Source organism: Massilia oculi (assembly GCF_003143515.1).
GTDB classification, from domain to species: domain Bacteria; phylum Pseudomonadota; class Gammaproteobacteria; order Burkholderiales; family Burkholderiaceae_D; genus Telluria; species Telluria oculi.
The window spans coordinates 4,269,068-4,382,560 of the sequence record NZ_CP029343.1 but is presented as its reverse complement, the minus strand read 5'-3'; the positions used below and the strand labels follow the sequence as shown (position 1 = coordinate 4,382,560).

At 65.9% G+C, this 113,493-nt stretch carries 106 protein-coding genes and 1 pseudogene (2 of these 107 only partly in view); 72 read left to right on the top strand and 35 right to left on the bottom strand.

Going from position 1 to position 113,493, the window contains the following annotated elements:
* On the bottom strand, positions 1 to 2,235 hold the 5' portion of the coding sequence (hrpA, locus tag DIR46_RS19800; RefSeq protein ID WP_109346773.1) for an ATP-dependent RNA helicase HrpA. It extends 1,839 nt beyond the left edge of the window; the window shows 2,235 of its 4,074 coding nt (coding positions 1-2,235); it begins with the start codon at positions 2,233 to 2,235; its stop codon lies off the left edge, out of view.
* A gap of 54 nt (positions 2,236 to 2,289) precedes the next feature.
* Here hrpA and argA point away from each other — a divergent pair, with 54 nt between their 5' ends.
* Both argA and DIR46_RS19790 read left to right on the top strand, forming a co-directional pair.
* A complete protein-coding gene (argA, locus tag DIR46_RS19795; RefSeq protein ID WP_109346772.1) occupies positions 2,290 to 3,603 on the top strand; it encodes an amino-acid N-acetyltransferase in 1,314 nt (437 codons plus the stop codon).
* 39 nt (positions 3,604 to 3,642) lie between these two features.
* Positions 3,643 to 3,915 (top strand): oxidative damage protection protein, encoded by a 273-nt coding sequence (locus DIR46_RS19790; protein ID WP_109346771.1) that lies wholly within the window; start codon positions 3,643 to 3,645, stop codon positions 3,913 to 3,915.
* A 59-nt stretch (positions 3,916 to 3,974) separates the two neighbouring features.
* Here the strand turns inward: DIR46_RS19790 and DIR46_RS19785 are convergent, their stop codons facing one another.
* Positions 3,975 to 4,286, bottom strand: coding sequence for a hypothetical protein (locus tag DIR46_RS19785; protein WP_109346770.1), 312 nt, complete (start codon positions 4,284 to 4,286; stop codon positions 3,975 to 3,977).
* A 14-nt stretch (positions 4,287 to 4,300) separates the two neighbouring features.
* Positions 4,301 to 4,978, bottom strand: coding sequence for a ribose-5-phosphate isomerase RpiA (gene rpiA / locus DIR46_RS19780; RefSeq protein WP_109348085.1), 678 nt, complete (start codon positions 4,976 to 4,978; stop codon positions 4,301 to 4,303).
* A 178-nt stretch (positions 4,979 to 5,156) separates the two neighbouring features.
* Between rpiA and DIR46_RS19775 the strand changes: the two genes are divergently transcribed.
* From DIR46_RS19775 to DIR46_RS19760, 4 genes are read left to right on the top strand one after another with little or no spacing between them, the layout of a single operon-like run.
* Positions 5,157 to 6,374, top strand: a complete 1,218-nt coding sequence (locus DIR46_RS19775) for an efflux RND transporter periplasmic adaptor subunit (protein ID WP_109346769.1) — start codon at positions 5,157 to 5,159, stop codon at positions 6,372 to 6,374.
* Complete coding sequence (locus tag DIR46_RS19770) at positions 6,371 to 7,108, top strand: ABC transporter ATP-binding protein (protein ID WP_109346768.1); 738 nt, start codon at positions 6,371 to 6,373, stop codon at positions 7,106 to 7,108. The genes DIR46_RS19775 and DIR46_RS19770 overlap by 4 nt, the downstream gene beginning before the upstream one ends.
* Positions 7,105 to 8,328, top strand: coding sequence for an ABC transporter permease (locus DIR46_RS19765; RefSeq protein WP_229446322.1), 1,224 nt, complete (start codon positions 7,105 to 7,107; stop codon positions 8,326 to 8,328). Before DIR46_RS19770 ends, DIR46_RS19765 begins: the two co-directional genes overlap by 4 nt.
* A 5-nt stretch (positions 8,329 to 8,333) precedes the next feature.
* A complete protein-coding gene (locus DIR46_RS19760) occupies positions 8,334 to 9,017 on the top strand; it encodes a hypothetical protein (RefSeq protein WP_109346767.1) in 684 nt (227 codons plus the stop codon).
* A 70-nt stretch (positions 9,018 to 9,087) separates the two neighbouring features.
* On the opposite strand, the gene DIR46_RS19755 is transcribed toward DIR46_RS19760, so the two are convergent.
* On the bottom strand, positions 9,088 to 9,789 hold the full coding sequence (locus tag DIR46_RS19755) for a helix-turn-helix domain-containing protein (protein ID WP_109346766.1): 702 nt from the start codon (positions 9,787 to 9,789) through the stop codon (positions 9,088 to 9,090).
* 144 nt (positions 9,790 to 9,933) lie between these two features.
* On the opposite strand from DIR46_RS19755, the gene DIR46_RS19750 reads away from it, so the two are divergent.
* The 10 genes from DIR46_RS19750 (at position 9,934) to DIR46_RS19705 (ending at position 25,949) form a co-directional block, all read left to right on the top strand.
* A complete protein-coding gene (locus tag DIR46_RS19750; RefSeq protein ID WP_205289010.1) occupies positions 9,934 to 11,979 on the top strand; it encodes a serine hydrolase domain-containing protein in 2,046 nt (681 codons plus the stop codon).
* Positions 11,979 to 12,989 carry a dipeptide epimerase gene (locus DIR46_RS19745; RefSeq protein ID WP_109346765.1) on the top strand — a complete coding sequence of 337 codons (1,011 nt, stop codon included), beginning with the start codon at positions 11,979 to 11,981 and terminating at the stop codon, positions 12,987 to 12,989. Before DIR46_RS19750 ends, DIR46_RS19745 begins: the two co-directional genes overlap by 1 nt.
* A 20-nt stretch (positions 12,990 to 13,009) precedes the next feature.
* Positions 13,010 to 14,302: a peptide MFS transporter gene (locus DIR46_RS19740; protein ID WP_109346764.1), complete on the top strand. Its 1,293-nt coding sequence runs from the start codon at positions 13,010 to 13,012 to the stop codon at positions 14,300 to 14,302.
* A 38-nt stretch (positions 14,303 to 14,340) separates the two neighbouring features.
* Entirely contained in the window at positions 14,341 to 16,590 is a 2,250-nt protein-coding gene (locus DIR46_RS19735; protein WP_109346763.1) for a TonB-dependent receptor, read from the top strand.
* Entirely contained in the window at positions 16,590 to 17,621 is a 1,032-nt protein-coding gene (locus DIR46_RS19730; RefSeq protein WP_109346762.1) for an N-acetyltransferase DgcN family protein, read from the top strand. The genes DIR46_RS19735 and DIR46_RS19730 overlap by 1 nt, the downstream gene beginning before the upstream one ends.
* Entirely contained in the window at positions 17,618 to 19,204 is a 1,587-nt protein-coding gene (locus DIR46_RS19725) for a serine hydrolase (protein WP_109346761.1), read from the top strand. The genes DIR46_RS19730 and DIR46_RS19725 overlap by 4 nt, the downstream gene beginning before the upstream one ends.
* Positions 19,201 to 20,415 carry a dipeptidase gene (locus DIR46_RS19720; RefSeq protein ID WP_205289009.1) on the top strand — a complete coding sequence of 405 codons (1,215 nt, stop codon included), beginning with the start codon at positions 19,201 to 19,203 and terminating at the stop codon, positions 20,413 to 20,415. Before DIR46_RS19725 ends, DIR46_RS19720 begins: the two co-directional genes overlap by 4 nt.
* A gap of 296 nt (positions 20,416 to 20,711) precedes the next feature.
* Entirely contained in the window at positions 20,712 to 22,382 is a 1,671-nt protein-coding gene (locus DIR46_RS19715; protein WP_109346760.1) for a methyl-accepting chemotaxis protein, read from the top strand.
* A gap of 269 nt (positions 22,383 to 22,651) precedes the next feature.
* Positions 22,652 to 24,337 carry a methyl-accepting chemotaxis protein gene (locus DIR46_RS19710; protein ID WP_109346759.1) on the top strand — a complete coding sequence of 562 codons (1,686 nt, stop codon included), beginning with the start codon at positions 22,652 to 22,654 and terminating at the stop codon, positions 24,335 to 24,337.
* A gap of 121 nt (positions 24,338 to 24,458) precedes the next feature.
* Entirely contained in the window at positions 24,459 to 25,949 is a 1,491-nt protein-coding gene (locus DIR46_RS19705) for a right-handed parallel beta-helix repeat-containing protein (RefSeq protein WP_109346758.1), read from the top strand.
* 51 nt (positions 25,950 to 26,000) lie between these two features.
* Here DIR46_RS19705 and DIR46_RS19700 read toward each other — a convergent pair whose 3' ends face one another.
* From DIR46_RS19700 to edd, 3 genes are read right to left on the bottom strand one after another with little or no spacing between them, the layout of a single operon-like run.
* A complete protein-coding gene (locus DIR46_RS19700) occupies positions 26,001 to 26,573 on the bottom strand; it encodes a Rhs element Vgr protein (protein WP_205289008.1) in 573 nt (190 codons plus the stop codon).
* Between the two features lie 15 nt (positions 26,574 to 26,588).
* Positions 26,589 to 27,212, bottom strand: coding sequence for a bifunctional 4-hydroxy-2-oxoglutarate aldolase/2-dehydro-3-deoxy-phosphogluconate aldolase (eda, locus tag DIR46_RS19695; protein WP_109346757.1), 624 nt, complete (start codon positions 27,210 to 27,212; stop codon positions 26,589 to 26,591).
* 8 nt (positions 27,213 to 27,220) lie between these two features.
* Entirely contained in the window at positions 27,221 to 29,140 is a 1,920-nt protein-coding gene (edd, locus tag DIR46_RS19690) for a phosphogluconate dehydratase (protein ID WP_109346756.1), read from the bottom strand.
* 229 nt (positions 29,141 to 29,369) lie between these two features.
* On the opposite strand from edd, the gene pgi reads away from it, so the two are divergent.
* From pgi to DIR46_RS19675, 3 genes are all read left to right on the top strand, one after another.
* Complete coding sequence (gene pgi, locus DIR46_RS19685; RefSeq protein WP_109346755.1) at positions 29,370 to 31,025, top strand: glucose-6-phosphate isomerase; 1,656 nt, start codon at positions 29,370 to 29,372, stop codon at positions 31,023 to 31,025.
* 18 nt (positions 31,026 to 31,043) lie between these two features.
* Positions 31,044 to 31,940, top strand: a complete 897-nt coding sequence (locus DIR46_RS19680) for an SMP-30/gluconolactonase/LRE family protein (RefSeq protein ID WP_229446321.1) — start codon at positions 31,044 to 31,046, stop codon at positions 31,938 to 31,940.
* A gap of 81 nt (positions 31,941 to 32,021) precedes the next feature.
* The gene (locus DIR46_RS19675; RefSeq protein WP_109346753.1) at positions 32,022 to 33,119 is read left to right on the top strand and encodes an extracellular catalytic domain type 1 short-chain-length polyhydroxyalkanoate depolymerase; all 1,098 of its coding nucleotides are present in this window, start codon (positions 32,022 to 32,024) and stop codon (positions 33,117 to 33,119) included.
* Positions 33,120 to 33,129: 10 nt separating this feature from the next.
* Here the strand turns inward: DIR46_RS19675 and DIR46_RS19670 are convergent, their stop codons facing one another.
* Together DIR46_RS19670 and DIR46_RS19665 are read right to left on the bottom strand one after the other, a co-directional pair.
* A complete protein-coding gene (locus DIR46_RS19670; protein WP_109346752.1) occupies positions 33,130 to 33,660 on the bottom strand; it encodes a cytochrome b in 531 nt (176 codons plus the stop codon).
* Positions 33,657 to 34,730, bottom strand: coding sequence for a catalase family peroxidase (locus DIR46_RS19665; RefSeq protein ID WP_109346751.1), 1,074 nt, complete (start codon positions 34,728 to 34,730; stop codon positions 33,657 to 33,659). Before DIR46_RS19665 ends, DIR46_RS19670 begins: the two co-directional genes overlap by 4 nt.
* A 130-nt stretch (positions 34,731 to 34,860) precedes the next feature.
* Here DIR46_RS19665 and DIR46_RS19660 point away from each other — a divergent pair, with 130 nt between their 5' ends.
* Positions 34,861 to 35,247, top strand: a complete 387-nt coding sequence (locus DIR46_RS19660; RefSeq protein WP_109346750.1) for a response regulator — start codon at positions 34,861 to 34,863, stop codon at positions 35,245 to 35,247.
* Here the strand turns inward: DIR46_RS19660 and DIR46_RS19655 are convergent.
* Entirely contained in the window at positions 35,213 to 36,700 is a 1,488-nt protein-coding gene (locus DIR46_RS19655; protein ID WP_109348080.1) for a methyl-accepting chemotaxis protein, read from the bottom strand. The genes DIR46_RS19660 and DIR46_RS19655 overlap by 35 nt on opposite strands.
* A gap of 511 nt (positions 36,701 to 37,211) precedes the next feature.
* On the opposite strand from DIR46_RS19655, the gene DIR46_RS19650 reads away from it, so the two are divergent.
* From DIR46_RS19650 to tal, 7 genes are all read left to right on the top strand, one after another.
* Entirely contained in the window at positions 37,212 to 38,360 is a 1,149-nt protein-coding gene (locus tag DIR46_RS19650) for a sensor histidine kinase (protein WP_229446320.1), read from the top strand.
* Positions 38,354 to 38,734: a response regulator gene (locus DIR46_RS19645; RefSeq protein ID WP_109346748.1), complete on the top strand. Its 381-nt coding sequence runs from the start codon at positions 38,354 to 38,356 to the stop codon at positions 38,732 to 38,734. The genes DIR46_RS19650 and DIR46_RS19645 overlap by 7 nt, the downstream gene beginning before the upstream one ends.
* Before the next feature lie 206 nt (positions 38,735 to 38,940).
* The gene (zwf, locus tag DIR46_RS19640; RefSeq protein WP_109346747.1) at positions 38,941 to 40,410 is read left to right on the top strand and encodes a glucose-6-phosphate dehydrogenase; all 1,470 of its coding nucleotides are present in this window, start codon (positions 38,941 to 38,943) and stop codon (positions 40,408 to 40,410) included.
* Between the two features lie 15 nt (positions 40,411 to 40,425).
* Complete coding sequence (locus DIR46_RS19635) at positions 40,426 to 41,280, top strand: SIS domain-containing protein (protein WP_109346746.1); 855 nt, start codon at positions 40,426 to 40,428, stop codon at positions 41,278 to 41,280.
* Between the two features lie 111 nt (positions 41,281 to 41,391).
* The gene (locus DIR46_RS19630) at positions 41,392 to 42,390 is read left to right on the top strand and encodes a hypothetical protein (RefSeq protein WP_162819576.1); all 999 of its coding nucleotides are present in this window, start codon (positions 41,392 to 41,394) and stop codon (positions 42,388 to 42,390) included.
* A gap of 28 nt (positions 42,391 to 42,418) precedes the next feature.
* Positions 42,419 to 42,916: a free L-methionine (R)-S-oxide reductase MsrC gene (gene msrC, locus DIR46_RS19625; RefSeq protein WP_109346744.1), complete on the top strand. Its 498-nt coding sequence runs from the start codon at positions 42,419 to 42,421 to the stop codon at positions 42,914 to 42,916.
* A 26-nt stretch (positions 42,917 to 42,942) separates the two neighbouring features.
* Positions 42,943 to 43,872, top strand: coding sequence for a transaldolase (gene tal / locus DIR46_RS19620; protein ID WP_109346743.1), 930 nt, complete (start codon positions 42,943 to 42,945; stop codon positions 43,870 to 43,872).
* A 61-nt stretch (positions 43,873 to 43,933) separates the two neighbouring features.
* Here the strand turns inward: tal and DIR46_RS19615 are convergent, their stop codons facing one another.
* Complete coding sequence (locus tag DIR46_RS19615; protein ID WP_229446319.1) at positions 43,934 to 44,485, bottom strand: TetR family transcriptional regulator; 552 nt, start codon at positions 44,483 to 44,485, stop codon at positions 43,934 to 43,936.
* Positions 44,486 to 44,720: 235 nt separating this feature from the next.
* Between DIR46_RS19615 and DIR46_RS19610 the strand changes: the two genes are divergently transcribed.
* The 4 genes from DIR46_RS19610 to DIR46_RS19595 all read left to right on the top strand — a co-directional run bounded on the left by DIR46_RS19610 (position 44,721) and on the right by DIR46_RS19595 (position 51,724).
* The gene (locus DIR46_RS19610) at positions 44,721 to 46,043 is read left to right on the top strand and encodes an efflux RND transporter periplasmic adaptor subunit (RefSeq protein ID WP_109346741.1); all 1,323 of its coding nucleotides are present in this window, start codon (positions 44,721 to 44,723) and stop codon (positions 46,041 to 46,043) included.
* Positions 46,044 to 46,064: 21 nt separating this feature from the next.
* Complete coding sequence (locus DIR46_RS19605) at positions 46,065 to 49,217, top strand: efflux RND transporter permease subunit (RefSeq protein ID WP_109346740.1); 3,153 nt, start codon at positions 46,065 to 46,067, stop codon at positions 49,215 to 49,217.
* Between the two features lie 2 nt (positions 49,218 to 49,219).
* The gene (locus DIR46_RS19600) at positions 49,220 to 50,668 is read left to right on the top strand and encodes an efflux transporter outer membrane subunit (RefSeq protein ID WP_109346739.1); all 1,449 of its coding nucleotides are present in this window, start codon (positions 49,220 to 49,222) and stop codon (positions 50,666 to 50,668) included.
* A gap of 213 nt (positions 50,669 to 50,881) precedes the next feature.
* Positions 50,882 to 51,724, top strand: coding sequence for a zinc-binding metallopeptidase family protein (locus DIR46_RS19595; RefSeq protein WP_109346738.1), 843 nt, complete (start codon positions 50,882 to 50,884; stop codon positions 51,722 to 51,724).
* Between the two features lie 3 nt (positions 51,725 to 51,727).
* Here the strand turns inward: DIR46_RS19595 and hemW are convergent, their stop codons facing one another.
* The 5 genes from hemW to DIR46_RS19570 all read right to left on the bottom strand — a co-directional run bounded on the left by hemW (position 51,728) and on the right by DIR46_RS19570 (position 56,297).
* Entirely contained in the window at positions 51,728 to 52,963 is a 1,236-nt protein-coding gene (gene hemW, locus DIR46_RS19590) for a radical SAM family heme chaperone HemW (RefSeq protein ID WP_109346737.1), read from the bottom strand.
* 1 nt (position 52,964) lies between these two features.
* Entirely contained in the window at positions 52,965 to 53,555 is a 591-nt protein-coding gene (gene rdgB, locus DIR46_RS19585) for an RdgB/HAM1 family non-canonical purine NTP pyrophosphatase (RefSeq protein WP_109346736.1), read from the bottom strand.
* Positions 53,556 to 53,616: 61 nt separating this feature from the next.
* On the bottom strand, positions 53,617 to 54,348 hold the full coding sequence (gene rph, locus DIR46_RS19580) for a ribonuclease PH (RefSeq protein ID WP_109346735.1): 732 nt from the start codon (positions 54,346 to 54,348) through the stop codon (positions 53,617 to 53,619).
* A 12-nt stretch (positions 54,349 to 54,360) separates the two neighbouring features.
* Positions 54,361 to 55,287: a PP2C family protein-serine/threonine phosphatase gene (locus DIR46_RS19575; RefSeq protein ID WP_109346734.1), complete on the bottom strand. Its 927-nt coding sequence runs from the start codon at positions 55,285 to 55,287 to the stop codon at positions 54,361 to 54,363.
* Positions 55,288 to 55,289: 2 nt separating this feature from the next.
* Positions 55,290 to 56,297 (bottom strand): serine/threonine protein kinase, encoded by a 1,008-nt coding sequence (locus tag DIR46_RS19570; protein ID WP_109346733.1) that lies wholly within the window; start codon positions 56,295 to 56,297, stop codon positions 55,290 to 55,292.
* A gap of 94 nt (positions 56,298 to 56,391) precedes the next feature.
* Between DIR46_RS19570 and DIR46_RS19565 the strand changes: the two genes are divergently transcribed.
* The 4 genes from DIR46_RS19565 to DIR46_RS19550 all read left to right on the top strand — a co-directional run bounded on the left by DIR46_RS19565 (position 56,392) and on the right by DIR46_RS19550 (position 60,786).
* Positions 56,392 to 57,279, top strand: coding sequence for a YicC/YloC family endoribonuclease (locus DIR46_RS19565; RefSeq protein WP_109346732.1), 888 nt, complete (start codon positions 56,392 to 56,394; stop codon positions 57,277 to 57,279).
* Between the two features lie 253 nt (positions 57,280 to 57,532).
* On the top strand, positions 57,533 to 58,180 hold the full coding sequence (gmk, locus tag DIR46_RS19560; protein ID WP_109346731.1) for a guanylate kinase: 648 nt from the start codon (positions 57,533 to 57,535) through the stop codon (positions 58,178 to 58,180).
* A gap of 80 nt (positions 58,181 to 58,260) precedes the next feature.
* Positions 58,261 to 58,464 carry a DNA-directed RNA polymerase subunit omega gene (gene rpoZ / locus DIR46_RS19555; RefSeq protein ID WP_005665923.1) on the top strand — a complete coding sequence of 68 codons (204 nt, stop codon included), beginning with the start codon at positions 58,261 to 58,263 and terminating at the stop codon, positions 58,462 to 58,464.
* A 78-nt stretch (positions 58,465 to 58,542) separates the two neighbouring features.
* Positions 58,543 to 60,786: a RelA/SpoT family protein gene (locus DIR46_RS19550; protein WP_109346730.1), complete on the top strand. Its 2,244-nt coding sequence runs from the start codon at positions 58,543 to 58,545 to the stop codon at positions 60,784 to 60,786.
* Here the strand turns inward: DIR46_RS19550 and DIR46_RS19545 are convergent, their stop codons facing one another.
* Together DIR46_RS19545 and greB are read right to left on the bottom strand one after the other, a co-directional pair.
* Positions 60,787 to 61,371: a biliverdin-producing heme oxygenase gene (locus DIR46_RS19545; RefSeq protein ID WP_109346729.1), complete on the bottom strand. Its 585-nt coding sequence runs from the start codon at positions 61,369 to 61,371 to the stop codon at positions 60,787 to 60,789.
* A gap of 28 nt (positions 61,372 to 61,399) precedes the next feature.
* Positions 61,400 to 61,966, bottom strand: coding sequence for a transcription elongation factor GreB (greB, locus tag DIR46_RS19540; RefSeq protein WP_109346728.1), 567 nt, complete (start codon positions 61,964 to 61,966; stop codon positions 61,400 to 61,402).
* A 101-nt stretch (positions 61,967 to 62,067) separates the two neighbouring features.
* Here greB and DIR46_RS19535 point away from each other — a divergent pair, with 101 nt between their 5' ends.
* The 12 genes from DIR46_RS19535 to DIR46_RS19480 all read left to right on the top strand — a co-directional run bounded on the left by DIR46_RS19535 (position 62,068) and on the right by DIR46_RS19480 (position 74,921).
* Positions 62,068 to 63,180, top strand: coding sequence for a sensor histidine kinase (locus tag DIR46_RS19535; protein WP_109346727.1), 1,113 nt, complete (start codon positions 62,068 to 62,070; stop codon positions 63,178 to 63,180).
* Positions 63,177 to 63,824 carry a response regulator gene (locus DIR46_RS19530; RefSeq protein ID WP_109346726.1) on the top strand — a complete coding sequence of 216 codons (648 nt, stop codon included), beginning with the start codon at positions 63,177 to 63,179 and terminating at the stop codon, positions 63,822 to 63,824. Before DIR46_RS19535 ends, DIR46_RS19530 begins: the two co-directional genes overlap by 4 nt.
* A gap of 133 nt (positions 63,825 to 63,957) precedes the next feature.
* Positions 63,958 to 65,547: a GGDEF domain-containing protein gene (locus tag DIR46_RS19525; protein WP_109346725.1), complete on the top strand. Its 1,590-nt coding sequence runs from the start codon at positions 63,958 to 63,960 to the stop codon at positions 65,545 to 65,547.
* Between the two features lie 57 nt (positions 65,548 to 65,604).
* Positions 65,605 to 66,837 carry a flagellin lysine-N-methylase gene (fliB, locus tag DIR46_RS19520; protein ID WP_109346724.1) on the top strand — a complete coding sequence of 411 codons (1,233 nt, stop codon included), beginning with the start codon at positions 65,605 to 65,607 and terminating at the stop codon, positions 66,835 to 66,837.
* Positions 66,838 to 67,134: 297 nt separating this feature from the next.
* Positions 67,135 to 68,586, top strand: coding sequence for a flagellin N-terminal helical domain-containing protein (locus DIR46_RS19515; RefSeq protein ID WP_109346723.1), 1,452 nt, complete (start codon positions 67,135 to 67,137; stop codon positions 68,584 to 68,586).
* An 87-nt stretch (positions 68,587 to 68,673) separates the two neighbouring features.
* Positions 68,674 to 69,033 (top strand): flagellar protein FlaG, encoded by a 360-nt coding sequence (locus DIR46_RS19510; RefSeq protein ID WP_109346722.1) that lies wholly within the window; start codon positions 68,674 to 68,676, stop codon positions 69,031 to 69,033.
* A gap of 180 nt (positions 69,034 to 69,213) precedes the next feature.
* Positions 69,214 to 71,853: a flagellar filament capping protein FliD gene (gene fliD / locus DIR46_RS19505; RefSeq protein WP_109346721.1), complete on the top strand. Its 2,640-nt coding sequence runs from the start codon at positions 69,214 to 69,216 to the stop codon at positions 71,851 to 71,853.
* Between the two features lie 22 nt (positions 71,854 to 71,875).
* Positions 71,876 to 72,328, top strand: coding sequence for a flagellar export chaperone FliS (gene fliS / locus DIR46_RS19500; protein WP_109346720.1), 453 nt, complete (start codon positions 71,876 to 71,878; stop codon positions 72,326 to 72,328).
* A gap of 20 nt (positions 72,329 to 72,348) precedes the next feature.
* Positions 72,349 to 72,672 carry a flagellar protein FliT gene (locus DIR46_RS19495; protein WP_307719102.1) on the top strand — a complete coding sequence of 108 codons (324 nt, stop codon included), beginning with the start codon at positions 72,349 to 72,351 and terminating at the stop codon, positions 72,670 to 72,672.
* A gap of 18 nt (positions 72,673 to 72,690) precedes the next feature.
* Positions 72,691 to 73,827: a flagellar hook-length control protein FliK gene (gene fliK, locus DIR46_RS19490; RefSeq protein ID WP_109346718.1), complete on the top strand. Its 1,137-nt coding sequence runs from the start codon at positions 72,691 to 72,693 to the stop codon at positions 73,825 to 73,827.
* On the top strand, positions 73,820 to 74,179 hold the full coding sequence (locus tag DIR46_RS19485) for an EscU/YscU/HrcU family type III secretion system export apparatus switch protein (protein WP_109346717.1): 360 nt from the start codon (positions 73,820 to 73,822) through the stop codon (positions 74,177 to 74,179). The genes fliK and DIR46_RS19485 overlap by 8 nt, the downstream gene beginning before the upstream one ends.
* Positions 74,172 to 74,921: a flagellar brake protein gene (locus DIR46_RS19480; protein WP_109346716.1), complete on the top strand. Its 750-nt coding sequence runs from the start codon at positions 74,172 to 74,174 to the stop codon at positions 74,919 to 74,921. Before DIR46_RS19485 ends, DIR46_RS19480 begins: the two co-directional genes overlap by 8 nt.
* A 4-nt stretch (positions 74,922 to 74,925) precedes the next feature.
* Here DIR46_RS19480 and DIR46_RS19475 read toward each other — a convergent pair whose 3' ends face one another.
* Positions 74,926 to 75,738, bottom strand: a complete 813-nt coding sequence (locus DIR46_RS19475; RefSeq protein WP_109346715.1) for an SDR family NAD(P)-dependent oxidoreductase — start codon at positions 75,736 to 75,738, stop codon at positions 74,926 to 74,928.
* A gap of 242 nt (positions 75,739 to 75,980) precedes the next feature.
* Between DIR46_RS19475 and DIR46_RS19470 the strand changes: the two genes are divergently transcribed.
* Positions 75,981 to 76,439, top strand: coding sequence for a carboxymuconolactone decarboxylase family protein (locus DIR46_RS19470; RefSeq protein WP_109346714.1), 459 nt, complete (start codon positions 75,981 to 75,983; stop codon positions 76,437 to 76,439).
* A 10-nt stretch (positions 76,440 to 76,449) separates the two neighbouring features.
* Positions 76,450 to 77,973, top strand: coding sequence for an HD domain-containing phosphohydrolase (locus DIR46_RS19465; RefSeq protein WP_109346713.1), 1,524 nt, complete (start codon positions 76,450 to 76,452; stop codon positions 77,971 to 77,973).
* 39 nt (positions 77,974 to 78,012) lie between these two features.
* Here the strand turns inward: DIR46_RS19465 and DIR46_RS27965 are convergent.
* Positions 78,013 to 78,222, bottom strand: a pseudogene (locus DIR46_RS27965) (winged helix-turn-helix domain-containing protein); the annotation flags it as partial.
* Positions 78,223 to 78,337: 115 nt separating this feature from the next.
* Complete coding sequence (locus DIR46_RS27375; RefSeq protein WP_109346712.1) at positions 78,338 to 78,910, bottom strand: EF-hand domain-containing protein; 573 nt, start codon at positions 78,908 to 78,910, stop codon at positions 78,338 to 78,340.
* Positions 78,911 to 79,150: 240 nt separating this feature from the next.
* Between DIR46_RS27375 and pdxR the strand changes: the two genes are divergently transcribed.
* From pdxR to DIR46_RS19425, 6 genes are all read left to right on the top strand, one after another.
* On the top strand, positions 79,151 to 80,587 hold the full coding sequence (gene pdxR, locus DIR46_RS19450) for a MocR-like pyridoxine biosynthesis transcription factor PdxR (protein WP_109346711.1): 1,437 nt from the start codon (positions 79,151 to 79,153) through the stop codon (positions 80,585 to 80,587).
* Between the two features lie 141 nt (positions 80,588 to 80,728).
* Entirely contained in the window at positions 80,729 to 82,387 is a 1,659-nt protein-coding gene (locus DIR46_RS19445; protein WP_109346710.1) for a cbb3-type cytochrome c oxidase subunit I, read from the top strand.
* A gap of 10 nt (positions 82,388 to 82,397) precedes the next feature.
* Complete coding sequence (locus DIR46_RS19440; RefSeq protein WP_109346709.1) at positions 82,398 to 83,000, top strand: cbb3-type cytochrome c oxidase subunit II; 603 nt, start codon at positions 82,398 to 82,400, stop codon at positions 82,998 to 83,000.
* Positions 82,997 to 83,599, top strand: coding sequence for a c-type cytochrome (locus DIR46_RS19435; protein ID WP_109346708.1), 603 nt, complete (start codon positions 82,997 to 82,999; stop codon positions 83,597 to 83,599). The genes DIR46_RS19440 and DIR46_RS19435 overlap by 4 nt, the downstream gene beginning before the upstream one ends.
* Positions 83,577 to 84,221: an SCO family protein gene (locus tag DIR46_RS19430; RefSeq protein WP_109346707.1), complete on the top strand. Its 645-nt coding sequence runs from the start codon at positions 83,577 to 83,579 to the stop codon at positions 84,219 to 84,221. The genes DIR46_RS19435 and DIR46_RS19430 overlap by 23 nt, the downstream gene beginning before the upstream one ends.
* Positions 84,222 to 84,224: 3 nt before the next feature.
* Positions 84,225 to 84,806, top strand: coding sequence for a hypothetical protein (locus DIR46_RS19425; protein WP_109346706.1), 582 nt, complete (start codon positions 84,225 to 84,227; stop codon positions 84,804 to 84,806).
* A 28-nt stretch (positions 84,807 to 84,834) separates the two neighbouring features.
* On the opposite strand, the gene DIR46_RS19420 is transcribed toward DIR46_RS19425, so the two are convergent.
* Positions 84,835 to 85,461, bottom strand: coding sequence for a response regulator transcription factor (locus tag DIR46_RS19420; protein WP_109346705.1), 627 nt, complete (start codon positions 85,459 to 85,461; stop codon positions 84,835 to 84,837).
* 148 nt (positions 85,462 to 85,609) lie between these two features.
* On the opposite strand from DIR46_RS19420, the gene DIR46_RS19415 reads away from it, so the two are divergent.
* The gene (locus tag DIR46_RS19415) at positions 85,610 to 86,059 is read left to right on the top strand and encodes an RrF2 family transcriptional regulator (RefSeq protein ID WP_109348079.1); all 450 of its coding nucleotides are present in this window, start codon (positions 85,610 to 85,612) and stop codon (positions 86,057 to 86,059) included.
* Positions 86,060 to 86,063: 4 nt separating this feature from the next.
* On the opposite strand, the gene DIR46_RS19410 is transcribed toward DIR46_RS19415, so the two are convergent.
* Positions 86,064 to 86,483, bottom strand: coding sequence for a hemerythrin domain-containing protein (locus tag DIR46_RS19410; protein WP_109346704.1), 420 nt, complete (start codon positions 86,481 to 86,483; stop codon positions 86,064 to 86,066).
* Positions 86,484 to 86,615: 132 nt separating this feature from the next.
* Positions 86,616 to 87,518 (bottom strand): LysR family transcriptional regulator, encoded by a 903-nt coding sequence (locus DIR46_RS19405; protein ID WP_109346703.1) that lies wholly within the window; start codon positions 87,516 to 87,518, stop codon positions 86,616 to 86,618.
* Positions 87,519 to 87,623: 105 nt separating this feature from the next.
* Here DIR46_RS19405 and sugE point away from each other — a divergent pair, with 105 nt between their 5' ends.
* Both sugE and DIR46_RS19395 read left to right on the top strand, forming a co-directional pair.
* On the top strand, positions 87,624 to 87,944 hold the full coding sequence (gene sugE, locus DIR46_RS19400; protein WP_109346702.1) for a quaternary ammonium compound efflux SMR transporter SugE: 321 nt from the start codon (positions 87,624 to 87,626) through the stop codon (positions 87,942 to 87,944).
* 30 nt (positions 87,945 to 87,974) lie between these two features.
* On the top strand, positions 87,975 to 90,194 hold the full coding sequence (locus DIR46_RS19395; RefSeq protein ID WP_109346701.1) for a PAS domain-containing sensor histidine kinase: 2,220 nt from the start codon (positions 87,975 to 87,977) through the stop codon (positions 90,192 to 90,194).
* 58 nt (positions 90,195 to 90,252) lie between these two features.
* Here DIR46_RS19395 and fliE read toward each other — a convergent pair whose 3' ends face one another.
* A complete protein-coding gene (gene fliE, locus DIR46_RS19390) occupies positions 90,253 to 90,630 on the bottom strand; it encodes a flagellar hook-basal body complex protein FliE (protein WP_109346700.1) in 378 nt (125 codons plus the stop codon).
* A 189-nt stretch (positions 90,631 to 90,819) separates the two neighbouring features.
* Here fliE and fliF point away from each other — a divergent pair, with 189 nt between their 5' ends.
* Genes fliF through DIR46_RS19360 form a run of 6 tightly spaced genes read left to right on the top strand, consistent with a single transcriptional unit; the run spans position 90,820 to position 97,461 of the window.
* Positions 90,820 to 92,520: a flagellar basal-body MS-ring/collar protein FliF gene (fliF, locus tag DIR46_RS19385; protein WP_109346699.1), complete on the top strand. Its 1,701-nt coding sequence runs from the start codon at positions 90,820 to 90,822 to the stop codon at positions 92,518 to 92,520.
* Complete coding sequence (gene fliG, locus DIR46_RS19380) at positions 92,513 to 93,517, top strand: flagellar motor switch protein FliG (protein WP_109346698.1); 1,005 nt, start codon at positions 92,513 to 92,515, stop codon at positions 93,515 to 93,517. The genes fliF and fliG overlap by 8 nt, the downstream gene beginning before the upstream one ends.
* Complete coding sequence (fliH, locus tag DIR46_RS19375; RefSeq protein WP_109346697.1) at positions 93,517 to 94,248, top strand: flagellar assembly protein FliH; 732 nt, start codon at positions 93,517 to 93,519, stop codon at positions 94,246 to 94,248. Before fliG ends, fliH begins: the two co-directional genes overlap by 1 nt.
* On the top strand, positions 94,248 to 95,663 hold the full coding sequence (gene fliI / locus DIR46_RS19370) for a flagellar protein export ATPase FliI (RefSeq protein WP_109346696.1): 1,416 nt from the start codon (positions 94,248 to 94,250) through the stop codon (positions 95,661 to 95,663). Before fliH ends, fliI begins: the two co-directional genes overlap by 1 nt.
* 36 nt (positions 95,664 to 95,699) lie before the next feature.
* Complete coding sequence (gene fliJ, locus DIR46_RS19365; protein ID WP_109346695.1) at positions 95,700 to 96,143, top strand: flagellar export protein FliJ; 444 nt, start codon at positions 95,700 to 95,702, stop codon at positions 96,141 to 96,143.
* A gap of 7 nt (positions 96,144 to 96,150) precedes the next feature.
* Positions 96,151 to 97,461 carry a flagellar hook-length control protein FliK gene (locus tag DIR46_RS19360; protein ID WP_109346694.1) on the top strand — a complete coding sequence of 437 codons (1,311 nt, stop codon included), beginning with the start codon at positions 96,151 to 96,153 and terminating at the stop codon, positions 97,459 to 97,461.
* 45 nt (positions 97,462 to 97,506) lie between these two features.
* On the opposite strand, the gene DIR46_RS26740 is transcribed toward DIR46_RS19360, so the two are convergent.
* The gene (locus DIR46_RS26740; protein WP_162819319.1) at positions 97,507 to 97,737 is read right to left on the bottom strand and encodes a hypothetical protein; all 231 of its coding nucleotides are present in this window, start codon (positions 97,735 to 97,737) and stop codon (positions 97,507 to 97,509) included.
* Between DIR46_RS26740 and fliL the strand changes: the two genes are divergently transcribed.
* The 7 genes from fliL to fliR all read left to right on the top strand — a co-directional run bounded on the left by fliL (position 97,664) and on the right by fliR (position 102,322).
* Positions 97,664 to 98,188, top strand: coding sequence for a flagellar basal body-associated protein FliL (gene fliL, locus DIR46_RS19355; RefSeq protein WP_109346693.1), 525 nt, complete (start codon positions 97,664 to 97,666; stop codon positions 98,186 to 98,188). The two genes, DIR46_RS26740 and fliL, sit on opposite strands and share 74 nt — an antisense overlap.
* A 23-nt stretch (positions 98,189 to 98,211) precedes the next feature.
* Positions 98,212 to 99,195, top strand: a complete 984-nt coding sequence (gene fliM, locus DIR46_RS19350; protein ID WP_109346692.1) for a flagellar motor switch protein FliM — start codon at positions 98,212 to 98,214, stop codon at positions 99,193 to 99,195.
* Positions 99,196 to 99,260: 65 nt separating this feature from the next.
* On the top strand, positions 99,261 to 99,704 hold the full coding sequence (gene fliN, locus DIR46_RS19345) for a flagellar motor switch protein FliN (protein ID WP_109346691.1): 444 nt from the start codon (positions 99,261 to 99,263) through the stop codon (positions 99,702 to 99,704).
* A 53-nt stretch (positions 99,705 to 99,757) separates the two neighbouring features.
* A complete protein-coding gene (gene fliO, locus DIR46_RS27370; protein WP_229446317.1) occupies positions 99,758 to 100,471 on the top strand; it encodes a flagellar biosynthetic protein FliO in 714 nt (237 codons plus the stop codon).
* The gene (fliP, locus tag DIR46_RS19335) at positions 100,461 to 101,198 is read left to right on the top strand and encodes a flagellar type III secretion system pore protein FliP (protein WP_109346690.1); all 738 of its coding nucleotides are present in this window, start codon (positions 100,461 to 100,463) and stop codon (positions 101,196 to 101,198) included. The genes fliO and fliP overlap by 11 nt, the downstream gene beginning before the upstream one ends.
* A gap of 10 nt (positions 101,199 to 101,208) precedes the next feature.
* Positions 101,209 to 101,478, top strand: a complete 270-nt coding sequence (gene fliQ / locus DIR46_RS19330) for a flagellar biosynthesis protein FliQ (RefSeq protein WP_109346689.1) — start codon at positions 101,209 to 101,211, stop codon at positions 101,476 to 101,478.
* A 7-nt stretch (positions 101,479 to 101,485) separates the two neighbouring features.
* Positions 101,486 to 102,322 (top strand): flagellar biosynthetic protein FliR, encoded by an 837-nt coding sequence (gene fliR / locus DIR46_RS19325; protein ID WP_109346688.1) that lies wholly within the window; start codon positions 101,486 to 101,488, stop codon positions 102,320 to 102,322.
* A 13-nt stretch (positions 102,323 to 102,335) separates the two neighbouring features.
* Here fliR and DIR46_RS19320 read toward each other — a convergent pair whose 3' ends face one another.
* Positions 102,336 to 103,310, bottom strand: a complete 975-nt coding sequence (locus DIR46_RS19320; RefSeq protein WP_229446316.1) for a bifunctional helix-turn-helix transcriptional regulator/GNAT family N-acetyltransferase — start codon at positions 103,308 to 103,310, stop codon at positions 102,336 to 102,338.
* A gap of 72 nt (positions 103,311 to 103,382) precedes the next feature.
* Positions 103,383 to 104,264: a CPBP family intramembrane glutamic endopeptidase gene (locus DIR46_RS19315; protein ID WP_109346687.1), complete on the bottom strand. Its 882-nt coding sequence runs from the start codon at positions 104,262 to 104,264 to the stop codon at positions 103,383 to 103,385.
* A 198-nt stretch (positions 104,265 to 104,462) separates the two neighbouring features.
* On the opposite strand from DIR46_RS19315, the gene DIR46_RS19310 reads away from it, so the two are divergent.
* The gene (locus DIR46_RS19310) at positions 104,463 to 106,490 is read left to right on the top strand and encodes an AsmA family protein (protein WP_229446315.1); all 2,028 of its coding nucleotides are present in this window, start codon (positions 104,463 to 104,465) and stop codon (positions 106,488 to 106,490) included.
* Here DIR46_RS19310 and flgL read toward each other — a convergent pair whose 3' ends face one another.
* The 7 genes from flgL to flgF all read right to left on the bottom strand — a co-directional run.
* On the bottom strand, positions 106,491 to 107,720 hold the full coding sequence (flgL, locus tag DIR46_RS19305; RefSeq protein ID WP_109346685.1) for a flagellar hook-associated protein FlgL: 1,230 nt from the start codon (positions 107,718 to 107,720) through the stop codon (positions 106,491 to 106,493).
* A 25-nt stretch (positions 107,721 to 107,745) separates the two neighbouring features.
* Entirely contained in the window at positions 107,746 to 109,713 is a 1,968-nt protein-coding gene (gene flgK, locus DIR46_RS19300; RefSeq protein ID WP_109346684.1) for a flagellar hook-associated protein FlgK, read from the bottom strand.
* 90 nt (positions 109,714 to 109,803) lie between these two features.
* Positions 109,804 to 110,781 carry a flagellar assembly peptidoglycan hydrolase FlgJ gene (flgJ, locus tag DIR46_RS19295; RefSeq protein ID WP_109346683.1) on the bottom strand — a complete coding sequence of 326 codons (978 nt, stop codon included), beginning with the start codon at positions 110,779 to 110,781 and terminating at the stop codon, positions 109,804 to 109,806.
* A gap of 29 nt (positions 110,782 to 110,810) precedes the next feature.
* The gene (locus DIR46_RS19290) at positions 110,811 to 111,923 is read right to left on the bottom strand and encodes a flagellar basal body P-ring protein FlgI (protein WP_109346682.1); all 1,113 of its coding nucleotides are present in this window, start codon (positions 111,921 to 111,923) and stop codon (positions 110,811 to 110,813) included.
* Between the two features lie 33 nt (positions 111,924 to 111,956).
* On the bottom strand, positions 111,957 to 112,610 hold the full coding sequence (locus DIR46_RS19285; RefSeq protein WP_109346681.1) for a flagellar basal body L-ring protein FlgH: 654 nt from the start codon (positions 112,608 to 112,610) through the stop codon (positions 111,957 to 111,959).
* 9 nt (positions 112,611 to 112,619) lie between these two features.
* Entirely contained in the window at positions 112,620 to 113,402 is a 783-nt protein-coding gene (gene flgG, locus DIR46_RS19280; protein WP_109346680.1) for a flagellar basal-body rod protein FlgG, read from the bottom strand.
* Between the two features lie 64 nt (positions 113,403 to 113,466).
* Positions 113,467 to 113,493: the 3' portion of a flagellar basal-body rod protein FlgF gene (gene flgF / locus DIR46_RS19275; RefSeq protein WP_109346679.1), read on the bottom strand. It continues 714 nt past the right edge of the window; 27 of the gene's 741 nt are visible here — the last part of the coding sequence; the start codon falls outside the window, past its right edge — the gene reads right to left on this strand; the stop codon is at positions 113,467 to 113,469.

Here is a 113,493-nt window from a genome sequence, read left to right as displayed (position 1 = left end):
GCGCCGGCCGCCATAGATGACGAGGCCGTACAGGGTCGCGCGCTCGAGCGCCGTGACTTGCGCCTGCTTCTTTTCCCAGCGCGGCTCGCCCCAGGATTTCTTCAGCAGGTGGCCGCCGATCTTCTCGACCCACTCGGGCTGGATCTGGGCGATGGTGCGCGCGTACAGGCGCGTGGTCTCGACCAGCTCGGCCGCCATGACCCAGCGTCCCGCCTTCTTGCCGAGCGTCGAGCCGGGCCAGATATGGAACTTGATGCCGCGCGCGCCAAGGTAGACGCCGCCCTGCTCGTCCTCGGACTTGAAACCGATATTGCCGAGCAAACCTGTGAGCAGCGCCAGGTGCAGCTGTTCATAGGTGGCCGGCGATTCGTTCAGGCGCCAGCCCTGCTCGCGCACGATGGTGAGCAGCTGCGAATGCACGTCGCGCCACTCGCGCAGGCGCAGCTGAGACAGGAAGTTGGCGCGGCAGTTGTCCTGCAACTGGCGGTTGGTCTTCTTGTGCGCGATCGCGTCCTCGAACCAGGCCCAGATCTTCAGGTAGCTCAGGAATTCGGACTTCTCGTCCGCGAACTTCTTGTGCTTCTCGTCGGCCTGCTGCTGGTATTCGATCGGCCGGTCGCGCGGGTCTTGCGTCGACAGGGCCGAGGCCACGATCAGCATCTCGGTCAGGCAGTGGTTGTCCAGGGCGGCCAGGATCATGCGGCCCACGCGCGGATCGAGCGGCAGCTTGGCCAGCTTGCGGCCCAGCGGGGTCAGCTCGTTGTTGTCGTCGACCGCGCCGACTTCCTGCAGCAGCTGGTAGCCGTCGGCGATCGCGCGGCCCTGCGGCGCCTCGATGAAGGGGAAGGTCTCGACGTCGGCCAGGCGCAGGGATTTCATGCGCAGGATGACGGCCGCCAGCGACGAACGCAGGATCTCCGGTTCGGTGAACCTGGGGCGCTTGAGGAAATCGTCTTCCTCGAACAGGCGGATGCAGACGCCGTCGGCCACGCGGCCGCAACGGCCGGCGCGCTGGTTGGCCGCCGATTGCGCGATCGGCTCGACCTGCAACTGCTCGACCTTGTTCCTGAAGCTGTAGCGCTTGACGCGCGCCAGGCCCGTGTCGACCACGTAGCGGATGCCCGGCACGGTCAGCGAGGTCTCGGCCACGTTGGTGGCCAGGACGATGCGGCGCGCGTTGCCGCTCGGACGGAACACGCGGTCCTGCTCTTCCACCGACAGGCGGGCGAACAGCGGCAGGATGTCGACGTGCGGCGGATGGTGCTTGCGCAGCGCCTCGGCGCAGTCGCGGATCTCGCGTTCGCCCGGCAGGAACACCAGCACGTCGCCCGAGCCGATCCGGCACAGCTCATCGACGGCGTCGACCACGCCATCCATCAGGTCGCGCTTCTCGCGCGCGGCCTGGGCTTTCGGCAGCGGCTTGGTCGGGTCGACGGCAGCGGCGCCCGGGACCGGGTCGCGGTCGATCGGACGATAGCGCACCTCGACTTGGTACAGGCGGCCCGAGACCTCGATCACCGGCGCCGGCTTGTCGTTGGCGGCGAAGTGGCGCGCGAAGCGCTCGGCGTCGATCGTCGCCGAGGTGATGATCACTTTCAGATCCGGACGGCGCGGCAGCAGCTGCTTCAGGTAGCCGAGCAGGAAGTCGATGTTCAGGCTGCGCTCGTGCGCCTCGTCGATGATGATCGTGTCGTAGTTGCGCAGCAGCGGATCGGTTTGCGTTTCCGCCAGCAGGATACCGTCGGTCATCAGCTTGACCGAGGCGCCTTTTTGCAAGGTGTCGTTGAAGCGCACCTTGAAGCCGACGTGCTCGCCCAGCGGCGAGCCGAGTTCCTGCGCGATGCGCTTGGCGGTCGACGACGCCGCGATCCGGCGCGGCTGGGTGTGGCCGATCAGCCCCTTGCCGCCGCGGCCCAGTTCCAGGCAGATCTTCGGCAGCTGGGTGGTCTTGCCCGAACCGGTCTCGCCCGAGACGATGACCACCTGGTTCTCGAGAATGGCTTTCGCGATCTCGGCGCGCCGGCCCGAGACCGGCAGGTCTTCGGGGAAGGTAATCGGCGGCAGAGGATTGCGCACCACGGGAGCTTCTTCACGCGGCGGGCGCTCCGGGCGTGGACGCGACTCGCCGCGCTCGCCCGGCGTACGACGGGGACGGCGTTCGACCGAGGTGGCATTGGCGGTGGCGCTCGCTTCGCGCGCCTGCTGTGGCGAAGGCTTGTTACTCTGTTCAGACATTGATTTTTACAAGGATTTGGTGCGCACAACGCGCAGCGAATTATAATGCGGCAAATGGAAACTCCTACCCAATTCGTCCAGTGGCTGCGCTCGGTCGCGCCGTATATTCATGCCTTCGGTGGCAAGACCTTCGTGGTCGCCTTCCCGGGCGAACTGGTCGCCGCCGGCGCCCTGCCGGTGCTGGCGCAGGACTTGTCGCTGCTGGTCGGCCTCGGCATCCGCATCGTGCTGGTGCACGGTTCGCGGCCGCAGGTGGCCGAGCAGCTGGCGCTGCGCAACGTCGAGGGCCGCTTCCACAACGGCGTGCGCATCACCGACACCGCCGCGCTCGAATGCGCCAAGGAAGCCGCCGGCGAGCTGCGCCTGGATATCGAGGCCGCCTTCAGCCAGGGCCTGCCCAATACGCCGATGTCGAACGCCCAGATCAGCATCGTCTCGGGCAACTTCGTGGTGGCGCGCCCGCTGGGCGTGATCGACGGCGTCGACTTCGAGCTCACCGGCGTCACCCGCAAGATCGCCGCCGAGAAGATCCATCCGATCCTGCAGACCGAGGACAACCTGGTGCTGCTGTCGCCGCTGGGCTTCTCGCCGACCGGCGAGATCTTCAACCTGACCATGGAAGACGTGGCCGCGTCGGCCGCGATCGCCCTGCACGCCGACAAGCTGATCTTCATCACCGAATCGCCGATGATGGTGGATGCCGGCGGCGCCGAGCTGCGCGAATTGTCGTCGCACATGGCCGAAGCCGTGCTGCAGGCGGGCTTCCTGTCCGATTCCGCCGCTTTCTACCTGCAGCACGCGATCAAGGCCTGCAATGCCGGCGTCGACCGCGCCCACATCATCCCCTACGAGATGGACGGTTCGGCCCTGCTCGAGGTGTTCACCCACGACGGCGTGGGCACCATGATCAGCCACGAGAACCTGGAAAGCCTGCGCCAGGCCACAATTGAGGACGTCGGCGGAATTATCAAGCTCATCGAGCCACTGGAAGCCGATGGCACCCTGGTCTACCGCGGCCGCGAGCTGATCGAGCGCGAGATCGACCAGTTCTCGGTGATCGACCACGACGGCGTGATCTTCGGCTGCGCGGCGCTGTACCCGTTCCCCGAGTCGAAGATGGGCGAGATGGCCTGCCTGACGGTGAGCCCCGATGCGCAGACCCAGGGCGACGGCGAGCGCATCCTGAAGCACATGGAAAACCGCGCCCGCGCCGCCGGCCTCACGAAACTGTTCGTGCTGACCACGCGCACCTCGCACTGGTTCAAGAAGCGCGGCTTCATGCCGGCCACCGTGGACGATCTGCCAAAAGACCGGCAACACATGTACAACTGGCAGCGCCGGTCACAGGTGCTGATCAAGACCTTATAATAGCGGTCTTACCCGGAAAACGCACAACAGGAGTACACGATGGCCCGCACCGTCCACTGCATCAAACTGAACAAGGGAGCCGAAGGCCTGGACTTCCCGCCGGTCCCAGGCGAGATGGGCAAGAAGCTGTATCTGTCGGTCTCGAAAGAGGCATGGCAGGGATGGCTGAAGCATCAAACGATGCTGATCAACGAAAACCGCCTGAACCTGGCCGACGATCGCGCGCGCAAATACCTGGCGACGCAGATGGAGAAGCATTTCTTCGGCGAAGGCGCCGACCAGGCGATGGGTTACGTGCCGCCGACGGCCTGATCGAAGCGCATCTTCCACGAAAAATCCTGCTCGCGGCGCCAGCCGTCAGCAGGATTTTTTTACATCTTGCGGCACTGGCGCAATTCGCAGCGCGCCATGAACACCTTGCCATCCTGGCACTGCATCCGATAGACCTCGATCGGCCCCGGCTCCGTGATCAGGCCGGCACCCTGCTCGCTGGCGCAGGCCTGCGCCCTGGCCAGCTGCTCGACCGTGGTCGACGACACGCCGACCTTGAACGGCACGCGCTGGATCTGGACGACGTCGGGCGATGCGATCACCGTCGGCTGCGACACATCCACCCCACTGCCAACGACCGAGCACCCGCCCAGCAGGACGGCCGCAAGCATTGGCGCCAGCGCGTATTTCATGGCTGGTCTCCCGATCAGAGCGACAGGGTCTTGACGCCTTCCGCCGTGCCCAGCAGGCAGACGTCGGCGCCGGCCTTGGCGAACAGGCCCACGGCGATCACGCCGGTGATCTGGTTGATTTCTTCTTCCAGCGCCACCGGATCGGTGATCGACAGGCCCGCCACGTCGATCAGCTCACCGCCGTTGTCGGTGATGAAAGGCTGGTCGGTGCCTGGCTTGAGGCGCAGCTTCGGCTGGCCGCCAAGCAGCGCGAGCTTGCGCATCACGACGGCGCGCGCCATCGGGATCACTTCCACCGGCAGCGGGAATTTACCCAGCGTGTCGACCAGCTTCGAGCCGTCGGCGATGCAGACGAACTTCTTCGACACCGACGCCACGATCTTTTCGCGCGTCAGCGCCGCGCCGCCACCCTTGATCATCGCGCCTTGCGCGTCGATCTCGTCGGCGCCGTCGATGTAGACGGCCATCGATTCGACCTCGTTCAGGTCGAACACCGGGATGCCGTGGCCGCGCAGACGGGCCGCGGTGGCTTCGGACGAGGCCACGGTGCCCTTGATGCGGTCCTTGATCCTGGCCAGTTCGTCGATGAAAAAGTTGGCGGTCGAGCCGGTGCCGACGCCGATGATTTCACCGTCGACAACGTAATCGATGGCGGCGCGCGCCACTGCTTGTTTCAATTCGTCTTGAGTCATGATGCGGTTGGTAAGTAGAAAGGAATACGCCATTCTAGCGGATCGCCACGATCTTCCTTCCGAAAAACTGCGGCGCTTCCTGGCATATGCACGCCACGATCATGCAATCTGCATTTGCTAATCTTTTACCAAGGCATCACACTCGATGCTTTACTTGCCGTTCGTTTGCCTGGAACCAATGAAAATCTTTACCAAGAAACGCATCGTCATCGCCACCATCGTTCTCGTCGCCGTCGCGGCAGGCGCGGTACTGCTCAAGCCCAGGGACAACGTCGTCCCGCCGTCGAAATACCGCAGCACCGCGGTCGACCGCGGCGCCATCAACCAGACCGTGACCGCCACCGGCACCATCAACCCGGTGGCACTGATCAACGTCGGCTCGCAGGTCTCGGGCACCGTGGCCGAGCTGCACGCCGACTTCAACGACCGCGTCAAGAAGGGCCAGGTGCTGCTCAAGCTCGAGCCCACCATCTTCAACGCCCAGGTGGGCCAGGCCGAAGCCAGCATCGCCTCGGCGCGCGCCAGCCTCCAGCTGGCCCGGGCCACCTACAAGCGCAACGAGCAGCTGGTGGCGCAGAACTTCGTCTCCAGCCTGGCGCTCGACCAGTCGCGGCGCGAGATGGACGTGGCCGCCGCCAATCTCAAGCTGGCCCAGGCCCAGCTCGACCGTGCGCGGGCGGACCTCAACAACAGCGTGATCCGCTCGCCGATCGACGGCGTGGTGATCAAGCGCACCATCGACCTGGGCCAGACCGTGGCGGCCTCGTTCAACACGCCGAACCTGTTCCAGATCGCGAACGACCTGACCAAGATGCAGATCGACACCAGCGTGTCGGAAGCCGACGTCGGCCTGCTCAAGGACGGCTTGCCGGCGCGCTTCGTGGTCGACGCCTATCCCGACCGCGAATTCAACGCCACCATGCGCCAGTTCCGCCTGGCGCCGAACGTGGTCCAGAACGTCGTCACCTATAACGTCGTGCTCGACGTCGACAACACCGACGAACTGCTCAAGCCCGGCATGACGGCGCAGGTAAGGCTGGTGGTGGCGAACCGGCCCGACGTGCTGCGCATCCCGACCACGGCGCTGCGCTTCCGCCTGTCCGAAGAAGAGCAGGCGGCAGAGCGCAAGCGCGACAAGGACAAGGAGAACGACGTCCAGCAGGTGGCCGCGCAGCCGGCCAAGCCCGCCGCGCAGGAAGACGACGTCGCCTTCCGCAGCGCCAGCGAGACCGCGCGCATGTTCAAGATTTATAAACTCGACGCGATGAACCAGCCGCAGCCGGTCGACATTCGGGCGGGGCTTTCCAACTTCCGCTACACCGAAGTGCTGTCGGGCGACCTGAAGCCAGGCGACCGCGTGGTGACCCGCGCGCTGGCCCAGCCGGAGAACCAATGACCGGGCCGCTGATCGCCATCCGCGGCGTCACCAAGACCTACGTCAGCGGCAGCGTCGAGACGCCGGTGCTGCACGGCGTCGACATGACGGTGGAGCGCGGCGACTTCGTGTCCATCATGGGCGCGTCAGGCTCCGGCAAGTCGACCCTGATGAACATCCTCGGCTGCCTGGACCAGGCCACCGGCGGGACTTACCTGCTCGACGGCGTCGACACCCGCCAGCTTTCACGGCCCGCGCTGGCCGACATCCGCAACCGCAAGATCGGCTTCGTGTTCCAGAGCTTTAACCTCATCAAGCGCATGTCGCTGGCGGAAAACGTCGCCCTGCCCCTGATCTACGGCGGCGTGGGGCGCGCCAGGGCGCGTGCGCGGGCCGTGGCCGAACTGGAACGGGTCGGCCTGGGCGAACTCGCCGGACGCACGCCGAACCAGCTCTCCGGCGGCCAGCAGCAGCGCGTCGCGATCGCGCGCGCACTCGCCACCGACCCGCCGCTGCTGCTGGCCGACGAGCCGACCGGGAACCTCGACACCCAGACCAGCGACATCATCATGCACAGCTTCCAGCAACTGAACCGCGAGCGCGGCATCACCATCGTGCTGGTGACGCACGAAGCCGACGTCGCCGCCTACAGCAAGCGCCTGGTGCGCCTGAAGGACGGGCAGGTGATCTACGACGGCCCGGCCGCCGAAGGGCTGCGCCAGTTCGCGACCGCCGCGGCGGGAGTCGCGCCATGAACCTGATCCAGGTCTTGATCGAATCCCTGCGCTCGATGGCGGCCAACCGCCTGCGCACGGCGCTGACGATGCTCGGCATCGTGATCGGCATCGCCTCGGTGGTGCTGCTGCTGGCCCTCGGCGACAGCATGCAGCGCTTCATCGGCAAGCAGCTGCAGATGCTGGGCACGAACATGGTCTACATCATGCCGGGCGGCGACCGCACGGAAGCGCAGCGCGCCCGCGAAGGCAAGGTGGCGGTGCTGACCCAGGTTGACGCCGAGGCGCTCAATGCCCTGCCCAGCCTGACCGGCGCCGCGCCTGCCCTGCAGGGCAGCTTCAAGGTCAGCGCCGGCAACGAGAACCTGAGCAGCACCGTGATGGGCGTGACCCCGGACATGTTCACGATCCGCAACTGGAAGGTCGACCAGGGCACCCTGTTCGGCGAAGCCGACGTGCGGGCCAGCGCGCGGCTGGCGGTGATCGGCCAGAAGGTGGCCGACCAGTTCTTCTACCGCGCCGATCCGCTCGGGCGCTACCTGCGCATCGAGAACGTGTCGTTCCAGGTGATCGGCGTGCTGGCCGGCGAAGGCCGCCAGCCCGACGGCACCGACCTGGCGGAACAGATCGTGGTGCCGATCACGGCGGCCAGCGCCCACCTGGTCAAGTCGCCGTTCCCGCAGAACGTCCACTACATCAACGCCCAGGGCCGGCCGGACGGGTCGATGAACGAGGCCATCGAGGACATCAAGGAAGTGTTGCGCGACCGGCACCGGATCCGGCTCGACGACCCGGACGATTTCCGCATCCAGAACCTGAACACGATCGCCGACACGGCCAACAAGATCAGCGCCGGCGTCGCCCTGCTGCTCGGCCTGATCGGCGCGATCTCGCTGCTGGTGGGCGGGATCGGCATCATGAACATCATGCTGGTGTCGGTGACCGAAAGGACGCGCGAGATCGGCATCCGGATGGCGATCGGCGCGCGCCCGAACGCCGTGCTGCTGCAGTTCCTGGCCGAGGCGGTGGTGATCTGCCTGGCCGGTGGCCTGGTCGGGATCGCGATCGCGGCGGGCGGCGCGGCGCTCATCACGAAGTTTGCGGACTTCGAGGTCTACCTGACCCTGTCGGGGGTGCTGGTGGCGTGCGGGTTCGCGACGGCGGTCGGGATGTTCTTCGGTTTTTATCCGGCGCGCAGGGCGTCGAGGCTGCTGCCTGTTGATTGCTTACGTTACGAGTGAATATTATGACGATAAAATTTTTATTGCAGAGCCCGGATCACAACGAGACAACCCAGGAATTTCAAACTCTGCTTGCTTCGGCAAAAGATGGAAGACTTTATATTCTGACCGGCAGCGTTTCATCGTATGACGGCGTGGCATCGGAACTTGCCAGTGCGATTTCCTGGGCCGCCAATCAGGCAAACCGCGAAATTGTTCTGCTAATAGGAATTTTTGCGGATACCAAGGGAAAATACACGGCCTCTCTGGATCAAGTGGTCACAAAGGTCGGGAATCTCTTCGTCAAAACCATCAATGCCTTACGCAGTAACAGCAATACCGGTATCGCGATCAACGTCCAATTTGTCGCTGTTCGAAAATGGCACGCCAAAGCCATCGGGCTCTCCGGTCGCGGAAAGGACTTCCTGAATACCGACTTCTCCATCTTTGGAAGCACCAATTTCACCGAGCCGGCCAGACATGGGGATAATTGCGAGTTCGACACCTGTATCATCAACGATGACCAGGATGGAGCAGGACCGCTCATTCGCATGTTTGCGACCAAGCTCAGAACACTGATTCATCACGGATTCCAGCACAACCGCGAGCCTGCTTTTGCACACCGGGTGGTCCAGATAATCACACAGAATCTTTCCAATGTAACGATCTCCCCCCAGACCGGACAATCCTGTTACCAGCTCGGGTTCTGACGGTGTCTACCGTTCCAGACCGTTTCCCGTAACCGGCAGGCCCTCCCACACAGGGCGCTGACAAAGCCCCTCAGTCCTGGCTGTTTGCGGCCTTGCGCCTGGGTGGCTTGGCCGGCGCCCGTTCCACCTGTCCGTCCGGGGACCCGAGCGTGTGGGCGTGCGTATGCGTCGACATCATCGACTGCATCTGCTCCTCGTCCGCACTCGACATCACGGTCAGCACCTCGGCCTCGTCGCAGCCTTCGGGCGTCAGGTAGGCATGCCCCATGCTCGAGTCGAAATAGATCGACTGCCCCTCCTTGAGCACCACCGGATCGTAGAACTCGCTGTGTAGCACCACCGCGCCCTTGAGCACGTAGGTGAACTCTTCTCCCGAGTGATGCACCAGTTGCCCGAACTCCCTGACCGACTTGGCGCGGATGCGCGCGATCACCGGGATCATGCGCTTGCGCCTCAGCTCGGCGCACAGGTAGTGGTAGTCGTAGTTGGGCGTCTCCACCCGCACCGCCGACTGCAGGTCGCCCAGGCTGCGGCGCGCCGTGACCGCCGGCTCGGCCTCGGGTTCTTCGGCAAACAGCTCCGACATGCGCATGCCGAGCTTCTGGCTCAGCTGGTACAGCTTGTCGTAGGTCAGCGTCAGCTGGCCGTGCTCCACCTTCGACAAGGTGGACACAGGGATGCCGCTTTTCACGCTCATTTCCTTCAGCGTCCAGCCCTGGCGGCTGCGCAGGCTGCGGATCAATGCGCCGAGTGTTGGGGATTCAGATGCCATAGAAGAATTTTTTATATGTTGACATAGTCTCTGATTAGGAAGATATTTCTCTAATCAGAGAAAAATAACTCGGATCAAGCTTTATTTTATAGGCTGACCCGGTGGTCCGCAATCAACCGAACGAACAGGGAGAAGGGAGACTCGATGAGATTTCTGAAGATTCTGCTGCTGAGCATGCTGTGCTGGAACGGCGCCGGGCTGGCCCAGCAGGCGCCGCGAGCGCCGACGCTGCCGCCGGCGCCGATCGCGCCGGGTCCGGTCGCCAAGACCCCTACGGATACGGCGCAAACGGCCGTCCAGTCCCCCGCTGCCGCCGGCGGACGTGCCCTCGACAAGACCGATCTCGACGCCTGGCTCGACGGCTACATGCCGTTCGCGCTCAATACCAGCGATATCCCGGGCGCGGTGGTGGTGGTGGTCAAGGATGGCCAGGTCCTGAGTGCGCGCGGCTTCGGCTATGCCGACGTCGACAAGCGCACGCCGGTCGATGGCGAGCGCACCCTGTTCCGTCCCGGCTCGGTATCGAAGCTGGTGACCTGGACCGCCGTCATGCAGATGGTGGAGCAGGGCAAGATCGACCTCGACGCCGACGTCAACACCTACCTCGACTTCAAGATCCCCGCGCGCGCCGGCAAGCCGGTGACGATGCGCGAGATCATGACCCATACCGCCGGCTTCGAAGAGTCGGTGAAATACCTGATCGTCTACGACAAGGGCAAGGCCAGGCCGCTGGGAGAACTGCTCAAGGCATGGGTCCCCGAGCGCATCTTCGACGCCGGCACCGCGCCGGCCTACTCGAACTACGCCACCTCGCTGGCCGGCTACGTGGTCGAGCGTGTATCGGGGCTGCCGTTCAACGACTATGTCGAACAGCGGATCTTCGCGCCGCTGAACATGCGCACCGCCACCTTCCGCCAGCCGCTGCCGCCAGCGCTCGAGCCGCTGATGGCCAAGGGCTACAGCAAGCCCGGCGAACCATCGCTCGGCTTCGAGATCGTCAACCCGGCGCCGGCCGGGGCGCTCTCGGCCAGCGGCCAGGACATGGCCAACTTCATGATCGCCCACCTCGCGGGCGGAGAATTCAACGGCCAGCGCATCCTGTCCGCCGCCACCGCGAAAATGATGCACGATAGCCCGCTCGACAAGATCGCCAGGTCGACGCTGCTGCCGCCGCTCAATCGCATGGAGCTCGGCTTCTTCGAGACCAACGTCAACGGCCGCGACGTGATCGCCCACCTGGGCGACACCGAAGGCTTCCACACCTCGCTGCACCTGTACATGGACGACGGCGTCGGCCTGTACCTGTCGGTCAACAGCGGTGGCCGCGACGGCGCGTCCAACACGCTGCGCAGCGCCCTGTTCCAGGATTTCTCCGACCGCTACTTCCCCACCACCCTCCCGCCCGATGGCCGCGTTCCCGAGGCCGAAGCGCAGCGCCATGCCGCGATGATGGCCGGTTCCTGGGAAAGCACGCGCCGCTCCGAATCAAACTTCTTCGCCGTGTTCAACCTGCTGGGCCAGGTGAAGGTCACGCTCGACGACAAGGGCAACCTGGTGGTGCCGGCCCTGCTCGGGCCGAATGGCCGGCCGCGCGAATGGGTGGAAATCGCGCCCTTCGTGTGGCGCGACAAGAATGGCGAAGACCGCCTCGCGGCCCAGCTGGTGAACGGTCAAGTCGTGCGCTGGAGCATGGACTTCATGTCGCCGTTCATGGTGTTCGACCGTGTCCCGGCCGGCAAGAACGGCGCCTGGCTGATCCCGGCTGCCTGCGCCGCCGTTTGCGTGCTGCTGCTCGCCGTGCTGGCCATGCCGGCCGGCTGGATCGTGCGCCGCCGCTACAAGCTGCAGCACACGCTGGACAAGCCGGCGCGCCAGGCCGCGCTGGCCACGCGCGTTTGCGCGCTGGCCATCCTGGCGGTGCTGGCCGGATGGGCCGGCATCGTGGCGGCCTTCGAGGCGACGCTGGAAAACGCGACCTCCCCGCTCGACCCGTGGCTGTGGCTCCTGCAGATCGGCGGCCTGCTCGCCTTCGTGGCGGCGCTGGTGGCCGGCGCGCGCAACCTGCAGCTGGCGTTCAGGGAAAGCGGCCGCCTGCGCAAGTTCTGGAGCGTGCTGTATCTGCTGTCGGTGCTGCTGCTGGCCTACGTCGCCCTGCGCTTCGGCCTGCTTTCGATGACGGTGAACTACTGATGGCCCGCCTCACGATCTCGGTCGCGACCGAAAAACTGCGCCTGGCGAAACCGTTCCGCATCTCGGGCCATGTGTTCGAGGCCTTCGAGGTGGTCGTCGTCACCCTGGGCGACGGCCGCCACCAGGGCCGCGGCGAAGCCTGCGGCGTCTACTACCTGGGCGACGACGCGGCCCACATGCTGGCCGCGCTCGATGGCGCCAGCGCCGCCATCGCCGCCGGTCCCACGCGCGAAGAGCTGCGCGCCATCCTGCCGCCGGGCGGCGCGCGCAATGCGGTCGACTGCGCGCTGTGGGAACTGGAAGCGAAGCGCGCCGGCGTGCCGGTGTGGCAGCTGGCCGGCAAGCCGGCGCCCAGGCCGCTGCTCACCACCTTCACGCTCGGCGCCGACGCGCCCGAGGCCATGGCGGAGACGGCGCGCGGCTACGCCCAGGCCCACTCGATCAAGATCAAGCTCACCGGCGACCTCGATCTCGACCTGGCGCGCGTGGCGGCGGTGCGCGCCGCGCGGCCCGACGCCTGGCTCGGCGTGGACGGCAACCAGGGCTTCGTGGCCGGCCAGCTCGACGCCCTGATCGCCGGCCTGCTGGCCCAGGACGTCGGCCTGCTCGAGCAGCCGCTGGCGCGCGGCCACGAAGCCGAGCTGGAAGGCTTGCGCTCGCCGATCCCGCTGGCGGGCGACGAAAGCATCCTGTCCCTCGGCGACGTGGCCTGCGCCGTCGGCCGCTACGATGTCGTCAACATCAAGCTCGACAAATGCGGCGGGCTGACCGAGGGCCTGCTCATGGCCCAGGAAGCGCGGCGCCTGGGCCTCAGGGTCATGGTCGGCAATATGGGCGGCTCGAGCCTGTCCATGGGGCCGAGCTTCGTGCTGGGCCAGGAATGCGACATCGTCGACCTCGATGGCCCGATCTTCCTGGCCAACGACCGCCGTCCCGGCGTCGAGTACGCCGACGGAAAGGTCTGGTCCGGGCCCGCGGTCTGGGGCGGCGCCGGAAAGACTCCCGCATGAGCGGCGCAAGGAGTGATGCAATGCGCGCGCAGCCGACCTGGTTCGGCCATCCGCGCGGGCTGACGGTCCTGTTCCTGACCAATATGTGGGAACAGTTCTCGTACTACGGCATGCGCGCGCTGCTGGTCTACTTCATGACCAAGGAACTGCTGCTGGCGCAGACCCAGGCCTCGTTCATCTACGGCGCCTATACGGCGGCGGCCTACTTCACGCCGATCCTGGGCGGCGTGCTGGCCGACCGCTGGCTCGGCAAGCGGCGCGCCATCGTCATCGGCGCCTCGATCATGGCTGCCGGGCACTTCATGATGGCCTTCGACGCTTTCTTCTACCTGGCGCTGGCCACCATCGCCCTCGGCAACGGCCTGTTCCTGCCGTCGCTGCCGAGCCAGGTCGGCGACCTGTATGCGCGCAGCGATGCGCGGCGCGGCTGGGCGTTCAACGTCTATTACGTGGGCATCAATATCGGCGGCTTCCTGGCGCCCTTGATCTGCGGCACGGTGGGCGAGCTGTATGGCTGGCACTACGGCTTCGGCCTGGCCGGCGTCGGCATGCTGCTGGGCCTCGCGATCTACGTCGCCGGACAGCGCTACCTGCCGCCGGAAACCTTGCGCACGCCGGCGCCCTTGCACGACGGCGCGCCGCGCGCCCTGGGCCGCGAGACCGTGCTGGTCCTGGCCGGCATCGGCCTGGCGGTGACGGTATTTCGCGCCGCCTACGAGCAGGTCGGCAATACGGTGGCGTTGTGGGCCGACAGCGGCGTCGACCGCACCGTGGGCGACTGGACCATCCCGATGACCTGGTTCCAGTCGCTGAACCCGCTGTTCGTGATGCTGCTCACGCCGCCGCTGCTGGCGTACTGGCATCGCCGCGCCGCGGCAGGCGTCGACCAGGCGCCGCTGCGGCGCATGGCCTGCGGGGCGCTGATCGTGGCCGGCGCCTACCTGCTGCTGGCCACCATCGGCTGGAGCGCCGGCGGCGCGGCCACCGGCTGGTTCTGGCTGGTGTCGTTCTTCCTGGTGCTGACGATCGGCGAGCTGTTCATCCTGCCCACCGGCCTGGGGCTGTTCGCCCGGCTGGCGCCGCGCCACCTGGGCAGCACCACGGTCGCCGCCTGGTTCCTGGTCACCTTCGCCGGCAGCCTGTCGGCCGGCCTGGTAGGCGGCCTGTGGAGCCGCTTCGAACCCGGCGCCTTCTTCGCCCTGCTGGCGGCATTGGCGGCGCTCGCCGCCGGCCTGCTGTGGCGCCTCGACGGTCCGATGCGGCACGCGGACCGGCAGCATGCCGGCGGCATTGCCGCCGGCGCCAACGCTTGATGTCCCTGAAACGATAACGAGAAACAGGAGAGAACCACATGGCATTTCCCACGCCAAAAGCAGCAGGCAGCATCGTCCTGACATCCATGGCGCTCGCGGTAACGGGCGCGTTTTCAAACGCTCATGCGGCCGGACAGGAACAACAGCGCGACGATGTCCAGCAGGTGGTCGTGACCGCCCAGAAGCGCGCACAGACGATGGTCGACGTGCCGCAATCGATGTCGGTGGTCGGCGGCGACGCGCTGGAAAAACACCAGGCCACCGGCTTTGCCGACTACCTCAAGCTGGTGCCGAGCCTGCAGCTGGTGCAGAGCACCCCGGGCGAAGGCCGTCTGGTGCTGCGCGGTCTCGATACCGGCGGCGTGGCCTCCACCGTCGCCGTGTACCTGGACGAAACGCCGTTCGGCTCCAGCAGCGGCCTGGCCAACGGCGCCATCCTGGCCGGCGACTTCGATACCTTCGACCTGGCGCGGGTCGAGGTGCTGCGCGGCCCGCAGGGCGCGCTGTACGGCGCCAGCTCGCTCGGCGGCCTGGTGAAATTCGTGACCAATGCGCCGGACATGGACGGCTTCGCCATGCGCGCCCGGATCGGCGCCGCATCGGTCGACGGCGGCGGCGTGTCGTACCGGACGAACCTGGTGGTCAATACCCCGATTAGCGAGACGCTCGCCGCCCGCGCCTCGGTCTCGTACCAGAAGGAGCCCGGCTTCATCGATTCGATCGGCACCGCCGGCTCGGACGTGGCCAGGGACATCAACAAGGCCGAGAACTACGGCGGCCGCGCCTCGCTGCTGTACAAGCCGCACAAGGACTTCGACCTGCGCCTGACGGCGGTCGCGCAGAACATCGCCACCGACGCGCCGAGTGTCGTCGAAAGCGACCCGAACTCGCTCGAGACGCTGTACGGCCGCCCGACCCAGTCGCAGTTCGTCCCGCAGATGCGCGACATCCACTACCGCGTCTTCAACGGCACCGCCAACTGGAACCTGGGCAGCGCCAGCCTGACCTCGTCGACCAGCTACAGCACCCAGAAGCAGTACGCGCGCGAGGACATCACCTACAACCTGAGCGGCTTCATCGAAGAAAACCTGGGCGTGCCGAACGACCTGTTCATGGGCATGGAACTCGAGGTCAAGAAGTTCACGCAGGAGCTGCGCCTGAGTTCGAACGGCGGCGGGCGGGTCGACTGGCTGGGCGGCCTGTACTACACCGACGAGGATGCCAAACTTGCCCAGCACTACAAGGCGCTGGTGCCGGGGTCGACGACGCCCGCCACCGGCCTGCCGCTGCTGGCCGAGATTGGCCTGGGCTCCAACTATCGCGAGGTCGCGGCCTTCGCCAACACCACGATCCACCTGAATCCCGTGTACGACCTCGATATCGGTGGGCGCTACAGCCACAACAAGCAGGATGCGCGCCAGGTCGGCGAAGGCGCTCTGGCCGGCGCGCCGGTCGACAACCGCGCCGAATCGTCCGAAGACGTGTTCACCTATGCGGTCTCGCTCAAACGAAAATTCAGCGAGCGCACCGCCGTCTATGCGCGCGCGGCCAAGGGCTTCCGTCCGGGCGGCCCCAACGTCCTGCCGCCGGAAGCGCCGCCCGGCACCCCGGCCACCTACGATTCGGACAGCGTGATGAGCTACGAGGCCGGCCTCAAGACCCAGACCGCCGACGGACGCTGGTCGCTCGACCTGTCGGCCTTCCACATCAAGTGGAAGGACATCCAGCTGCTGGCCGAGGTGAACGACTACGGCGTCAACACCAACGGCGCAGGCGCCACCGCCGACGGCGTCGAGATCACCGCCGGCTGGCGTCCGCTGCGGGGCCTGCGCCTGTCGGCCAACGGCGCATGGAACAAGGCGCGCCTGGACAACGACACCAGCCCGCTGGTGGGCGGCTTCAAGGGCGACCGGCTGCCGTTCTCCCCGAAGTACACGGCGGCGCTGATGGCCGACTACCGCTGGACCATCGGCGACACCACGCCCGCCTTCGTCGGCGCCTCGGCGCGGCGCATGGCGGGCCAGTACGGCAACTTCGACCTCGACTACCGCACGGCCAACGGCCGCCAGCGCGAGATCCCGTCGTACAACGTGGTCGACGCCTATGCCGGCCTCGAGCTCGGCAACTGGACGGTCGAGGTATTCGGCAAGAACCTCGGCAACAGCGATGGCCGGCTATCGACGACGTCGACCATGGCGAACGGCATGTTCGTTTCTCCGAACGGCGCGATGCTCACCGGCGTGATCGCGCCGCGCACCGTCGGCTTCACCCTGACCCGGGAGTATTGATGCCTTCATCACTGGACAACCGCAGCGTCGGCCGCTGCCTGCTGTTCCTCGGCGACGTCACCGAACCGGGCTTCGCCAAGACCGCCTTCGGCCTGCGCGACTGGGCCGGCGAGCGCTGCGTGGGTGAGCTGCGCCTGCCGCAAGCCACCGTCTCGGCCGGCCTGCCGCCACTCACTTGCGAGCAGGCGGTGGCGCAAGGCGCGAGCGCGCTGGTGATCGGCGTGGCGGCGCCGGGCGGCGGCATTCCGGACGCCTGGGTGCCGGCCCTCGCCGCCGCGCTCGACGCCGGCCTGGACATCGTCTCGGGCATGCACGTGCGGCTCGGCGCGCTGCCCGCCCTGCGCGAAGCCGCACAGCGCAGCGGCCGGCGCCTGGTCGACGTGCGCACGCCACCGGCCGACATCCCGATCGCGACCGGCCTGCCGCGCAGCGGACGCCGCATCCTGACGGTCGGCACCGACTGCGCGCTGGGCAAGAAGTACACGGCGCTGGCCATCAGCCGCGGCCTGGCCGCGCGCGGCGCCGACGTGAGTTTTCGCGCCACCGGCCAGACCGGCATCATGATCGCCGGCGGCGGCATGCCGATCGACGCCGTCGTCTCGGACTTCGTGGCCGGCGCCGCCGAGATCCTCAGCCCCGCCGCGGCGCCCGGCCACGTCGACGTGATCGAGGGCCAGGGCTCGCTGTTCCACCCGGCCTTCGCCGGCGTCTCGCTGGGCCTCTTGCATGGCAGCCAGCCCGATATGTTCGTGGTCTGCCACGATCCGCGGCGCGACCACCTGCTCGGCTATCCCGCCTCGCCGCTGCCGTCGATCGACACCGTGATCGAACTGACCATCGCGCTGGGCCGGGTGACCAATACCGCGATCCGCTGCGTGGGGGTGGCCCTGAACACCGGCGGCATGGACGCACGGGCAGCCGAGGCCGAAATTGCCGCATATGCCGCGCGCTTGCCGTATCCTGTCGCCGATCCGATGCGCGGCGGCCCCGCCTTCGAACGCCTGCTCGACGCCTGCCAGGAGACACCATGAAGATCACGCTTTCCCTGCTGCTCGCCTTCACCTTCGCCTGCGCACCCGCGCTGGCGGCGCCCCCGACTGACTTCGAAGCCCGCGCCGAGCTGCTCCGCCAGCGCATCGGCGTGCCGGGCCTGGCGATCGCCATCGTCGAAGACGGCAAGACGACGCTGGCGCGCGGCTTCGGCGTGCGCCAGCTGGGCGCGCCGGCGGCGGTCGACGGCGACACCCTGTTCCCGACCGGCTCCACCGGCAAGGCGATCACGGTGGCGGCGCTGGCCACGCTGGTCGATGCCGGCAAAATCGAGTGGGACGACAAGGTGACCGATCACCTGCCGGGCTTCCAGATGTACGACCCGTGGGTGACGCGCGAGATCACGATCCGCGACCTGCTGACCCATCGCAGCGGCCTTGGCTATGGCGCCGGCGACCTGCTGTTCGTCCCGCGCAGCAAGCTCTCGCGCGCCGAGACCGTGCACCGCGTGCGGTTCCTGGAACCGGCGACCAGCTTTCGCAGCACCTATGCCTATTCGAACCTGATGTACGTGGTGGCTGGCCAGCTGATCGAGCAGGTCAGCGGCAAGACCTGGGAAGAATACACCCGCGAGCACGTCCTGCGTCCCGCCGGCATGACGGTGTCGACCACCCACAACGAAGACAATTTCGCCACCGCGAACCGCGCCTATCCGCATGCCCGCATCGGTGGGATCAAGAGCGGCGGCCTGCGCGGCGCCGGCGAGCAGGTGCGGCTCGACGAGCGCGACGACCTGGGACGCAACGCGGCCCCGGCCGGCGGCATCGCCAGCAGCGCCAACGACCTGGCGCACTGGCTCCACACGCTGCTCGGCGCCGGCGTGGCGCAGGACGGCAAGCGCGTGTTCAGCGCCGCGACCCACGAGCAGATGTGGACGCCGTCGATGCCGATGCCCACCGGCCCCATGCCGCCCGAGCTGAAGCTGCTCGAGTCGAAGCTGTCGAGTTATGGCCTGGGCTGGGACCTGATGGACTACCGCGGCGCGCGCATGATCTGGCACGGCGGCGCGGTGTTCGGCTTCGGCACCGCCGTGGTGCTGCTGCCCGAGCAGAACGTGGGCTTCGCCATCGCCATCAACAGCGAAGATGGAGAACTGGTGCGCGGCCTGATGTACGAGCTGGCCGACCACTACCTGGGTAAACCACAGGCGGACTGGCCGGCGACCTTCCAGGCCTACAAGGCGAAGAAGGTGAAACAGGGGCTGGAATTGCTCAAGGCCAAGCAGGCCAGGCCGGTGAAATCGACGCCGTCGCTGCCGCCGGCGAGCCTGGTGGGGATCTATGCCGATCCCTGGTACGGCAAGCTCGCGATCACGCAAGAGAAGAATGGCCTGCGGGTCGACTTCACCTCGACCCAGCGCATGGCGGGCCGGCTCGAGCACTGGCAGTACGATACCTGGATCACGCGCTTCGACGACCCTGCGCTGGAACCGGCCTACCTCAGCTTCGCCTTCGACAAGGACGGCAAGGTGCAGGGCATCAAGCTCGCGCCGGTGTCGCCGATCGCCGATTTCAGCTGGGATTACGCGGACCTGAACTTCACCCCGATCAAGACGACCGAATGAAAAAGACCACGACTGCCAGCCTCGCCCTCGCTTCCCTGTTAGCGCTCGCCGGCTGCGCCGCTCCCGGCGGCGCGCCGATGGACGACAAGGTCGATAACAACCATCGCCGCCTGCTCACGCTCGACGCCCATCTCGACACGCCGGTGCACTTCGGCCGCGCAGGCTGGGACTTTGGCGAGCGCCACGATCCCGCCGTCGAAGTGGCCCAGGTCGATCTGGGGCGCATGGTTGAGGGCAGCCTCGATGGCGGCTTCTTCGCCATCTTCACCGACCAGGGACCGTTGACGCCCGAGGGCTATGCGGCGGCGCGCGAACATGCGCTGGTGCGTTCGCAGTTGATCGACACGACGCTGGCGCGCCATGCCGACCGCATCGGCATCGCCACCACCGCTGCCGAGGCGCGCCGCCTCGACGCCGCCGGCAAGCTGGTGGCGTTCAAGAGCATCGAGAACAGCTATCCGCTGGGCGACGGCGCGGCGGCGATGGCGGCGCTGGCCCAGTTCCAGCGCCAGGGCGTGCGCCTGGTCGGCATCGTCCACGGCAAGAACAACCAGTTCGCCGATTCGTCGACCGACAAGCCCACCTGGAATGGCCTGTCGCCGCTGGGGCGCGACTGGGTGCGCGAGATGAACCGGCTGGGCATGGTGATCGACGCCAGCCATGCCTCGGACGCCACGGTCGACCAGATGCTGGCCTTGTCCGCTACTCCGCTGCTGCTGTCGCACTCGAACTCGCGCACCAGCTACGACCACCCGCGCAATATCGACGACGCCCGCATCCGGCGGATCGCGGCCGGCGGCGGCGCGATCTGCGCCTCCACCATCTACCTGAGCGAACTGACAATGGGCCCGCAACGCGCGGCGCTGTTCGACCGGCTCGAACACATCGGCACGCTGGCGCCGCTTGACCAAGCCGCGTTGAGCCGCGAGTGGCTGGCGCTCGATGCGGTGGAACCGTTGTGGCAGACCAGCTTCGAGCAGTACATCGCCTCGCTCAAGCACCTGATCGCGGTGGCTGGCATCGACCACGTGTGCATGGGCGCCGATTTCGACGGCGGCGGCGGCCTGGCAGGACTGGACAACGTGGCGCACCTGCCGCGCATTACCGAGCGCCTGAAGGCCGACGGCATGTCGGACGCCGACCTGGCGAAGCTTTGGAGCGGCAACCTTCTGCGGGTACTGGAGGCGGCGGAAAAACGCGCTTCGTTGTAAGCAATTGTCGAAAATTTGTTAAAAATCAATATGAGCCATATATATGATGGCGATATAAATCTATACCGAAATTATATTGATTATTAAATAACTCTAATATGTAAGTGATATTGACTCGTAACATCCAGTCATTATTTCGTTTCCAGACAGCAACATCGAGAGCATAAACTGTCATTATGGGTTTCCTCTGCCGAGCTACAACGTGTACTTTTGACCGGATGAGATAACGCTCTCCTAACGTTACATCCTGCGATTTTACAAGTCACAAGGCCCTCTCGTCCTCGGAACTGGAAACCATGAAAATCAAAGATCTGAATATCGGCGTTCGCCTCGGCGGCGCCTTCGCCGTCATCCTCGCCATGATGGTCGTCATGCTGGGCACCGCCCTCTGGCAGCTGAACCATATCACCACCGCCAAGGAAGAGATGGCGTCGGCCACCGAGAAGGCCAAGCTGGCCCAGGAAATGCGCGCCGGCATCACCACCAACGCCGTCAGCACGGTGGCGAAAATCCGGGCCATCGACCCGGCCGACGAGAAGTCCTACGAAGAAGGCATGAAGGCGATCAGCAAGCGCGCCGGCGAGCTGCAGAAAATCTTCGAGGAAGTGATCGTCAGCGCCGACGGCAAGGTGCTGCTGACCGCGCTGGTCGAACAGCGCGCCAAGTACAGCGCGGTGCGCAACCAGGCCTACAAGATGAAGACCGAACTCGGCGCCGGTAATCCGGAGCTGCTGGCCTTCCTCGACACCAAGGTCATGCCCGAGATGCGCGCCTATACCGAAGCCGCCGGCAAGCTGGCCGACTTCCAGGAAAAGCTGGCCGCTGACGCCAATGCCAGCATCGACGCCATCAGCGTCTCGGTGCAGCGCAGCCTGACCGTGATCGGCGTCGCCGCGGTCGCCATCGGCGCCCTGTTCGGCTGGCTGCTCACCCGCAGCATTACCCAGCCGCTGGCGCGCGCCGTCGGCCTGGCCCAGCAAGTGGCCTCGGGCGACCTGACCGCCGACATCCACGTCGATTCGCGCGACGAAGTCGGCACCCTGACGGCCGCGCTCAAGACCATGAACGAAAGCCTGCTCAAGACCGTCACCGCGGTGCGCGCCGGCACCGAGAATATCGTCACCGCATCGCAGGAGATCGCCTCGGGCAACCTGGACCTGTCGGCGCGCACCGAGCAGCAGGCCGGCTCGCTGGAAGAAACGGCTTCGTCGATGGAAGAACTGACCGGCACCGTGCGCCAGAACGCCGACAACGCGCGCCAGGCGAATGTCCTGGCCAAGAACGCGTCGCAGATCGCCTCGCACGGCGGCGAAGTGGTGTCGCAGGTGGTGTCGACCATGGCCTCGATCAACGAGTCGTCGAAGAAGATCGGCGACATCATCGCCGTCATCGACGGCATCGCCTTCCAGACCAACATCCTGGCGCTCAACGCCGCCGTCGAGGCGGCGCGCGCCGGCGAGCAGGGCCGCGGCTTCGCCGTGGTGGCGAGCGAAGTACGCAGCCTGGCGCAGCGCTCGGCCGGTGCGGCCAAGGAGATCCGCGGCCTGATCACCGACTCGGTGGCCAAGGTCGACGCCGGCGGCCGCCTGGTCGACCAGGCCGGCACGACGATGCAGGAAATCGTCGAAGGCATCACCCGCGTGACCGACATCATGTCCGAGATCGCCTCGGCCAGCGCCGAGCAGACCGTCGGCATCGAGCAGGTCAACGAAGCCATCACCCAGATGGACAGCGTGACCCAGCAGAATGCCGCGCTGGTGGAAGAAGCGGCCGCCGCCGCCGGCTCGCTGCAGGAACAGGCGGCAGCGCTGGCGCAGATCGTGAGCGTGTTCAAGGTCGGCGACGAGAATGCGGTCCGCGGCGCCCGCCGCGCACCAGGCGGCCACGCGCTGGTGGTGCGCACGCCGGCCCCGCGCCGCGTCGAGCGCGCCATGCGGGAAGAAGTGGAAGAAGACGCGGTCGTCTGACCCGCCTCGGACTGTCGCGACTGTCGCGGCGACGCGCTATCCGTGGTCGCCGCGCAAATAAGCGATATCAATTGCTTACCGCCTCATATCTTTCTGCTATTTTTCTGTTCCCTGTCAGCAACAAGCGTGGAAATTTGTGGACTCCTGGTAGTCCACGCCCCGCGATCCATGCTTATCCTTGACGTAGAGCAATGAAATCTCACGAAATGTCACATCCGTGACCTCGTATGGGATGGTCGGCCACCTCGTCATTCGAACAGGAGACAACAATGAAAATCAGCGACCTCAAGATCGGAATCCGCCTTGGCGGCGCATTCGCCGCCGTCCTCGCCCTCGTGGCCGTCATGCTCGTCAGCGCGCTGTGGCAACTCAACCGCATCGCCGAGGCCAAGACCGTGATGGCGGACGCTGCGCTCAGCGTCAACCTTGCCCAGCAGTGGCTGCGCGGCATCGAGGGCAATGCCGTGCGCACCCGCGCCAAGGCCGCCAGCGCCGATGCGGCCGAGGAGGCGCACTACGATGCCGAAATGAAGAAGACCAGCGCCGGCGTCAGCGCCACCCAGAAGCGGCTCGAGGCAATGGTCGGCACCGGCCAGGGCAAGGCGCTGATGGAAGCCGTCGCCAGCCAGCGCAGCCGCTACATCGGCTTGCGCGACGAGGGTTTCAAGCGCAAGGCGGCGCTGGGCGCCGGGCATCCGGACGTCCAGTCCTTCTTCCGCGACCAGGTGATGCCCGAAGTCGGCAAATACGTCGCGTCGGTCCAGGCGGTCGTCGCCTATGAAGAGTCGCTGTCGGCCGAGGCGCAAGCCAATATCGACGCACTCAATGCCTCGGCCAGGCAGGTCCTGACGGCGCTCGGCGTGAGCGCGCTCGCGATCGGCGCCGTGTTCGGCTGGCTGCTCACCCGCAGCATCACGGTGCCGCTGGGCCACGCGGTAGGGCTGGCCCGGCAGGTCGCGGCGGGCGACCTGACCGCCCGCATCGACGTGGCTTCGCGCGATGAGGTCGGCCAACTCCTCGCGGCGCTCAAGACCATGAACGACAGCCTGCTCAAGACCGTCAGCGCGGTGCGCGCCGGCACCGAGACCATCGTCACGGCCTCGCAGCAGATCGCCACCGGCAACCTCGACCTGTCGTCGCGCACCGAGGAGCAGGCCAGTTCGCTGGAAGAAACGGCTTCGTCGATGGAAGAACTGACCGGCACCGTGCGCCAGAACGCCGACAACGCGCGCCAGGCCAACGTGCTGGCCAGGAACGCGTCGCAGATCGCCTCGCACGGCGGCGAAGTGGTGTCGCAGGTGGTGTCGACCATGGCCTCGATCAACGAATCGTCGAAGAAGATCGGCGACATCATCGCCGTCATCGACGGCATCGCCTTCCAGACCAATATCCTGGCGCTCAACGCGGCCGTCGAGGCGGCGCGCGCCGGCGAGCAGGGCCGCGGCTTCGCCGTGGTGGCGAGCGAAGTGCGCAGCCTGGCGCAGCGCTCGGCCGGTGCGGCCAAGGAGATCCGCGGCCTGATCACCGATTCGGTGGCCAAGGTCGACGCCGGCGGCCGCCTGGTCGACCAGGCCGGCACGACGATGCAGGAAATCGTCGAAGGCATCACCCGCGTGACCGACATCATGTCCGAGATCGCCTCGGCCAGCACCGAGCAGACCGTCGGCATCGAGCAGATCAACGAAGCCATCGCCCAGATGGACAGCGTGACCCAGCAGAACGCGGCACTGGTGGAAGAAGCCGCGGCGGCCGCCGCCTCGCTCGAAGACCAGGCGGCCACGCTGGCGCGCCTGGTGAGCGCGTTCAAGGTTGACGGCGCCCAGCGCCATGCTGCACGGAGCGCAGCGCCGGCGGCGGTGGGCCAGGCGCTGGCGGTGCGCGGGTCATCCGGTCACGCCAGGCCAGGATTCCACCGAACGAAAGATAACGAAACCATCGAATCCGTTCTTACTTAACATTGTTTATTACGTAGTTCGCTAAATATCCTTTCGAAAGTTGATTCGAAACACAGAAACAGGTTGATTCAACGACTTCCGGTGATTAGTATTTACGCACCTTCACTCACCGGAGACACCTTTGAAACACTTCGAAGCCTTCCTCAAAATGACGGCCCCCGCTGCCGCCGCCTGCCTGCTGGTCTCGACGCAACTGGCGCATGCCGCCGTCATCACCGTTGCGCCGGGCCAGTCGATCCAGACCGCGGTCAATGCCGCCGTCGCCGGCGATACGGTACGTGTGCTGCCGGGTACCTACACGCAGAAAGTCCTGGTTTCAGGAAAGTCCGGCACTGCCGGCGCCCCCATCCTGATCAAGGCCGATCCGGGCGTCGTCCTGCGCGGCGGCAGCGGAGTGACACCTTCGGGTCGCCAGGGCCTGATCACGATCCGCAACTCGAATTACGTGCGCGTCGAAGGCTTCGAGGTCACCGCGTTCACGACCGGCAGCGCGAGCGCGTCGCCGGTCGGCATCCTGGTCGAAGGGAACGGGAGCAACCTGCAGATCGTCAATAACAAGATCCATGGCATCAAGCATACGAGCACCTGCACGGAGGACGATGGGGAAGCATGCTGGGTCGGCGCCCATGGCCTGGCCGTGTTCGGCACCAACGCCACCGGCATCACCGACCTGCTCGTGCAAGGCAACGAGGTCTATCAGAACGTGCTGCAGTCCAGCGAGGCGCTGGTACTCAACGGGAATATCGACCGTTTCGAAGTCCTGGATAACTACGTGCACGACAATAACAATATCGGACTCGATTTCATCGGCTTCGAGGGCGAGTGCGATTGCGGCGACAAGGACCGCGCGCGCAACGGCATCGTGAAGAACAACCGCGCGGTGAACAACTCGAGCAAGACCAATCCCTGGTATATGGGCGTGGGCTCGGCAGCCGGCTTCTACGTCGATGGCGGCCGCTACATCGTCTTCGACGGCAACATCTCGACCGGCAACGATCTCGGTTTCGAGTTCGCCAGCGAACACGCCGGCAAGGCGACCGAGGACATCGTGATGTCGAATAACGTCGTCTACAAGAACCGCGAAGTGGGGCTGACGGTCGGCGGCTACGATGCGAGCGTCGGCGCGGCACTCCGCATCCATGTGCACAATAACTCGTTCTACAAGAACCAGGGCTGGGGCACCGAGATCGTGTTCCAGCACAAGGTCATCGACTCGCGCTTCAGCAACAACGTCTTCTTTGGGACGGGCCCCGCGGCCGGCAACTATGCGAATTACGGCAGCGGCCATAGCGGCAACGTGTGGGGAACCAACCTGTGGTGGGGCACGAACGCCAGCGGCGGCAGCCTGCCGGGCGTGCGCGTGCTTGCCGATCCGCGCTTCATCGCGCCGGACAGCGGCAACCTGAACCTGCAGGCGACCTCGCCCGCCATCGGTGTCGGCGCAACGAGCGTGGCACTGACGACCTGGACCTCGCCGCTGTGGAGCCGCTACTATGCCGGCGGCGCCATTCCCGTCAACGGCGTCACCGACATCAACGGGCAGGCCCGCATCGAAGGCACGATCGACCTCGGCGCCGACGAATACGGCTCCGCGCCGGCGGCGAAAAAGTAGTGGGCCCTGGGGGCGGCCAGCGCGCCGCCTCCTGAACCACCGGATTCCACTTCACAGCCAGGCCGGCCTCGTTCTTGCCGCCAGCCAGCGCGCCGGCCCACGGTGCAAGCTGGCCGGGTCCCGGGGATCGGCCAGGAACGCGGACAGCACCCGCTCGAACAGGCCGAGGCTGTCGCAATAGCGCTGCTGGCGCATGGCGCATGGCTTCTTGAGGAATTTCAGGACGAAGTAGTCGGCCAGCAGGTCGCCCTGGGCTTCCATATTGTAGTCGGCCAGGGTGGCGTCTTCGTGCAGGGTGTAGCCGTAGGACAGGCCGATGCGGAAGGCCCCGCGCAACCGTACCGGATAGCCCAGCTGGTGCTGCCAGACATGCACCATCTCGTGCATGAACCAGTGGATCGCGGGCGGATCGCCGCGCGCGTAGTCGGGCAGGAAGCAGGAACGGTGAAAATACATGCTGCCGTTCGGCGTCATCGCGCAGTTGCGCGGCTGGAACGGCATGTAGCGCCGGTTGTACACGCGTACCCGGCGGTAGTCGATGGCGTCGCCGAACAGCAGCGACGCCATCGCCGTCTCGCCCTCGCTCAGGGGGCGAAAACGGGAAGAAAGGCGCGATCGCAGCATGCGATCCTTCTCTCCTTAACCAGCGCGCAGCGCCGCCGCGGCCTTGGCCAGCTCGGTGATGTGCGCCCAGTCGCCTGCGGCGATGGCGTCCTTCGGGGTCAGCCACGAGCCGCCCACGCAGGCCACGTTCTTGCAGGCCAGGAATTTCGGCGCGCTCTCGATCGAGATGCCGCCGGTCGGGCAGAAGGTCACGTCCGGCAGCGGACCGCCGATGGCGTTGAGCATGCCGACGCCACCCGCCGGCACCGCCGGGAACAGCTTCAGCTGCCTGAATCCCTGCTCGCGCGCCGCCATCACTTCGGATGGCGTCATCACGCCCGGCAGCAGCGGCAGGCCGCTCGACTTGGCCGCGTCGATCAGCGCCTGGGTCAGGCCCGGCGAGACGCCGAACACGGCGCCGGCGTCGCGCGAGGCGGCGAATTCTTCCGGCTGGGTGAGCGTGCCGACGCCGACGATAGCGCCTTCAACCTGGCTCATGGCGCGGATCGCGCCCAGGCCGTGCTCGGTGCGCAGGGTCACTTCCAGCACGCGGATGCCGCCTGCAACGAGAGCTCGGGCAAGTGGCACGGCATGGTCGGGGTCGTCGATGGCGATGACGGGGATGACGCTCGCCGAGCGCATGATTTCAAGTAGTGTCATTGATTGGCTCACTTGTTCGTCCTGAAAAGATGGTCTTCGTCGGAGCCGGGGATGATCTCGCCGGCGTCAATGCCGTCGTGCAGCGGCACGACGGTCTGTTTCGGCGACGGCAGCGGGAAGGTGGCGGCACCCTCCTCCGCCGCGCTGATCGAGTTGCGGAACATGGAGAACAGTTCGCGGCCCATGCCGATGTGGCTCGAGGTCAGGTCTGCAGTGGCCTGTTTACGCTGGGCCCAGACGTCCGCCGGCACCAGTGCTTCCATGATGCCGGTATTGGCGTCGACACGGATCATGTCGCCGTCACGCACCAGGCCCAGCGGGCCGCCGGCCAGGATCTCGGGCGACACGTGGATCGCCGCCGGCACCTTGCCGGACGCGCCCGACATGCGGCCGTCGGTGACCATCGCCACCTTGTAGCCGGCATCCTGCAGATTGGCCAGCGCCGGGGTCAGCGCGTGCAGTTCCGGCATGCCGTTGGCGCGCGGGCCCTGGAAGCGGACCACGGCCACGAAGTCGCGGTTCAGCTTGCCGTCTTTGTAGGCGTGCATGAAGTCTTCCTGCGAATCGAAAGTCAGCGCCGGCGCTTCCACCGCGTAGTGTTCTTTCTTGACCGCCGAGACCTTCATCACCGCGCGGCCCAGGTTGCCTTTCACCAGCACCATGCCGCCGTTGTTGTTGAACGGGTTGGTGGCCGGACGCAGCACGTTCTCGTCGCCGCTCACTGCGGTGGCGTCGCGGAACACGACCTTGCCGTCTTCGCCCAGGAACGGCTCCTTGCAGTGGTTGCGCAAGCCGCGGCCGAGGATGGTGTTGACGTCGTCATGCGCCAGGCCGGCGTCGAGCAGTTCGCGGATCACGAAGCCCGGGCCGCCCGCGGCCTGGAAGTGATTGACGTCGGCATCGCCGTTCGGATAGATGCGGGTCAGCAGCGGCACCACTTTCGACATCTCGTCGAAATCGTTCCAGTCGATCACGATGCCGGCCGCGCGCGCGATCGCCACCAGGTGCAGCGTGTGGTTGGTCGAGCCGCCGGTGGCGTGCAGCGCGGCGATGGCGTTGACGATGCTTTTCTCGTCGACGATGTGGCCTATCGGCATGTAGTCGCCGCCCTGCTGCGAGATCGCGACCGCGCGATGGGCCGCGGCGGCGGTGAGCGCGTCGCGCAGCGGCGTGCCCGGCGTGATGAAGGCCGAGCCCGGCAGGTGCAGGCCCATGACTTCCATCAGCATCTGGTTGCTGTTGGCGGTGCCGTAGAAGGTACAGGTGCCGGCGCCGTGGTACGAAGCCGACTCGCCTTCGAGCAGTTCTTCGCGGGTGGCCTCGCCCTTGGCGTAGCGCTGGCGGATCGCGGCTTTCTCCTTGTTGGAGATGCCGGTGGTCATCGGGCCGCCCGGCACGAAGATGCCCGGGATGTGGCCGAAGTGCAGCGCGCCGATGAGCAGGCCCGGCACGATCTTGTCGCAGATGCCCAGGTACAGGGCCGCGTCGAACATATTGTGCGACAGGCCGACCGCGGTCGCCATGGCGATGGCGTCGCGCGAGAACAGCGACAGTTCCATGCCCGGCTGGCCCTGCGTCACGCCATCGCACATGGCCGGCACGCCGCTGGCGAACTGGGCCACGGCGCCGACTTCGCGCACGGCTTCCTTGATCACTTTCGGGAAATATTCGAACGGCTGGTGTGCCGACAGCATGTCGTTATAGGAAGAAACGATGGCGACCGACGGTTCCTTGTATTCGCGCAGTTTCAGCTTGTCGTTGGCCGGGAAGGCGGCGAAGCCGTGGGCCAGATTGGTGCACGACAGGGCGCCGCGCTGGACGCCCTTGATGCGCGCCGCCTCGAGATGTTCGAGATAGGCTGCGCGCGAGCGCTTGCTGCGCGCGATGATGCGGTTGGTGACCTGTTCTACTACGGGGTGGAGCGCCATGTTCGTTCCTTCCTGAATTTAGTATCTGAAATTTTACTACAGATCGGTACGCCGCGCGCATTTCCGACCTGCTTCGCTATGAGGAGGGAACCGTCGGGCGGCGCCGGATGGTGGGGGAAAGCATCCACCCAGTTGGGCGTACGCCATTTTTTGTAGTGAATTTACGCGCAGATGCTTGTATTATTCGATAATCCATTATTGCCAACATTGTGCCACGCACCCCGACCCCATGCGCCAGCCTCCTTTGACCAGTACCGCCAGCTTCCAAGCCCTCGCCCAACACGCCGACGTCGCCAAGTCGTGGCAGATGCGCGACCTGTTTGCCGAGGATCCCGACCGCTTCGAGCGCTTCTCCGACGAGGCCGCAGGCCTGTTCCTAGACTATTCAAAAAATCGCCTCGACGGGCGCACGCTTGAACTGCTCGTCGGGCTGGCGCGCGAGCGCGGCCTCGAGGCGCGCCGCGATGCGATGTTTGCCGGCGAAAAGATCAACAACACCGAGAACCGCGCGGTGCTGCACACCGCCCTGCGCGCGCCGCGCGGCGCGACCCTGGTGGTCGACGGCCAGGAAGTCAATGCCGACATCCACGCCGTGCTCGACCGTGTGAAAACCTTCACCGACGCCGTGCGCAGCGGCGACTGGCTGGGCCATACCGGCAAGCCGATCACGGATATCGTGAACATCGGCATCGGCGGCTCGGACCTCGGCCCCAAGATGGTCGTGCTGGCCCTGCGCCACTACGCCCATCCGCGCCTGCGCATGCACTTCGTGTCGAACGTCGACGGCCACGACATGGATGCGGCGCTGGCCCAGGTCGATCCCGAAACCACGCTGTTCATCGTGGCTTCCAAGACCTTCACCACGGCCGAAACCATGATGAACGCGCAGACCGCGCGCGCCTGGTTCCTGCAGCATGCGCCTGCTCAGTTGGCAGAACAGGCTCTGGCCAGGCACTTCGTCGCCGTCTCGACGAATACCGAAGCAATCAAGACCTTCGGCATCGACCCGGCGAACATGTTCCCGTTCTGGGACTGGGTCGGCGGCCGCTATTCGGTGTGGTCGGCGATCGGCCTGCCGGTCGCGCTGGCCGTGGGTTTTGGCTACTTCAAGGACTTCCTGGCCGGCGCGCACGAGCTGGATGAACACTTCTGCAGCGCCCCGCTCGAGCAGAACCTGCCGACGCTGCTGGCCCTGGTCGGCTTCTGGAACCGCCAGTTCCTCGACTGCGCCTCGGTGTCGATCGCGCCTTACCACCAGGACCTGAACCGCTTCCCGGCCTACCTGCAGCAGCTCGACATGGAAAGCAACGGCAAGCGCGTGACCCGCGACGGCCAGCCGGTCGACACCCCAACCTGCCCGGCGATCTGGGGCGAGTGCGGCACCAATGGCCAGCACGCTTATTTCCAGCTGCTGCACCAGGGCACCGACGTGACGCCGATGGATTTCATCGCCGCCCTGCGTCCGGCCCACGAGATGGACAACCACCACACCGCCCTGCTGGCCAATTGCTTCGCCCAGTCCGAAGCCTTCATGAAGGGCAAGACGGCGGACGAGGTGCGCGCCGACCTGCAGGCGCAAGGCCTGGCGGCGGAAGAAATCGACCGTCTCACGCCGCACAAGACCTTCCCGGGCAACCGTCCAAGCAACACCATCCTGATGGAGCGCCTGACGCCATCGACGCTGGGCGCCCTGATCGCGCTGTACGAGCACAAGACCTTCGTGCAGGGCGTGCTGTGGGATGTCAACAGCTTCGACCAGTGGGGCGTTGAGTTGGGTAAAGTGCTGGCGAAGAAAATCGAAGCCGAGCTGGCGGGCGAGCCGGCGCCTGGCCAGCACGACAGCTCCACGAACGGCCTGATCGCCCGCGCCAGGGCGGCCTTCTGAACCCTTCATCATCACACTATGGCAACGGAAAAATTTGAAGTAGTACACGATGCGCCGATGCTGGTCGGCGAGTCCGCGATCTGGCACGAAGTCGAATCGGCGCTCTACTGGGTCGACATCGAAGGCTTGACCGTCAACCGCCTGCACGCGGCGAGCGGCAAGTTCACCTCGTGGAAGATGGGGTCGAACCCCTCGGCGCTGGCGATCGACGACAACAACTTCCTGGTCGTGGCCACCCGCCACGGCCTGCTGCGCCTGAACACCACCGACGGTTCGGAACAGCCGATCGCCGACGCGCCCTACGATCCCTCCAGGGTGCGCTTCAACGACGGCCGGGTCGATCCACAGGGCCGGTTCTGGATCGGCACCATGTACGAGCCGCGCGACCAGCCGGCCGCCGAGATGTACGTGCTGGACAAGGATCGATTGCGGCGCGCCTGGAGCGGCGGCATGACCAACTCGAACGGCCTGGCCTGGAGCCTGGACGGCCGCACGATGTACCACGCCGACACCACCACGCACCGCATCGACTGCTACGACTTCGACCCGGCCCTTGGTGAGCAGAGCAACCGCCGCACCATCGTGACCTTCCCGAGCGACAAGTCGGCCGCGGACTACGGCGGCCGTCCTGACGGCGCCACGATGGATTCCGAGGGCATGTACTGGGTGGCGATGTTCGAAGGTGCGCGCATCCTGCGCATCGCGCCAAATGGCGAGATCGTGCGCGAGATCAAGCTACCGGTGAAGTGCCCGACCTCGGTCGCCTTCGGCGGGCCGGATCTGCGCACCCTGTACATCACCAGCGCCAGCCATGGCAGGTCGAAGGAAGAACTGGAACAGTATCCGCTCAGCGGCAAGGTGCTGTGCCTCAAGATGGACGTGGCGGGACGCGAAGAGCCGGAATACCGCGCCTAGTTGCGGGTGGCGTGAGCCAGCGCACCGAAGAAGTCCGCCTCCGCGGTTATATTGCACTGCAACATAACCGCGGAGGCGGCAGTGGCAAAATCTACCCCGACTACCCGCTTGCTGCGCGACCTGACGCGCGCCGCCGGATCGCAACGCAAGCTGGTTGCCAAGCTCTTCGATATCTATGGCGCGACGCCGAGCGCGCGGGCCAATGCCAGGCCACCCAGGCCGGCGCGGCAGAAAACGGCGCCCCAGGCACAAGCGCGCCTGCCAGCTGCGTCGGGACGATGGTTCGAGGGGCATCACCTACTCCCGTACTGGCTGTATCTTCCGCGACGAACTCCCGAGCACGCCGCCCAAGCCGGCTGGCCGCTGGTCGTCATGCTGCACGGCTGCCATCAAACCGCGTCTGAATTCGCGCAAGGCACGCGCATGAACCGGCTGGCGCAGGCCAAGGGTTACGCAGTGCTGTATCCACAACAACCGGTGAGCGCGCAGGCGCAGCGCTGCTGGCGCTGGTTCAACCGAGCCGCCCAGGAAGGCCGCGGCGAGACCGGCGCGCTGGCGGCGCTCATCGACCACGTGTGCGCACAGCACCGCATCGACCGCCACCGCATCTATGCGTGCGGCCTGTCGGCCGGCGCCGGCATGGCCGCCGTGCTGGCCCTGAACCATCCCGAACTGATCGCGGCCATCGGCATGCATTCCGGGCCCATGTTCGGCGCGTGTCACACGCAGCTCGGCGCCTTGCACGTGATGCATCGCGGCGCCGGGGCGCAGGCCGATGCAGCCATCCACACCCTGCTCGATCGCCACGCCCTGGGGTCGCCCGGGACACCGGGCAGGTCGCTGCCACCGATGCCGGCGCTGCTGATCCACGGCGAAGACGACCCGGTGGTCAATCACGTCAACCAGCAGCAGCTGGCGCGCCAGTGGCTGCGCCTGAATGGCATTCCTCTCGCCACGGCCAGCCGCGTCACCGTGAAACCGGCAGGACGCGGCGGCGCCAGCAATGCGCACGAGATCCACGATTTCACGGTGCGCCGCAAGGTCATGGTGCGCGTGGTGCGCATTGCCGGCCTGCGGCATGCATGGAGCGGCGGCGATCCGGCGCTCAGGTTCAATGCCAGGGCCAGGCCGGATGCGAGCCGCATGATGCTGGCGTTCTTCGGCGCGCACCGGCGCTGATACCGGAAGCTTACTTCCCCCTTGCCATCTGGCTGAACACCCCGTCGCGCCTCACCCACGCATGGAACAGCGCCGCGCCAAGATGGGCGAGTATGGTGAAGAACAACATATAGGCCAGCACACCGTGCAACGGACGCAGGAAGCCGTACATGACCGGACTATGCGGCAGGATCGGTGGCAGGTTGACACCAGCGAACAACTCGACCGGATAGGCGCCGGCCGACAGCATGGCCCAGCCGACGATCGGCATCGCGAACATCAGCGCATACAGCAGCCAGTGCGAGGCCTTGGCCGCCCATGCCTGGAGGCGCGGCAGGTCCGGCGGCAACGGCGGTGGCGGATGACGCAGCCGGTTGACCAGGCGCACGATCGCCAGCAGCAGGATCGCCAGCCCGAGCGGACGATGCAGGTCGAGCAGCGCCTCGCGGTAACGCAGCGACACCACCATGGCGGCGCCGATGAACAGCATGGCGAGGATCGCGGCGGCCATTGACCAGTGCAGCACGCGGGCCAGCAGGTTGAAGTGAGGTGGACGATTCATTGCGCGCTCCCGTTGTCGGCGTGGGCCTGGCCGCTGCTGATTTCACGTTCGCGGCGGTTGAACGAGACCGAATAGACCGCCGAACGCGCATGCAGGACCGGATCATTCGTCGCCACGATCCCCGTCGGCAGGATCAGCGGATCGAAGTTCAGGTCGAAACACGGTCCACCGGCCTGCGCTTCGGCGCGCACCAGGGTCAGGGTGCCGACCGTGGTCTCGGGCCGGGTATCGGGCCAGGCTTGCGAGGGGTCCTCGATCGGGTCGCCCGGCGCCGCGAACTGCATCACCAGATCCCATTGCAGGGGGCCCGCCGCCAGGCGCCGGTCGAGATCCTCGCCCAGGAAATCGCGGCTGGCGCTCTTGAGCCGCTCCGGGTCGCTTGCCACGAACGGTGCATGCGGCCGCATCGACCAGCGCACGGCGCGCTCCCTGCCCTCGGCGTCGACCAGGCGGAAGGCGTTGACGCCATTGAAGCGCGTGTTGGCCAGGCTGTCCGGGGTCGGCGCGCTCTTCGACCATTCCATGAATTTGGCGATCTCGGGATGTTTCGCCAGCACCGCCTTCATCTTTTCCGGGTCCGGCTTGCCGGTGGCCGGGTCGGGCAGGCGCGCGACGTTCAGCGCCTGGAAGCCTTCCGGCGTGGACGATGCGAAGAACGGGAAGCTGTTCATCGCCATGCGCCACTCCTGCCCGTCATCCGTCTTGAGCTGCAGCGCCATGCCGCGCACGGCTGCCTTGCTGTCGTGCGCGTGCGGATCGTTGCCTGGATTGGAAAAACGGCCCAGCACCGGCGTCGATGGCTGCGAGAAAACGCGCGCCGTCGACAGCTTGGCCGCGGCCGGCGCCGGGACAAAAGCCCCGGCGACGCAGATGCCCTTGCTGTGGGCGCGGCGGAAACCCGGCTGCGGGGAACCGGATGCTTCGGCCGTGTCGGCCATGGCCTGGGGGGTCACGCCCCGACCTCCAAACCAGCCTCCGGCCCAGGCGAACGCCAGCGCCAGGAGCGCGACGACAAGGAGAATCGGGAGCAGCAGGAGCGCAGAGCCCCGGCGCGGATCGGGTGTGGACATCGGATTGCCTTTTCGTTAGCAGGTGTTGAAGACGTCGTGCCTTGGCACGCGGCCGTATTGTCGCATGATGAGCAGGGGTGACGCAGCGCGAAACGCGCGTGCGGATTAATAAAATTGCTACAATTCAGGCATGAGAAAAAAAGTTCTCCTCATTGATGATCAAGTGCTGGACGTCGCATTGACCAGGCAGGCGCTGCACGACTGCAGCATCGAGCATGAGATCATTGCCGCTTTCGATGGCTTCGAGGGCCTGACGCAACTCGGGTCGCAACGCTTCGACGTGGTGATCCTCGACCTCAAGATGCCCAGGGTCGACGGCTTCGAAGTCCTGGCGCAGATGCGCCTGCAATCCGGCTTGTCGGACACGCCGGTGATCGTTGTCTCCAATTCAGGACTCGTGGCCGACCGCGATCGCGCCGCAACCCTGGGAGCGGTCGAATACGTGCAAAAATCCCTGGACTACACGGAGTTCAGGAACGACATCAAGGACGCGCTCGGCCGGCACGGGTTCTGCTGACGTCGGCGTCCGGTGCGCCCGGTGCGCCCATCATCCGCGCCGAGTCATAACCGATCCGCACGGCGCCCCAGTGCTTGCCCTGGAATACGATCGGCATCGACAGGTCATTGATCACTTCCCCCGTATCGCGCAGATAGGTCTGCAGCAGGAAAGGCTCGCGGTTCCTGGCAAGCCGGATCCCCACCGGATCGTCGAAGATCCGTTTATTGCGGCAATACACGAGGTCATGCTCGCGCAGCCCGGTGGACGGCCGCGAGAACCTGGTGTTGTGGGTCGGCGCGTAGCCCCGGTTGTCGACCGCCAGCGCGTACGCCGCGCCCGGCAGGTCGGTCAGCACGCGGTCGAACAGCTGCTGCAGGTCGCGCTCCACCGCGCGGTCGTACGAGGTCGTGAAACGCGGCGGATCGGACTGCGGGATCATGCAATACTGCTGGTCGAAGATGTTCACGCCGCTGGCCGCGTGCGCCTCGAGGCAGGCGCTCACCTGGTCGCGCAGCGCGGTGGTGGCGTCCACCAGCGCATCGAAGGCCGTGCCGCCGGTACGGAAGCCCGCCAGCACGCCCTGCAACTCTTCGGTGGCCACCCGCACCTCGTCCACCCGGCGCGAAGCATCCTGCATCGTGGCTTCGGCGCTGGAGGCGTTCTGCGCCACCTCTTCCACCTTCGCATTGATCTGCTGGTTGACGCCGTCGAGCGACTGCATCGCCGCCGCCATCTGCTCGACGGTGGCGGTCATGCGCTCGAAATCGGCGACGAAAGCCGTCAGGTGACTGGCCGCGCTGCCGGCCTCGCGCGCCGACACGTTCACGCCGTCGAGGATGCCGGCGGTGGCGCCGGAGGTCGCGCTCACCAGCTCGCGCATCGCGCCGCTGGCGGTCGCGATCTTGACCGCCTCGGCATTGACCACCTGCGACAGGCGCCGCACTTCGGAGGCGACCACCGCGAAGCCGCGCCCGGCCGGGCCGGCGCGCGCCGCCTCGATCGCGGCATTGATCGCCAGCAGATTGGTCTGGTTGGCCACGTTCTCGATCACGGTGCCGAACTCGCCGATCTCGCGCAGGTGGCCAACCAGCAAGGTCACGGTGTCGGAGAACCCCTGCACCTGTTCCTCGATGTGGCGCATGCGCCGCTCGAGGCTCGCCAGTTCTTCCATCGATTCGCGCGCCGCCGCCAGATTGCGCTGGGCGGTGTCGGCGATGCGCACCGTGCCGGCATTGACGTCGGCCGACAGCTCGGCCACTTCACGCGCGCTGGCCGCCAGCGCATCGGCCGCCCCGTGCTGGCGCGCCGCCTGGGCCTGCGCCTGGTCGACTTCCTTGCGCAGGCGCGCGGCATTGATCGCCGTGCGGATGCTGCCGTCGCGCGCCGAGACCACCAGCGTGCGCACGCTCCCCGTTACGCCATGCCCGGCGGCCGGCACCATGGCCCGCACCCTGCGCAACAGCGTTTTCATCCAGATCTTCATGTCTCCTCCGTCGCCATTGTCGTGATGGTGAGTATTTATCTATGGAAACTATAGGCGGAATCCCTCACGATGTCATTCAGACCTTACACCTGACACACTTTTCGTCGCTTTCGCACCACCGATTCCCCGCCGTGCCGAAATAAATTCACAGGCAACCTTGTTTGGAAATATAGAATTCCTGGATTTTTCTTCGAAACCTTAACGATATGCTACACATCAAGGTCAGCAATCACGACGGCCATATGCTTTGCCGGCATGAATGAGGAACTTGATCGATGAGTATCGATAATTATATTTTCTTTTAAAAACATATACTTAAATATATAAATAAAGAAAATTCACACTCCGGAATTTTTTTCCACTGAAATCCCTCCGAATATCCGATTAATTTTCCGAAGACTGTTATGATGACTTGACCGATGCTCGCGGTTTTCGCGAAAAACGACAACCAGGGCCCAAAATGACAAATCATCGGTTGAGCGAATTTATTCGCAGTAATATGGAACAAATTCTGCAAACGTGGGAAGACTTTGCACGGACCATCGAGCCGCCCGCCTTGACCATGGATGACGTCGAGCTCCGCGACCATGCCAGTCAAATGCTGCACGTAATCGCCGACAACCTGGCCACGACGCAGACGGACGAAGAACGGACTGCCAAATCGCAGGGCCTGGGCAAGCGCGAACGTCCGGATACGGCCGCCGAAACGCATGCCGAGGCGCGCTTGCTGTCGGGTTACACCGTCGTACAACTGGTTTCCGAGTACCGCGCGCTCAGGTCGAGTGTCCTTAGCCTCTGGATCGGCGACGAGCGGAGGGAATATGCAACAGACGTGGGCGATATCACCCGGTTCAACGAGGCGATCGACCAGGCGCTCGCGGAGTCCGTCGCACGTTACGAGTCCATGGTGAAACGATCGCAAAATATGTTCCTGGCCATCCTCGGACACGACCTGAGGAACCCGCTGAGTACGGTCGTCACCGGTTCACAATTCGTCATGGCCGCAGTCGATATTCCGCCAAGGTACATCCTGGCGGCGACCCGCATGTACAACAGCGCCAATCGCATGAGCAAGTTGATCAGTGACCTGATCGACTTCACGCGGACGCACCTGGGTCCGGGAATTCCGATTCACGTGCGGCAGGGCGACCTGGTCAAGGTGTGCGAGGAAGTCGCCAACGAATTGCGCACCTCGCAGCCAGAAATGCAGATTGATTTCCTTGCACCGGACCGCATCGAGGCGATCTTCGACGGTGCGCGGATCGGGCAGATGCTGTCCAACCTGGCGGGCAACGCCATTCAGTATGGCAATGCAGACAAGCCGATCACAATCAGGCTGCAACGCGACGCCGATCATGTCGTCATCTCCGTCAACAACCATGGCGCGCCGATCGACGCCGACAAACTGGCGCACATCTTCGATCCCCTGGTGCGCATTGCCGCGGCTTCCGGCGCCGATGAACACACCAGTCTCGGCATTGGTTTGTTCATTTCCCGCGAGATCGTCCAGGCCCATTCCGGCCGCATCGAGGTGACCTCCAGCGCGCAGGCGGGGACGACCTTCTCGGTCACCATGCCGCGTCTTCCCGCCGGTTTCACCTCTCCCGGAATCGAGCGTGACCGCACCGGCGAAAGAGCCGCGTGGTAAGGGCCGCCGCCGACCCGGGCAACGGGCTGCCACGCAAGGTGCTCGTCGTCGACGACGAGCCCGACCTGGTCGAACTGGCGCGTGTCCTGCTGGGCTACTACGGCATGGACGTGTGCGTCGCCCACGGTGGCGTCGAAGCGCTGGAGATGCTGGCAGGCGATCCCGACATCGATGCCCTGTTTTCCGACGTAATGATGCCCGGAATGAACGGGCTGGAACTGGCAGACGCCACCTACCTGCGTTATCCGCACATCCATATCCTTCTCACATCGGGCTACACGGCACCCGAACTGGCCGGTCCATACCGCCGGCGCTACGCGTACATCCCGAAACCGTACCGGATCGAGGACGTGATCGCGCGCCTGCGCCGCTGAGCCACAGCGGCATCGACCACCGTGAAAACGCTGCCGCCGCGCCGGCGGACGGTCGGAACCCGCAAGCTCTGCGCCCCAGGGATGACGGGTTATGGCACACTGGCCCCAGGATGCACGTGTAGTAGATTTACTTGATCGATAATAAATTATGTAGTAAATTTACATTACGATCCGATTGTCCTGTTACTAGCGCAGACCTATTCCTTATGGCTATTTCTGATTTCGACCTCGTTTTCTTTGGCGGCAGCGGCGACCTGGCGATGCGCAAGCTGCTGCCCGCGATGTACGCGCGCGACGTCTGCAGCGACCTGCCGGAGAGCAGCCGCATCATCTGCGTCGGCCGTGACGATGCCACGCAGGAGGAATTCCTGCGCATGGTCGAGAACAACTCGAAGCCGCACATCAAGGACACGGTCCACGAGCCGAGCTGGACGCGCTTCCTGCAGCGCATCACCTACGTGGCGCTGAACGCGACCGACGTCTCGACCTACCAGGCGCTGGTCGAGGCGCTGCGCGACGACCCCTCGCTCACCCGCGTCTACTACCTGGCCACGCCGCCGCAGCTGTTCGCCAAGATCTGCGACAACCTGGCCGCCACCGGCCTGGCGACGCCGAACTCGCGCGTGGTGCTGGAGAAACCGCTGGGCCGCGACCTGGCCTCGGCCAAGCAGATCAACCTCGACGTCGGCAAGGTGTTCGCCGAATCGCAGATCTACCGCATCGATCACTACCTGGGCAAGGAGACCGTGCAGAACCTGCTGGCGCTGCGCTTCGGGAACATCCTGTTCGAGCCGCTGTGGCGGCGCGAATGGATCTCGGACGTGCAGATCACGATCGCCGAAAAGATCGGGGTCGGCAACCGCCTGGGCTACTACGACAATTCCGGCGCGCTGCGCGACATGCTGCAGAACCACCTGCTGCAACTGCTGTGCATCGTGGCGATGGAACCGCCGACCTCGATCGCGCCGGACGCCGTGCGCGACGCCAAGCTGCAGGTATTGCGGTCGTTAAAACGCTTTACCCCGACCACGCTGTCGCAGAACATCATCCGCGGCCAGTACCGCGCCGGCTACATCGACGGCCAGCAGGTGCCCGGCTACCGCGATGAGCCCGACGCGCCCAAGAGCTCGCGCACCGAGACCTTCGTGGCCATGAAGGCCGAGATCGACACCTGGCGCTGGGCCGGCGTGCCGTTCTACCTGCGCACCGGCAAGCGCATGGCCGACCGTCTGGCCGAGATCGTGGTCCGCTTCAAGCCGATCCCGCACTCGATCTTCAACCAGCCGACGTCGAGCTTCCAGCCCAACAGCCTGGTGATCCGCCTGCAGCCGGACGAAGGCCTGTCGATGAACCTGATGGCCAAGACCCCGGGCGACTCGATGCGCCTGAAACAGGCCGAGCTCGAACTCGACTTCCGCGAGCAGTTCAAGGCGCCACGCATGGAGGCCTATGAACGCTTGCTGCTCGACGTGCTGCGCGGCCAGCTGACCCTGTTCATGCGCGGTGACGAGCTGGAAGCGGCGTGGGAATGGGTCGAGCCGATCCTCGAGCACTGGGAACAGGACGACAGCGCGCCGGCGCCATACACCTCGGGCACCTGGGGCCCGGCCGCCGCCAGCGCCCTGATCGGCCGCGACGGCCTGCAATGGCGCGAAGAATCGCTGCCGGAAGACTGACGCCCGAAACCTGCCATGCTGCTCGACTCGATCCGCACCCAACTCGACACGCTCTCCAAATCGGAGCGCAAGGTCGCGCTCGCGGTACTGGCCGCGCCTTCCGCAACCGTGAGCCAGAACATCACCGCCCTGGCGCGCAGCGCCGGCGTGTCGGAACCGACCGTGGTGCGCTTTTGCCGCACGCTCGGCTACGACGGCTGGCACGAGTTCAAGCTCAAGCTGGCGCAAGGCCTGGCGCTGGCGCTGCCCGGCGCCAGCGAGGCGCCGCACCAGGACGACCTGGCGTCGGACCTGATCAACAAGATCTGCAGCCGCTCGATCAACACCCTGCTCGACCTGCGCAACAACCTCAAGCCGGAACTGGTCCAGCAGGCGCTCGAGATCCTGGCGCGCGCCAACAAGATCGAGTTCTACGGCCAGGGCACGTCCGGCTTCGTGGCGGCCGACGCACAGCACAAGTTCTTCCGCTCGGGCGTGCCGACGGTGGCCTACACCGACCCGGCCATCCACTCGATCGCGGCGGCCCTGCTGCGCGAAGGCGATGCGGTGGTGGCGATCTCGCAGCGCGGCAACAACCCGGCGCTGACCCGTTCGGCCAAGCTGGCCAAGGCCGGCGGCGCCGACGTGATCGTGCTGGCGCCGTCCGGCACGCCGCTGGCCGAGATGGCCACCCTGCTGATCCCGATCGACCTGGTGTTCGCCACCGACCCGTACACGCCGATCTCGGCGCGGCTGGCCTACCTGGTGGTGATCGACGTGCTGGCCGTGGGCCTGGCGCTGCGCCGCGGGCCGGAATTCCGCAAGAAGATGCAGAACGCGCAAAAAGCGCTGCAGGAGTTCGACATGCAGTTCGATTCGTTCATCGGCTGAATCCGCGCTGACGGCCGCGCGCGCATTTGGTCTAGAATGGGCGCTTCCTGACGCTCGCCGATTTACCCATGGTCTTCGATTTCTCTCTGGCTGATCGGTCCTGACCAGCCAATGCCGACGTTCTACAAGCTTCTTCTATCGGCTCTTGTTGCAGCCGCCGCCCTGACGATGTGCATGGCCAAGTCCGAGCTGCGGCTGCCCGCTCCCATCGTGAAGCGCAGCGTGAGCGGCGTCGAGGGGATCGAATTGCGCCACATCGGCTTCGACCAGCCCGGCGCGGGCCCGTTCCAGCCGCTGTTCGGCCTTGACGACGCATTGCTGGCCAACTATCCGTTCGTGCTGCATCTCGACCAGGTCTATCGCCGCGCCGGTCCGGGCAGCTTCGTCGTGCATCCCCGCGGCGACGCGCGCGCGCGCTACGTGGTCGAGGAACACGCGGACCGGTCCGACGAAGGGCCGGATCGCATCACCAGCCTGTCCATCAGCGACCGCGACAGTCAGGAACTGCTCGGCCGGCAATTCCTGCGCGCCCGGCAAGGCGAAGCAGGACGCGGCCGCGTTGGCGAAGATGCCACGGCCTTCGTGCGCAGGGTGCTGGGCACTGCGGCCCCGGCCGGCAGCCGGCGCGACGAGCCGCCGTATGGCGCAGCACCCGTCACGCACGCGCCGCTGCGGGCCGGCCGCGTCGACCCTCCCATCCAGGGAGGCGATGGCTGTCCGCCTTCCTACGACATCGACACGACGGCGTCGCCCAGGCGGTTCGACGCTGGCGGGTGGTCGTTCCGGCCCTGGTCCGACGTCGACAGCTTTGCCTGCACCGGCAACTTCATCCTGGTGGCGTCGGGCGACGGCGCGCGCCTGCTGCTCGACCTGCTGGACCCGACCGGCAAGCACCTGTTCCAGACCGGGGTCGCGATGCCGCTCGACGCGCGCGCCGACGCGACGGTGCAGCGCCTGCGGGTCAACGGCGAGCGCCTGCAGATCGACGTGCATTATCACCCTGGCAAGCTCCCCGACGGCAAGCCGAGGCTGCGCCAGCGATTCCGGCTGGTCATTTCGATGACGCCGCCGGACGCTGGAGCGCCTGAGGCTGCGGTGGCTGTAAAATAGCGGTTTTCGACCAGCATTTTCGCCCGACATGCACATCAATCCCGAACGCAGCGACCGTCCCGACTATGACCTGCTGGTGCGCCAAGTGACCAGCGTCCTCGAGGGCGAGCGCGACCTGACCGCCAATGCATCCCAGTTCTCGGCACTGGTCTACGATACGATCTCCGACCTCAACTGGGCCGGCTTCTACTTCACGGTTGCCTCGAAAAAAGGCGAAGGCCAGGACTTGCTGGTCGGCCCGTTCCAGGGCAAGCCCGCCTGTGCCCGCATCCCGTTCGGCCGCGGCGTCTGCGGCACGACGGCTGTCGAACGCAAGACCATCGTGGTGCCGGACGTGCATGCCTTCCCGGGCCACATCGCCTGCGATTCGGCGTCGGCCTCGGAAATCGTCATTCCCGTGATCAAGGACGACAGGCTGATTGGCGTGTTCGATATCGACAGCCCGAAGCCGGACCGTTTTTCGGAAGAAGACCGCGCTGGCCTGGAAGCCATGCTCGCGGCATTCATTGCCGCCACCGATTTCTAATTGCGCCACACCATCCAGAGACCCACATGAACCAACTCGAACAGCTCAAGCAGTACACCACCGTGGTCGCCGACACCGGCGACTTCCAGTCGATCAAGGCCTATGCCCCGCAGGACGCGACCACCAACCCGTCGCTGATCCTGAAGGCCGTGCAGAAGCCCGAATACCGCCCGCTGCTGGAAAAAGCGATCGCGGACGCCCCTGACGCGTCGGTAGAAGCGATTGTCGACAGCCTCCTGATCGCCTTCGGCGTCGAAATCCTCAAGTATGTGCCGGGCCGCGTCTCGACCGAGATCGATGCCGCGCTGTCGTTCGACACCGAAGCCACGGTCGCCAAGGGCCGCGAGCTGATCGCCCTGTATGAAAAGAACGGCGTGTCGCGCGAGCGCGTACTGATCAAGATCGCCTCGACCTGGGAAGGTATCCGCGCCGCCGAGATCCTGGAAAAAGACGGCATCCACTGCAACCTGACCCTGCTGTTCTCGCTGTGCCAGGCAGTGGCCTGCGCCGAAGCCGGCGTCAAGCTGATCTCGCCGTTCGTCGGCCGCATCTACGACTGGTACAAGAAGTCGACCGGCACCGATTATCAAGGCGCCGACGATCCGGGCGTGCAGTCGGTCAAGCGCATCTACCAGTACTATCGCAAGTTCGGCTACGACACCGAAGTGATGGGCGCGAGCTTCCGCAACACGTCGCAGATCCTGGAGCTGGCCGGTTGCGACCTCCTGACCATCTCGCCCGACCTGCTGCAAAAGCTGGCCGACAGCGACGCGCCGGTCGAGCGCAAGCTGGTCAAGGACGACGGCGCCGACATCGAGAAGATCGCGATCGACGAAAAGACCTTCCGCTTCATGCTGAACGAAGACGCGATGGGCACCGAGAAGCTGGCCGAAGGCATCCGCGCCTTCGTCGCCGATTCGATCAAGCTCAAGCAGATGATCGAAGGCATGCGTTAAACGCCACGGCGTGATCGACGAGAACCCGGCCGTGGCCGGGTTTTTTATTGGAAATGCGCCGTCAGCGCGCCTTCAATCCCGCCAGGAAGGTATCGATCACCTCCCCACCAAGGACCATCAGGTCGAACGATTCCAGGTCGAACAGCCAGTTGCGCAGCAAGCCATCGACGATGACCCACATGCAGGTCGCGGCGTTGTGCGGATCCACGCTGGTCGGCAGCTGGCCCTTGGCGCGCGCCTCGGCCAGGTTGGCTTCCATGCGCGCGCGCCACTCGGCCACCGCTTCGCGCTTGCGCACGCGGGCCGAGTCCACGTCTTCGGTGAACTCGGTCTTGAGGGTGGCGATCTCGAACACCCGGCGCGCCTTCTCGTCGTTGACGACGATGTGCAGCACCGCCATCAGCTCGTCGCGCAGGCGCTGCAGCGGGTCGGCCACCTCGCGCTCGCCCAGTTGCTGGATGGCCGTGTCCATCGGCATCGTGGCGCGATCCATCATCGCGCTGAACAGTGCGCCCTTGTCGACAAAATGCCAATCAATCGCGCCGCGCGTCACTCCCGCCGCGGTCGCGATATGCTGTAATGTCGTTCGTGAAACACCCTGTTTAGCGAACAAGATTTCTGCTGCATCAAGAATGCTGTCGCGGGTCGCCGCTGCTTCTTCCTTCGTCCTGCGAACCATTTCTTTTGAGTAACCCTCGAATTAAAAGGTGCTTAAAACATTTTACATACAGTCGTGATAGTATATAAAACTATTCGCAAAAGCCAGTGTTGATCTCGCATCCCATGCATATGTTGTTGACCGGGGTGTGACATCGACAAGTATTTCTAACTAGAAGGATGCACACGTAATGCGCTCTGCCAACTCCTCATCGATGTCCCTCACCCGGGTCGCAGCGGCCACCATGGCTGCGGTGGTCCTGCTGTCCGCCTGCGGCAAGAAAGACGAAGCGGCCAAGGCCGGCGCTCCCGCCGGCCAGCAGATGCCGGCCCCCGCAGTCGGCGTCGTCACCGCCGCCTTCCAGACCGTCGCGCTGCAGAACGAACTGCCGGCGCGCGTGGAACCGATCCGCACCGCCCAGGTTCGTGCCCGCGTCGACGGCGTGGTGCTCAAGCGCTCGTTCACCGAGGGCAGCATCGTCAAGCAGGGCCAGTCGCTGTTCACCATCGATCCGGCGCCTTACCAGGCCCAGCTCGCCGCAGCGCGCGCCGACGTCGCGCGCGCCGAAGCCAACCTGGTGGCGTCGCGCGCCATCGCCGAGCGCTACAAGCCGCTGGTCGAGGCCAACGCCGTCAGTAAACAGGAATTCGACAACGCCGTCGCCGCCCAGAAGCAAGGTGAGGCCGAAGTCGCCGCAGCCAAGGCCCAATTGCGCGTCGCGCAGATTAATCTCGGTTACACGAATGTGAACGCTCCCATCAGCGGCCGCATCGGCCGCGCGCTGGTGACCGAAGGCGCCCTGGTGTCGGCGACCCAGTCGACCGAGCTGGCGCTGATCCAGCAGACCGACAGCATGTACCTCAACATCACCCAGTCGGCCACCGAGCTGCAGCGCCTCAAGAAGCAGGGCGGCGGCGCCGACAACGTGCCCGTGACCGTGCTGCTGGAAGACGGCACCGAACTGGCGCAGCGCGGCAAGCTGCTGTTCTCGGACGTGACGGTCGACCAGGGCACCGGCCAGGTCACGCTGCGCGCCACCGTGCCGAACCCGGACAACGCCCTGCTACCGGGCCAGTACGTGCGCGTGCGCGTTGCGCAGGCCACGCTGCCGAACGGCATCCTGATTCCCCAGCAGGCAGTCACCCGCGGCGGCCAGAACGGCGACACCGTCACCGTGATCGGCGCCGACAACAAGCCGGTTCCACGCCAGGTCAAGATCGCCTCGCAGCAGGACGAGAGCTGGGTCGTCACCGGCGGCCTGAAGGAAGGCGAAAAAGTGATGGTCGACGGCTTCCAGAAGCTGCAGATGCTGCCGCCAGGCACCCCGGTCAAGCCCGTGCAATGGACGCCGGCGGGCGCGCAGCAGGCTCCGGCCCAGGCGGGCGCACCGGCGGCCCAGCCGAATGCCGCCGGCGCCAAGGCAGCCGCCGGCACCGAGGCGCCGGGCGCGCGCACCCCGAACGCCGGTTCTCCGGCCGCGGGCGCGACCACGCCAGCCGACAGCAGCCGCTAAGAACAACGATAGGACTTTCCAATGGCACGTTTTTTTATTGACCGCCCAATTTTTGCATGGGTGATCGCGCTATTCATCATGGTGCTCGGTGGCGTCGCCATCAAGCAACTGCCGATCGCGCAGTACCCGACCGTCGCGCCTCCCTCGATCGTCATCAACGTCGCCTACCCGGGCGCATCGGCGCAGACCCTCGAAGACTCCGTCATCTCGATCATCGAACGCGAGATGAACGGCGCCCAAGGCATGATCTACATGGAATCGACCAGCCAGGCCAACGGCAGCGGCTCGATCACCATCTCGTTCGAAACCGGCACCGACCCGAACCTGGCGCAAGTCGACGTCCAGAACCGGCTGTCGCGCGCCACCCCGCGCCTGCCGCCGGCCGTGACCCAGCAGGGCGTGCGCGTCGACCAGGCGCGCTCGAACTTCCTGCTGTTTACGATCCTGTCGTCGGATGACCCGAACATCACCAATATCGAACTGGGCGACTATGCCTCGCGCAACGTGCTGCCGGAAATCCAGCGGATCACCGGCGTTGGCCAGGCCCAGCTGTTCGGCACCGAGAAGGCGATGCGCGTCTGGATCGACCCGACCAAGCTGGTCGGCCTGAACCTGTCGCCGGCCGACGTCACCGCCGCGATCTCGCAGCAGAATGCCCAGGTCGCTTCCGGCACCATCGGCGACCTGCCGGTGGCCAAGGGCCAGCAGATCAGCGCCACCGTGATCGTCACCGGCCAGCTGTCGAACGTCGAACAGTTCGGCAACATCGTGCTGCGCGCGAATCCGGACGGCTCGACCGTGCGCCTGAAGGACGTGGCGCGCATCGAGATCGGCGGCCAGGCCTATGCCACCACCGCCCGCCTGAACGGCAAGCCGTCGGCCGGTATCGGCGTGCAGCTGGCGCCGTCGGGCAATGCGCTCCAGACTGCCGAGCTGATCAAGGCCCGCATGGCCGAGCTGCAGAAGTACTTCCCGAAAGGCATGAAGTACTCGATTCCTTACGACTCGACCACCTTCATCGACATCTCGATCGAACAAGTGGTGCACACCCTGGTCGAAGCGATCGTGCTGGTGTTCCTGGTGATGTACCTGTTCCTGCAGAACATCCGCTATACGCTGATCCCGACCATCGTGGTGCCGATCGCCCTGCTGGGCTCGTTCGCCTGCCTGCTGGCGCTGGGCTTCTCGATCAACGTGCTGACCATGTTCGGCATGGTGCTGGTGATCGGTATCGTGGTCGACGATGCCATCGTGGTGGTGGAAAACGTCGAGCGCATCATGAGCGAGGAAGGTTTGCCGCCGCTGGAAGCCACGCGCAAGGCGATGGGCCAGATCTCGGGCGCCATCATCGGCGTGACCGTGGTGCTGATCGCGGTGTTCGTGCCGCTGGCCTTCTTCGCCGGCGCGGTCGGCAACATCTACCGCCAGTTCTCGGTGGTGATGGTGACCTCGATCGGCTTCTCGGCCTTCCTGGCGCTGACCCTGACCCCGGCGCTGTGCGCGCACCTGCTCAAGCCCGTCGAAGCCGGCCATCACATGGACAAGAAGGGCTTCTTCGGCTGGTTCAACCGCAACTTCACCGCCGGCGCCAAGAAATATGAAGGCTTCGTCGGTGCGATCCTGAAACGCGCCGGCCGCTGGATGGTCGTGTTCGCGGTGCTGGTCGCCGTGGTCGCCCTGATGTTCACCCGCATGCCGAACGCCTTCCTGCCGAACGAAGACCAGGGCTATGTGATCGCCAACATCCAGCTGCCGCCAGGCGCCACCGCCGAGCGTACCGGCGCCGTGCTGCGTTCGCTGGAAGAGTTCGTGATGAAGCAGCCCGAGACCGCCAACATCGTGGCCGTGACCGGCTTCTCGTTCTCGGGCCAGGGCCAGAACATGGGCCTGGCGTTCATCCCGATGAAGCCATGGGACGACCGCAAGGGAGACGGCCAGGACGCGCAATCGTTCGCAGGCCGCATCACCGGCCACATGGGCGCGGTGCGCGACTCCTTCATCTTCGTGGTGAGCCCGCCGCCGATCCCCGAACTGGGTACCGGCACCGGCTTCTCGTTCCGCCTGCAGGACCGTGGCGGCAATGGCCACAACGCCCTGCTGGCCGCACGTAACCAGCTGCTGGGCATGGCCATGCAGAGCAAGGTCCTGACCGGCATGCGTCCGGAAGGCCTGGAAGACGCGCCGCAGCTCAAGCTGAACATCGACCGCGACAAGGCGCAAGCCCTGGGCGTGACGTTCGGCGCGATCAATACCGCACTGTCGACCTCGCTGGGTTCGTCGTATGTGAACGACTTCCCGAACGCCGGCCGCCTGCAGCGCGTGATCGTGCAGGCCGATGCGCCGCAGCGCATGCAGCCGGACGACCTGCTGCGCATCAATGCACTGAATACCCAGGGCCAGCCGGTGCCGCTGTCGTCGTTCGCGAGCACCGAGTGGACCACCGGCCCGATGCAGACCAACCGCTACAATGGCTATCCGGCGATGAAGCTCACCGGCGAACCGGCCCCGGGTTACTCGAGCGGCGATGCGCTGGAAGAAATGCAGCGCCTGGCGGGCCAGTTGCCGGCCGGCTTCGCCTTCGAATGGACCGGCCAGTCGCGCGAGGAAATCCTGTCCGGCTCGACCGCGGGCATCCTGATCGCCTTCTCGCTGCTGGCGGTGTTCCTGGCCCTGGCCGCGCTGTATGAAAGCTGGACGATTCCGGTTTCCGTGATGCTGGTGGTGCCGCTGGGCGTGCTCGGCTCGCTGATCGCGGCCAATATGCGCGGCCTGCCGAACGATGTCTACTTCAAGGTCGGCCTGATCACCATCATCGGCCTGGCGGCGAAAAATGCGATCCTGATCGTCGAATTCGCCAAGGACCTGCAGGCCGAGGGCAAGACGCCGTACGAGGCGGCGCTGGAAGCGGCCCATCTGCGCTTCCGTCCGATCATCATGACCTCGCTGGCCTTCATCCTCGGCGTGCTGCCGCTGGTGATCGCGGGCGGCGCCGGTTCGGCATCGCAGCGCGCCATCGGTACCGGGGTGATGGGCGGCATGATCACCGCGACCGTGCTGGGCGTGATCTTCGTGCCGGTCTTCTTCGTGGTGGTCCGCACGCTCTTCAAGGGCAGCGACCGCCAGCAGAAGATGTATGCGACTCAACATCAGAAGCACGTAGAAGAAGGAAGCTAACCATGATCAAGCACATCAAATTCTTGACGCCGCTGGCGCTGGCGATGACGCTGGCCGGCTGCATCTCGCTGGCCCCGGACTATGAACGTCCGGCGGCCCCGGTGGCCGCCGCCTTCCCGGAAACCCCGAAGGCGGCCAGCGAGTCGACCAGCCCGGTGCTGGCCGCGGCGCCGAGCACGGTCGCCTGGCAGTCGTTCTTCGCCGATGCGCGCCTGCGCTCGCTGATCGACGCCGCGCTGGTCAACAACCGCGACCTGCGCGTGGCGATCGCCAATATCGAGCAGGCGCGTGCGCAATACCGCATCACCCGCGCCGACCGCCTGCCGTCGGTGGGCCTGGGCGTGAGCGGCAACCGCCGCACCGTGGGTGAAGACGCGCCGATCGAGAGCACCTATCAGGCCGGCCTGCAGGTGTCGGCCTTCGAGCTGGACCTGTTCGGCCGGGTGCGCAACCTGTCCGACGCGGCGCTGGCGCAATACCTGGCGACCGAAGAGGCGCGCAAGGCCACGCAGATCAGCCTGATCTCGTCGGTGGCCAGCGCCTGGCTGCAACTACTGGCCGATGAAGAGCTGCTGCGCATCACGCAAGACACGCTGAACACCCGCCTGGAATCGGACAAGCTGTTCCAGCTGCGCTTCGAGAACGGCGTGGCGTCGCGCCTGGAACTGCAGCAATCGCGCTCGCTGGTCGAGACGGCCCGCGCCACCCTGGCCCAGCAGCAGCGCCTGCGGGCCCAGGACATCAACCTGCTGACCCTGCTGGTCGGCGGCCCGCTGCCGGCCGACGTGAGCGCCGGCGCCACCCTGGCCAAGACCGAGCTGCCGGACATCCCGGCCGGCCTGCCGTCCGACCTGCTGGCCAACCGTCCGGACATCCGTTCGGCCGAGCAGCAGCTGATCGCGGCCAACGCCAACATCGGCGCGGCGCGCGCGAACTTCTTCCCGCGCATCACGCTGACCGGCAGCGCCGGCAGCGCCAGCACCGAGCTGTCGGGCCTGTTCGACAGCGGCACCTGGGGCTGGACCTTCGCGCCGCAGGCGCTCCTGCCGATCTTCGACTACGGCCGCAACAGCGCCACGCTGGGCAGCGCCCGCGCACAGCGCGACATCGCGGTGGCGCAGTACGAGCAGTCGATCCAGACCGCGTTCCGCGAAGTGGCGGACGCCCTGGCCGGCCAGGCGACCTACAGCGAACAGCTGCGCGCGCAAGCCGCGGTGACCGAGGCCGAAGCCGACCGCTTCAACCTGTCCGACCTGCGTTACCGCAGCGGCGCGGCCAGCCAGCTCGACCTGCTCGATGCGCAGCGTTCGCTGTTCCAGTCGCAGCAGTTGTCGGTGCAGGCGAATCTGCTGAGGTTGCAGAATCAGGTGGTGTTGTACCGCGTGCTGGGTGGGGGGTGGATTGAGCCTGCCACGCCGGCGGACGGCGCTACGCCGGTGGCGGCCCGCTAGGCACATCACCTGTCGTGATCCGGAACCGGGCCCGCGTGGCCCGGTTTTTTTATGGCGCGCCCGACTCTCCCAGGATCTCGTGCAGCCTGGCCGAGCAAGTCTTGTCCAAGTTGTAACGCGGAATTGCCGGCGCTGCGGCGCAGACGGCCGGCGATTTGGATACACTGGGTTCACCGACTGCTGCCAATGCGCCCCGCGGCGCAGTGTGACGCCATGCGCAATTTTTTCAACTCACACTGGAAAGTCATCCTCGCGATCCTGCTGGCCATCGTGCTGGCGATGTTCACCATGGACACGAGTTCGAGCGTGCCGCCGCTGGCGGCGCGCCTGCACGCGCACACGCAGGCGCTGGCCTCGGCTTCACCGGGCGCCTCGAATGACACACGACATGGCGCGCTGCGCCATGTGGAAACCTCCCTGCGACGTTATGGCTATTCCCCTCGTGTCCGGCAAGGTGGCGACACGGCGCATCCAGGCCGCAGCATCGAGGTGACGGTGTCAAGGCTGGCGCCCGGCGAGCGCCCCAGCCGCACTTTCATCGTCGGGGCCCACCTCGGCCGCGACGCCGCTGCGGGCAGCGCGGGCGCCGCCGCCGTGCTCGAACTGGCGCGCGCGGCCAAAGCGCTGCGTCCCGCCTACGGCACCGAGATCCGCTTCGTCTTTTTCGTGAACGATGAACCCTCCGCAAGCGCGGAGCGGCGCGCAATCGCCGGCCGCCGCGATGGCGGCAACTTCATGGCTTTCATTGGAACGCGTGAATCGTCGGCGCAGGTGCGCCAGGCGCTGGCCGCCCTGCGCAGCGATCCGATGCTGGCCCGCGGCGGGTTGGCGGCGCCGGCCCATGTGATGGGGCTTACCCTGTCGGGACACGGGAGCGGGCCGCGAGACGGGCCTGCGCTGGTGATCACCGACGCCGGCTTCCTGCGCTTTCCCTACTTCCACGCCGAAACGCCACCCGGCCAGGCGCAGGACCGCAACGACTACAACGGCATGGCGCGCATCGTCGGCGGATTGTCCCGCACCCTGGCTGCGCTGGCCGGCGTGGTCGAAGCGTAGGCTTCAGCCTGCCAGGAACATCTCCTGCAGGTCGTTCAGGAAGCGCTGCCCCAGTTCGGTCGGCTTGATCAGCTGGTGGTCGCGGTAGATCAGCCCTTTCGCTTCAGCGTCGTTCAGCGCCTTGGTGATCGCGCTGATGTTCATGCCGGTGCGCTCGCCGAACAGGTTCGGGTCGAAGCCGCCGGTCAGGCGCAGCGCGTTGAGCATGAATTCGAAGCCCATGTCGGCGCGGCCGATCTCGTGTTCTTCCTGCACCGGGTTGCCGCGCCTGGCGGCCTCGATGAAGGACGCCGGCTGCTTGAAGCGCGCCTGGCGCAGCACGCGGTGCGGGAACGAGAGCTTCGAGTGGGCGCCGGCGCCGATGCCGAGGTAGTCGCCGAACTTCCAGTAGTTCAGGTTGTGGCGCGCGCGCCGCCCCGGCTGGGCATAGGCCGACACCTCGTAGTGCTCGTAGCCCTTTGCTCCCGTCACCTCGGCGATCATGTCCTGCATGTCGGCGGAGAGGTCGTCGTCCGGCAGCGCCGGCGGATACTTGGCGAATACCGTGTTCGGTTCCATCGTCAGGTGGTACAGCGACAGGTGCGGCGGCGCGAACGACAGCGCCGTCTCCAGGTCGCGGCGTGCCTCTTCCAATGTCTGCGACGGCAGCGCATACATCAGGTCGAGGTTGAAGTTCTCGAAGGTGTTCTTCGCGATCTCGACCGCGCGCAGCGCGTCAATGCCATCATGGATGCGGCCCAGCGCCTTCAGATGCGCCGGGTTGAAGCTCTGGATGCCGATCGACAGCCGGTTGATGCCGCTCGCGCGGTAGCTCTTGAAGCGCCCGGCCTCGAAGGTGCCGGGATTGGCTTCCATCGTGATCTCGGCGTCCAGTTCCAGCGGCAGCAGGGTGCGCAGGTCGGACATCAGGCGATCCAGGCCGGCGGCCGACATCAGGCTCGGCGTGCCGCCGCCGATGAAGACGGTGTGGATCTTGCGGCCCCAGATCAGCGGCAGCGACTGTTCGAGGTCGAGGCGCAGCGCGTCCAGGTAGGCCTGCTCGGGCAGCTCGCCCTTCGCCTCGTGCGAATTGAAGTCGCAGTACGGGCATTTGCGCACGCACCAGGGCCAGTGCACGTATAGCGACAGCGGCGGCAAGGCGGCGAGGTTGAGCGCGCCCGGCTGCAGATACTGCAGCGCGGCGCTGGCCGGCGAACGCGGCTCGCTCGGCCCGGGGGCGGCGACTTTAATCGGGATCATGTCAGGCGGACTTCAGTTTCTCGACCAGCGCGCGCAGCGCCTGGCCGCGGTGGGACAGTGCGTTCTTTTCCTCCGGCGCCAGCTCGGCGGTGGTCTTGCCGAGCGACGGGATCAGGAAATGCGGATCGTAGCCGAAGCCGTTCTCGCCGCGCGGACTGGCGATGATCTCGCCAGGCCAAAGGCCGTCGGCGATCACCGGCTGCGGATCGTCCGGATGGCGCACGTAGACCAGCACGCAATAGTAATAGGCCGATTTGTCGGCGAGCCCCGCCAGGTCGGCGACGAGCTTCTGGTTGTTGCGGGCGTCCGATTTGGGTTCACCGGCAAATCGCGCCGAATACACGCCGGGCGCGCCGCCGAGCGCATTCACGCACACGCCCGAATCGTCGGCCAGCGCCGGCAGGCCGGTCAGGCGCGACGCGTGGCGCGCCTTGGCCAGCGCGTTCTCGACGAAGGTGCCGAACGGCTCTTCCGCCTCCGGCACGTCGAATTCGCCCTGCGGATGCAGCTCGAAACCGATGGGGCCGAGCAGCTGGGCGAACTCCTTCAGCTTGCCGGCATTGTTGGAGGCGAGGATCAGGCGTTGGGTCATGGTTATGCGGGTTGGATTGAATGAGCCGGCTATTTTACCGGCTTCGATTACGCAACGCAGGCTACAGCAGCTGCAAGGCCTGCTTCTGCAGCTGGATCAGGTCGGCGATGCCCTGCTGCGCCAGGTCCAGCAGGCGGTTCATGCCGGCGCGGTCGAAGGCCGCGCCCTCGGCCGTGCCCTGCACTTCGATGAAGTGGCCGGCCTCGGTCATCACCACGTTCATGTCGGTATCGCAATCCGAATCTTCCGGATAGTCGAGGTCGAGCACCGGCATGCCGCGATACACGCCCACCGAAACGGCGGCCACGAAATGGCGCACCGGGATCGCCGGGATCAGGCCGGCCGCCACCAGCTTGCCGAAGGCGTCATGCGCCGCCACCATGGCGCCCGTGATGGCTGCGGTGCGGGTGCCGCCGTCGGCCTGGATCACGTCGCAATCGAGGTGCAGGGTACGCTCGCCGAAGGCTTCCAGGTCGAAGGCGGCGCGCAGCGAGCGGCCGATCAGGCGCTGGATCTCCTGGGTGCGGCCGCTCTGCTTGCCGCGCGCGGCTTCGCGGTCCATGCGGCTGTGGGTCGAACGCGGCAGCATCCCGTATTCGGCGGTCAGCCAGCCCTGGCCCTTCCCTTTCAAAAAGCCCGGCACCTTCTCTTCGATGCTGGCGGTGCAGATCACCTTGGTGTCGCCGAACCCGATCAGCACCGAGCCTTCGGCGTGACGCGTGTAATTGCGCGTGATGGTAATCGGACGCAGCTGATCGACCGCGCGGCCGCTGGGGCGCTGTTCAAATGTCATGGTAGTGCTTTCTTATTTGATGACTTGGGATGACTTTTCGATCGCCGCACGAATCTCGGCGATCGCTTTCTCGATATCGTCGTCGCCGAAGGCGTCCGCGTCGCCCGGAGCGGCATCGGCACGGGCGATGGTCGACCTGACCATGTCCTCGCCCAGCAGCTGGGTCGAGATGACATTGGGCAGGTCCGCATGCGCGGTGTCGGCGCCCTGCCAGGCGATGGCCAGCGCGGTCGTGTTGTCGGCCTGGGCGCCGCCGACCGCGGCCGCCATCTGCACCATCTCGGGCACCGCCTGCACCACGCTGCCGGTGGCCAGGCGGTGCACGATCTCGGCCTCGGGCAGCATCGACCACAGGCCGTCGGAGCACAGCAGCAGCACGTCGCCCGGCTGTAGGCTGACCTGGTGCGACAGCTCGATCTTCGGCGCGCTCGAAGCGCCCAGGCAGTTATACAGCTTGTTGCGGTCGGGGTGGGTCGCGCGCTCGTTTGGATCGGCGCGGCCGCGGTCGACCAGGTATTCGAAATGCGAATGGTCGCGCGTGCGCGCCAGCACCTGGTTGCGCCGCACCCAGTACAGCCGCGAGTCGCCGGCATGGGCCCACACGGCGCAGTTGTGCTGCACCAGGCAGGCCACGACGGTGGTGCGCGGCATCTCGGGCAGGCCGTGGGTGGCGGCGTAGGCCTGGATGTCGTGGTGGGCCTGCAGCAGCGCTTCTTCCAGGAAGCGCTCGGGCCGTTTTACGTAGGGACGCGCCTGCGTGCGGAACATCATCGACACCGTCTGCAGCGCGATGGTCGCGGCGATCTCGCCGTTCATGTGCCCGCCCATGCCGTCGGCCAGCAGGAGCAGGAGCGAATCGCGCGTGAAGCAGTAGCCCATGCGGTCCTGGTTGACCTTGCGGCCGCCGATATGGCTTTGCTGGTAGACGGAAAATTGCATGGTTATCCCTGGCCGCGCCCGAGTGCGCCGAGACGGTCGACGAGTCCGCGCCAGCCGCCGCGCGCCTCGCCTTGCCGCGCCGATGTCTTCATCGATCCCGATGCGGACGCCGCCGCGAGCGGCTTCGCCGGTGCGGCTTGCAGCGCTTTCTGGATCGCGAACACGCTCTGCGGACGCGCGAGCGGATCGAGCGCCAGGCATGCCTGCACGAGGTCGATCAGCTCGGGCGAATAGCGGCCCACCAGTGAATCCAGCTGCTCGAGCAGCTTGTCGCCGGCGCGGCGCGCCTCGACCGACTGCGGGGTCGAGCAGCTCATGCAGGCCAGCATGGCGGCGCCGAGACTGTAGATATCGGTCCACGGCCCGAGGCTGGCGCCGCGCGTGGACAGCTCGGGCGCGGCGAAACCCGGCGTGTACATCGGCGCCAGCATCGGCGCATCGCTGTGCAGGGTCTGGCGCGCGGCGCCGAAGTCGAGCAGCAAGGGAGAGCCGTCGGACCGCAGATAGATGTTGGCCGGCTTGAGGTCGAGGTGCAGCAGCTTGTTGGCGTGCACCTCGCGCAGGCCGGCGCAGACGCCCGTAAATACCTGGCGCACGAACTGTTCGCCGGGGCGGCTGCCCTTGGCCGCAGCGCGCGCGATGTGCTCCTGCAGCGCGTGGCCGGATTCGTAGGCCATCACCATGTACACGGTGTCGTGGGCGCGGAAAAAATTCAATACGCGCACCACGTTCGGGTGCACGATGCGCGCCAGCGCCCTGCCCTCCTCGAAGAAACACTTGAGGCCGATACGGAACACGGCCAGGTGCGGCTTGGCGACGACGGGCACCAGTTCGCCCGGCTGGCGCAGCGCGAGCGCGCTCGGTAAATACTCCTTGATGGCGACCGCATTGCCTTCGCCGTCATAGGCAAGGTAAACAATACTGAACCCACCGGACGCAATTTTCTTTACAATGCGGTATCCGGCAATGTCCAGCCCATCGGGCAGGGGAGCGTTATTCTGTGCAGCCATCCAAGTGGGTTTCCTTGCTAAACAGGGCGATTGTGTGGATAAATGTCGGCTTTGTAAAGAATAAAAACCGGGGATCCCATTGAGCATTTCAAGCATGACAGGTTATGCGGTCGCCACCAGCGAAGGCGCTGCCGGAACCCTCACGATCGAAATCAAGAGCGTCAACTCGCGCTTCCTCGATCTGCAGTTCCGCATCAATGACGAACTGCGCGCGCTGGAACCCGACCTGCGTTCGGCGATCATGGCCGCGATCACGCGCGGCAAGGTCGAGGTACGCCTGTCGTTCGGCCGCAAGGTCAGCGGCGGCTCCTCGGCGCTGAACCAGGAACTGCTGGCCGATCTCGCGCGCCTGCAAGGCGAGGTGACGCGTCACTTTGCCCAGGCATCCCCGATGACGGTGGCCGAACTGCTGCGCTGGCCCGGCGTCATCGAAGAATCGACGATCGGCCAGGAGTCGCTGCAGCTTGATGTCGCCGCCCTCACCGCCACCACCATCGCCGCTTTCGTCGACAGCCGCAAGCGCGAAGGCGCGGCGCTCGAAACGATGCTGCAATCGCGGATCGAATCGATGGAAGCGATCGTCAAGCGCATCACGCCGCTGATCCCGCAAGTCATTTCGCAATTCCAGCACAAGGCCATCGAGCGCATGCAGGATGCACTGGGCCTGGCCGGCCACGGCAATCCGTCCACGCTCACGCGCCAGGAAGTGCTGGAGCGGATCAGGCAAGAAGTGACGCTGTACGGCATCCGCATCGACGTCTCCGAAGAGCTGTCGCGCCTGTCGGCCCACCTGAACGAAACCCGCCACATCCTGAAAAAAGGCGGCCAGGTCGGCAAGCGCCTCGACTTCATGATGCAGGAACTGAACCGCGAAGCGAACACGCTCGGCGCCAAGGCCTCGGTCAAGGAGCTGGCGGATGCATCGATGGAACTGAAGCTGCTCATCGAGCAGATGCTGGAACAGGTGCAGAATCTGGAGTGATCCGGCTGACGTTGTTCAGCCCGTCGATTTATTTTTTGGTCAGCCCCAAAACCGTCGTTCCCGCGCAGGCGGGAACCCAAGTCCTTCGCGCAGCTACTGACGTCATATGTAGCGTCAGCGCATGAAACTTGGGTTCCCGCCTTCGCGGGAAGTTATTTTTTGCAGTGCAAAAAATAACGTATTTATGCTAGCGTGATTGTCATCAGTATCGCGATACGAACTCGCGAAAAAACGTATTAACAAAGGAACCAACATGCTCCCACAAGCTTTCTCCGGCAGCCTGTTCATCGTCGCCGCCCCGTCCGGCGCCGGCAAGTCGAGCCTGGTCAACGCACTGCTGGCGCAGGAACCCGGCATCAAGCTGTCGATCTCGACCACAACCCGCCAGCCGCGTCCGGGCGAGCTGGATGGCGAGCATTATCATTTCACCACCGCCGAGGATTTCGTCACCCGCGCCGAACGCGGCGAATTCCTGGAATGGGCCGAGGTGCACGGCAATTACTACGGGACGAGCCGCCTGCTGGTGGAACAGCAAATGAAGAACGGCACCGACATCCTGCTCGAGATCGACTGGCAGGGCGCCCGCCAGGTGAAGAAACTGTTCCCGGACGCGGCCGGCATCTTCATCTTGCCGCCATCGATCGAGGCGCTGGAAGAACGCCTGCACAAGCGTGGCACCGACGAGCCGCACATCATCACGCGCCGCCTGCTGGCGGCTGGCGGCGAGATCGCTCACGCTCCGGAGTTCGAATATGCTATCATCAACGAAGAGTTTAACGTCGCCCTGGCCGAACTGCAGGCGATTGTCAAAGCGACACGTTGCCGATTCGCCCAACAGGCTGCCCGCAACGCTACGCTGTTTGCCCAGCTGGGAATCCACGCGCATCAACCTCAATCCTGACCAGCGCGCCATTGTGGCGCGCTTTCACTGTTGTCGTTGTCCGCGTTGTTACCGTATTCACTGAAATTTAGGAGCACACCATGGCCCGCATCACCATTGAAGACTGCCTCAAGAACGTCCCGAACCGCTTCCAGCTGACCCTGGCCGCTACCTATCGTGCTCGTCAGCTCCTGCAAGGCCACACTCCGAAGGTCGAAGCCAAGGACAAGCCGACCGTGGTCGCCCTGCGCGAGATCGCCGCCGGCAAGGTTGGCCTGGAAATGCTGAAAAAAGTGCCGATGTAATTCCCTTCGGGGTTGCCTGAATTAGCGTTATCCCGTCTTCTGTTATTCTGTGATCACTACGGCTTGACGATTAACGTAATGAACCTGTCTCCAGATTCGACCAATTCTCGCAACCCTGCCGCTCCACGCGAGCGGCGCGCCGACAATCGTCCCCCGGATTATCTCGAGACGGTCGCTCCCGGCGTCGCCTCGGTCACGCAGCTGATCAGCAAGCTGTCCGAATACCTCACGCCCGCCGAACTCAAGAAGGTCAAGGAAGCCTACCGCTTCTCCGACGAGATGCACCTGGGCCAGGTCCGCAAGTCGGGCGAGCCCTATATCTCCCATCCGATCGCCGTCGCCGAGATCTGCGCCGAGTGGAAGCTCGATGCGCAAGCCATCATGGCCGCCCTGCTGCACGACGTGATCGAAGACCAGGACGTCAAGAAGGACGAATTGATCGAGCGCTTCGGCGCCCAGGTCGCCAACCTCGTCGACGGCCTGTCCAAGCTCGAAAAGATCGAGTTCCAGAGCCAGCTCGAAGCGCAGGCGGAAAACTTCCGCAAGATGCTGCTGGCGATGGCCTCCGACGTGCGCGTGATCCTGATCAAGCTGGCCGACCGCCTGCACAATATGCGCACCCTGGGCGTCATGGTGCCGGCCAAGAAACGCCGCATCGCCGGCGAGACGATGGAAGTGTATGTGCCGATCGCCCACCGCCTCGGCCTGAACAATATCTACCGCGAGCTGCAAGACCTGTCGTTCTCGCACCTGTATCCGCTGCGCTACCAGACCCTGTCGAAGGCGATCAAGGCCGCGCGCGGCAACCGCCGCGAAGTGGTCAAGAAGATCCTCGAGGCGGTCAAGAACCAGCTGGCCTCGAGCGGACTGCAGTTCGAAGTCGATGGCCGCGAAAAGACGCTGTACGGCATCTACAAGAAGATGCGCAACAAGCACCTGTCGTTCTCGCAGGTGCTGGACGTGTACGGCTTCCGCGTCGTCGTCGACAGCGTGCCCAACTGTTATGTGGCGCTCGGCACCCTGCACGCCCTGTACAAGCCGATGCCCGGCAAGTTCAAGGACTACATCGCGATCGGCAAGATCAACGGCTACCAGTCGCTGCACACCACCCTGATCGGCCCCTACGGCACCCCGGTCGAATTCCAGATCCGCACGCAGGAGATGCACCGCACCGCCGAAAGCGGCGTGGCGGCGCACTGGCTGTACAAGACGGGCGACTCCAACATCACCGACCTGCAGCACCGCACCCATGCCTGGCTGCAGTCGCTGCTCGACATCCAGCAGCAGACCGGCGACTCGGCCGAGTTCCTCGAGCACGTGAAAGTCGACCTGTTCCCGGATTCGGTCTACGTGTTCACACCCAAGTCGAAGATCATCGCCCTGCCGCGCGGCGCCACGGCGCTGGACTTCGCCTACTCGATCCACACCGGCATCGGCGACCATACGGTGGGCGTCAAGATCAACAACGAAGACCAGCCGCTGCGCACCGAGCTGCACAACGGCGACATCGTCGAGATCATCACCGACCCTGAATCGCGTCCGAGCCCGACCTGGCTCACGTTTGTGCGCACCGGCAAGGCGCGCTCGGCGATTCGCCACCACCTGCGCGCGATCGACGTCAACGAATCGGTCGAGCTGGGCCAGGAACTCCTGGCCCAGGCCCTCGCGGTGCGCAATATCAAGCCAGACCTGTCGGAGGCCGTCATCGAGCGCCTGCTGGCCGAGACCTCGGCCAAGTCGATGGAAGAAATGTATGCCGACATCGGCATCGGCAAGCGCATGCCGGCGCTGGTGGCGCGCCACATCTTCGGCCTGATGGAAGGCGACCCCGAGCTGCTGCCGTCGAGCAAACCGATCCCCAGCAGCGAGATCGCGCCGGTCACGATCTACGGCAGCGAAGGCGTGGCGGTGCAGCTGGCGCCATGCTGCCTGCCGATCCCGGGCGACCAGATCACCGGCCAGCTGCGGCGCGACCAGGCGCTGGTGGTCCACACCTGCGACTGCCTGCCGGCCAAGCGCATCCGCGCCAAGGAACCCGACCGCTGGATCGCGGTGCAATGGGGCGACGAACTCAACCGCCGTTTCGACTGTCGCATCCGCCTGTTGATCAACAACGAAAAAGGCATTCTCGCCCGCGTGGCCGCCGAGATCGGCGAGTCGGACGCCAACATCACCTATGTGGGCATGGACGAGGATGACGAGCACAGCATGACGCAATTGCGCTTCACGATCCAGATCAAGGACCGGGTGCATCTGGCGCAGCTGATTCGCAATCTGCGCCGGGTGGCGGGGGTCAATCGGGTGGAGCGGGAGCGGTCGTAATCACCGCAGCGGCGTCAGCTCCAGGATGCTGTCAAACGCCGCACACGCCCCCGCGCACGCATCGCCGATTTCGTCCGGCGACTTCACGTTCTCTTTCAGCGCCAGCATGAACGCGCGCCAGCGCGGCCCCGGGCCTTCGTCGGCCCCGCGCAGGTAGCGCAGCGGGTGCGGCGCCAGCCGCTCCGCGAGCTTCCCGTACAACACCTTCCCGCCCAGCTGCGATCCTTCGATCACGTACGCCACGCCCCAGCGGTAGGCGGCGCTGGCATCCTGCGGCCAGGCATGCGGTGTCGAAGGCACGCGCACTGGCGGCATGCCTGGTTCGTTCAGGTCGGCGTCGGTCAGCGCCAGCCGCCCCACCGCCGGCAGCACGCGTTGCGGACCGTCGGCGAACCCATCCAGCCAGGCCTGCAGCGGCGCCAGCCAGTCGCGCACCATGGTCAGGTGGGTAGCGTAATCGTTGAGGTCGGGCGCGGGCCCGGACAGCGGCAAGCCGCTGTCGAGCCGCTCGTGGCGTTCGGAAGTGGCGGCGCGCAGCGCGGCCAGGGCGTCCAGCTCTGGCGCAGGTTGGTGAGGTCGATTCATGACCGCATCTTAGCAGCGAACCAGAAAATCAGTCGACGATGGGTTCAGGATAATCGACCGACATAATCTCCAGTTCGTCCATGCCGAGCGGCGTCTGCAGCGGCACCACGTCGCCCTCGCGACACTTGGTCAGTGCGCGCGCCACCGGCGACACCCAGCTGATCTTGCCCTTCAGGGGATCGAGCTCATCCACGCCGACGATGGTGACGGTGTGCTCCTCACCCGCCTTGTTGATGTAGCTCACCGTGGCCCCGAAAAAGACCTGGTCGTTGCCGTAGTGAACAGTTGGGTCGACCACGAAGGCCGAGTCCATGCGCTTGGTGAGAAAGCGGATGCGGCGGTCGATCTCGCGCAGGCGGCGCTTGCCGTAGATGTAGTCGCCGTTCTCGGAGCGGTCGCCGTTCGACGCGGCCCAGTGCACGATGCGCACCACCTCGGGACGATCGACGTCGATCAGCTGCAGCAGCTCGTCCTTGATGCGCTGGTAGCCGGCCGGGGTGATGTAGTTCTTGGCGCCGGCGGGAATCGCCTGCGCCAGGGCCAACGCCTCTTCGTCATCGTCGTTGTCGGACTCTTTCACAAATGCCTTGTTCATGGCCTCATTGTAACGAGACTTGGCGTCTCCTGCGCTGGGATTCACGTATCATGCAGACAACCCAAAGCAGTGCACACAAAAAAAGAAGTGAAGAGACAAAAATGAGTCTGCCCTCCTCTTTCAACACCGAACATCCTCCCACCTCCGGCCTGGTTTACCAGTTCGTCCTGCACCCCAACGGCAGCACCAGCTTCCCCTGCCTGAACGAAGGCTGCAGCGCGCTGCTCGGCCTGGCGCCCGGCGAGCTGCAGGACGATCCGTCCCTGTTCGAGGGCCTGATCCTGCCGGAAGACCGCCGCGCCTATCACGAGGCGATGCAGATGTCGGCCGCCGCCCTGGCGGCCTGGAACTGGGAAGGACGCATCCGCATTCCGGCCTGGAACGATGTCAAGTGGATCAACCTGCGCGCCACCCCGCACACCCGCGAGGACGGCGCAGTTCAGTGGGATGGCATCATGACCAATATCACGGCAAGCAAGCAGGAGCAGGAAGAATCGCACCGTTCGCGCGAGCGCCTGGCCGAGCTGACCGCGCATATCGAGCAGGCCAAGGAAGACGAGCGCACCCGCATCGCGCGCGAGATCCACGACGACCTGGGCGGCAACCTCACCGCGATCAAGATGGCGCTGGCCATGCTGTCGGCGCGTCTGCCGCAAGACCAGCCGGACCTGGTCGACAAGGCCAACTACGTCGACGACCTGGTCGACCGCACCATCGAGGCGGTGCACCGCATCTCGCTCGACCTGCGCCCAAGCACGCTCGACCTCGGCATCGTCGCCGCACTCGAATGGCAGGCGCGCGAGTTCGAGAAGCAGATGGGGATCGCCGTCATCATGCGCTGTCCGCATCGGGACGATGGGGACCTCGAGCTCGAGCCCGACCATGCGAGCGCGCTGTTCCGCATCTTCCAGGAAGCGCTCACGAACATCGCCAAGCATGCCGATGCAACCCGCGTCACGGTGTCGCTGCGGCGCCAGCGCAAGCTGCTCACCCTGTCGATCTGCGATAACGGCCGCGGCCTCCAGCCCGCCGACCGCCTCAAGCCGCAATCGTTCGGCCTGCGCGGCATGAGCGAGCGCGCCAGCGCCCTGGGCGGCACGCTGGCCTTGTCGTCCGCGCCCGGAGGTGGCACGATGGTGACCATCAGGACCAGGCTGGCGCCCAGGACCTCCGCGCAGCAGGCGGCGCGCCACAAGACAGCACAAGAAGAATGACCGAGAAAATAACCATCCGCGTTTTCATCGCCGACGACCATGCCATCGTGCGCGAGGGGCTCAAGCAGATCCTGGCCGAGCAGCGCGACATCAACGTCGCCGGCGAGGCCGAGAACGGCGTCGACGCCGCCCGGCTGGTGGGCAAGTCCAAGGCCAATGTGATGCTGCTCGATATCTCGCTGCCCGACCGCAACGGCATCGACGTGTTGAAACAGATAAAGAAGGACAGACCCGAACTGGCGGTGCTGATGCTGTCGATGCACCGCGAAGACCAGTACGCGATCCGCGCGCTGAAGGCCGGCGCGTCCGGTTATCTCACCAAGCAGAGCGCGCCGCGCGAACTGGTGACGGCGATCCGCCAGGTGGCGGGCGGCCAGAAATACGTGAGCGCGGCGCTGGCCCAGACCCTGGCCAGCTCGATCGGCGCGGACCACGAGGCGGCGGTGCACGAAGGGCTGTCCGACCGCGAATACCAGACCCTGACCATGATCGCCTCCGGCATGACGGTCAGCGAGATCGCGCGCGAGCTGTCGCTGTCGGTCAAGACCATCAGCGAATACCGCACCCGCTTGTTGGTCAAAATGAAACTCAAGACCAGCGCCGAGCTGACGACCTACGCCATCCGTAACGGTTTGGTGGACTGAATGTGACATTCCGTTGCGCCGCGGCGGCAACCGGTGCGTTCCAGGGCTGTGTTACCGTTTTTTAATTGATACACGGCAAAAAAGCTGATTATCATGTCGCCAATCCCGCGAATTCGTCACTGCGCAGTCATCCATGTCCACCTCAAGTCCAGCCGCGCCCGCCGTGAACCCGCCAGCCAACCCCGCTGAGATTGCACGCGAGGCCTTCCGCCGCCTCGCCGCGCGCCGCCTCGCGCCAACGCCGGACAATTACCGCGCCATCTATGACGAGATCGCCGGCATCCCGCCGGCGCCGCCCGCAGCAGCGCTCGCATCGGCTCCAGACACCGGCGCGACCGAGGTCCTGGCCGGCTTCGCGCGCCGCATGGCCGAAACCCCGGGCGAGCTGTCCGAGTATGGCCGGCGCATGGCGCGCGCGGTCAAGCTCGAGGACTGGACCGGCTATACCCAGGCGCTGGGGCAGATGCTTGACCGTCATTTGCGTCGCAACACCCCGGTGATGGCCCTGGGCGACGAGGAACCCGATACCGTCCTGCTGCGCGAGATGCTGGCGCGCACCCTGTCCTTCGCCTGCGCCTCGCTGCTGAGCGGCGACGCCGAACTGTCGGCCGAGGCCGAGGCGCTGGGCGCAACGGTCAAGACCGCCGTCGGCGAATCCGAACTGCAGGACATCGCGGCGCGCCTGAAGCAATTGTGCTTCCAGATCGAGCTACGCAAGGACGACGGCGCCGAACAGCAGGAGCTGCTGCTGCGCCTGTTCCGCCTGCTGCTCGACAATATCGAAGGCCTGCTCGACGACGACAACTATATGCGCGGCCAGGTGCTGGTGGTGCAGGACCTGATCAAGGGCCCGCTCGACACGCGCGCGCTGGAAGACGTTACCCGTGGCCTGAAGGACGTGATCATCAAGCAGGGCCACCTCAAGCACGGCATCGACGACGTGCGCGGGGCCATGAAGAACATGATGATGACCTTCATCGACCGCCTTGGCTCGGCCGCGGCCTCGACCAGCGATTATCACGCCAGGCTGGGCGGCTTCTCGGAGCGCATCGGTCGCGCCACCGACGTGAACGAGATCAACGGCGTGCTCGACGAAGTGCTGCGCGAGATGCGCAGCGCCCAGGACGAGGCGCTGGCCTCGCGCGACCGCATGGTCGGCGCGCATAAAGAGGTGCAGGAGGCCGAGCAGCGCATCCGCGAGCTGGAAGCCGAGCTGCAGCATATGAGCGAGCTGGTGCGCGAGGACCAGCTGACCGGCAGCCTCAACCGGCGCGGCCTGGACGACGTGTTCGAGCGCGAGAGCGCCCGCGCCGACCGGAGACAGACGCCGCTGTGCGTGGCCCTGCTCGACCTCGACAATTTCAAGCGCCTGAACGACACCTATGGGCATATGGCGGGCGACGCCGCGCTCAAGCACCTGGTCAAGGTGGTGCGCGAGACGCTGCGCTCGATGGACGTCATTGCCCGCTTCGGCGGCGAGGAGTTCCTGATCCTGCTGCCGGAGACCACGGTCGAGGCGGCGGCGGCGGCCATGGTGCGGGTGCAGCGCGAGCTGACCAAGCACTTCTTCTTGCACGATAACGAGAAGATGCTCATTACGTTCTCGTGCGGGGTGGCGCTCAGGGTGCCCAACGAAGACCAGGCGTCGCTCATGGCGCGCGCCGACAAGGCGATGTACCAAGCCAAGAATAGCGGGAAGAATCGGGTGGTGATCGCGGATTGAGAGAAGTGTTGCATGGCGTACACTGCGTGACGTTACCCTCGACCAGGCCGTTGATCCATGCCCATCCTGCACCGCACCCAATCCATCTCAGCCCTCATGCCGCGCTTCGTGGAGCGCTTCCGCTGCATCGGGGCCAGCTGCGAAGACACCTGCTGCTCCGGATGGACGGTTCATGTCGACAAGAAGACCTACAAGGCCTATCGCAAGGACGCCGGTCCCGGACTCGACCGGATGATGGCGAACATGAAGCGCCTGGAAGATGGCGCGGCGAATGGCGCCTACGCCGAGATCAGGGCGGTCGGCGAGTTGCAGCAATGTCCAGCACTACAGGATGGTATTTGCTCGGTCCAGGCCAACCTCGGAGAATCATATCTGTCCGATGTCTGCCACGTCTATCCACGCACTAACCTCAGCATGGACGGCATGGCGGAGCAGTCGATCACGCTGTCCTGTCCTGAAGCCGCCCGACTTGCCTTGCTGGCCGAGGATGCGTTCGAGTTCGTCGAGGCACCGGTGCAGGTGCGCAAGACCGCCGTACGCGAAGTCGGTGCGCGCTTCGGGATGGCGCCTGCACTGGTGGCAGAGGCACGCCTTTTCTGCCTGAACCTGCTACGAACGCGTGAACTGGCCTTGTGGCAGCGCCTGGCGCTACTGGGAATCTTTTGCGAATCCTTGAGCGAACTGTGCGCCAGGAATGCACAGACCGACCTCCCGGTCCTGGTCCAGGACTTCATGCGCCTGGTGGAGAGCGGCGAACTGACGACCACGCTTGACATGATCCAACCTGACTACGGCGCCCAGGCGATGGTCTTTGCCACCCTGTGGGCGACCAAGGGCTTCAAGGCCGATTCGCCCCGTGAACAAGTTTTGCTGGATCAGATCGCCGCCAGGTTTGGCGCGGACGCGAATGGCCAGGTCAGCGCCGAGGGACTGGTGAACGCATACCGGCGCGGCCTGGCGCGCATGGAGGCGGCGCTGGAGTCGACCCCCTGGCTTCTCGAGCACTATTTGTTGAATGAGGTGTTCTCCCAAATCATCCCGTTCAACGGCAGCACGCCATATGACAGCTATGTGCAGTTGATGGCGCGGTTTGGCCTGTTGCGCCTTGTCCTCGCCGTACAGTGTAATAACGACGGGGATGTGCCGCCAGTCGATACCTTGATTTCTACGGTGCAGCTGCATTGCAGGCGTTTCCAGCATGTGCCCAGCTATACCAAGCGTGTCAACGATTCCCTGCATGAGAGCGGCTGGGCTGAACTGAGCAAGTTATACACCCTGCTCAAGACCTGAGCCACCGTAGCGTAACGACCGGTATCGCAATACGCTGGCCTGCTGCGTCGGACATGCCCGCAAATTAAAATTTTTTTCGCCCTCAAGTTCTTTTCTTATTTGCCGCCAAGAGAGGCCATGGCCTGCGGCGGGCCTCGAAAACCCAGATTTTTTTTTAAACGGGTCCTAAACTTTTTCCGTAGGGCACCGTTACCAGCAACAACAGCGGTTTGAACGTCACGGAATAGCGCGACGGACCAAAGTACACAGCAGCAAGGTCGCTGCACCCCGTAAGACCACGTCTCTGGAGTAGACACCATGGCATCCGTAATCAACACCAACGTCCCATCCCTGAATTCGCAGCGTAACCTGTCGACCTCGCAAGCCCAGCTGAACACCTCGATCCAGCGCCTGTCGTCGGGTCTGCGCATCAACAGCGCCAAGGATGACGCCGCCGGTCTCGCGATTTCCGATCGCATGCAATCGCAAATCAAGGGCATGACCCAAGCCACCCGCAACGCCAACGATGGCGTGTCGATGGCACAAACCGCTGAAGGCGCCCTGTCCAACTCGGGCGACATCCTGCAGCGTGTCCGTGAACTGGCAGTCCAGTCGTCGAACTCGTCGAACTCGGCCAGCGACCGTCAACACCTGCAAAAAGAGGTCACCCAGCTGACCTCGGAACTGAACCGTATCGCTAACACCACCGAATTCAACGGCCAGAAGCTGATGGACGGCTCGATGGGTACTGCGAACTTCCAGGTCGGTGCCAATGCAGGCCAGCTGATCTCGATGAACGGCTCGAACTTCACGACGACGACCTACGGCAACAACAATACCGACGTGGCTGCCAAAGCAGCTGTTGTCGGCGCAAGCAACGGCGTCGCTGCCGGCACGCTCACGATCAACGGCCCGCAAGGCTCGAAAGACGTAGGCATCAAAGCGAACGACACCGCGAAAGCCGTGGCGGCCAACATCAACAAGCTGAGCGGCGATACCGGTGTCACCGCTTCGGCCAAGACCGAAGCCAACCTGGACGCGGTTGCTGGCAAATCGTTCACGTTCGAACTGAAATCGGACAACGCCGATGCAGTCAAGATCTCGTTCTCGATCGGCACCGACGATGCCAACGGCCATGCGGGTGCAATCAGCGCCTTCAACGCACAGTCCGCCAAAACCGGCGTTACTGCATCCTACGATGCAGCAAACGGCGGCATCAAGCTGACCCACGCCGACGGCAACGACATCAAGGTGAAGAACGTCTCGACCGATGCTACGGCGACCGCCACGTTGGCCACGTACACGAACGCCGGCGCACCAGGCGCCACCGCTTCGACGGCAGGTGCCGGTGAAGGCGCGACGGCGATGGGCAAGGTCACCATGGACTCGGAAAAGAGCTTCTCGACCGTCGATTCCGGTAGTGGCATGGCACAAACCAGCTCGTCGAAGCTGAAGTCGGTCGCAGATCTCGACATCAGTACGTTCGAAGGAGCCCAGGCAGCGATCAAGACCGCCGATGCAGCCCTGGCGGCTGTCAATGGCCAGCGCGCGGAATACGGCGCACTGCAGTCGCGTTTCGAATCGGCGATCTCGAACCTGGGTTCGTCGACCGAGAACCTGTCGGCATCGCGCAGCCGCATCGTCGACACCGACTTCGCTGCTGAAACCGCCAAGATGACCCGCGGTCAGATCCTGCAGCAGGCCGGTACCTCGATGCTGGCCCAGGCCAACTCGCTGCCGAACGGTGTCCTGTCGCTGCTGCGTGGCTAATCGCTAACGCGTAGTAACAACATCGCAAGGTAAGTGGTTCCTCGGCTGAAGAAATTCAGCCGGGGAATTTTTACTAGGGAAATCGACATGCAGATCCAATCACTTGGTTCGTCGCCCGCTCCGAAACTGGACGAACGTCCAGCTGCGGTGACCGGGCAAGCTGCGGTCGCGGGCCGCCAGCCAATCCCGGACACGCCAGCCTCGGTCCCGGAGTCCACACCGGATCGGGAAGAAGTGTCGGCCGCAGTCAAGAAGCTCAACGAGGCGATGCCGCCCTCTGCCCAGAGCCTGGAATTCGAGATCGACGAAGACAGCAAGGAAGTCGTCGTCAAGATCATCGACCAGAACACACGGGAAGTGGTGCGCCAGATGCCGAGCAAGGAAGCCTTGGAAATGGCGAAAGCCATCGACAAGATGCAGGGATTGCTGATCCGGCAAACCGCCTGATCAGCCAGCTCCGCCACGAAGCGCCGCATCCGCGAGGATGTGGCGCTTTTTTCACCGGCCTACACCGTGCAAGACCAGATACCGTTCAGCAAAATCTGAATAAAGCCGCATTTACCGCTCTTAAGTCCCGTTTGTTTCTGTCGATAATCACTTACGATATCGCTTTCACGGGAGAAACAAGTGGCCGTCAGTTCAACCTCACTCGACATCAACAGCATCGTCAGCCAATTGATGCAGGCTGAATCCGCGCCGCTTGCCGCCTATGATAAAAAGACGGCCGCCTTCCAGGCACGTAGCGTTGCGCTGTCTCAAGTCAGCGCTGCCGTCGGCACCTTTCAAAGCGCACTGACGAAGTTGAATGCCCCTGCCACCTTCCAGGGTCTTAGCGCTTCCGCCAGCAACAAGGATGTACTGAGCGGCACTGCCGGCAGCGGTGCTGCGCCGGGCAAGTACAAGATCAACGTGACCCAGCTGGCGCAGGCCCAGAGCCTGAAGACCAACGGCTACGCCAGCACCTCGTCGACCATCGGCGCCGGCGCACCGACCACCCTGACCTTCCAGTTCGGCACCGTCACCGGCGGCACCTTTGGCGCCACTGGCAGTTCGCTGGGCCTGGCCGCCGCATCCAGCGGTATCGGCAACGGTTCGCTGAGCCTGAACGGCATCTCCATCGGCACCGGCCCGACCACGCGCAGCGCCCGCGCCCTGGCCGAGGCCATCAATGCGCAATCCGACAAGACCGGCGTGGTCGCCACCGCTGGCGCCACCACCACCGCCGCCGGCCTGTTCGAGAATTTCGGCCAGGTCGGCGTCGATGCGGGCTCGAGCTATGCGCTTTCGGTGGGCGGCGTGCAGCTGGCCAACCTGACCCCGGGCAGCGCACCGCTGACGGGCGCTGCCCTCGACACCGCACTGGCCAGCACCAACACCCGCAACGCGCTGGCCGCCGCCAACATCACCGTCACCGGCAGCGCCGCCGACGGCACGCTGCAGTTCAGCGCCGCCGACGGTTCGACCATCGACGTGACCGAAACCGTCACCGGCACCGTGCGCGGCGGCATCGGGCGCGCCGACACCGCCGCGAATACCGGCTCGACCAGCACGGCGACCGCCGGCGTGACGCTGCGCTCGAACGACGGCAACCAGATCGTGGTCGGCGGAACCAATCCGGCCGCCGCCGGTTTCACTGCCGGCAGCATCGGCACCCATATGGATTCCGGCTTTTCGCTGAACGGCGCCATCAACAGCAAGACCATCACGCTTGGGGCCGGCGACCAGTCGCTGCAGGGCATTCGCGACGCCATCAACAAGGCGGACATGGGCGTGACCGCCACCATCGTGTCGGACGGCAGCAGCAAGCCCTATCACCTGGTGCTGACCTCCAACAAGACCGGCGAAGCGACGACGATGAAGATCACCGTCGGCGGCGAAGATGGCGCGCCCGGCGATCCGACCATCGCCGCGATGCTCGGCTACGATCCGGCCGGCGTGCAGGGCATGACGCAGACGGCCGGCGCCCAGAGCACCAAGCTGAACATGAACGGCATCGAGATCAAGAGCGACAGTACGAGCGTCTCGGAAGCGATCCAGGGCGTGACGCTGGACGTGACCGCAATCGGCAGCGCGACGCTCACCGTGTCCAAGGACACGGCAGCAATCAGCACCGCGGTCAATGACTTCGTCAAGGCCTATAACGAGCTCAACAAGACGATCGGCAGCCTCACCTCGTTCAACACCGAGACCGGCAAGGGAGCCATCCTGCAGGGTGACGCCAGTGTGCGCTCGATTCAAAGCCAGCTTCGCCGTCAGATCAGCGCTGTCATGGAAGGCACAGGCGGCAAGCTGAACTCGTTGAGCCAGATCGGCATTGGTTTCCAGCAGGACGGCACACTGAAAGTCGATTCGACCAAACTCAACAAGGCGATCAGCGAAAACGCGACCGACTTTGGAGGCCTGTTCGCCGCGATGGGCTCGACCACAGACAATCTGATCAAATTCGACCAGTCGAGCTCCGCCACGAAAGCGGGTACATATGCAATCAACATCACCAGCCTGGCCACCCGGGGCAACCTGGTCAGCAGCGCGGCGCTCAGCGGCTCGACCACGATCGCCCCGAATACCGTCTGGCGCGTGACGCTGAACCAGACCGATCCGGTCACCGAAAGCAAGACGCAGGAGATCAAGCTCCAGGCCGGCACCTACAGCAACGACGACCTGGCGGCGCTGATCCGCTCGGCGATCAACGGCAACTCCACCTTCGCCGGCGCCGGCGACACGGTCGAGTCCGAGATTGGCGAGGACGGCAAGCTGACGCTGTCGTCGAGCAAGTATGGCGAGGTGTCGAACATCTCGATCGCCGGCGTCAGCGGCAGCTCGGTCGACAGCATCTTCGGCGGCGCCACGCCGACCAAGGGCACCGACGTCGAAGGCACCATCGGCGGCGTGGCCGCCACCGGCAACGGCCAGTCGCTGACCGCGGCCGCCGGCTCGGCGGCCGAAGGCATCCAGGTGTCGATCACCGGCGGCCTGGTCGGCGATCGCGGCACGGTCACCTTCTCGCAAGGCTTCGCCTACCAGCTGACCAACCTGGCGGCCGGCTTCATCGGCAAGGACAGTCTGCTCAAGAGCAAGACCGACGGCCTGGACGCCTCGATCAAGTCGGTCGCCGCGCAGCGTGCACGCTTCGAGGTGCGCCTGGAAAGCATGGAAAAACGCTACCGCGCACAGTTCGTCGCGCTCGACGCCATGCTGTCCTCGATGCAATCGACTTCTAACTATCTCACCCAGCAGCTGGCCGCCCTGTCGACCAACTACGGTTAATTAAGCATTACTGGAGAATCACATGTTTGGAACCCCTAAACGCGGTGTGGGCGCCTATGCCACGGTTGGCCTGGAAACCGGCGTCGCCGCCGCGTCGCCGCACAAGCTGGTGGTGATGCTGTACGACGGCGTGATCGTCGCCCTGCTCAGCGCCATCAACGGCATCAGGTCGTCGAACATCGCCATCAAGGGCGCCTCGATCTCGAAGGCGATCACGATCATCGACAACGGCCTGCGCGCTTCGCTCGACAAGAAGGCCGGCGGCGAGATCGCCCAGAACCTGGACGCGCTGTACGACTACATGAGCCGCCGCCTGCTGGAAGCGAACATCAAGAACGACGCGGCGATCGTCGAGGAAGTCCACGGCCTGATGGCCGACCTGCGCGGCGCCTGGGTCCAGATCGGCGAGCAGCAGGAAGCGCCCGAGCCGATGCCGCCGGCGATCCAGAAAGCCCCCACCCTGATGAGCGTTTGAGGAAGATGACGACAATGACGATGAGCGGAAAGGAAGTCGTGACCACCTACGAAACCATGGTCGGCATCACCGAGCGCATGCTGGATGCGGCCAGCGCCAACGAGTGGGACCGCCTGGCCGAGCTGGAGCAGGAATGCGCGCGCCATGCGAATCGCCTGAAGGCGAATGAAGGCGGCGCGCCGCTGGGTGGCCAGGAACGCCTGCGCAAGGTCGACGCGATCCGCCGCATGCTCGACTTCGACCGCCAGATCCGCGACCTCACCACGCCATGGATGGCGCACCTGTCGTCGCTGATGAAGAGCACCTCGACCGAACGCCGCGTCGTGCGCGCCTACGGCGTCTGATCGTGATGGGAGGGAGCGATGCTGCCGCGTGAACTCGTCGGCAGCGTCGCGCCCGTCACTCCGGCGCGGCCGGCCGAGCAGGCCGCCGATCCGCGCCAGCAAGCCTTTGCGCGCGAGATGGCGCCCTTGCTGGGCAAGGCCATCCACGGCGCCATCCAGGCCCGCCTGACCGACGGCACTTTCGTCGTCCGGTTCGCCGACACCCAGGCCCGCATGCAGCTGCCGCCCGGCGCCCAGGTCGGCGCCGACGTGCCGATGACCCTGGTGGGCCTGCATCCTCGTCCCACCTTCCAGGTCGGTTCGCAAACGACGACGGCCTTCGCCGAAGCCGGCCCCGCGCCGCAGGACGATGCCGATGGCGCCCATGCGCCGCTGTCGTACCGCGAAGGCGCCGCCGTCGGCCGCGCCGGCGCCCTGCTCGCCTCAAGCGCCGCGCTCGGTGCGCAAGTCTTCGCCGGCGGCACCGAAGCGAAGAACACCACCCTCAGTCCCACCGCCCAGGCCCTGGCCGGCGTACTGGCCGCGGCCCAGAAGGCCGACAGCCAGCTGTCCGCCATCGTCGGCCGCGCGCCGCTGGTGGGCGGTCCCGGGGCCGATCCGGCTCTGCTTGCCGCCGGCCTGCAGCAGGCCTTCGGCAAGAGCGGCCTGTTCTACGAATCGCACGTGGCGGAATGGGCGCGCGGCGCCCTGCCGCTGTCCGAACTGGCCGGTGAGCCGCAGCAGCAGGCCGCGCAGGGCGGCGTGCGCCCCAATCCGCAGGATCCCGCCACCGCCCAGTTCATCAGTATGCAGCTGGCGGCCCAGGAACAATCGCACCTGGCCTGGAAAGGCCAGCTGTGGCCGGGCCAGCCGATGGAATGGGACGTGCAGCGCGAGGCCCATGGCGGCAAGGATGGCGAGGGAGAACAGGCGATCTGGCACTCGCGCCTGCGCCTGCGCTTTGCCCAGCTGGGCGAACTCGAGGCGCAGCTGCGCATGGTGAACGGCGCCCTGCAGGTGCAGTTCGCGGCGGCCGACGACGCCACCGCCGGCCTGCTGCGCGAACACATGCCGCAACTGGCCGGGGCGCTCGACGCGGTGGGCACGCCGCTGGCCGGCTTCGATGCGCGCGCGCGTGCCGGCAAGCCGGATTCGAAGGACGCGGGCGATGACTGATCCGGCCGACAAGCGGCGCCAGAACGCCGTGGCGCTGGCCTATGGCGCCGGCGAGCGCGCCCCGACCGTGGTGGCCAAGGGGTCCGGCATGGTGGCCGAACAGATCATCCGGCGCGCCCAGGACGCCGGGGTATTCGTGCACGAATCGAAGGAGCTGGTGTCGCTGCTGATGCAGGTCGATCTCGACCGCGAGATTCCGCCGGCCCTGTATCGGGCAATTGCGGAACTGTTGGCATGGCTATATCATATAGAGTCGGCTCGACAACATGGTGGGCTGTTGCCTCCCGCGCCCGATCCGACGCCCCACCTCCCAACGGAATTAGCGGCAAGGACAGATGCAAGCGATGATTGAAGCAGAACTGGAAGACTGGCACGACTACGAAGTCGGATCGCGCCGCGAGATCGTGGCGCTGCTGCGCCAGATCGGAGAAAAGAACCAGCTGATTCGCATGCTGATCAAGGGCGAGGCCGATGTCTGCGTGACCTCGATCCTGGCGGTCGACGAGGACAGCGGCACCGTGGTGCTCGACCGCTCGGTCGACCGCGCCCAGAACGAGCGCATCGTGGCCGCCGGCCGCGTCAAGTGCGAAACTTCGCTCGACAAGATCCGCATCCTGTTCGGCGCCGACGGCCTGGGCCCCACCACCTGGCGCGGCGAGCCTGCGCTGCGCGCCGACATCCCGCCCACCCTGATCCGCCTGCAGCGGCGCGAGTACTACCGCATGCCGACGCCGGTGAGCAATCCCGTGCGCGCGCTGATCCCGGTGCCGATCGACGCCGGCGGCGGCATGGGCGTGTTCCCGCTGCACGACATCAGCGTCGGCGGCATCGCCCTGCTCGACAACAAGCTGCAGCTGGGCGCCAGCATCGGCCGCGTGATCGAGGGTTGCCGCATCGAGCTGCCCGAGATCGGTCCGATCGCGACCTCGCTCGAAATCCGCAACTCGCTCGACCTCACCCTCCTGAACCACAAGACCAGCCGCCGCCTGGGCTGCCAGTTCGTCGACATCTCGCGCGGCGGCCTGGCCGCGGTGCAGCGCTACATCACCAAGCTCGAACGCGAGCGCAACGCGAAGCTGGCGGGCTTGGCCTGAACCTTCAGGCGGCCTGCCGCGCCGGCACGGCGTAGCGTGGCGCCGGCGCGGCATTGCCGAACAGCCCTGCCAGCTCGCGCCGCGCCGCATCGTGGGCAGTCCATTTTTCTCCATCATGCAGGCCCGGGATGGTGACCCGCTCGCCCTGCGCCAGGCCCGCCAGCGCGGCGTCGACCAGGTCGTCCACGCTCATGATGACCCCGGCCGGCAGGCGCTCCAGGGGATGGCCCAGCGTGTCCCAGAAACCGGTGGCGGTCACGCCTGGCAGCACCGCCTGGATGCGCAGGCCCTTGGCGCCGAACTCGTGCTGCAGCGCCTGGGTAAACGCCAGCACATAGGATTTGCTGGCGCCGTACACCCCATTCATCATCTCGGTCGCGATCGCGACGATCGACGACACGTTGACGATGGCGCCTGCGCCGCGCGCCGCCATGCCCGGCGCCACCGCGTAGGTCAGGCGGGTCGGCGCGGTGACGTTCAGCGCGATCATCCGCTCCATCGCATCGACGTCGTCGCCGTGCAGCGGCGCGACCGAACCGATGCCGGCGTTGTTCACCATCAGCGTGACGTCGGCGCGCACGCGCAGCAGCGCTTCGACGCGGCGCAGCGCCTGCGGATCGACCAGGTCGGCGGCCAGCACTTCGACCTTGCGTTCGGTGGCGGCGCGCACCAGGCTCGCCACGCGTCCCAGGCGCTCTTCGTCGCGCGCGATCAGCACCAGGTCGTAGCCCTGGCGCGCCAGGCGGTCGGCATACACCGCGCCCATGCCCGTCGATGCGCCGGTAATGACGGCGGTTCCCTTGTTTGCTTGCGTCATGGATGTCCCTTTCAGTTATCGACCGAAACAAGTCTAGCCAGCCGCATTTAAAGATGCAATAACGATGCCTCTTTAATCGGAGGGAGCCCGGCATGCGACATCGGCAGGGCCTGAAGGGCGTCTCTTCCGGATGGGAGAGCCTCGAAAAAAAAGCGCGTTCCATGTCACAGCCGCGCATGCTGGCTCGTCTTATCGGCAAGAAGGCCGCACAGTGCGCCCTCGCCACCTGAAAGGAACACATCATGTCCGCACGTCTGAACCTGTTCACCCTGGCCCCCGCCAACCTGAAAGCCATGGTCAACCTGTCGATGACCAACCGCCAGAGCTCGATCGGCGAACGCCTGTTCGAGCTGGTGCAGCTGCGCGTCTCGCAAGTCAATGGCTGCGGGGTCTGCATCGACATGCACTGGCGCGACCTGATCAAGCAGGGTCTTGACCCACGCCATCTGAACTCCCTGGCCGCATGGCGCGAATCGCCGTTCTTCAGCGAGCGCGAACGCGCCGCCCTGGCCTGGGCCGACGCCGTCAATGCGCTGCCGCACCGCGACGATACCGACGCCGCATGGCCTGCCCTGCGCGAGCATTTCAGCGAGAACGAGATCGCCGAACTTGGCTATACTATCGCAGCGATTCGTGGTTGGAACGTCATCAACCTGAGTCTGCGCAACCAGATCCCGGTGCATCCCGCCCCGGGCATGTAAACGACGATCGATGGACACGGCCGCGCGCGAAACTTCTTCTTCACTGTCGCTTCCCGCGGCCTGCCTGCACGGCCACGACACCGCCACCCTGTCCCAGGCGATGGGACTGCTCGCCATCGTCGGCGACCTGAGCATGGGCCAGCCGATCGACGGTTCGGAACGCGCCGCGCGCCTGGCGGCGCGCGTGGCCGCCGCGGCCGGCGCCAATGCCGCGGCGTGCGGGCATGCGCGCATGGTGGCGCTGCTGCGCTGGTCGGGCTGCACCGCCAACGCGGCCGGCTTCGCCGCGATGATGGGCGACGACGTCGGCGCGCGCCATGCGCTGGTGAGCCGCACCCTCAATGCCCAGCAGACGGCGCGCCTGCGCGACACCACCGAGCTGGCCGAAGTCCACTGCGAAGTCGCGGGCGACATCGCCGCCATGATGGGATTGCCGGCCGCGGTCGAAAGCGGCTTGCGCCACGTGTGGGAGCATTATGACGGCAGCGGCCTCCCGCTCCACCTGCGCGGCGACGAAGTGCCAACCGTGGTGTACCACGCGGTGCTTGGCGGAGATCTCGAGATCCTGGCGCGCGTGCATGGCATCGAGCGCGCGCTGGAGATGATCGCGCAGCTGGGCGACGTCAAGTATCCGGCGCGCCTGGTGGCGCTCGTGGCGCCGCACGCGCGCGCCTGGCTCGACGAGCTGGAGGCCGCCGAAACGCCATCGCCGCCACCGGATTTTCTTCCGGTATCCGTGCCGCTCACCCTGGTGGCCGACATGATCGAACTGAAACTGCCCTGGCTGGCCGGCTATTCGCGCCGCGTCGCGCTGCTGGCGCAGGAAGCGGCGCGGCTGGCGGGCCTGCCTGATGCGCAGCAGCGCGCCCTGGCAAGGGCGGCCCTGCTGCACGGGATCGGGCGCGCGGCGGTGACCAACACGGTATGGGAACGCAACGGCAGATTGGGCGCCGCCGACTGGGAAGCGGTGCGCCTGGTGCCCTACTGGACCGCGCGCGCCGGCAGCCGCATCGACGGCCTGGGGCCGGATGCGCAACTGGCTTCGCACGTCTACGAGCGGCTCGACGGCAGCGGGTATTTCCGCAGCCTGGACGCGGGCGCCCTCGGGGCGCCGCAGCGCCTGCTGGGCGCGGCCGCCGCCTGGGCGGCGCTGCGCTCGCCGCGGCCATGGCGCGCGGCCCACGAGCCGGAGGCGGCCCGCGCCCTGCTCGAGGCCCAGGTGACGGGCGGCCGCTTCGACCGCGCCACGGTGGACGCCGTGCTGGCCGCGGCGACCGGCGTTCACGCGGCGCCAGGCAATGGTTCGAATGGCGCGAACGGCGCCGCCGGCGCGCCGGTGCGCGCCACGCTGTCGGCGCGCGAAGCCGAGGTCTTGCAGCGCATCAGCCTCGGAGAGAGCAACAAGGAGGCCGCGCGCGCCATGCGCATCAGCCCCAGCACCGTGCGCACCCACGTCGAGAGCATCTTCCGCAAGCTCGATTGCTCGACCCGCGCCGCCGCCACCCTCAAGGCCCTGACCCTCGGCCTGATCTGAGGTCAAAATCCGTTCGATCGGACCGCGGAACATATAGCCGCGCAGCGGCACGTTGACGATCCAGGCGCCGGCATCGGGCGCCACCGCGCCCAGCGCCTTGCGCAGGTTCGAGACGTGCACGCGCACGTTCGCTTCTTCCACCACCAGGCCCGGCCACACCTGGCGCAGCAGTTCATCCTTGCCCACCACCTCGCCGGCGCGCCGTATCAGGCACACCAGCAGGTCGAAGGCGCGCGAGCCCAGCGCCACTTCGCGCCCACCGGCTTCCAGCCGGCGCCGGCGCGGAAACAGCACGCATGGTCCGATGCGCCAACCTGTGTTCACTGTCGTTCTCCTGCATGACGCGGCTTGGGGGCACCATTGATCATGCCGCGGTATCGATCGCGCGCGCCATCGCCCCCAGCACCGCCGCGGCGTCGTACTGCGCCGCTTGGCGCCGGTGCAGCGCGCCGATCGCGGCCGGGTCCATGGCGCCGCGCTGTTCGAGCTGGCGGCGAAAATCCGCGTCGCGGAACGGGTCGCGCACGCTGTCGCCGAATTCGTCCAGCCCGATACGGCCGTCACCATCGACGTCGAGCAAGGAATGAAGCTGCCTGGCGCGCTCCATGCTTTCATTGCCGCCAAGCCCGCTCGCCAGTTCGTCGATGCCGATGATGCCGTCGCCGTCGGTATCGATCGACTTCGCCGCCTCCTGCTTGTACAGCATGGTGTACGACCCCTGGGTCAGGGTCATGCCCTTGGCGGCGAAACCGGCGATCGCATCGGCATGGCGCGCCGCGTTCTCTTCGAGGCGGCGCCGGTCTTCGGCCGAGTCGGCGCGCGCCCGGGCGATCGCGAACGGGACCTGGCTGGCCGACGGCTTCGCACCCGCGACGCGGGGCATCGCCGACGACAGCGACGACGACAGCGCCGACGACAGGCTGGAAGAAATCTGCATGGCTGCTCCATCATGGATGAGGGACTGCCATCGTCGCGCCGAACGCGCGCTGGATAAAGAGCCAAGATCGGGCCAATGGCTGGGTCCATCGCGGCGCCGATGCGAAGTCGCATGGGGCGCTACCCGCGTCCTGGACCAAGATCTGCATTTGACGCTGAGCCAAACCGTTCTTGGCCCAGTCATCGCTTCCGTGACGATAAGTCCAAGTGCATAATCGACCAAAGGAGGATACGCAAGCACATGCAAGACCTGTCCGTCAGCGACTACCTGAGATTCGACACCAGCAGCCCTGTTCCGCTGTACCGCCAGATCCACGCCCGCGTGCGCGAAGCGGTCGACACCGGCGTGCTGAAGGCCGGCGACCGCATCCCCGCGACCCGCGTGCTGGCCGAGGAACTCGGGCTGGCGCGCGGCACCGTGGCCGCCGCCTACGCGCTACTGTCGGCCGAAGGCTACCTGGAGGTGCGCGGCGCGGCCGGCTCGGTGGTCGCGCGCCGCAGCGCGCCGCATGGGCCGCCGGCGCGCGCCAAGGTGGCGCCGCGCGCCCGCCCGCTGCCGCTGGACGTCGGCGGCGCCGTCGCGCCGCTGCCGTTCCAGATGGGATTGCCGGCGCTGGACGCCTTTCCGCGCAAGGTGTGGGCGCGCATGGCCGCGCGCACCGCGCGTTCGCTGCAGACGCGCAACCTGCTGAAGGAATCGAGCTTCGGCGCGCCCGCCCTGCGCACCGCGATCGCCAGCTACCTCAAGCTCGCGCGCGGGATCGACTGCATGCCGTGCCAGGTATTCGTCAGCGCCGGCTACCGCGAGGCCTTGGGCCTGGTCACGCACGCCCTGCTCACGCCGGGCGACATGGTGTGGGCCGAGGAGCCGGGCTTTCCGCCCACCCGCCACCTGCTGGCGGGCCTGGGCTACGTGCCGCGTCCGGCCCCGGTCGACGAGCACGGCCTGGACGTGGCGCGCGCCGCGCTGCTGGCGCCTGGCGCGCGCATGGCGGTGGTCACCCCGGGCCACCAATGCCCGCTCACGGTCAGCATGCCGCCGGCGCGGCGCCAGGCGCTCCTGGACTGGGCCGGCGCCCACGATGCCTGGATCGTCGAGGACGACTACGACGGCGAGTTCCGCCACAGCGGGCGTCCGCTGCCGGCCCTGGCCAGCATGGACCGCGCCGGCCGCGTGATCTATAGCGGCAGCTTCAGCAAGGTGATGTTCCCGGGGCTGCGCCTGTCCTATGTGGTGGTGCCGCCGGAGCTGGTGGAGCGCTTCGAGGACGCCGCCAGCCTGCTCGGCAACGGCTGCCCGGCGCTCACCCAGTCCATCCTGTGCGAGTTCATGCAGGACGGCCATTTCGTGCGCCACGTCCAGGCCATGCGCCGCCTGTACGGCGAGCGTTGCGAGCTCACGGCGCGCGCGCTGGCCCCGGCGTTCGGCGCGCGCGCCACGATCCTGCCCCAGGCCGGCGGCCTGCACCTGGTGGCCGCAGTCGCGCCGGGCGCCGACCGCCTGCTCGCCGCGCGCCTGCGCGAGCACGGCCTGGCGCCGCTGGCGCTGGCCGATTTCCATGCCGGCACGCCCACGCGCAGCGCGCTCCTGCTGAACTTCGCCAACGTCGCCAGCGCCGCCCAGGCCGAAGAACTGGCGCGGCGGGTGGCGCAGGCGATGGACGCGCCTCTCCCTTAATCCAGGGCACACGGGGGCGGCGCGCGCCGCTCTACCCAAAGGCGTATTGCCGCGCCCCGTTCCTATTTCGTATCTTTGAAGCATCTTTTCAAAGGCCTGCGCATTCCCGCCAGGGCCGACCTTCCTTCGCCCGGACCCGCCATGAATACCATGACCATCCTGCTGTCCTCGTTCATCCTTTCGGTGACGGGATTGGCGATCTTCATCTGGTCGCTGCGCAACCGCCTGTTCGAGGCCAGCCCCGCCGCGGCCCGCACCATCTTCTCGGAAGGCGAGATCGGCCGCAGCGACGACCCCGCCGCCACGCCGGGACAAGCCGCCGCCCAGGCCGCGCACGACGCCGCGCCGCCCCTTACCGAGGACGAGGCGCGGCAGTTGAACGCGGAATTGCAGGCGCGGGTCGAAGCCGACCGTTCCAGCTCGCTCGTGACCTTCCTGTTCCTGGCCTGCGCCGTCGTGTGGCTGCTGGTGGCGACTGCCGCAGGCCTGCTCAGCTCCATCAAATTGCACGAGCCCGACCTGCTGGTCAACCAGGCCTGGCTCACCTTCGGGCGCATGCGCACCATCCACCTGAACGCGGTGGCCTATGGCTGGGCGCCGATGGCGGCGCTGGGGCTGGCGATGTGGCTGCTGCCACGCCTGCTCAAGACGCCGCTGGTCGGCGCGCGCTACGCGATCGCCGGCGCCATGGTGTGGAATGCGGGCCTGATCGCGGGCCTGGGCTGCATCGCGGTAGGCCTGTCCGACGGCATGGAGTGGCTCGAGATCCCGTGGCAGGTCGACATCCTGTTCGTGGTCGGCGGCGCCCTGGTCGGCCTGCCGCTGGTCTACACGCTGCAGGCGCGCACCGTGCGCCACCTGTACGTGTCGGTCTGGTACATGGGCGCGGCGCTGTTCTGGTTCCCCACCCTGTTCCTGGTCGGTAACCTGCCGGCGATGCACTTCGGCGTGCAGCAGGCGGCCATGAACTGGTGGTTCGGGCACAACGTACTGGGCCTGTTCTACACGCCGATGGCGCTGGCCTGCGTGTATTACTTCCTGCCGAAGATCATCGGCCGCCCGATCCAGTCGTACAACCTGTCGCTGGTAGGCTTCTGGTCGCTGGCCTTCTTCTACGGCCAGGTCGGCGGCCACCACCTGATCGGCGGCCCGGTGCCGGGCTGGCTGATCACGCTGTCGATCGTGCAGAGCGTGATGATGATCGTGCCGGTGCTGGCGTTCTCGATCAACCAGCACCTGACCATGAAGGGCCACTTCAGGCGCCTGTGGGATTCGCCCACGCTGCGCTTCATCGTGCTGGGCGGGATGATGTACACCCTGAGTTCCATCCAGGGTTCGATCGAAGCGCTGCGCAGCGTGAACACGGTGGCGCACTTCACCCACTTCACGGTGGCCCACGCCCACCTCGGCCTGTACGGCTTCTTCACCCTCGTGATGTTCGGCGCGGTGTACTTCGTGATGCCGCGCGTGATGGACTGGGAGTGGCCGTATCCGAACCTGATCTCGATGCACTTCTGGCTGGTGGTGGTCGGTTTTGGCATCTATTTCGTCGGCCTGTCGATCGGCGGCTGGCTGCAGGGCCTGGCCATGCTGGACGCGGCGAAGCCGTTCATGGATTCGGTGGGCGTGACCATCCCCTGGCTCAAGAGCCGCTCGGTGGGCGGCGCCATCATGGCACTCGGCCACCTGGTGTTCGCGATCCACTTCGTGCTGATGGCGACCCGCCGCGGCGTGGCGCGCGAGGGCGCGGCGCTGCTGAACGAACCGCTCAAGGCCACGACGGTACCCGAGGCCGCCTGAAAGGAAGATCATGCAAGACGAACTCAAACTGCTGGGCGGCGCGATGGTGACGCTGGCGCTGGCGACATCGGCGCTGGTGGTGGTGCCGCACATGCAGCTCAAGGACGGCGAACCGCCGCCGGGACTCAAGCCCTATTCCTCGGCCGAGCTGCGCGGACGCCAGGTGTACATTGCCAACGGCTGCATCTATTGCCACTCGCAGCAGCCGCGCGATCCCGTACAGGCGCCGGACGACAAGCGCGGCTGGGGCCGCGCCTCGGTGGCGGCCGACTACCACTACGACAAGCCGCACCTGCTGGGCACCATGCGCACCGGGCCCGACCTGTTCAACATCGGCGCGCGCCAGCCCAGCGTCGACTGGCATCTGGGCCACCTGTACCAGCCGCGCGCCTACGTCGCAGGCTCGATCATGCCGGCCTATCCCTACCTGTTCGAGGTCAAGGACAAGGCGGACGAAGGCGACCGGGTGGTGACGCTGCCGCGCGGCTATACGCCGGCCGGCAAGGTGGTGGTGGCGCGCCAGGAGGCGCTCGACCTGGTGGCCTACCTGGTGGGCCTGGATCACACCTATCCGGCGGTCGAGACCCTGGGTACGCAGCGGGAGCGCAAATGAACGAGCAACAGCAACGGCAGGTCGACCACGAACGCGCCCAGCGCCGCGAGAACCCGGATCCGACCGAAGGCGAGCGCCCGTTCCCGCAACCGCTGATGGCCGTGGTGATCGGCCTGGTGGCCTGGGGCATCGGCTATATCTACGTCACCCAGAGCAACGACGACGCCGCCTTCGGCGACCACCGCACCCTGGCCACCCTGCAGGGGCCGGCGCCGGGCGCCAGGGTCGACGGCGCACAGATCTACAACGCCCAGTGCGTGGCCTGCCACCAGGCCAGCGGCCTGGGCCTGGCCGGCGTGTTCCCTCCGCTGGCGGAATCGGAATGGGTGACGGGCGATCCGAAACGCCTGGCGCAGATCGTGCTGCACGGCGTCTCCGGCCCCCTGACGGTGAAAGGCGCCGCCTACAACGGCATGATGCCGTCCTTCAAGGACAAGCTGGACGACGCCGAACTGGCCGCCCTGCTGACCCATATCCGCAGCCAGTTCGGCAACCGCGCCCAAGCCGTCGACGCCAAACTGGTGCTTGATGCGCGCAGCGCCAGCGCCGATCGCACGGCGCCGTGGAAGGGCGACGATGAACTCGCCTCTTTCAAGTAGCCGGGCAACCCTGCTTGCCGTGCTGGCCGTGCTGATTGCCGGCAGCGGCGCCCTGTACCACGGCAGCAGTGGCTTTCGCGCGATCTCGACCGAGGCCGCGCGCCGCATCGAGGTGGCCGAACGTCCGCTGCGGCTGCCGCCGGCGACCCTGAGCGGCGCCGACGGCACCGCGCGCCCGCTCGCCGACGAACTGGCCCGCGACGGCCGCATCGCCCTGGTCACCTTCATCTATGCGCGCTGCCAGTCGATCTGCCGCGTGGTGGGCAGCGAACTGCAGCAGATGCAGGAGCAGATCCGCGCACGCGGCGCGGCGGACAAGGTGCGCCTGGTGACGATCAGCTTCGATCCGCGCGACGATGCCCGCGCGCTGACCCGGTACGGCCGCATGATGAACAGCGATCCGGACGTGTGGCGCCTGTACGGGATACCGGTCGAATCCGAACGGCGCCGCCTGCTCGACGCCTTCGGCGTGGTCGTGGTGCCGGCGCCGCTGGGCGAGTTCGAGCACAATGCGGCCTTCCACGTGGTCGGCCGCGACGGGCGCCTGGTGCGCATCCTCGACTATACGGAGCCCGGCACGGCGCTCGACGACGCGCTGGCACGAGCCATGGAAAGGACGTAGGCGATGGCGCGCCTGATGCGCTGGAGCGGCCCCGCGCTGCTGGGAATGTTGCTGGCCACCCGCGCGCCGCTCGAGGCGTCGATGCTGCGCCACATGCTGGTGCAACTGCCGCTGCTGCTGGTCTGCGGCGCGCTGCTGCGGCCCTGGCTGAGCCTGCCGGCGGGACTGGCGCGCTGGGACGCGCATGGACTGGCGACCTTCACCGCGGCCGCCTTCATTACCACCTACTGGATGATCCCGCAGGCGCTGGAACAGGCCTTGTTCGAGCCGCTCGCGGCCGGCGCCAAGTTCGCCAGCCTGCTGCTGCTCGGCGCCGCCTTGCCGGGCGCCCTGCGCCGGGCCCACGTGGTGGTCCAGCTGTTCTTTGTCGCCAATATCTGCGCCATGATGGCGATCGCCGGCATGCTGTACCGCGAACTGCCGCAGCGCCTGTGCAACGCCTACCTGCTGGACGACCAGACCGTCACCGGCACCGCCCTCGTGACGCTGGCGCTGCTGCTGGGCGTGGCCTGGTGCGGCGTCAACGCACGCCATGTCGCCGACCAGCCGGAGCGGCCGCCAGGGAGCGGCCGCATCCGGGACTGACTCAGCGGGACTGACTCAGCGGGACTGCTCAGTTATACGCGCTGCGGATGCCGCTGCCGGGACGGATCAGGCCGCGCTGGGTGGCGACCACCACCGCGTGGGTGCGCGCGGTGGCGTCGAGCTTGCTCATCACGCCTTTCACATGGGTCTTGACGGTGCCGACGCCGATGCCCAGCTTGCGGGCGATCGATTTGTTGCAGCAGCCTTCGGCCAGCAATTGCAGCACGTCGGTCTCGCGGCCGGTCAGGTTCTCGCGGCTGAGACTATCGGCCACGCTGCGCGTCACCGATTCGCTCAGGTAGCGCTGGCCCTGGGCCAGCGAGGCGACCGCCCTGAGCAGCTCGTCCTGGCTGCACGACTGCAGCACGTAGCCATGCACGCCCGCGTCCATCGCGAGGCGCACTTCCCATTCCTTGTCGAGCTGGGTGACGATCAGGACACTGGGTCGGCGCAGGCCCGCATGCTCGGGCTGGCGCGCCAGCGCGAGGCCGGTGTCGTAGTCGGCGACCAGCACCCGCGCCACCTGCCGCGCCTCAGGCTGGCCCAGGTGGGTGCTGACGCGCCATTCGGGGCGGTCGGCGAGGATGGCGTGCAGGCCGGCGGTCATCACCGGATCGGTGTGGATGATATGAACGGCGGATGGAATGGTAGGCATGGTGTACTCCTGGTTTGGCTGCGTCGGGCTCGCTACCCGTTCGTTCATATTGGAACGACAAGTCAAGTCCGGCAAGTTAATACATGTAAAAATTGCGCCGGCCGGTCCCCGGTCGGCATTGAGTCGGATGCGTTATACTTGGGCGATCATGCGTCTGACCTCCTTCACCGATTACACGTTGCGCACGCTGCTGCACCTGGGCAGCAACCCCGGTCGCCTGGTGACGATCCAGGAGATCGCAGACCTGCACAATATTTCTAAGAACCACCTGATGAAGGTGGTGAACGAGCTCGCACGTAACGGCACGATCGAAACCATTCGTGGCCGCAACGGCGGTTTCCGCCTGGCACACGATCCGAAGGACATCAATGTCGGCGCCATCGTGCGCATGAGCGAAAGCGACTTCTACATGGCCGAGTGCTTCGACCCCAATGGCGCGCCCTGCGGCCTGGTCAAGGCTTGCGGCCTGAAGGGCGTCCTGGGCAATGCCACCGCCGCCTATCTGGCCGAACTCGACCGCCACACCCTCGCTTCCCTGCTGCCCGAGCCGCGTCCGCGCGACGTGCCGGTCACGGTGCACCGGCGCAAGGCCGCCTGAGCCTTCAGGCGGCGACGGCGCCGGCCTCGATCGCCGGATAGAACTCCCGGTCCTCGCGCCGGATGCGCCCGTGCAGCTTGCGCAGCACCCGATTCGCCTCTTGCCTGAACTGTTCCGGCGCCTTGACCAGCCGGCTGGCCAGGTTCCAGCGCCCGGCGAACGCCAGGTACTCGGCGGCGATGTCGCCCATCTCGTTCTGGTAGGCCCGGCCCATGCGCGCCAGGCGCAGGTCGCCCCTGGCCAGCGCCGGATACAGGGTGTCGTTCTCAACCGCCAGGTGCAGCCGCACCACGCCGCTCATCGCGACGATCTGCGCGGCGATCTCTTCCGCGTGCTCGGCCACGCCCTCCCGGCTGCGGGCGCGCAGGCGGTCGATGCCGTCGAGGATGTCGAGGTGCTGATGCTTGAATCTGTCGATGTTCATGATCGCTTCCTTCGTGTACCGAGGCTTGTGCTCAGCAGTTAACCAAGTGTAATGCGATTCCCTTAAAGATGCAAACGTTATGCCTCTTTTTACGCGCAGCGCGTTCGGCCAGCCGTGCGGGCCGCCCCGGCCTCAGGTCGAATGGACGCGGCGCTCGTTCAGCAGGGCCACGAAGCGCCGCGCCGCCAATCCCTGCGGACGGTTGTTGGCCCACACCACGTCGACGAACAGCTTCATGATGTTGGTGAAGTTGGCGGAAGGGATCTGCACCAGCTGGCCGTCCGCCAGCGGCGCGCGCACGAAGCCGGCAGGCAGCCAGGCCCAGCCCAGGCCGGCAGTGACGAGGCTGAGCGCCGCCACCGGATTGTCGGTCTTCCACTGCAGGCGCGACATGGCGATGCGCTTGTCGACCTGGTCGGCGTGGCGGCCGGCCATCACGATCTGGCGCTCGCCCAGCAGGTGCTGGTCGCGGATCTCACCGGCCGCCACCCGCGCCAGCAGCGGATGATCGGGCGCCAGCACGGCCACCAGCGTCTCGTGGGCCACTTCCTGGAAGCCTTCGCGCGGGTCCATGCCATAGCGCTCGAACACCAGCGCCAGGTCGGCGCGGCCATCCTGCAACATCGCCAGCGCATCGGCTTGCGCCGCGCTCAGGACGTTCACCTCCAGCAAGGGGAACTCGTCGGACAGCGCGCGCAAGGCATCGTGCCAGGGCGCGGCAGCCATCAGCTCGGGCACCAGCACCAGGGTCAGGGAGGGTTCGAGGTCCTGGCTCAGCGACAGCGCATGCTGGTTCAGCAGCCGCAATTGCTCGAGCAGCAGGCGCGCCTGCGGCAGCAGGGCCAGCGCGTGCCCGGTGGGCCGCGGCTCGCGGCCGCCGCGGTCGAACAGTTCCAGGCCGAGTTCTGCTTCCAGGTTGGCGATGGCCATGCTGACGGCGGACGGAACGCGTCCCAGTGCGCGCGCGGCAGCGGAGAATGAGCCGTGGTCGACGGCGGCGAGCAGGATGCGCAGGTGATCGAGATCGAAAGCCATCTGTCAATGATACTGATAGCTTCTGACTTTTTCCATCACCTCGATTCACATAAGATGCGCTGTACATCGACGGCAATGTCTGCCGTATCTTTCGAGGAGAGCATCATGGTGTGGCTGGTCTTGTTTTTGGCGGGATTGTTCGAGGTGTGCTGGGCCGTCGGCCTGAAGTACACGGAAGGTTTCACCCGCCTGTGGCCGACGGTCGGCACCGTGGCGGCGATGGCGGTCAGCTTCGGCCTGCTGTCCCAGGCCATGAAGACGCTGCCACTGGGCACGGCGTATGCGATCTGGACCGGCATCGGTGCGGTCGGCACGGCCCTGGTCGGCATCGTCCTGTTCGGCGAATCGGCCAACCCGGCGCGCCTGGCCTGCATCGGCCTGATCGCGGCCGGCATCGTCGGCCTCAAGCTGGCGAGCTCGACCTGAAATGAACGCGCCCCGCGTAGCCCGTCGTGGATGCAAGACGAGCGCTACATTGTATTTTTCCGAAGTCATCAGCGGCTCGGCGAAAAGCACACGGTAATCGAGCGCCAATTGACGGGTTGTGCCATCATGTGCGCCCTTTCTCATCGTTCAGAAATGATGTCGACTACCGTCCTTGGGTCGCAATTCCCTGCCAACGCCGACGCGGGCGCCGATCATCGCTTCAGGGAATTGTTCGAACAGTCTCCGCTGAGCATCCAGATACTCGCGCCCAACGGGCGGACGATGCGGGTCAACAAGGCCTGGGAAGCCCTTTGGCAGATCCATGAGGGTTCCGGACTGAAGCGGTTCGTCCTGAGCGAGGATTACAACGTTCTGCGGGACCCCCAGCTCCTTGAAAGCGGCATCGCCGCACTGCTGGAACGGGCTTGCCAGGGCGAGTCGATCAAGATACCGGTCGTCCTCTACGACGTTGGCCGTCTGGGTGGTTCCGGCCCGGCACGCTGGGTAGCGGCAAGGGCACACCCCATCAAGGACACGGATGGCAAGGTGCTCGAAATTATGCTCATGCAAGAAGACATCACCGAGAAAATTCATTCGGAAAATGCCTTGCGTATCCGCGAGGAGCGGTTCCGCTCCCTGGTGATGGCAACTTCCCAAATTGTCTGGAGCAACACGCCTGACGGCCGGGTCGACGAAGACTCGCCTTCCTGGCGTGCGTTCACCGGACAGACCTACGAAGAGTGGCGAGACTTCGGATGGCTGGAAGCGGTGCATCCGGACGACCGGCACGAGGCCAAGACGCGATGGCTCGAATGCGTGGCAACGAAATCGTTGTTCGAAGTGCGCTACCGCCTGCGCCGTGCCGACGGCAACTACCGCTGGACCGAGGTTCGAGGCGTCCCGATCATCGATGCGGAGGGAACGACGCGCGAGTGGATCGGCACCAATACCGACATCCATGAGATCGTCCTGGCCGAAGTGGAACTCGCACAACGGCTGGAACGCGAGAAGCGTAATGCCGCCCTCCTCGCCAAGGTCGCCCATGCCGCGCGAAAGTTGCAGACCGTCCTCAGGGATGGCGAGATTGCCGGTGTGCTCGTCGGCGAGGTGCGCGATATCCTGCAGGTACATCAGGCAGTCGTTTCCCTGACCGAAGGCACGGGATGGTCGCAGGCGATCAGCGCGGTCTCGCTATCGGACAAGTACGCCGCCTATCGTGACTACGCCACTCCCACCGACGGCACCGGCATCTATGCGGAGGTATGTCGTTCGAACCGGGTCATGCGCCTGACCCAGGCGGAGCTGGAGGCGCATCCGCGCTGGAAGGGGTTTGGCGCGCACGCGCACGCCCACCCTCCGATTCGCGGCTGGCTGGCAGTGCCGCTGATCGACCGTACGGGCAAGAATATCGGCCTGATCCAGGCCTCGGACAAGCTGCAAGGTGAATTCTCGGCGGAGGACGAAGCCATCCTGGTGCAGCTGGCATCGATTGCTGCAAACGGTTTCGAGAATGCGCGGCTCTATCAATCGTTGCAGGAACAGGATCGGCGCAAGGACGAATTTCTCGCCATGCTGGCCCACGAACTGCGTAACCCGCTGGCGCCGATATCGGCGGCGGCGGCGATGCTCAAGCTGGGCACTGCAAGCGAAGAGCGAATCCGGCGCTCCAGCGACGTGATCGGGCGCCAGGTGCGGCACCTGACATCGCTCGTCGACGACCTGCTCGACGTGTCGCGCGTCACCCGTGGCCAGATCGAACTGGATCGAGAATTGCTCGACCCGATGACGATCATCGCCAGCGCTGTCGAGCAATCGCACCCGCTGGTCGCGGCGCGCGGACACGTCCTGCTGATCGAAGGCCATGCTGGCGGCGCGCAGGTATCGGGCGACCCGAACCGGCTGGTGCAGGCCTTCACCAACCTGCTGAACAATGCGGCGAAATACACGCCCGATGGCGGGACGATCGTCGTGCACGTCGCACGCGATGGCGGCACCGTCGTGGTCAAGGTGCGGGACAACGGCATCGGCATGAAGGCCGAGCTGCTGCCGGTGATCTTCGACCTGTTCAGCCAGGCCGAACGAACGCCCGACCGGGCGCAAGGCGGCCTGGGCATTGGGCTGGCCCTGGTAAAAACAATTGTCTTGTTACACGGCGGTCTGGTGACCGCGCATAGCGATGGACCGGGCGCCGGCAGCACGCTGACCGTCTCGCTGCCGGTCGCAGACGGCGCGCCACCGCATTCCGGCTGAGGCGACGCCGCCACCCCGATGTCATCGCATTGGCGGGACCGGCGTCCCGCCAATGCCGTCACACCTGCATATTCATGATGTCGTGATAGGCCGACACCAGCTTGTTACGCACCTGCACCGTCGCCTGGAACGCGATGCTCGATTTCTGCATCGCGACCATGGTGTCCGACAGGCTGACCGTGTCGTCGCCCATGGTAAAGCGCTTGCTGAGCGCCTGCGCCTCGGCCGAGCGGTCGCTCACGCCCTGCAAGGAATTGTGCAGCGCCTCCGCGAAGTCGAGCTTCACCGCGGACTTGCCGCCGACCGCGCTGGCATTGCCGAGCCCGGCAGGCGCGACCGGCCCCGCCGAGTCCGGCTTGGTGGCCGCCGCCTTGAGCTGCTCCATCATGGCCTGGATGCGGCTGCTGTCGATGCCGCCGATACCGCCAATACTCATGTTACCCTCCTGCATGTTATTGCCTTGCAGAATCATCTACAAATGCACTCAGGAAAGCAGAATATCAGCGCAGGCGCCAATTTCACCCGTGAGTTAGGCCGGTAAACGCCCCCTATTTCGGGGTTTGAATGTTGCCCCACAGCTCCATAATGCTGCCTGTACCCACCCATTCACCTGAATCCATCGACCATGGCAGCAACTGCGGAAGACCTTCTCGACACCCCCCAGGGCCAGCCTCCGGCAGCGCCCCCGTCGTTTTTCCAGACGACCATGGGCAAGCGCGTCGCCATCGGCGGCGGCATCGCGCTGATCCTGGCGCTGATGATCGCTGTCTGGATGTGGAGCCAGGCGCCTGAGTATCGCGTGCTGTTCTCGAACTACAGCGATCGCGACGGCGGCGCCATCACCGCCTCGCTCGACCAGATGGGTGTGCAATACAAGTTTTCCGAAGGCGGCACGGCGATCCTCGTGCCGGCCGAGCAGATCCACGACCTGCGCCTGAAGCTGGCCGCGCAAGGCCTGCCGAAGGGCGGCAACGTCGGCTTCGAGCTGATGGAGAACCAGAAGCTGGGCGTGTCCCAGTTCCTGGAACAGGTCAACTACCAGCGTTCGCTCGAAGGCGAGCTGGCGCGTTCGATCCAGTCGCTGGGTTCGGTGAGCGCCGCGCGCGTCCACCTGGCGCTGCCGAAGCCGTCCGTGTTCGTGCGCGACCAGCAAAAGCCGACCGCCTCGGTGCTGCTCAACCTGCAGCCGGGCCGCGCCCTGGACCAGGGCCAGGTCAACGCCATCGTCCACCTGGTCGCCTCCAGCGTGCCTGAACTGACCTTCGGCAACGTGACCGTGGTCGACCAGACCGGCGCGCTGCTGTCGGAGCAGGCAAACAAGGGCGCGGGCAACAAGATGCTCGACGCCACCCAGCTGAAATACGTGGACCAGGTGCAGGAAAACATCATCAAGCAGGTCGAGGCGATGATCAAGCCGCTGGTCGGCGAGGGCAATGTGCGCGCCCAGGCGACCGCCGAGATCGACTTCGCCCAGGTGGATACCGCGGCCGAGATGTACAAGCCGAACTCGCCGCCGGAGCCGCAGGCGATCCGCAGCCAGCAGACGTCGGAAACGCAAGGCGCCGGCGCCGGCCCGTCGGGCATCCCGGGCGCGCTGTCGAACCAGCCGCCGGGCGTGAACACCGCGCCGATCGATGGCGCGCCGCCGGCCGAAGCGCCTGCCGCCCTAGGGCCGAGCACCAAGAATGCCACCATGAATTATGAGCTGGACAAGACCATCCGCTACGAACAGCGTCCGATGGGCGGCGTCAAGCGCCTGACGGTCGGCGTGGTGGTGAACTACCGCCGCATCGTCGACCCGGCCACCGGCAAGGTCACCGTGCGTCCGCTGGCGGCCAACGAAGTGGCCCAGATCAACGAGCTGGTCAAGCAGGCAATGGGTTACAGCGAGGCACGCGGCGACACCCTGAACGTGACCAACGCACCGTTCGACGGTGTGGACAAGCCGGCCGAACCAGTGGTAGAACCGGACTGGTGGCGTGACCCGGCGAATATGCCGCTGTTCAAGGACCTGGCCCGCTACGCTTTCGTTGCCGCAGTGATCGCCTTCCTGTACTTCCGCTTCCTGCGCCCGCTGCTGCGTCCGGCGATCAAGAAGTTCGACGAAGCGACGGCCATTCCGGAAGAGCCGAAGGAAGACGAGAAGGCCGAGGGCGAGGAAGGCGAAGAGGAAGCCGAGGAAAACGAGGAAGACCTCGAGGAAGAAGAGAAGATTCGCCGGGACATGGGTTACCGCGCCAACCTGAAACTGGCGAAAGACCTGGCGAACCAGGATCCGCGCATCGTCGCAAACGTGATCAAAGCATGGTTGGGTTCAAATGAGTGATAAAGACAAGGACGGCACGAACAAGGCGGCAATCCTGATGCTGGCCCTGGGTGAAGCGGAAGCGGCCGAGGTGATGAAATTCCTCGGCCCGCGCGAAGTGCTCAAGCTGGGCGCCGCGATGGCGCAGATGAAGGCGGTGCAGCACGGCCAGGTGGTCACGGTGCTCGAAGAGTTCGTCGAAGAGACCAATCTGCACTCGACCGTCGGCCTCGACTCGGACGAGTACATCCGCCAGGTGCTGACCAAGGCCCTGGGCGACGACAAGGCGGCAGTCTTGCTGAACCGTATTCTCGGTGGCAAGGACGCCTCGGGCATCGAGAGCCTGAAGTGGATGGACTCGGTCTCGGTAGCCGAACTCATCCGCAACGAGCACCCGCAGATCATCGCCACCATCCTGGTCCACCTCGAGCGCGACCAGGCCTGCGAAATTCTGGCAAACTTTACCGAACGACTGCGCAACGACGTCGTGCTGCGCATCGCCACCCTGGACGGCGTGCAGCCGGCCGCGCTGCGCGAGCTGAACGACGTGCTGACCAAGCTGTTGTCGGGTAACGAACACATCAAGAAGTCCTCGCTGGGCGGCGTGCGCACCGCGGCCGAGATCCTGAACTTCATGAGCGGCGAGCAAGAGCAGGCCGTGATGGACAATATCAAGAACTACGACAACGACATGGCGCAGAAGATCATGGACGAGATGTTCGTGTTCGACAACATCATCGACATCGACGATCGCGGCATCCAGTTGCTGCTCCGTGAAGTGCAGTCCGAGATGCTGATCATCGCACTGAAGGGCGCCTCGCAGGATCTGCGCGAGAAGATCTTCAAGAATATGTCGCAGCGTGCCAGCGAGATGATGCGCGAAGACCTCGAATCGAAAGGTCCGGTGCGCCTGTCCGAAGTGGAATCGCAGCAGAAACAGATCCTGCAGATCGTGCGTCGTCTGTCCGACGAAGGCCAGATCGTGCTGGGCGGCAAAGGTGAGGATTCGTTCGTCTGATGGCACTACCGAAAGAACAGCAGAGCGCCTACCAGCGCTGGGAAATGGCGTCGTTCGGCGACGACCGCCCCAGCACGCTCGCTCGCCGCGCGGCCGAGGCCGCGGCGGCGGCGCCGCCTGCTGAAGCCACGCCTGCCCTGCCGCCGGGATTCAACCTGCCGAGCGTCGAAGAGCTGGAAGCGATGCGCGAAGCGGCGCGCCAGGAAGGTTACGCGCAAGGACTGGAAGAAGGCCGCGCCCAGGGCCATCAAGAGGGCCGTGCACAGGGTTACGCCGAAGGCGCCGAGGCCGGCCAGCGCGAGGCCGCGGCCGAGCTGGAGCAGGTGCGCCAGGTGGCCGCCAGCTTCGGCGACGCCATCGCCCAGGCCGACGAGACCATCGCCCGCGACGTGCTCGACCTGGCCCTGCGCCTGGCGCGCGGCATGGTGCGCACCGGTTTCGACGTGCGTCCCGAACTCGTCCTGTCGGTGGTGCGCGACGCCATCGACCAGCTGCCCGTGCTGCAACAGCCGGCCGTGCTCACCCTGAACCCGCAGGACGCCGAACTGGTGCGCCATGGCATGGCCGAGGAATTGACGAAAGGCGGCTGGCGCATCGTCGAGAACGGTTCCATCACGCGCGGCGGCTGCAAGGTCGAGACCGCGACCAATCACATCGACGCGCAGGCCGCGGCGCGCTGGAACCGCCTGACCCACGCGCTGGGCGCCAACGTCGAGTGGTTGGGCGACTGATGGACGACCACGTCCCGCCCCACGACGGCAGCGACCCGCACACCGGGCGCTGGAAGTCTTTCCTGCGCGATTGCGACACCCTGGTCAGCTTTGCCGATCCGCTGCAAGTGTCGGGCCGCGTCACGCGCGTGGCCGGGCTGGTGATGGAATGCGTCGGCCTGCGCCTCGCGGTGGGCGCCGCCGCCACGATCCCGACCGCTAGCGGCTTCATCGAGGCCGAAGTGGTCGGCTTCGAGGGCGAACGCCTGTTCCTGATGCCGCAAAGCGATACCGAGGGCGTGGTGCCCGGTTCGCGCGTGTTCCCGGTCGAGAGCGTGCTGCCGCCGCCGGGCACCGTGCCGCACGGACGCCGCCGTCCGCAAGACCGCGCGCGCCACCTGCCGGTCGGCATGCAGCTGCTGGGCCGCGTGGTCGACGGCGCCGGCCGTCCGCTCGACGGCCTCGGCCCGCTCGCCACGACCGAGGTGGGGCCGCTCAATGCGCGGCCGGTCAATCCGCTCGACCGCGCGCCGATCAAGGACACGCTCGACGTCGGCGTGCGCGCCATCAATGCGATGCTGACCGTGGGCCGCGGCCAGCGCCTGGGCCTGTTCGCCGGCACCGGCGTCGGCAAATCGGTGCTGCTGGGCATGATCGCGCGCTATACCGAAGCCGACGTCATCGTGGTCGGGCTGATCGGCGAACGGGGCCGCGAGGTCAAGGAATTCATCGACCAGATCCTGGGACCCGAAGGCCGCGCCCGCTCGGCCGTCGTGGCGGCCCCGGCCGACTCGCCGCCGCTGCTGCGCCTGCAGGGGGCCGCCTACGCCACGGCGATCGCCGAACACTTCCGCGACCAGGGCAAGAACGTGATGCTGATCATGGATTCGCTGACCCGCTACGCGATGGCGCAGCGCGAGATCGCGCTGGCGATCGGCGAGCCGCCGGCCACCAAGGGCTATCCACCATCGGTGTTCGCCAAATTGCCGGTGCTGGTCGAACGGGCCGGCAACGGCCTGGAAGGCGGCGGCTCGATCACGGCCTTCTATACCGTGCTGTCCGAGGGCGACGATCAACAAGACCCCATCGCGGACGCGGCGCGCGGCATTCTCGACGGCCACATCGTGCTCAATCGGCACCTGGCCGAGGCCGGGCATTATCCGGCGATCGACATCGAGCAGTCGATTTCGCGGGCGATGCACACGATCACGACCCACGAACACCAATTGGCGGCGCGCAAATTGAAACAGTTGTATTCGCGCTATCAACGCTCGCGCGACCTGATCAATGTCGGCGCCTATGCCGCCGGCAGCGATCCGGTGCTCGACCAGGCCATCGCGAAGCATGGGGCCATCGAGGAGTTCCTGTGCCAGGAAATCCACGACAACGCCACGCTTCCCCAGAGCTTGGGGCAACTTTCCTCGCTATTCAACTGATTGGCGAGAATTGCTCAGCGGTAGAATCGCTGCACCATGGCCCAATTATCCGCACTTGAAACACTGATCGACCTGGCGCAGAAGGATTCCGATGCCGCCGCCAGGCGTTTGGGCGCGGCCAACAAGCTGGTCGAGGAAGCCGAGCAGAAGCTGGAGATGCTGGTCGGCTACCGCGACGAATATGCGCGCAAGCTGGATGCGGCCCAGGTGGCAGGCATCACGCCTTTCGCGTACCACAACTTCGTTGCCTTTATTGGCAAGCTGGACAATGCCTTGAATGGGCAACGCGACGTGTTGAAGCATGCCCGATTCAAGGCAGAGTCCGAGCGCAAGACGTTGCAGGAAAGCGAACGCAAGCGCTTGTCGTATCGCACGCTGAACGAACGCGCCGCGAGCGAGGCGCTCAAGGTGCAGAACAAGCGCGACCAGAAACAGATGGACGACCACGCGGCGCGTGGCGCCCGTTACAAACAACGCTGAGCGAAACATGACGACGCAGACCACCAATCTCCTGTTCCAGACCACCGGCGCCAATGCCAGCGCGCCACGCAGCGCGAGCCCGGACCGGCTGGCCGACAGCGCACGCAACAATGGCGCCTTCGGCGCCACCCTGTCGCGCGAACTGGCGGCGCGCCAGCAGGCGCCGCAGCCGCAGTCCCCGACTCCGGCTGCCCAGCAGTCGAAGCCGGCCGCGCAGCAGCAATCGAAACCGAATGCGGCCGACAAACCCGCCAACCGCGAGCCGGTGCGTGAGCAGGCGAGCAAGGCCGGCGCCAGGCCGGCCAGCCAGGATGGCGAGGCGCAGACCGCGAAGACCACGTCCGCAGAAGGCGCGCAAGAAGCCGAGGCAGCGCAAGACCCGGCCGAAGGCGCGGCCGAGGCCGCCGCTGCCGCCACGACGCCCGTCACCGACATGCTGGCCTTCATGGCCAGCCTGACCAGGCCGGCGGCCGCCGACACCGCAGCCGTTCCGGCCGAGGCTGCGGCCGCTGCCGTCGACCCGCAACTGAAGGCGTTGGCAAGCGCGCTGGAACACATGACCGGCGCGACCGCCGCCGCGGGCGATGACGCCGCGGCCGGCGCCGCCGTCACCGACGAGCTCGGCACGGGCGTGACGCTGGCCGCCGGCGTGCAGCGCGCCCCGGTCGACCCGAACGCATCCCAGGTTCATCCGGGCGCCCAGCCGGAAGGCCAGCAGGATGCCGCCCAGTTCCAGACCCAGCTGCGCGAGAGCCAGCAGCAGCTGGCGACGAGCGCCGAGGAAGCCCCTGCCCCGCTGGCCCAGCTGCAGGCCCAGGCCGCCAAGATGGCGGACGCGGTCGGCAACCCGGCCGCCGTGCCGGGCGACCGCATTCCGGCCCGGGTGGGCAGCCAGGCCTGGGACAACCAGGTCAGCCAGCGCATCGTCTACATGGTCGGCAAGGAGCAGGCCGCCACCCTGACGCTGAATCCGCCCGACCTGGGCCCGGTCCAGATCGTGCTCAACGTGAGCAACGACCAGGCCACCGTGGCCTTCTCGGCCGAGCAGATGGAAGTGCGCCAGGCGCTGGAAAACGCCCTCCCGCGCCTGCGCGAGATGATGAGTGAAAGCGGCATCGCCCTGAACAACGCGACGGTCGATGCCGGCGCACGCCAGCAGCAGGATGGCGAACGCCGTGCGCCGGGCGGCGCGGGCGGCAATGGCAAGCTGGCCGGCGCCGGCGCCGGCGACGAGGGCGAGGCCGCGGTGAACGAAGTGGCGCCGCGTACCCGTACCGTGGGGCTGGGCGACCGTGGGATGGTGGACCTGTTCGCGTAATCCCGGACGACACAGCGCGCATGGGGCGGCTGGATGGCCGCCCTTTTACTTTCCGTCATCGCGCGCCTGCAACAATTCCGGATTTACTGCCTCTTCCTCCCTCTTTTCTAGGCTTGCTGGGGTGCATCTTTCCGCGACAATGCCATAATGTTGTATCCCATTAACCTGGCATTGAAGACTTATTTTGAAAGCGAATCCGAAAATGAAGGCTGATCCGAAAGCGGACGCGGCTGCACCAGCGGCGCCGACTGGCTCGAAGAAAAAGCTCATCATCATGATCGTCGCCGCGATCCTCGTGCTTGGCGCGGGCGCCGGCGGCGGCTGGTATTTCAGCCAGTCCTCGGCCGCCCATGGCGAAGAAGAAGCCCCGGCCAAGGAAACCAAGAAGAAGAAAAAGAAAGACCCTGCGGCCAAGCCGGAATACGTGCCGATCGAGGCCTTCACCGTCAATCTGCAGCCGGAAAACGGCGAGCAGTATTTGCAGGTACAGTTCACCCTGCAGGTCGAGGGCGCGGAACAGGCGACCCTGGTCAAGGACAATATGGCGATGGTGCGCAATCGCGTGCTGCTCCTGTTGTCGAGCAAAAAAGCGTCCGAAATCAATACGGTGGAGGGCAAACAGCAATTGGCGTCCGAAATCCAGGCGGCGATTACCGAGCCGTTTGAAAAACAGGGCGACGAACAGGAAGTGTCCGACGTATTATTCACTTCGTTTATCATCCAGTAAGCATCCAGTAAGTACGAAGAAACATGGCCGATAATTTCCTCTCCCAGGAAGAAGTCGATGCCCTCCTAAAAGGGGTCAACGGCGATCAGGACGACATTGCGACGCCTGAAGACACCTCGGGGGTACGCACCTATAACCTGGCAACGCAGGAGCGCATCGTGCGCGGCCGCATGCCGACGCTCGAGATCATCAACGAGCGTTTCGCCAGGTATCTGCGGGTCGGCCTGTTCAACTTCCTTCGGCGCAGCGCCGAGGTCTCGGTCGGTTCGGTGCGGGTCTCCAAGTACAGCGAGTTCATCCGCAACCTGGTGGTCCCGACCAACCTCAACCTGATCCACATGAAGCCGCTGCGCGGCACCGCCCTGATGGTGTTCGATCCGGGCCTGGTGTTCCTGCTGGTGGACAACCTGTTCGGCGGCGACGGGCGTTTCCACACCCGCGTCGAGGGCCGCGACTTTACCCAGACCGAGCAGCGCATCATCATGCGCATCCTCGACATCGTGTTCGAGGCCTACGGCAAGTCGTGGGAGCCGGTGTACCCGATCGAGTTCGAGTACATCCGCTCCGAGATGAACACGCAGTTCGCGAACATCGCGACCCCGAACGAAGTCGTGGTGTCCTGCACCTTCACGGTCGAGCTGGGCTCGGTGTCAGGCCAGATCCACTTCTGCATGCCCTACTCGATGATCGAGCCGATCCGCGATGCGCTGACCTCGAGCATCCAGGGCGAGGCGCTGGAAGTCGACAAGCGCTGGGTGCGCCTGCTGACGCAGCAGATCCAGGTCGCCGAGGTCGAGCTGGTCGCGGTGCTGGGCAACGGCAAGGCGAACTTCGACGAGATCCTGAACATGAAGATCGGCGACGTGATCCCGATCGTGGTGCCGGAAATGCTGCAGGCCACGGTCGACGGCGTGCCGGTGATGGATTGCAGCTACGGCGTGCACAACGGGCAATATGCGCTGAAGGTCGAGAAGCTGCTGGCCAACAGCGACACCTTCAGCAAGTAATCGATATGACTGGCCAGGCGCAGGGCGCCGGCCGAGGCAAGATAGAAGCAATACAGGAGAACACCATGTCGGACAACCAGGAAGACCAGGACCACATCGACGACGATTGGGGCGCGGCCATCGCCGAGCAGGCCGCGGCCGAAGCCGCGGCGCTCGAGCGCCAGCAACAGCAACAGGCGACCGCCCCGGCCGCGGCTGCCGCCGTGTTCAAGGATTTCTCGAACAAGGGCGCGCGCAACGATACGCCGAACGACATCGACTTCATCCTCGACATCCCGGTGCAATTGACGGTGGAACTGGGCCGCACCAAGATCGCCATCAAGAACCTGCTGCAGCTGGCGCAGGGCTCGGTGGTCGAGCTGGACGGCCTGGCCGGCGAGCCGATGGACGTGCTGGTCAACGGCTGCCTGATCGCCCAGGGCGAGGTGGTGGTCGTGAATGACAAGTTCGGGATCCGGCTCACTGATATCATCACGCCCTCCGAACGGATTCGCAAACTGAATAAATGACCCCGCGCCGCGCCCCTGTCCTTGATCGCATACGAGCCATCACCGCCTCGTTATTGCTCGCACCTTGCCTGGCCTTTGCCCAGCAAGCCACCGACGCCACATCAAAGCCAGCGACGCCGGCCAGCATGGCCGGCACCTCGGCCGCACCGGCCCCGGCCGCCCACGAGGATGCCGAAACCCCACGCCGTCCCGGCGAAACCACCACCGGCCGCCCACCCGCGCCGGCAGTGCCGGCCCCGGCCGCCACACCTGCCACCACGGCTCCGCCGACCGCCCCGCTGCCGGGCGATGGCGCCGCTGCCGCCGACACCACCCCACCGGTCGCCACCGCGCCCGTGTCGCCGACCTCCAGCGCGCCGCTGAGCGAGGCGCCGAGGGTGTCGATGCCGGCCTCGATGCCCACCGCGTCCACCGCCAGCCCCGGCGCCGGTGGTCTGCTCAAGACCATCATGGCGCTGATGCTGGTGCTTGGCCTGCTGGCCGGCCTGGCCTGGTTGATGAAGCGCTATGGCCCCAAGATGAGCGGCGGCAGCGCCAACCTGCGCGTGGTCGGCGCCCTGAACCTGGGCGGACGCGAACGCATCATGGTGGTCGAAGTCGGCGACCAGTGGATCGTGGTCGGCGCCGCGCCGGGCCGCGTCAACGCCCTGCATACCATGCCGCGCCAGGAAACGGACCTGACGCCGGCTGCCGCCCACGGCGCCATCCCGGCGAATAACTTCTCGGACTGGCTCAAGAAGACGATCGACAAACGCAATGCGAGTTAAATACATCCTGTTGGCCGGCGCACTGGCCCTGCCGCTGATCGCAGCGGCCCAGCCCGGCATCCCCGCATTCGAGAGCAGGCCGGTGCCGGGCGGCGGCGCGTCGTATTCGCTGCCGGTCCAGACCCTGCTGCTGCTGACCTCCCTCACCTTCCTGCCGGCCGCGCTCTTGATGATGACGGCGTTTACCCGCATCATCATCGTGCTGTCGCTGCTGCGCCAGGCGCTGGGCACCCAGACCGCGCCGCCGAACCAGGTGATGGTGGGGCTGGCGCTGTTCCTGACCTTCTTCGTGATGGGGCCGACGTTCGACCGCATCTACAGCGAGGCCTATCTGCCGCTGCAGCGCAACGAGATCCAGATGCTTGATGCGATGAACCGCGGCGCGGTGCCGCTCAAGGAATTCATGGTCAAGCAGACGCGCCAGTCCGACCTGGCGCTGTTCGTCAAGATCTCGCGCTCCGAAGCGCTGCAGGGGCCCGAAGACATTCCGCTGCGGGTCCTGATCCCGGCCTTCGTCACCAGCGAACTCAAGACCGCGTTCCAGATCGGCTTCGCCATCTTCATACCGTTCCTGATCATCGACATGGTGGTGGCGTCGGTGCTGATGGCGATGGGCATGATGATGATGTCGCCCGCCGTCATCGCCCTGCCGTTCAAGCTGATGCTGTTCGTGCTGGTCGACGGCTGGCAGTTACTGCTGGGCTCGCTGTCCCAGAGTTTCTACTGAGGATGCGTCCATGACACCCGAAAGCGTGATGACGATGGGCCGCACGGCCATGGAGGTGACCCTGATGATCGCGGCCCCGCTGCTGCTGGTGGCGCTGATCATCGGCCTGATCGTCAGCATCTTCCAGGCCGCGACCCAGATCAACGAGGCGACCCTGTCCTTCATTCCGAAACTGGTCGGCGTGTTCGTCGCCCTGGTGGTGGCCGGACCGTGGATGCTGTCGGTGATGCTCGATTATATGCGGCAGGTGTTTACCGGGATTCCGGGCTTGATCGGGTAAGGCCGGCGTGTTGACGCTGACATCGGCGGAGATCAATACCTGGATCGCGGCGCTGCTATGGCCGCTGTCGCGCATCCTGGGACTGATCGCGGCCGCGCCGCTGTTCGGCAACGCCGGCGTGCCGCTGCGCGTCAAGGTCTTGCTGGGCGTGTTCCTGGCGCTGGTGATCGCGCCGCTGGTGCCGGCGGTGCCGGCCGTCGATCCGACCTCGTGGGCTGGCCTGCTCATCCTGGTCAAGGAAATGATCATCGGGCTGGCGATGGGTTTCGCCATGCGCCTCGTGTTCGCCGCCGTCGAGTACGCGGGCGAGGTCGCCAGCCAGACCATGGGCCTGGGTTTCGCCGTCTTCTTCGACCCCAGCACGCGCGGCCGTTCGTCGGCCGTCAGCCAGTTCATGGCCCTGGTCGCGACCATGGCCTTCCTGGCCGTGAACGGCCATCTGGTGCTGCTCGAGGCGCTGGCCGAAAGCTTCTTCACCATGCCGATCACCGAGACGCCGTTTTCCTCGAACGCGGCGCTGGAACTGGTGCGCTGGGGCGGCCGCATCTTTTCGGCCGGGCTGCAGATCGCGATGCCGATCATCGCCGCCCTGCTGATCACGCAAGTCGCCCTCGGCATCCTGACGCGCGCCGCGCCGCAACTGAACATCTTCGGCATCGGCTTCCCGATCACGCTCGGGGTGGGCTTCCTGACCCTGAGCCTGGCCCTGCCCTACCTCAGCGCGCCGATCGTCAACCTGTTCAACCAGGGCATCGAGGCCACCCGCTCGCTGCCGCGCGCCGGTAATCCGCAGCCGGGCGCGCCGGGGGCACAGCCTGCGCAGCCGACGCCGGCGCCGGGCTGACGCCGGTCCCGGCTCAAGCGTTGGCGGCCGGCGCCTGGTAACGCATCGCGACATCGCAGCGCGCATAGCGCGCGCCATAATCCGCCATGATCCCGGCGTCATGCTGGAAGCCAAGCTTCGCGTACAGGTGGATGGCGGCGGCGCACCTGGCGTTGCTGAGCAGGTAGAGCGGCTCGGCCCCCAGCTGCATGGCGCGCGCGATCATTGCCTCCAGCAGGAACTCGCCGGCCTTCAGGCCGCGCGCGCTTTCGCGCACGCCCATCTTGGTCAGCTCGAAACTGTGCGCGCCCGTCTTTTGCAGGGCGCAGGTGCCCACGACGCCCAGGCCGCGCGCCTCCACGAACAGGATCACGCCCCCCGGATCGACGATCTTCGCGCGCGGGTTTTCCAGCACCTCACGGTCGGTCGCCTCGAGCCGGAACATGGCGTTGATCCACTCGGCATTGATGTCGTGGAAGTGGTGGGCCAGCTCGTCGCTGAATTCGTGGATCGTGAGGATTTGCGGCGTCGACCGCGCCGCCAGCACGTCGATCGGGTTGTCCGCCAGCGCCGTCTCGATGGCGGCGATCTGCGCCATGAATGCTTCCGGATGGCCGCCGAACAAGGCCTTGACGGCTTCGCCGATCTGCGGCCACATGTACAGCTTGGCGCGCGCCAGCACGGCATTGCCTTCGGTCGTCAGCGATATCGTGCGCTGGCGCCCGTCCCCATCCTGGCTTTGCCGGGATTCGGCCAGGCCAAGGTCGACCAGTTGGCCGATGCCGCGCGTGATGCCGGGCTGGCTGATGCCCACCGCCTGGACCAGTTGCCCGATGGTCAGCGCCTGGCCGTCCAAGGCGGCCAGCAAGGGCATGTGCGCCGGCTGCACCGGCAGGCCGGCGTCGGAGGCAACCCTGGCGGCGCCCGCCTGCATCCGCTCTCCCAGACGCTTGAGGCGGCTGCCCAGGAAGGTGGGTCCCAGTTCGGTCAATAAATCCGACATCATCATCCCCATAACGCGATATATAACAGTGTATATTCGTGTTGCGGAAAACGTCAATCGGCTTGTTACGATAGAAACTCAACGCGCCAGCGCCGGATAGGTGAACGCCAGGAAGTGCACCGCGTTGAGGGCGAAGTGCGCCAGGATCGCCCCTTCCACCCGCTTCGACAGCAGGTAGGACGCCGCATAGTGCAGGCCCGCGATCGTGGCCAGCAGCGCCAGCAGGCCGCCGCCGCCCAGGTGCGCCAGGCCGAACAGGACCGACGTCACGAGCGTGGCGACGGCCACGCCGCCACGCCAGCCGCGCATGGCATGGGCCATCTTCTCGAGCAGGAAGCCTCGGAAGAACGCCTCTTCCGCCACGCAGGTGATCAAGAGGTTGGAAACGAGGAACCAGGCCGAATACGGCGTCCACTTGAGGTCCGGCCGGACCAACCCCAGCAGCCACCCCAGTCCCAGCACGACCACCAGGGTTGACGCCGCCACCGGCGCGATCCGGCGCAGCATCTCCCGCCATTGGGCCGCGCTGCCGATCCGTTCACAGAACACCCCCACCAGCACGATGCCCACGACTGCCTTGTCGAAGTTGGCCCACAGCGCGAACGGAATGCCGTCGCCTGAAAAACGGATGCCGTCGGCCAGCATGGGATTGTGGAAGCCCGGCGCCTTGTGCAGCGCCAGCGCCAGGGCGGCGAGCGCGGTCAGCGCCAGCAGCAGCGAGCGCAGGTACCTGCCCCGCGCCTCGCGCGCGGCCCAGGCCAGCGCGGCGAAGACCGCGATCGATAGCGGCGCGCGCCAGTCGAGGATGCCGCCATGCAGGCCGGCCAGCGTCGCCAGCACCAGGCCGCCGCACCAGGGCCAGGCGCGGTTGCCGCGGATGGCGGGCAGCGGCGCCCACAGGGACAGGACGGCCAGGGCCAGCAGGCCGAAAGTGAGCAGGACGTGGGCGGGAATGATCATGGGACGAGATTATATTCCGGACAAGGTTGTATGACAGCAAGCTGTACTTACGTCCTTGGCCAGAGCCCGGATGCCGAAAAGCCATCTTTTGACGCCTAATGCTACTTAGCCAACAAACAAAACCGCATGGCAGGGGTAGCCTGAATGTCCCAGGGGCCGTAGCGCCTCCACCAAGCCATGCATGTGGCCGCTATCGACATGAAAACATCAAGACCTCTCAAGATCGTCGGCTGGATCCTGCTCGGCATCACGGTCATCGTCATCCTGTTCTTCCTCCTGTTCGACTGGAATATGTTGCGGCCATATATCAACCGCAAGGTGTCGGAGACCACCGGCCGTGAATTCGCGATCCGGGGCGACCTGGACGTGAAATTCCACCGTGGACAGGACAGCGAACGCGGCTGGCGGCGTTATGTGCCGTGCCCCTACGTCAGCGCCAACGACGTCACCATGAGCAACCCGAGCTGGAGCACCGTCGGCCCGCAGATGGCCGGGGTGCAGCGCGTCGAGGTGGGCGTGCGCATCCTGCCGCTGCTGACCAGGGACGTCGTCATCACCGATCTGCGCCTGGCGGGGCCCGACATCGCCGTGCAGCGCCTCGAGGACGGCCGCAATTCCTGGACCTTCAAGGACAACGGTCCGTCGCAATGGGACGTCGACATCCAGCGCCTGTCCTTCGACAGCGGCAAGCTGCGCTATGTGGACGCACCGCTCGGCATCGACCTGCGTGCGGATGCCCGCACGATCGACGGCCAGCAAGCCGCGCCGGCCGCGGGCATGCCGCCGTACGGCCTGGCCTTCACCCTGTCGGGCACCTACAACAAGGCGAAGATCACGGGCGGCGGCAAGGCCGGCGCGGTGCTGTCGCTGACCGGCGAAGACATCACCTTCCCGATCGAGGCCGCGGCCCGCGCCGGCCAGAACAAGCTCGGCCTGCGCGGCGTGATCCGCGATCCACGTTCCCCGTCCGGCTTCGCCCTGAAAATGGAACTGGCCGGCGCCAGCATGGCCGACCTGTACGGCCTGACCGGCGTGCTGCTGCCGGAAACCCCGCCCTACTCCACCCGCGGCGAATTGCTGGGCAAGAAGGATGGCGAATTCTGGAACTTCACCTATAAGGACTTTACCGGCAAGGTTGGCGCCAGCGACCTGGCCGGCACCCTGAGCTTTGTCCAGCGCAAGCCGCGGCCCTTCCTGAGCGGCACCTTGACCTCGAAACAGCTGCGCCTGGCCGACCTGGGCCCGACCATCGGCGCCGATACCGGCGCCGGCACCAAGGAAGCCGGCCGCGTCAAGGCGCCGCCGGCCGGCAAGGCCTTGCCGGTGGAAGGGTTCAATACCGAGAAGTGGGGGGCGCTGGATGCCGACGTCAAGTTCTCGGGCAAGCGCATCGTGCGCACCCACGACATTCCGCTGGAAGACCTCGAAGCCACCATCCGCATGAAGGACAAGGTGCTCACGCTCACCCCGCTCAGCTTCGGCATGGCGGGCGGGCGCATCACGTCGAACATCCGCCTCGACGGCAACGGCAAGACCCTGGACGCCGGAGCGCGCCTGGCCGCGCGCGGCCTCAAGATCCGCGAACTGTTCCCCAAGCTGCAATCGATGCAGGCCAGCTTCGGTGAAGTCAACGGCGATGGCGTGCTGGCCGGCAAGGGCAATACGGTGGCGGCCATGCTGGGCACCTCGCATGGCGAGATCAATGCCGTCGTCACCGAAGGCTCGGTCAGCCAGTTCATGCTCGAACTGGCCGGCCTGAACGTGGCCAATGCCATCTTCGTCAAGATCTTCGGTGACAAGCAGATGATGCTCAACTGCGTGGCGGCCCAGACCACCGTGCGCAACGGCCGCGCCAACATCGACCGCTTCGTGCTCGACAGCGAGGACGCTGTGGTGAACATGTCGGGCTATGTCGACCTGGCCAGCGAACGCCTGGACCTGGACGTGCGTCCCAAGACCAAAGGCGCGCGCATACTGTCGCTGCGTACGCCGCTGTATGCGCGCGGCACCTTCACCGAACCCAAGGTCGGGCCGCAGGCGGGACCGCTGGCGCTGAAGGCCGGCGCCGCCGTGGCGCTGGCCGCCGTGAATCCCCTGGCCGCCCTGCTGCCGCTGATTAACGTCGACAAGGCGCCGGACACCAACTGCGGCGCCGAGATCAAGGAAGCGACCAAGCCGCCAAAGGTGAATGCGAAGACGCCGCCGAAGCCGGTGGCGGCGCGCTGATCAGAGCACGTTGAACAGCGACAGCCCCGACATCGTCTTGAACGACATCTGCGCCGCCTGCAAGGTCAGCTGTTGCTGGGAAAAGTCCGAGATGGCCTTGACCGTGTCCAGCCCCTGCAGGTCGTCCAGGGTGGTTGCGTACTGGATGTCGAGGTCGGAGCCGGCCATGTCCAGGTAGTCGAGCTCGTTCATGTGCGCGCCGACCGAGGCCTGCACGGTCAGCACGTTGTCGTGGGCGTTCTTGAGGTTGTCGAGCGCGGTGTTGATCTGGTTGGTCAGCTGCGCCTTGCCGGCCGCGCCGTCGCCGGGCAGGCGCAGCGTCTTGATCAGGTCGGTCACGGTAGTGAACACCGACTGCTTCTGGCTCGGCTCGACGCTGAACTTGTCGCCGGCGGCCGGCACCCCCTTGATTTCCATCGACATGCCGCCGAAGGCGATCTGCTGGCCATCCTTGTAGGGCAGGTCTTGCTGGGCCGGCACCGCGGTGCGCGGATCGGTGCTGGTGTTGTACACCGAATACGTCGGCACCGGCGGCGTGTCCGCGCTCATGCCGAACTCGATCTCGTACCTGGTATTGTCGACGGCCGCGCGGTTGGTGACCGACCCCGACGAGATGATGCCGGCGCCGGTATTGCCCGCGGCGGCCTTGGTCTGGAACGTGCCGTTGCCGGTCGGGATCGATTCGAACACGGCCGCACCCGAGGCCGACAGCGGCACCTTGCGCGACTCGCTCACCTGCAGCTGGCGGATGCCCGAATCGCCCTGGTAGGCGGCGCCGGTCGGCGTTGCGGTGAACGGCTTGGTCGTGGTCATGAAGCCCGAGAACAGGTAGCCGCCCGCGCCGTCGGCGGTATTGGCCACGCCCAGCAGGTCGGCGAGGCGGCCCTCGAGTTCGGTGGCCAGCTTCTCGCGGTCGCTCTGGACCATGATGCCGTTGCCGCCTTCCACCGCCAGTTCCTGGATGTCCTGCAGCAGGTCGCCGGCGTTCTGCAGCGCCGATTCGGTGAAGCCCAGCGCCGATTTCGCACTGCTGCGGTTGGTGGCGAACTGGGCGTTGATGTTCTGCGACTGGGTCACCTCGAGCGCGCGCGCCGACGCCACCGGATCGTCGGCCGGGGTCAGCAGGCGGCGGTCGGTCGACAGCTGCATCTGCGTGCGCGCCAGCGCCGACTGCAGGCTGTTGAGCTGGTTGGTCGAGGTGTTGTAGAGGTTCAGGGTGCTGATGCGCATGATGGTCTTTGCTCCGGGTCAGGCGTTAGCGGCCGATCGACAGCAGCGAATCGAAGATCGTGCCGGCGATCTGCATCACCTTACTGGCCGCCTGGTAGGCCTGCTGGTACTTGATCAGGTTGGTGGCTTCCTCGTCCAGGTTGACGCCCGAGACGTCGGCCTGGGCGCCGGCGGCCTGCGCCAGCAGCGAATTGCTGGCCGAGGCGTTGATCTGGACTTCGCGCGTCTTGTTGCCGACTTCGCTCACCATCTGGGCGTACGAGGACTGGACGGTCGCGGTGCCGCCGTTGAAGATGTTCCTGGTCTGCAGCTCGCCCAGCGCCGCGATGTTGCGGGTGTCGCCGACGCCGTTGACGTTGGAGGCGATCTCGAACTGGTCGCCGCCGCCCGGGGCGCCGGTCATCGTCACGGTGATGCCGCCGAAGCTGTAGGTGGCGCCGTTCTCGAACACGACGTCGCCCGTGATCGGCGTCTTGTTGCCCTTGTCGTCGACCTTGTAGACCGTCTCGCCGGCCGGGAAACCGGTCAGCGTGTCCGGCGCGCCGGCGGCGCCCTTGTTGAAGCTGAGCGTGATCGGCAGCGTGGGCGGCGTGTCCAGGAACTCGCTGTCGACCTTGATCTCGCTGATCTTGCCGCTGCCGATGTTGCTCGAAGGTTCATTGCTCAGGACCGGGGCCGCGGCCGCGATCTGCGACACGTCGGTGGCCAGCACCTTGAAGTCGGCCGCGCCGTTGATGGTCGGCCGCACCAGGAAGGTGTCGCCCTCGCGCGCGCTCTTCGAGAACGTCATCTCCACGCCGCCCACTTCCAGGGTGGCGTCGCCGTTGGCGTCGGGTTCGACCGAGCCGACCGACTGGCGGTCCGGCAGGCTCAGCACGTGGTAGCGGCCTTCGGAGAACTTGACCTCGTAGTCGTTGTCGGTCAGCTTCGACGGGTCGACGACCTTGGCCGTCAGCTCGGACGTGCTCAGCGGCGAGCTGTTGACGCTCTTGCCCACATAGGCGGGCGCTTCGCTGAAGAAGGCCTTGCCCGGCTGGCCGTTCTGGTCCAGGCCCAGCTCGTGCTGGCGGTTGAATTCGTAGGCCAGGCCGATCGCGATCTTGCCCAGCTGGCTCTGGGCCTTGTCCAGGGTAGTGCTGCGGAACTCGAGCACGCCGCCCAGCTTGCCGCCCGGCAGGGCGCCGTCGGGCAGCACCGACACCTTGTCGCCCACCTGGTAACCCACTTCGAGGCGGGTCAGGTCGGTCGGCGACTGCATCGTCGCCAGCTGGAAGGAATCCTGGCCCACCACCAGCGGCTGGCCGTTGCCGATCGAGACCGTCAGGCTGTTGTTATCGCCCGGCAGCACGGTGGCCTTGACGTACTTGTTCAGTTCCAGCACCAGCTGGTCGCGCTGGTCCAGCAAGTCGTTCGGCGGACGCTGCGGCGACGAGGCGTAGTTGCCGATCTGCTCATTGAGCTTGGCGATCTGCTTGGCGTAGGTATTGATCGCGGTGACGCTCGACTCGATCTCGGAATTGACGCCCTCGCGGATCTCGCCCAGGCGCGCGTCCAGGCCGTTCAGGCGCGTGGCCAGCGATTCGGCGCTCGACAGCATGGCCTGGCGCGACGGCACCGAGGCGCGGTTGGCCGCCATGTCCTGCACGCCCTTGAAGAAGCCCTGCATCGCCGGAGTCAGGCCGGACGTGGTGTCGGCCAGCAGGTTGTCGATCTGCTTGATCTGCGAATAATACGATTCCAGGCCGCTGGTGCTGGCCTGGGCGTTGCGCACCTGCGTGTTCAGGAAGTCGTCGCTGTAGCGCTTGATCTGCGCGATCTGGGTGCCGGTGCCCATGAAGCCGACGCCGGTGTTCAGGGCCGCCGCGGTCGCCTGCACCACCACCTGGCGGCTATAGCCGGCCACATTGGCGTTGGTGATGTTGTGGCCGGTCGTGGACAGGGCCGCCTGGGCGGCGTACAGGCCGGTCTTACCGATGGCGAGAAGGCTGCTCATGATTGTTTTCTCTCTTTAACAAGTCCGTCTACGGCAGGTTTGGGAAAAACTTGACGGTCATTTGCAAGGACATTTTTCCGGGCCAGGTCGTCAGGCCAGCGAGTGCTTGATCAATCGGGTCAGCTTGGCCGCGTAGTTCGGGTCGGTCGCGTAGCCGGCGCGCTGCAGGCCCCTGGCGAACGATTCGGCGTCGCCACCGTTGGCGATGACTTTTTCGTAACGCGGATTGTTCGTGATCAGCCTGGCATAGTCGCGGAAGGAATCGGCCGGCGTGTCGTAGGCGCGGAATTTCTCGACGCGGGTCTGCGGCTTGCCATTGACATACTCGGTCGTGGTGGCAAGGGCGACCTTGCCTTTCCAGCCCGGGCCGGCCTTGATGCCGAACAGGTTGTTGCTGCTGGTGCCGTCGGCATTCTTGATCATGCGCTTGCCCCAGCCGGTTTCGAGCGCCGCCTGGCCCAGCATGAACTTGGCAGGCACGCCGGTGGTCTGTTCGGCCGCGTGCGCGTGCTCGTGCAGCTTTTCCTGGAAGGCGCGCACGTGCGGCGCCTGCACCCGGCCGCTCTCGGTGGTGGCCGGCAGCGGCGGCGCCTTGCTGGCGGCCTGGCCGGCCATCGCGCCATGCTGGTACATGGCGGCGGCGTTCATCGCCGTCGGCAGGCCCCGCATGCCAGGCGCGGTGGCACCGGCGGCCGCGCCCGCCGCCGCTGCCCCGTTCATGCCATCGGCGCCGATCGCCAGCGCCTGCTGGCCCATCTGCTGCGAGCTCAGCTGACGCACCAGCACGTCCGCCAGGCCGACGCCGCGCTTGGCCAGGTTCTGGCTGGTCTGCTGGTCGAGCATGGTGGTGAAGGTCTTGGTCTGCTGGTTGTCCATCAGGCCTTCCTGCGGCGTGGCGTCGCGCATGCTCTTCATCATCATATTGATGAACATCGCCTCGAACTGGGTCGCCGCTTCCTTCATGGCGGCCGGCGAGCCGTCCTTCGCGCTCTGCCGCAAGCCATTGAGGCTGTTGGTGTCGAGCGCGAGTTTGGCGGTCTGGTCGGAGGAGAGTGTCGAAGCGATCATGCGGGGCTCGATTCAGTCAGGTTTGATGATTAGATGATCTCGAGTTCGGCGCGCAGCGAACCGGACGCCTTCAGCGCCTGCAGGATGGCCAGCAGGTCTTGCGGGGTGGCGCCGATCGAATTCATCGCCTTCACCACTTCGGCCAGCGAGGCGCCGCCCTTCACGTTGAGCACCTGGCCCGGTTCCTTCCTGATCTCGACGGTCGGGTTCTGGGTCACGACGGTGGCGCCCAGGCTGCCCGGATTCGGCTGGCTCACCTGCGTGTCGGCGCCGATCGTCACCGACAGGTTGCCGTGCGAGATCGCGCAGTTTTCCAGCATCACGGCCTGGTTCATCACGACCGAACCGGTGCGCGCGTTCATGATCACCTTGGCCGAGGCCAGCGGCTGCTTGACGTCGATCTGTTCCAGCTGGCCCAGGAAGGCCACGCGCTGGTCGCTCGACGACGGGGTGCGCACGCGCACCACGCGGCCGTCGAGTGCGGTCGCGACGCCGGGACCGAACTGGTCGTTGACAGCCTCCACGACGCGCGCCGCGGTGGCGAAATCGGTCTCTTTCAGTTCCAGGCGGATCTGGTTGTCCGCGCCCAGGTTCGAGGCCACCGCGCGCTCGACGGTCGCGCCGCCCGAGATGCGGCCCACCGACAGGTGGTTCACCTGCACCTGCGCGCCGCCGCCCGGGGCTTGCGCGCCGACGCCGCCGACCACCAGGCTGCCCTGGGCCATCGCGTACACCTGGCCGTCGGCGCCGTGCAGCGGCGCCATCAGCAAGGTGCCGCCGCGCAGGCTTTTCGCGTTGCCGATCGACGACACGGTGATGTCCAGCGTCTGGCCCGGCTGGGCGAAGGCCGGCAGCGAGGTGGTGACCATGACGGCCGCCACGTTCTTCAGCTGCAGCTGGACGCCGGGCGGCAGGTTGATGCCCTTCTGCTGCAGCATCGCCTTGATCGACTGCACGGTGAACGGGGTTTGCGTGGTCTGGTCGCCGGTGCCGTCCAGGCCCACGACGATGCCGTAGCCGGACAACTGGTTCTGGCGCACGCCGGCGATGGTCGCCAGGTCCTTCAGGCGCTCGGCCTGGGCCACTGGAGCAGTTCCCCCGAGAACGGCGGCGAGCAGCATGAAGACGGTGATTTTACGCATGGAATTCTCTAACAATCAGAACAATCAGAACAATCAGAACGGCAGCATCGACAGGAAGAAGCGCGACAGCATCGAGGTCACCTCGGCGCGGTCGAGACGGCTGTTGGTGCGGTATTCGACCCGCGCATCGGCGATCACCGCCGACGAGACCGTATTGCCGGCCTGGATCGTGTCCGGGCTGACCATGCCCGAGAAGCGGATGAACTCGGTGCCCTTGTTCATCGCGACCTGCTTTTCGCCGGCCACGATCAGGTTACCGTTGGGCAGCACTTCGGTGACGGTCACGCCGATGGTGCCGCTGAAGTTGTTCGAGGCGCTCTGGTTGTCGCCGTCGGCATACTTGGTGCCCGACTCCAGGTCGACCCCGGCGCCGATCTTGCCCGCCAACAGCCCCGGCGCGGTGAAGCTGGCGCTGCCGGTCTTGTTGCCCGAGCTGGCGCCGGTCTTGTTGGCGGTGGTGCGCTCGCTGATGTTGACGGTCAGCAGGTCGCCGATATGGCGCGCACGGCGGTCTTCGAACATCGGGCGGTAGCTGTTGACGTTGAAGATCGCGCCGTCGGTGGCCGGCGCGTTGTCGACCAGCATCGGACGGGCGCTGGTCGGGCCTTGCACGATGGTGGTCGGCGCGGTATTGCAACCGGCGAGCAGCACGACGGCGGCGAGGAAGGACAGGGACAGGCTTTTCATGGGCGTGGATTAGAGCTGGGACAGTTTCTGAAGCATCTGGTCGGAGGTCGTGATCGCCTTGCTGTTGATCTCGTACGCGCGCTGCGTCTGGATCATGGCGACCATCTCTTCGACCACGTTGACGTTCGACGCTTCGACATACCCTTGCATCAGGTTGCCTGCGCCATTGGTGCCTGGCACGTTGAGGTTCGGCGCGCCGGAGGCGGTGGTCTCGACGTACAGGTTCTCGCCGCGCGACTCGAGGCCGGCGGGATTGATGAAGGTGGCCAGCTGCAGGGCGCCGATCTGGGTCATCGCGGTTTCGCCGGCGATCTTGACCGACACGGTGCCGTCGCGGCCGACGCTGATCGATTCGGCGTTCACCGGCACGGTGATGGCGGGCTGGACCACGAAGCCGCTCGAGGTGACGAGCTGGCCGTTCTGGTCTTTCTGGAAGGAGCCGTCGCGGGTATATGCCTGGGTGCCGTCCGGCATCAGGACCGGGAAGTAGCCGGGACCGTTGACCATGACGTCCTTGTCATTGCCGGTCAGCTGGGGGTTGCCCTGGGTGTGGATGCGCTCGGTGGCGACGGTGCGCACACCGGTACCGATCTGCAGGCCCGATGGGAGGTTGGTCTGCTGCGACGACTGGGCGCCGGGCTGGCGCACGTTCTGGTACAGCAGGTCCTCGAACACGGCGCGCGACTTCTTGAAGCCGTTGGTGCTGACGTTGGCGAGGTTGTTCGAAATGACGTCCAGGTTGGTCTGCTGGGCTTCCAGACCGGTCTTGGCGATGTACAGCGAACGAATCATGGCATTCTCCTATTGGTGGCAGGCGAACACCGCCACGCACAATAGAATTATGCCGGGGCAACTATCAATTCAAAGCGAGGATCTGGGTCGC

Coding starts and splice junctions, on each gene's coding strand:
- argA (WP_109346772.1), top strand. CDS start 2,290: ATGGAAACTCCTACCCAATTCGTCCAGTGGCTGCGCTCGGTCGCGCCG.
- DIR46_RS19790 (WP_109346771.1), top strand. CDS start 3,643: ATGGCCCGCACCGTCCACTGCATCAAACTGAACAAGGGAGCCGAAGGC.
- DIR46_RS19785 (WP_109346770.1), bottom strand. CDS start 4,286: ATGAAATACGCGCTGGCGCCAATGCTTGCGGCCGTCCTGCTGGGCGGG.
- rpiA (WP_109348085.1), bottom strand. CDS start 4,978: ATGACTCAAGACGAATTGAAACAAGCAGTGGCGCGCGCCGCCATCGAT.
- DIR46_RS19775 (WP_109346769.1), top strand. CDS start 5,157: ATGAAAATCTTTACCAAGAAACGCATCGTCATCGCCACCATCGTTCTC.
- DIR46_RS19770 (WP_109346768.1), top strand. CDS start 6,371: ATGACCGGGCCGCTGATCGCCATCCGCGGCGTCACCAAGACCTACGTC.
- DIR46_RS19765 (WP_229446322.1), top strand. CDS start 7,105: ATGAACCTGATCCAGGTCTTGATCGAATCCCTGCGCTCGATGGCGGCC.
- DIR46_RS19760 (WP_109346767.1), top strand. CDS start 8,334: ATGACGATAAAATTTTTATTGCAGAGCCCGGATCACAACGAGACAACC.
- DIR46_RS19755 (WP_109346766.1), bottom strand. CDS start 9,789: ATGGCATCTGAATCCCCAACACTCGGCGCATTGATCCGCAGCCTGCGC.
- DIR46_RS19750 (WP_205289010.1), top strand. CDS start 9,934: ATGAGATTTCTGAAGATTCTGCTGCTGAGCATGCTGTGCTGGAACGGC.
- DIR46_RS19745 (WP_109346765.1), top strand. CDS start 11,979: ATGGCCCGCCTCACGATCTCGGTCGCGACCGAAAAACTGCGCCTGGCG.
- DIR46_RS19740 (WP_109346764.1), top strand. CDS start 13,010: ATGCGCGCGCAGCCGACCTGGTTCGGCCATCCGCGCGGGCTGACGGTC.
- DIR46_RS19735 (WP_109346763.1), top strand. CDS start 14,341: ATGGCATTTCCCACGCCAAAAGCAGCAGGCAGCATCGTCCTGACATCC.
- DIR46_RS19730 (WP_109346762.1), top strand. CDS start 16,590: ATGCCTTCATCACTGGACAACCGCAGCGTCGGCCGCTGCCTGCTGTTC.
- DIR46_RS19725 (WP_109346761.1), top strand. CDS start 17,618: ATGAAGATCACGCTTTCCCTGCTGCTCGCCTTCACCTTCGCCTGCGCA.
- DIR46_RS19720 (WP_205289009.1), top strand. CDS start 19,201: ATGAAAAAGACCACGACTGCCAGCCTCGCCCTCGCTTCCCTGTTAGCG.
- DIR46_RS19715 (WP_109346760.1), top strand. CDS start 20,712: ATGAAAATCAAAGATCTGAATATCGGCGTTCGCCTCGGCGGCGCCTTC.
- DIR46_RS19710 (WP_109346759.1), top strand. CDS start 22,652: ATGAAAATCAGCGACCTCAAGATCGGAATCCGCCTTGGCGGCGCATTC.
- DIR46_RS19700 (WP_205289008.1), bottom strand. CDS start 26,573: ATGCTGCGATCGCGCCTTTCTTCCCGTTTTCGCCCCCTGAGCGAGGGC.
- eda (WP_109346757.1), bottom strand. CDS start 27,212: ATGACACTACTTGAAATCATGCGCTCGGCGAGCGTCATCCCCGTCATC.
- edd (WP_109346756.1), bottom strand. CDS start 29,140: ATGGCGCTCCACCCCGTAGTAGAACAGGTCACCAACCGCATCATCGCG.
- pgi (WP_109346755.1), top strand. CDS start 29,370: ATGCGCCAGCCTCCTTTGACCAGTACCGCCAGCTTCCAAGCCCTCGCC.
- DIR46_RS19680 (WP_229446321.1), top strand. CDS start 31,044: ATGGCAACGGAAAAATTTGAAGTAGTACACGATGCGCCGATGCTGGTC.
- DIR46_RS19670 (WP_109346752.1), bottom strand. CDS start 33,660: ATGAATCGTCCACCTCACTTCAACCTGCTGGCCCGCGTGCTGCACTGG.
- DIR46_RS19665 (WP_109346751.1), bottom strand. CDS start 34,730: ATGTCCACACCCGATCCGCGCCGGGGCTCTGCGCTCCTGCTGCTCCCG.
- DIR46_RS19660 (WP_109346750.1), top strand. CDS start 34,861: ATGAGAAAAAAAGTTCTCCTCATTGATGATCAAGTGCTGGACGTCGCA.
- DIR46_RS19655 (WP_109348080.1), bottom strand. CDS start 36,700: ATGAAAACGCTGTTGCGCAGGGTGCGGGCCATGGTGCCGGCCGCCGGG.
- DIR46_RS19650 (WP_229446320.1), top strand. CDS start 37,212: ATGGAACAAATTCTGCAAACGTGGGAAGACTTTGCACGGACCATCGAG.
- zwf (WP_109346747.1), top strand. CDS start 38,941: ATGGCTATTTCTGATTTCGACCTCGTTTTCTTTGGCGGCAGCGGCGAC.
- DIR46_RS19635 (WP_109346746.1), top strand. CDS start 40,426: ATGCTGCTCGACTCGATCCGCACCCAACTCGACACGCTCTCCAAATCG.
- DIR46_RS19630 (WP_162819576.1), top strand. CDS start 41,392: ATGCCGACGTTCTACAAGCTTCTTCTATCGGCTCTTGTTGCAGCCGCC.
- msrC (WP_109346744.1), top strand. CDS start 42,419: ATGCACATCAATCCCGAACGCAGCGACCGTCCCGACTATGACCTGCTG.
- tal (WP_109346743.1), top strand. CDS start 42,943: ATGAACCAACTCGAACAGCTCAAGCAGTACACCACCGTGGTCGCCGAC.
- DIR46_RS19610 (WP_109346741.1), top strand. CDS start 44,721: ATGCGCTCTGCCAACTCCTCATCGATGTCCCTCACCCGGGTCGCAGCG.
- DIR46_RS19605 (WP_109346740.1), top strand. CDS start 46,065: ATGGCACGTTTTTTTATTGACCGCCCAATTTTTGCATGGGTGATCGCG.
- DIR46_RS19600 (WP_109346739.1), top strand. CDS start 49,220: ATGATCAAGCACATCAAATTCTTGACGCCGCTGGCGCTGGCGATGACG.
- DIR46_RS19595 (WP_109346738.1), top strand. CDS start 50,882: ATGCGCAATTTTTTCAACTCACACTGGAAAGTCATCCTCGCGATCCTG.
- hemW (WP_109346737.1), bottom strand. CDS start 52,963: ATGATCCCGATTAAAGTCGCCGCCCCCGGGCCGAGCGAGCCGCGTTCG.
- rdgB (WP_109346736.1), bottom strand. CDS start 53,555: ATGACCCAACGCCTGATCCTCGCCTCCAACAATGCCGGCAAGCTGAAG.
- rph (WP_109346735.1), bottom strand. CDS start 54,348: ATGACATTTGAACAGCGCCCCAGCGGCCGCGCGGTCGATCAGCTGCGT.
- DIR46_RS19575 (WP_109346734.1), bottom strand. CDS start 55,287: ATGCAATTTTCCGTCTACCAGCAAAGCCATATCGGCGGCCGCAAGGTC.
- DIR46_RS19570 (WP_109346733.1), bottom strand. CDS start 56,297: ATGGCTGCACAGAATAACGCTCCCCTGCCCGATGGGCTGGACATTGCC.
- DIR46_RS19565 (WP_109346732.1), top strand. CDS start 56,392: ATGACAGGTTATGCGGTCGCCACCAGCGAAGGCGCTGCCGGAACCCTC.
- gmk (WP_109346731.1), top strand. CDS start 57,533: ATGCTCCCACAAGCTTTCTCCGGCAGCCTGTTCATCGTCGCCGCCCCG.
- rpoZ (WP_005665923.1), top strand. CDS start 58,261: ATGGCCCGCATCACCATTGAAGACTGCCTCAAGAACGTCCCGAACCGC.
- DIR46_RS19550 (WP_109346730.1), top strand. CDS start 58,543: ATGAACCTGTCTCCAGATTCGACCAATTCTCGCAACCCTGCCGCTCCA.
- DIR46_RS19545 (WP_109346729.1), bottom strand. CDS start 61,371: ATGAATCGACCTCACCAACCTGCGCCAGAGCTGGACGCCCTGGCCGCG.
- greB (WP_109346728.1), bottom strand. CDS start 61,966: ATGAACAAGGCATTTGTGAAAGAGTCCGACAACGACGATGACGAAGAG.
- DIR46_RS19535 (WP_109346727.1), top strand. CDS start 62,068: ATGAGTCTGCCCTCCTCTTTCAACACCGAACATCCTCCCACCTCCGGC.
- DIR46_RS19530 (WP_109346726.1), top strand. CDS start 63,177: ATGACCGAGAAAATAACCATCCGCGTTTTCATCGCCGACGACCATGCC.
- DIR46_RS19525 (WP_109346725.1), top strand. CDS start 63,958: ATGTCCACCTCAAGTCCAGCCGCGCCCGCCGTGAACCCGCCAGCCAAC.
- fliB (WP_109346724.1), top strand. CDS start 65,605: ATGCCCATCCTGCACCGCACCCAATCCATCTCAGCCCTCATGCCGCGC.
- DIR46_RS19515 (WP_109346723.1), top strand. CDS start 67,135: ATGGCATCCGTAATCAACACCAACGTCCCATCCCTGAATTCGCAGCGT.
- DIR46_RS19510 (WP_109346722.1), top strand. CDS start 68,674: ATGCAGATCCAATCACTTGGTTCGTCGCCCGCTCCGAAACTGGACGAA.
- fliS (WP_109346720.1), top strand. CDS start 71,876: ATGTTTGGAACCCCTAAACGCGGTGTGGGCGCCTATGCCACGGTTGGC.
- DIR46_RS19495 (WP_307719102.1), top strand. CDS start 72,349: ATGAGCGGAAAGGAAGTCGTGACCACCTACGAAACCATGGTCGGCATC.
- fliK (WP_109346718.1), top strand. CDS start 72,691: ATGCTGCCGCGTGAACTCGTCGGCAGCGTCGCGCCCGTCACTCCGGCG.
- DIR46_RS19485 (WP_109346717.1), top strand. CDS start 73,820: ATGACTGATCCGGCCGACAAGCGGCGCCAGAACGCCGTGGCGCTGGCC.
- DIR46_RS19480 (WP_109346716.1), top strand. CDS start 74,172: ATGATTGAAGCAGAACTGGAAGACTGGCACGACTACGAAGTCGGATCG.
- DIR46_RS19475 (WP_109346715.1), bottom strand. CDS start 75,738: ATGACGCAAGCAAACAAGGGAACCGCCGTCATTACCGGCGCATCGACG.
- DIR46_RS19470 (WP_109346714.1), top strand. CDS start 75,981: ATGTCCGCACGTCTGAACCTGTTCACCCTGGCCCCCGCCAACCTGAAA.
- DIR46_RS19465 (WP_109346713.1), top strand. CDS start 76,450: ATGGACACGGCCGCGCGCGAAACTTCTTCTTCACTGTCGCTTCCCGCG.
- DIR46_RS27375 (WP_109346712.1), bottom strand. CDS start 78,910: ATGCAGATTTCTTCCAGCCTGTCGTCGGCGCTGTCGTCGTCGCTGTCG.
- pdxR (WP_109346711.1), top strand. CDS start 79,151: ATGCAAGACCTGTCCGTCAGCGACTACCTGAGATTCGACACCAGCAGC.
- DIR46_RS19445 (WP_109346710.1), top strand. CDS start 80,729: ATGAATACCATGACCATCCTGCTGTCCTCGTTCATCCTTTCGGTGACG.
- DIR46_RS19440 (WP_109346709.1), top strand. CDS start 82,398: ATGCAAGACGAACTCAAACTGCTGGGCGGCGCGATGGTGACGCTGGCG.
- DIR46_RS19435 (WP_109346708.1), top strand. CDS start 82,997: ATGAACGAGCAACAGCAACGGCAGGTCGACCACGAACGCGCCCAGCGC.
- DIR46_RS19430 (WP_109346707.1), top strand. CDS start 83,577: ATGAACTCGCCTCTTTCAAGTAGCCGGGCAACCCTGCTTGCCGTGCTG.
- DIR46_RS19425 (WP_109346706.1), top strand. CDS start 84,225: ATGGCGCGCCTGATGCGCTGGAGCGGCCCCGCGCTGCTGGGAATGTTG.
- DIR46_RS19420 (WP_109346705.1), bottom strand. CDS start 85,461: ATGCCTACCATTCCATCCGCCGTTCATATCATCCACACCGATCCGGTG.
- DIR46_RS19415 (WP_109348079.1), top strand. CDS start 85,610: ATGCGTCTGACCTCCTTCACCGATTACACGTTGCGCACGCTGCTGCAC.
- DIR46_RS19410 (WP_109346704.1), bottom strand. CDS start 86,483: ATGAACATCGACAGATTCAAGCATCAGCACCTCGACATCCTCGACGGC.
- DIR46_RS19405 (WP_109346703.1), bottom strand. CDS start 87,518: ATGGCTTTCGATCTCGATCACCTGCGCATCCTGCTCGCCGCCGTCGAC.
- sugE (WP_109346702.1), top strand. CDS start 87,624: ATGGTGTGGCTGGTCTTGTTTTTGGCGGGATTGTTCGAGGTGTGCTGG.
- DIR46_RS19395 (WP_109346701.1), top strand. CDS start 87,975: ATGCAAGACGAGCGCTACATTGTATTTTTCCGAAGTCATCAGCGGCTC.
- fliE (WP_109346700.1), bottom strand. CDS start 90,630: ATGAGTATTGGCGGTATCGGCGGCATCGACAGCAGCCGCATCCAGGCC.
- fliF (WP_109346699.1), top strand. CDS start 90,820: ATGGCAGCAACTGCGGAAGACCTTCTCGACACCCCCCAGGGCCAGCCT.
- fliG (WP_109346698.1), top strand. CDS start 92,513: ATGAGTGATAAAGACAAGGACGGCACGAACAAGGCGGCAATCCTGATG.
- fliH (WP_109346697.1), top strand. CDS start 93,517: ATGGCACTACCGAAAGAACAGCAGAGCGCCTACCAGCGCTGGGAAATG.
- fliI (WP_109346696.1), top strand. CDS start 94,248: ATGGACGACCACGTCCCGCCCCACGACGGCAGCGACCCGCACACCGGG.
- fliJ (WP_109346695.1), top strand. CDS start 95,700: ATGGCCCAATTATCCGCACTTGAAACACTGATCGACCTGGCGCAGAAG.
- DIR46_RS19360 (WP_109346694.1), top strand. CDS start 96,151: ATGACGACGCAGACCACCAATCTCCTGTTCCAGACCACCGGCGCCAAT.
- fliL (WP_109346693.1), top strand. CDS start 97,664: ATGAAGGCTGATCCGAAAGCGGACGCGGCTGCACCAGCGGCGCCGACT.
- DIR46_RS26740 (WP_162819319.1), bottom strand. CDS start 97,737: ATGATGATGAGCTTTTTCTTCGAGCCAGTCGGCGCCGCTGGTGCAGCC.
- fliM (WP_109346692.1), top strand. CDS start 98,212: ATGGCCGATAATTTCCTCTCCCAGGAAGAAGTCGATGCCCTCCTAAAA.
- fliN (WP_109346691.1), top strand. CDS start 99,261: ATGTCGGACAACCAGGAAGACCAGGACCACATCGACGACGATTGGGGC.
- fliP (WP_109346690.1), top strand. CDS start 100,461: ATGCGAGTTAAATACATCCTGTTGGCCGGCGCACTGGCCCTGCCGCTG.
- fliQ (WP_109346689.1), top strand. CDS start 101,209: ATGACACCCGAAAGCGTGATGACGATGGGCCGCACGGCCATGGAGGTG.
- DIR46_RS19320 (WP_229446316.1), bottom strand. CDS start 103,310: ATGATGATGTCGGATTTATTGACCGAACTGGGACCCACCTTCCTGGGC.
- DIR46_RS19315 (WP_109346687.1), bottom strand. CDS start 104,264: ATGATCATTCCCGCCCACGTCCTGCTCACTTTCGGCCTGCTGGCCCTG.
- DIR46_RS19310 (WP_229446315.1), top strand. CDS start 104,463: ATGAAAACATCAAGACCTCTCAAGATCGTCGGCTGGATCCTGCTCGGC.
- flgL (WP_109346685.1), bottom strand. CDS start 107,720: ATGCGCATCAGCACCCTGAACCTCTACAACACCTCGACCAACCAGCTC.
- flgK (WP_109346684.1), bottom strand. CDS start 109,713: ATGAGCAGCCTTCTCGCCATCGGTAAGACCGGCCTGTACGCCGCCCAG.
- flgJ (WP_109346683.1), bottom strand. CDS start 110,781: ATGATCGCTTCGACACTCTCCTCCGACCAGACCGCCAAACTCGCGCTC.
- DIR46_RS19290 (WP_109346682.1), bottom strand. CDS start 111,923: ATGCGTAAAATCACCGTCTTCATGCTGCTCGCCGCCGTTCTCGGGGGA.
- DIR46_RS19285 (WP_109346681.1), bottom strand. CDS start 112,610: ATGAAAAGCCTGTCCCTGTCCTTCCTCGCCGCCGTCGTGCTGCTCGCC.
- flgG (WP_109346680.1), bottom strand. CDS start 113,402: ATGATTCGTTCGCTGTACATCGCCAAGACCGGTCTGGAAGCCCAGCAG.